Origin of the sequence: Kineothrix sp. IPX-CK, assembly GCF_039134705.1 — a bacterium.
In the GTDB taxonomy this organism is placed as follows: Bacteria; Bacillota; Clostridia; order Lachnospirales; family Lachnospiraceae; genus Kineothrix; species Kineothrix sedimenti.
The window spans coordinates 3,171,932-3,287,274 of the sequence record NZ_CP146256.1 but is presented as its reverse complement, the minus strand read 5'-3'; the positions used below and the strand labels follow the sequence as shown (position 1 = coordinate 3,287,274).

Sequence of the window (115,343 nt, the reverse complement as noted above, 5' to 3'; positions counted from 1 at the left end):
AATACTCATACGGTGCCCTCTCCCCTGGAAACGCTTGCGTACATGCTGACGGTTCCGGGAAAGCTGATCCTTCATTGCGGTGCCAGCCTGCTGAGAGTTCTGGCGGCAATTGGTATTTCTCTTATAATAGGAGTTCCGGCAGGCATGCTTCTGGGTGTAAACGAGACGTGCAAGAATCTGTTGTCTCCCTTTTTATATTTCATTTATCCTATGCCGAAGATTGCATTTCTCCCGATTTTTATGCTGCTGTTCGGCCTCGGGAATACCTCTAAGATAATCCTGATGATTTGGATCATCATATTTCAGATGATTTTATCGGTCAGGGACGGTGTGGAACAGATTTTACCGCTGCATTTTAAAGTGATGGACAGCTTTTGCGCCGCATCCGGACAAAGATACCGTTATTTGATTTTTCCGGCGATTCTTCCGCAGATTTTTTCGGGGCTGCGCATCAGTATCGGGATTACGCTGGCTTCCTTATTCTTTGCGGAAAATTATGCGGCCACATACGGTATCGGCTATTATATTTTAAGCGCATGGACGAAAATGAATTATGTGGAAATGTTCGGGGGAATTCTGGCAATCGGTCTATTAGGAATAATATTGTTCGATTTATTAGATTCATTAGAACGTTTCAGCGCGCCGTGGCTAAAGAGAAATGCCGCAGCGCGCTGAGAGAACTTTTATTATGGAAGAAAGGAAAAGTCGGTAAGCTCTTCATAGGTATAGCTTTTGCCGATTAATTCCTTATTCTTGGTCCATTCGATAATATGCTCGAATTGGTCCTCAGCAATGGCGCCCGCATAGGCGAAGGTTCCGTTCTGACTCGCGAGGTAGCCGCCGATCGCTTCCGGGAACTGGTACTGAGCGAGCAGATCGCTGTATTTAGAAGCATCGGTTTCGTTCATGTAATCGATGGCGGCATTGTAAGCGGAATAAAATGCTTTTACCGCTTCCGGTTTGTTTGTGATAGTATCTTCAGTAAACATAATGACACCGCCTTTTATGCCGGCTTCTTTCGAACTGCCGAGCAGATGAGCACCTTGCTCGACCAGCATTCCGGCCTGCGGCTCCGTGAAGACGACCCCGTCGATTTGATCCGACATCAAGGCCTCCGATCTTCCTGAGAAGGAAGGGATTTCTACGATTTCATATGAAAAGCCGTATTCGGCGGCAAACTCATCCATAATATATTCCAAAATAAAGTTAGGAACGAGAGAAACCTTCTTTCCGCTCAATTGTTCCATAGATGTAATTCCGGAATTGGGAGAAGAAAGTATTTTAAAATCTTCGCTGATATCCGAGGTGATTTTCATGGGAATGCCGTTATCAGCAAAAGCCGCGGCAGTCATAACATCACCGATGGCAGCATCCAGAGACATCGCTTGAACAGCGGCGTTTCGGTCGTTAGGGGAAGAAAAAGACTGCAAGGTCACTTGTAAACCGGCCTCGTCAAAAAAGCCTTTTTCCTGAGCCAGAATCAGAGGAATGGAAGATTCTGCAGGAAGGATGCCTACATTTAATTCTTCCGTTGCGGAAGCAGTGCTTTCTGACGTGTTTTCAGCAGTGTAAATGATTTTTTCATAATAAAATAAAATTCCTTTCTATCTTCTCGTTATTTTTTATCCCACAATTTCTTTAAATGCGGTCAGGTCCATAAAATATGGAACGACGGTACGATTTAAAAGAAGAGGATCTGTCTCTTGCATATTTGGTCCCTTGCTTGTAGTGAAAGCCAGGAGGAAGCCCTTTGACTTGAGAAGCGAAACGTTGCGGTCCTCGAATAAGCCGAAGGGATAGGCAAAGGTATCCTTTGCATCGACTATAGATTGTGCGTTACAGCGGTCCAGATCTTCGGAAAACTCCAAATCGTCAGCCTCTATCAGCTTACCGACTGCAACACTTGATCTTGTGTGGAAGGAGTCGGTATGATTGGCGTATTCGAAGACATCTGCCATCTCTTCCAGCTCATTTTGCGTCAGGCATACGGATTTCTCCGGCATAAATGTGGACTTTTCGCTGTTCAGCCAGCCGGAGACTACGAAGACAACCCCGTGAAATCCGTATCTTTTTAAGAGGGGGTAAGCGTAACGAGCGATAGACTGATAGCAGTCATCGAAGGTCAATAGTACGGACTTATCCGGTAACGTTGCTTTATCATAATAGTAATTTCTAACCTCTTCAAGCGTTAAGGTATGGTAGCCGTTTTCATGCAGGTATTCCATTTGCATAACGAAGTTTTCTAAAGTGATGAATAGCGGAGCGGGTAAATTGTCTTCATAATCCTGTCTTACTTCGATAGGGTGTTTCTGCTCGGGAGAGAACATAGTTCCCTCGCGGATTTCATGATATACAAGGGCTGTAAATGACATTGTGGTATACTCCAATCCGGTTTTGAATTTGCAGAAGTTAAAACCAATCATAAAGTATAGCACAGAGAAAAGCAAAATGATAGATTAAAATTCGCGGGTCAGGTGATTTTAAAATTGACAAACAAGAGGGAACGATTTATAATCTAGTTAGTCGCAACTAACTGAAAGCTTACTTAAACTATGCATAATGTAATGCGTTCTTAGAATACTTTGAAATAATAAATGATTCATAAATTTAACGAGGTGGATAATGGGAGAAAATGAAAAGAAAACGGACTATGGTAATTGGGTGCCGGATAAAATGATGCGGAAAATGTGGGGAGCAGCAGGTGTGATATTCCTGCTGTGGATCATAAATTGGATTTTTTTAAGAAGTACGATATTTGCTATAATTTTTGGCTTCTTTTTCCTGTTTATGCTGGCAGTGAGTATCTATATGCAGAGATGCAAAGCCATTTTTTCTTTTGAAAAAGGCGGGCTCATGGGAGAAATACACGAATATCTTGTAAATCGTCTTCCGTATAATGGGGATGGAACCCTTCTCGATATCGGATGCGGTGCAGGTGCATTAACGATACGCTGCGCAAAGCGTTTCCCCGAAGCCAGGCTGCAAGGAGTGGATTATTGGGGAAAAGAATGGAACTATGCGAAGGAGCAGTGTGAAAGTAATGCGGCAGCGGAAGGTGTTTCTGACAGAGTGCTTTTCGAGGAGGGGGATGCGGCAAATTTGAAGTATCCGTCGGAAAGCTTCGATGCGGCAGTCAGTAACTTCGTGTTCCACGAGGTAAAAACGCAGCCGGATAAACGACTTGTAGTCAAAGAGGCGCTGCGGGTCGTGAAAAAGGGCGGTGCCTTTGCATTTCAGGACCTTTTTGGTATGGAAGCTCTTTATGGGGACATGGAGGCGTTTGTAGAGGAGCTGAAGGCAGGAGGCATTCAGGAAATTCATTATATTGCCGATATTGAGAGGCTTGGTTTTGTACCTAAGTTCGTACAGGCGCCGTGGATGCTCAAGGGCATAGGAATCATATATGGAATCAAATAGGTTAAAACATCTGTGTTCATTTCCCGATTTCGTTCTCGTCCTTTGCCTCAAATACTAGATCAAAATAGATTTGCTGGTCACCGCCAATCATACCTTTACAGGAAGGGTATGGTTGGCGGTGATTTAATTGGTTAATTCCATATATCGATGCTCTTCTCATTTCCTGTTACCGGCATTGCCATGCCATTCCTAAAGGTTTAAGTATATATCAAAAAGTATAAAAAGATTGCTTTTTGATATTATTCGTGATAAATTATTAATAGACCGACCGTCGGTCTAAAGTGATATAAAGGGAGAGTCATACATGAGAACAGTAAAAGAACATAATGAAAGATTACATGAAATACTGGATACCGCACAAAAGCTTTTCGCGGAAAAAGGATATGGAAAATGTACTGTAAATGATATTTTAAATGAAATAGGCATAGCAAAGGGAACCTTTTATCATTATTTCAAGTCGAAAGAGGAGGTGCTGGATGCCATCATAAATCGTGCTGCAGGGCAGGTACTCGAGAGGGCGCAGGAGGTGGCAGCTAATACGGACTTTACTCCGGAGGAGAAGCTGTATCATATTTTTATGGCGATGCGGATGGAAGAGGAGACCGATACGATGCTGATCGAGGAGATGCATCGAATGGAAAATGCGCTGATGCACCAGAAATCTCTGACCACGGTAGTTACGCTGACGGTACCGGTTCTTGCAGCGGTAATAGAGGAGGGGAATAGAAGCGGAGTCTTTTGCTGTGATTATCCGGAAGAATATATGCAGATATTTATGGCGTCGGCGGTGACGCTTTTGGACGATGGTATTTTTGGTTTTTCACCGGAACAACAAAGGGGTATCTTCAAGGCGTTGATTTTTACACTCGGAAAAATGCTGGGGGTTGATGAGCAAGCGTTGTGGGAAAAGGCAGCAGGGCATTGGATGTAGCAATGTGTGCAGGCGTTCGGAAAGGAATGGTTAGCAAGATGAAAAAATTCAGCATCATATGGGCAGGAGAACTGATTTCCAATATTGGAAGCGGTATGACCGCCTTTGCTCTTTCTGTCTATGTATACCGGTTGACGGAAAGCGTGAGCTTTGTTTCCCTGGTGACTTTATTAGCATATCTGCCGACAATTTTGTTAAGCCCTGTCGGAGGCGTTCTGGCAGACCGTTATGACAGAAGACTTTTAATGATTTTGGGGGATTTGTGTTCGGGGCTCGGTTTGCTTTATATACTAATATCCATTCAGAGCGGGAGCCGGAGCATTGCGCCGATTTTAATAGGAGTGACTGTGAATGCGGTATTCGTCGCCCTCCTGGAGCCGTCCTATAAGGCTACGGTTACGGATCTGCTGACGGAGGAGGAATATGCTAAGGCCAGCGGCATGGTACAGATAGCAGGAAATGCCAGATATCTGATTTCGCCTGCCGTTGCGGGAATCCTTCTTGGGTTGGCCGATATCCGGCTGATTCTGCTGATCGATATCGGAACCTTTTTTCTGACGGTATCTACGGTGGCGGCGGTGAGAAAGACCTTAAGGAAGCCTTTAACCAGAGAGAAAACAAAAGGAATGATAAGGGAGCTAAAGGAAGGATTTCTGCTGATTGTCCGAGATGGCGGCATCATGGCACTTGTGGCGATTATGGCTCTTATTTGTTTCTTCGTGGGCTTCATACAAATATTGACTCCGCCCATGCTTCTTGCCATCAGCGATGCGAAGACGGTGGGAATTCTTGCGTCCGTCAGTGCGGTGGGACTGTTAATAAGCAGCGTCATCATCGGATTATTTGGCATTAAGAAAAGGCAGGCGGATGTATTGTTTCTGTCGGCGGCCGCAGGCGGCGCTTTTATGGCGCTTACCGGCGTAAGTATCAACCTGATTTTTGCGGGAACTGCGTTGTTTCTGTTCTTTTTTTCTATTCCTTTTATCAATACATGTGCGGATGTACTACTTCGGGTCAGCATACCGCATGAGCTCCAGGGAAGAGTATGGGGGATGGTAAGCTTGCTGACTCAGGCGGGAACAATCCTCGCCTATGCCATAAGCGGTGTACTTGCCGACCGGATGTTTGAGCCGCTCCTCGAGGAAGAGGGACTGCTATCGGACAGCGTGGGTAAAATCATCGGTACAGGGCAGGGCAGAGGTATTGGTTTCCTGCTCGTTCTGTCAGGGTTAGGTATGGTGTTAGCGGCTGTCACGGCGGGCAGGAGCAGAAAGCTTCGCACAATCAGAATCAGTGGAGGAAGTGCTTATGCATCTGAAAATATTAAAGAATGACTGGAAGAAAAATCCGGGAAGCAATCTGTCTATGCTATTCTTCATGGCGTTATCGGGTGCGGTAACGGCAGTGTCTGTTTTGATGCTGGTACAGCTTCTTTCGTCAATTTCTTCATTGTATGAAAAGGCGCAGCCGCCTCATTTTCTACAGCTTCATAAAGGAGAAATCGTGCAGAAGGAAATTGATGCCTTCAACGAAGACTATCCGGGTATTACATACTGGCAGACGGTTCCTATGATAAATATAGAGGGAACCGATATTTTTACGGAGGGAGAAAAGAACTTTACTTTGGAGGACTGCCGGTTGGATATCGGGTTTGTAAGGCAGAATGAGAGCCATGATCTGCTATTGGATGAGAATAGAAACAGAATACGGCTGACGGATGGCGAAATAGGCATCCCTGTCATTTTATTAGACCAGTATCCCATCCGGCTGGGAGATAAAATTACGGTCCGGTTCGGTGAGAAGGAGAAAGAATTCACGGCGGCAGAATTTGTCCGCGATGCACAGATGAACTCCACTATGTGTTCTTCGACCAGATTTCTCGTAAGTGACGGGGATTTCGAGGAATTCTTCAGAAATGCTCCGGAAAGGGAATATATCATAGAAGCATGGTTTGAGGATACTGCTGCCTCGACGGCCTATCAGACAGCCTACGAACAGGCGCTCCTGCCCCGGAACGGGCAGGCGGTAACCTATTCTATGATTTTTCTCCTGAGCGCTATCACGGATATTACGACGGCAATGGTATTTCTTCTGATTGGTATTCTTCTGATATTCATTGCTCTTTTATGTATGAAATATACGATGACGGCGGCATTTGAAGAAGAACTGACAGAAATAGGAACTATGAAGGCCATGGGAATCCCCTTCACCGCTATAAGAGGATTATATCTTGGGAAAATGCGGATTCTGATGGCGGCAGGCATTTTTATCGGATATGTAACAGCGGTTTCGGGAGCTGGATTTTTTACTTCGCATATGAGCAGGACGTTTGGAAATCAGCCGGTATCCGGCGGAGCACTCTTTTTCTCGGGAGCGGCCTGCGTATTGGTGTATTTTCTTTTTAAACAGTATTGTAAAAGGATCCTGAAGAAATTAAGAGCGGTAACGGTCCTGGATGCGCTGGTAACCCAGAAAGGCTTTAAAAAGGAAAGAAGAGTTCAGGATAAGCTGCACTGTGCGAAACGGCTGCCTGTTAATTTAAGCGTGGGGCTTCAGGCGCTGCGGCAAAATCTGCCGGAATATGCGGTGGTTTTTCTCATTATGAGCATAACTGTTTTTTTCGTCCTTTTACCTCAGAATCTGGTAAGTACCATGAGTGCGAAGGAGTTCGTCACTTATATGGGAAGCAGTGTACACGATGCCATGATAGAAGTAGAACAGGGCGAGGGCGTGAAGGAAAGATGGAATAGAATGACGGGGATATTACAGCGGGAAGAGGGTATTTCCTTCTGGAGTACCCGCAGAGTGAGAATAAAAGCTTTGGATAGTGAGGGGGGGATCTTGAATCTGCATGTGGATGCCGGTAATGGCAGCGGTGATGGTCTCGCTTATCTGGAGGGAGAAGTACCCAAAGAGCAGGACGAAATTGCTCTTTCCCTTCTCCTTTCAGAACAGCTCGGAGCAAAAAATGGGGATACGCTCGTGCTTTTAACAGAAAATGGAAGGGAGACGTTTGCGGTGTGCGGCGTCTATCAGGACGTGACCAGCGGAGGAATGACGGCAAAGGCTGCCTGTGATTTTGTGAAGGAGGAAACGGAGCAGTACACGATCTATATAGATATGGAGCAGGGAATCGATAAAGAGGCGCTGGTTTCCAAATGGAGGGAGCAGGCAGGCAGAGGATATTCCGTGGAATTTATGGAAACCTTCGTGGAGCAGACCCTTGGGGGTGTGACAAACCAGATAAGGAATGTCTCATTTATGGCTCTTAGCATTGGTATTCTGTTGATAATAGCAATTATTCTTCTGTTTATGAAGCTCCGCCTTGCGGGTGAAGCTTCTCAGATCGCGTACAAAAAGGCACTTGGAATACCGCTATGGGATGTGCGCCTGCAGGAGCTGTATCCAGTGTATTTTGCCGCCTTTGGAGGGACTGTTGTGGGGATGGCGGCTGCAAATACATTTGGAGATTCTTTGGCAGGCTTATTTCTGTCTTTTCTGGGTTTAGGGATAAAGAGCATTCATTTTACCTTGAATCCGCAGACAGCGTGGCTGATTACTCCGCTGCTTCTGTTTCTTACGTCTGCGGCGGCAGGAGGATTGGCGGCAGGAAGGATAAGCAAATTGGAAGCGGTAGAGTATATGAACGAGTGAGTGGAGAAGGAAGAGGATAAATCAAATGAAAATAATTGTAGAAGCAAAAAGTTTATCGAAAGAATTTCAAGGGACGACAGTACTGCGGAATATAAATCTGACCGTCGAAAAAGGAGAGTTCATTGCGGTGATGGGGCAGTCCGGCTGTGGAAAATCCACACTTCTTTATAACTTAAGCGGCATGGACCGCCCTACGTCGGGGAAAATTTTCTTTGACGGGCAGGAGCTTCAGGAACTGCCGGAGCCGCAAATGAGCAGCATACGATTGAAGAAAATGGGATTTGTCTTTCAAAAGGCCAATTTATTAAGGTCCTTATCGGTCAGGGATAATATAATATTTCCGGCATATCAGGCGGGGATATTCAAAAGAGAAGAAATCAATGAGAATGCGAGGAGATGGATGGAACAGACGGGAATTCTCTCCTCGGCGAAGCAGGATGTGAGGAAAATATCGGGAGGCCAGCAGCAGCGCGCTTCCATATGCAGGGCGCTGATGAACCGTCCGCAGATATTGTTTGCCGACGAGCCGACAGGTGCGCTGAATTCCTCAGCTACCGGGGAAATTATGGATATTTTCAACCGGATCAATGCGGAGGGAACGGCTATCCTGATGGTAACCCATGACGGAAAGGTGGCGGCAAGAGCCGACCGGATCATTTATCTGGAGGATGGGGCCATCGGAGAAGAACTGATCCTTGGGAAATTCAGCAAAGACAGACGGGAGGAAAGGGAAAAACGTGCGGCTGCCTTTATGAGGTAAAAAGATATATTGATATAGCCTTGTGAAACGATGGGACCCATCCGGTATACAAAGATTTGTTGACAAGTACAGTAACTGCGAATACACTTATTAGGTGAGAAATGTTTAAAGGAGCAATAATTAAGGAGCTTAAGAAAATCCGGTTTTTTATGTGAAGCGACGGAAGTTTAAATCAGGGGAGGAAGCGGGCTGTGAAATATTTCGGAGAAGGATTAAGTGAAAAGCATAAAGAACTTAGCAGGATTATCCGGAAGGAAGAAAAGGCTGAACGTTTCCGTTACCGATACGGGAAATGCCATGTCTGATGACGAGATTATGGAACTTAGCCGCAATATTAATGTTGATGAGTTCGCTACCGAAGAGAAGTTGCCAAGAGTACAAGGGAAGTCGTAATGAATTTGAAGGCTTCGGATATGAAAAGAGAAGTTTTGCCGGGCGCATTAGCAGACATTTCAGCAGTTGGCGGCGTGACCGGGCATCCGGATTCCATCTGGCTTTTGGACTATTGGGGAAAAAAAGATGTGGCCGGAATTCTTCTCATGCCTCCTACGCGTCATGTTATGCTTCATTTAAATGACTGCTGTAAATGGAAGGAGCATATCAGGAGTAAGAAGAAGCTTTTTGCCGGTTATCAATCAGAGGGATAAAACGGGAAAACATAAAATGAGTAATCAAAGGAGCGGTATGAGATGAGCAAATATAATTCTTTATGGGAATATGTACAGGAAAACGGCAGTGCGTCATTTAAACTTACTTTCGATGAGATTAAGGATATTGCGGGAATACCGCTAGACCACTCTTTTTTGAACTATAAAAAGGAATTGACGGAGTATGGGTATCAGGTCGGAAAGATATCCATGAAAGAGCAAACAGTTATTTTTAATAAAATGGATTAGGAGTAAACCGATATGGATGCAGTCAATAAAACCTTATATATTCCTTTGTTCGGAAAAGCGGCGGTAAGCCAAAAAGGTATTATAATCAAAGATCCCAAAGCCGAAGAAATATGGAAAAAGGAAGGCTTTACGCTGCGTGGGAAAGCGAAATCCAGATGGCTGACTTATTATATGGCTATGAGAGCGCGGGTATTTGATGAATGGACAAAGAAGCAGCTCCAGAGATATCCGGAAGCGATTGTTCTGCACATCGGATGTGGGATGGACAGCCGTGTCGAAAGGATCAATGCTCCCGAGAGGATTTGGTATGACATCGATTATCCGTCGGTGATACAGGAGAGAAAGCATTATTTCGAGGAATCCGGCAATTACCGGATGCTGAGTGCCGATGCTTCTGACATAAAGTGGATAAACGGATTGGAAAACGGTAAAGAAGCTATCGTGATCATGGAGGGCATAAGCATGTACCTTACCAACGGGGAGATCGGTTCCTTGTTTCTGGCACTTCAAAACCAATTCACCCGCGTACTTTTGCTTATGGATTGCTATACTGTTTTCGGAGCAAAAGCATCCAGGTTTAAAAATCCGGTAAATGATGTAGGTGCGAAAATCGTTTCGGGTATCGATCATCCGGAGGCTTTCGAGCAAAACGAGGGGATACATTTTACGAGAGAGCTCGACATGACTCCGTCCGAGCTGATCGATGAGTTGAGCACTTTCGAGCAGACATTTTTTAAGCTTATGTTCGCGGGTAAAACAGCGAAAAAAATCTACCGTTTATATGAATATAAGATCAATAAATAATAAAAATGGGAAGCAATTTGGTAAATAGTCAAGAAGTATTTTGATTTGTTTTTCGTACAGAAGGGTAACTTTAATAGACCTACGGCTTTCATAACAAAAACGTAGATTTAGAATGAGATATGAATTACCTACTCTTTTCCGGAGAGTAGAGTTGGCTCTTGTCCAGCAGACCATAGAGCAGACGTATAAATTTACGGGAAGTCAACGCGAGTGCACGTTTGTGCTGATGGTTTCTTGTTTCAGCATATTTCTTATGATAGAAGTGTTCATACTCAGGACAGTGTCTTATAACACTTCCAGTTGCTTCAATGATGTAATACCGAAGGTAACGGTTGCCAGCCTTACTCATATGTTTGTCTTCTGATTCAAAATCGCCTGAATCATTATCATTCCAAACGATACCGCAGTATTTTGCGAGTGAGTCAGCACTTTGAAAAACTTTAACAGAACCTATTTCAGCAAGAATTCCGGCAGAGTAAACCTTGCCAATTCCAGGGATGGAATTAAGCACTGTATATTCCTCGGGATTTAACCCTTGCACAGTTTGAAGGATTGCTTTATCAATTGCTTTTAATTCCTTCTCAAAAGAGCTGATGCAGTTAAATGAGGAGGCAATTGATATCGTAAGTGGCTCATATAGGCATTTATCAAGCCTGTATGAATTACGAGCTGCAGCCTGTATTATCTTAGCTGTTTCTTCCGGATCTGCGATGCGACCTTTACTTTTAGAGCTAATGAATACAACAAGGTCTTCAATAGAGGTATTTACTATGTCCTCATTTGTTGTGAACTCTGTAAGAATAGCCTCGGCTGTAGCACCATATTTATTTGAAAAAGGATGCTCTCCATTGCGTAATAAGGCATACTCACTGAACTTCAGAAAAATGTTATTTAACATATATGTTTTCTCTCTGGCAATACATTCAGTGATGTGCATACGATGTCTGGTAAGGCGTTGTAAGGCGAGATATTGGGAACCACGCCAAGGCTTGATGCTGATACGGCCAACACGGGCAAAATCAGCAATAACAAAGGAATCTATGCCATCATTTTTTCCAATGTCGTTGAAGGACTTTTTGTAATTCTTCACTTCCTTTGGATTGAGGCAATAAACACGGACGGAAAATGGAGCTAATAGATCGCTGGCTGAAAGGTAATTGGCCAGATGAACTCCATAAAATCCTGTTGATTCCATGCCGATTACAACGAATTTGAACTGATGATTTGCAGTAAGGACATCAACAATTAGACTTTCAAGAAGAGCTGCACCTTCTTGAGTATTTTCAATAGATTTCATTTTTATGAAGAACTCCTGATTAAAATCAAGTGCAGAAATAACATGAATACGGGATGCAATATCAATCCCAACAAAAAGCGTTGAGAGGTAATCGATTTTTTCTTTCACGGATAGTCACCACCTTTCATAGCAGAATAAAAAGAATGTAATCATGGCTTGTCCCAGATCACTACGCCACCCTAACCCTCGCGTTATTAGCATTCTCCGGTAAGAAATACCCTGCTGGTGGCTAGATACCAGGATGCAGCATTTGTGTAATAAGTCTTAGCGTAGCATTAGGGCTGCAAGCTTTCTTGGCAATAACAAAATGTTTTGCTGGAGAATTAAAGCAGTGACCACAGCTACAGTTCTTGTGAACTTAATTGTAACATCTGGGACCATGACTATAAAGCAACTTATTAACAATGTAGGTATAACAAGATGACCAACAATTCATCTAATACCTATATCATAAAAAATAAGTCTATAGCCTCTATGATTGAGGTCTATAAACTTATAATACGAGGAGAATTTTGTATGAAATATTATAGTAAATCATCGTGTGCAGCAGACCGGGAGGTTTGCGCAATAATCTAAAATACGAATCGCGTTGCGCTGACCTCCAGAGGATTTCATGCAAACTATTTGGAGGAGCAAATGAATCGTAAGAATAAAAAAATAACATATACGGACGGTTACTATAAAAACCATGCCTGTGACTGTACATTTACATGTAAAATGTGCGGACGGCTTGTTGTTCCGGGAGGAGCCGGGAGCAATCATAGAAACCATTGCCCTAATTGCCTTAACAGCCTGCATGTCGATGATGAACCGGGTGACCGGGCATCTGATTGCGGCGGCTTTATGGAGCCGATTGGAGTGTGGGTAAGGAAGAACGGTGAATGGGCTATCATTCATCGCTGTAAACAATGCGGAAAGCTCGTTTCAAATCGCATTGCTGCAGATGATAACCCTATGAAGCTTATGTCGATTGCCATGAAACCGCTGACTTTTCCACCCTTTCCATTAGAGAAGATTGAAGAATTAACGAATCTGATGGGTGGAGAAGGAAGGATAGAATAACTGTGCCATTAAGCGGGGAACCTGAATGAAAACGGGTTCCCTGCTTTTTAATTAGGAAACATATAATTATCAATTGCTGATTTTCACAAATTTATCATAGAATTTTTATAAAAAATTTTTACTCGATACTTGACACTGCTCACGGCACGCGTTATAGTACGAATAGAACAAGGCGTTTTAAGCCTATAGTGAAGGGCAAGGAGGAACAGGTTGAAAAAATCTTTTTCAACATCCTGATTTATACGTGTGCTAAAGCACACAGATAGGAGCTATTATGAATATTTCAAAATTTACACAAAAGTCTATGCAGGCAGTAGAACGCTGCGAGCGGCTGGCATATGAATACGGCAATCAGGAGATAGAACAGGAGCATTTGCTTTACAGCCTTCTGACGATAGAAGACAGCTTGATCCTTAAATTAATCGAGAAAATGGAAATCAATAAGGAGCATTTTCTGAACCGCGCCGAAACGGCACTTCAGAAGAGAGTGAAGGTCCAGGGCGGTCAGGTATATGTGGGCAAGGATTTGAATAAGGTGCTTATCAGCGCGGAGGATGAAGCGAAGCAGCTTGGAGATGAATATGTTTCCGTAGAGCATTTATTTCTTGCCATGATTAAGAATCCGAATAAGGAGATCAAAGAGCTTTTCAGGGAGTACGGAATTACGAGAGAACGTTTTTTGCAGGTGCTTTCTACCGTAAGGGGCAATCAGAGAGTTACCTCCGATAATCCCGAAGCTACTTATGATACTCTGGAGAAATATGGTCAGGATCTGGTGGAAAAGGCGAGGAATCAGAAGCTCGATCCCGTAATAGGAAGAGATAACGAGATCCGCAACATCATAAGGATACTTTCCAGAAAGACGAAGAATAATCCGGTGCTCATCGGCGAGCCCGGCGTGGGAAAGACTGCGGTGGTAGAGGGTCTTGCACAGCGTATAGTAAAGGGTGACGTGCCCCAGGGGCTGAAGGATAAGAAAATTTTTGCCCTGGACATGGGAGCCCTCGTCGCGGGAGCGAAATACAGAGGGGAATTCGAAGAGAGGCTGAAGGCAGTCCTTGAGGATGTGAAGAACAGCGACGGCCAGATCATACTGTTCATCGATGAGCTGCATACCATCGTAGGGGCAGGGAAGACGGACGGAGCGCTGGATGCCGGCAACATGCTAAAGCCGATGCTCGCCAGAGGAGAACTGCACTGTATCGGTGCCACCACCCTGGATGAATACAGACAGTATATCGAGAAGGATGCGGCGCTGGAGCGAAGGTTCCAGCCGGTTATGGTGGAGGAGCCTACGGTAGAGGATACAATTTCCATACTGCGTGGTCTGAAGGAAAGATATGAGGTGTTTCACGGCGTTAAAATAATGGATAATGCTCTCGTCAGCGCGGCTGTTTTGTCTCATCGCTATATTTCCGACCGTTTTCTTCCGGATAAGGCCATCGACCTTGTGGATGAGGCGTGTGCCTTGATTAAGACAGAGCTGGATTCCATGCCTGCGGAACTGGATGAGCTCCGCCGGAAGATCATGCAGATGGAAATCGAGGAGACAGCTCTGAAGAAGGAAGAGGACAGGTTGAGCAGGGAGCGGCTTGCAGCTCTGCAAAAGGAGCTTGCCGAGCTGAAGGAAGAATTCAATAACAGGAAGGCGCAGTGGGACAACGAAAAGGCTTCTGTAGATAAGCTGTCCAAACTCAGAGAGCAGATCGATGCCATCAACAATGAGATTCAGATAGCGCAAAGAGATATGGATCTGGAGAAAGCGGCAGAGCTAAGTTATGGAAAACTGCCGGCACTTAGACAACAGCTGGAAATCGAAGAGGAGAAAGTAAAGCGTGAGGATTTGTCTCTGGTGCATGAAAACGTCAGCGAGGAAGAAATCGCCAAGATTATTTCCAGATGGACCGGCATTCCGGTAGCGAAACTGACGGAAAGCGAGAGAAATAAGACGCTGCATCTGGACGAGGAGCTGCACAAGCGCGTTATCGGGCAGGAAGAAGGAGTTACCAAGGTAACGGACGCGATCATCCGCTCTAAAGCGGGAATCAAGGATCCGACGAAGCCTATCGGTTCCTTTCTGTTCCTGGGACCGACCGGAGTGGGTAAGACAGAGCTTGCCAAGGCTTTGGCAGCATCGCTTTTCGATGATGAGAATAATATGGTCCGCATCGATATGAGTGAGTATATGGAGAAATTCTCCGTATCCAGACTGATTGGAGCGCCTCCCGGCTATGTGGGTTATGAGGAAGGCGGACAATTGACGGAGGCGGTGAGGAGAAAGCCTTATTCCGTCGTGCTGTTCGATGAGATAGAAAAGGCGCATCCCGATGTATTCAACGTGCTGCTGCAGGTGCTGGATGACGGACGCGTTACGGATTCACAGGGACGCACGGTAGATTTTAAAAATACCATTCTCATTATGACTTCCAATATCGGCGCAGGATATTTGCTGGATGGTATCCGGGAAGACGGCACTATCGGCGAAGATGCGGAAAGCATGGTAATGGGAGAGCTCCGCGCTCATTTCCGGCCGGAGTTCCTGAACAGACTGGATGAAACGATCTTATTTAAGCCCCTGACGAAAGACAATATCAGCGGCATCATAGGACTGATCATGGATGATCTGAACGAACGGCTTGCTGATAGAAATCTTAAGGTGGAACTGGCGCCGGAGGCGGGACGTTACATCGTAGATAACGCCTATGATCCGATATACGGAGCGAGACCCTTAAAGCGTTATATTCAAAAGTATGTGGAAACGCTGGCGGCAAAGCTGATTCTGGCGGATGCGGTAGGAACGGACGACACGGTGGAGATCGTTCTGGAAGACGGGGAGCTAAAGGCGAGAAAGAAATAGCTGTGATACAATTAAGATGAGTCATTAAATAAAAAAGGATTGCTGTATGCGATATTTGATATCGGTCAGCAATCCTTTTTTCTGTATTTTTCTGTAATAGGATGATGTTGGGGTCAAATACCCCCCCTTTAGTACCTTGAAAATTACACACATTTATTTTTTGACGCTTTCTGTTATAATGAATATAGCAGAAAGGCGGTGTTTTAATGGCATTCCATACCAATAGTTCACAACAATACTCGTTAACAGATATCACAAATACATTAACAACTCGTGAGAAAAAAGCAATGGAAAACTCATGGGCTAAAATCTTTGCGGAAGAGATTTTTCCCTTTATAGATGAAGGACGTTTTCATGTGCTTTACTCAACCAGAACCCAATGTCGATCCAATACACCAGTGAATATCTGCGTAGGCGCACTTATTATTAAAGAACTGTTCCAAATTTCCGACGATGAAGTTGTAGAAAATCTAATGCTTGACCCAAGATATCAGTATGCATTGCATACCACCAGTTATGAAGAACAGCCTCTAAGTGATAAAACACTTTCTCGTTTTAGAAAACGCTGCTATGATTACGAGTCTGCTTATGGAACGAACTTAATGCATGAATGCGTAGCAGACTTAAGCAGTAAGATTGCTAAGATGATGAATATAAATCCCCGCATGAAGCGAATGGATTCTCTGATGATTGAAGCAAACATCAAAAACCTTAGCCGTGCAGAGCTACTTTATACCTGTGTAGCAAAACTTGTAGCATACATTCACAAGGAAAACAGAAATGATATACTGGAAGGTTTGGAGCATTACTATAATCCAAATGATTTCAACCAAACATTTTACTACAATGACAGCACTGGGACGGACGAGCGCATCCATTCTATTCTCTGTGATGCAGAAAAACTATTGGAGTTATGCAATTCTGACTATGATGAGATTACGGAGTATCAACTTTTAATAAGATGCCTTTCTGAACAAACAGTCGTTCAGAATTCAGTAAGAAAGCTTCGTAACAAAGAAGATGGTGGATTTTCTTCATCCATGCTTCAAAATCCAGCTGATCCAGATGCAACCTATCGTGAAAAAGCTGGTAAGAAACATCGGGGCTATGTGGCAAATTTCGAAGAATCAGTCGGTGAAAACGGTTCTGTAGTTACGGATTATCAATTCGAACCCAATACTTATAGTGACAGTCAGTTTCTCAAAGATCATTTACAACAAACAGAATCACAAAAGGAAACTACAATCCTTATTACAGATGGCGCGTATAGTGGAGCAGAGAACACAAGTCTGGCAGCCGCTAAAAATATCCGATTGGTTACCACTGATTTAACCGGAAAAGAGGTACCAGATATTTATGCTGATTTCGAAATGAATAAAGAAGGCACCCGAATCCTGAAATGTCCGGCTGGATATTCTCCGAAAAGCTGCTGCTGTTCTAGTAGCAATGGGCATGTGCATGCATCCTTTATAAAGGAACTCTGTCTAGGCTGTCCGCATAAGGATGAATGTAGAGTTAAAGTATATAAAAATGTCTGTTCAGTGGACCTATCTGCTACCGCACAATATCGTGCCAAAACACGACGTTACATGAAAACTGACGAATTCAAGGCATTCGCTCGACTACGCAACGGGGTTGAGACCATTCCTTCTATTTTGAGAAGTCAGTATCAGGTAGATCGTATGGCTGTCCGTGGAAAAATCCGGAGTGGATTTTTCTTTGGATGCAAAATTGCAGCATTGAATGTACGTAAGCTATTGACTTTCCGAAATGGCTTGGGACATTATGCGCAAAATCCATTGTTAGCCAGTTAATATATTGAAAAGCCAGGATTACTTAGTGATAATTAACGATTTACCCTTTTTGAATAATGTTTTTAAAAATATGTGTGAAATTTTCAAGGTGCTAAAGAATTGGGGGAATAAAAATCCTAAATTGACCCCAACATCATAGGATTAGGGTGTCAAAAGGTCCTTTTTGCGAACGTCTCTAGACAATATGCTCAAAACAAAAAGACTCCTGCGCTGAATTCCAATATATAAGAAGTTCTAATTCTCAGTCCATTCCCGCCAAACATAACAGAAAACAAAAAACTCGCTGCGCTCAAACAGTTTTGTTTTCTGTTATGGCACAAATATCCAGAGAAAGAACTTCTAAATATTTTCATAGGCGCAGTCGTTCTTTTTGTTTTGGTCATATTGACTCGAATATTTTTAAAAAGGACCTTTTGACACCCTAATCTTAAGATAAAATAAAGAGTATCTCAAAATGATGTTCTTTCCTTGAAAGGTGCTGTTTTATTCTTTAAACGACCTGATTCAAAGGAAAGCAGCACTTTTGAGATACATCTTTTATTTTCTATATCTTCTTTACAGGAATAGCCAGCTTCGCGCCCATTTCAGGGGATGCGCCAAAGTTGAATTTCGGTATAGTTTCCTCATCATAGGAATATCCGAATTCATTGGGATTATAGCTTTCGTACGCTTTAAATACGCAGCCGATAGCAGTTCCGAAATCCTTTTCATCCTCAAAAGGCTCCGACTTAAAATAAAGCATAATGCCGGAATCAATTTCGATGATTTCAAATCTTTCCGGGATAGCAGCATTATAGCTGAAAGGGACCTCAACACCGGCAGCAGTAGAGGCGGTGCCTTCCTTTACCAGGGAATCCGGCAGCTGTATAATAGCGGCGGCATCCATTTTCTCGGGAATGCTGTTCAGGATTCCTTCCCAATCGCAGCCGTTCTCCTCGCAGAAGGACCAATAATCATGAGCATTGGCAGAACGTAAAATAATTAACCTTCTTTTTGGTTTTTCAACCGGTGTGACTGTGCAAACCATAGTGTCCTTATCCATTTCCAATCTCTCCTTATGATTAAGATAGGTATGATATGCCCATACGGGATACTGGACGAACAAAGGGATAGCTCTCGGTGATTTCCGATACTCGGCGGGACCGATCTGAAAGCTTTTTTTGAAGGCTCTTGTGTAACCCTCATGTGTCTCGTAATTGCTATCCAGTGCGACGTCTATAATGTTTTTTTCTGTTTTCAGGAGTTTTTTCGTACTCGAAGTGAGCATTGTTCTTCGTACATATTCGTTCGGCGTCATATGCAGCAGCTCGCAAAAAAGCCGATTAGCGTGCCTTTGCGAATATCCAATGTGCTCATACATCGCTTCCAGACTAAAATTTGTCTCCGTGATATTTTTCTTTATATAGTCCTGCATAGCCTGAACTATTTCGACTTTATCGTCCTGATTCATATCCTTACCTTCATGAATATTCTATTAAAATTTCAGCTTGTTTTCTTGACTTAAAAGGACAAAAGCTCGCATGTACGAAAAGTATATCATTGTCTTATAGTCAAATCAATCATCTATATTATCTTATATTTTAGTCTTTGGAAAAATTATAATAATTCCTACCCGGTTAATAGGAGATTGACAAATGGGCCAATTTTTTTTATTATATAATTCATAAAACATATTATTATAGTATGAAATAAAAGATTAAGAAAAGGGGACTAGCATGAGAATATCATCTAAAGGCCGCTATGCATTGGCTGCTGTGACGAATATGGCGCAGCGCTATGACAGCGGAGAATATGCAACGGTAATTAACATTTCAAAGGAGCTCGGTATATCGAAGATATATCTGGAGCAGGTTTTCTCTCTTTTAAAACGGGGAGGAGTGGTTACATCGACGAAGGGGGCGCAGGGAGGCTATCTGCTTTCGCGCAAGCCGGGGCAGATAACGGTATACGAGGTGCTGACTTCGGTAGAGGATTCCTTATTTGAAAGAACGCAGGAGACTGTAGCAGAGACGGCTATGGATATTGAGAGCGCTCTTAGAATAAAGGTGTTCGATACACTGGATAGGACGATAAGCGGGACCTTGCATGGGATTACCCTTTTAGACCTTGTGAATGAAGCCGAAAGGCATAAAGGCGAACATGAAATTATGTTTTATATTTAAGGCATATGAGGTTGCTGTGAACGGAGTGAACAGTAACCATATTGCATAACTTAACCATATCCCCACAGATTTCTGGACTTTGGAAGGAGTATATTTATGAAAATGACAATTGATAAAGAAAGACTCGTTAAGGAATTTATCCGGCTGGTATCCATAGACAGTCCTTCCCTGTTGGAAAGGGAGATGGGCGATTATTTGAAAAATAAGCTGGAGGAGCTGGGTTTTGACGTGGCGGAGGACGACGCAGGCAATAAGCTGGGCGGAAACTGCGGCAATATATACGGTTTTTTGGAGGGCAGGGAAGAATTGGAGCCGCTTCTTTTCTGTGTCCATATGGATACGGTGGAGCCTTCCAGGGGAAAACAGGCAGTTTTAGGCGCTGACGGTGTAATCCGGAGTAAGGGAGACACTGTATTGGGGGCAGATGATTTTGCGGGAATTGCAGCGATTTTAGAAGCCTTGTACACGATAAAGGAAAAGCGGCTGGAGCATCGGCCCATCGAAGTGTTGTTTACGGTCGCAGAGGAAATTTACTGCAAGGGTGCCAAGGTGTTTGATTACAGTAAAATTAAATCCAAAGAAGCATATGTGCTCGACTTGACGGGAGCCGTGGGAGGGGCTGCTTATCAGGCACCTTCTATCCTTTCCCTGAATATAGAGGTTAACGGAAAAGCATCTCATGCGGGATTTGCACCCCATATGGGCATTCATGCAATACAGGCGGCAGCCGATGCCATAGCCAAGCTGAAGCTGGGACACATCGATGATATTACGACACTTAATATAGGAGTGATACAAGGCGGACTCGCCACCAATATTGTTCCGGCATTGTGTGTGGTCGGCGGAGAGATACGCAGCTATTCCCATAAGAAGGCAATGGAAGCGGCGCAGGAAGTAAAAAAGCGATTTGAAAAATCGGCGGAAGCTTTTAAAGCTACGGTAAAGTTCGAAGTGATTACCAATTGCCAAGCGTATGAAACGCCCAAGGAGCATTCCGTGGTCCGCAGGTTTGAAGAGGCATGCCGGACCTTACACATGCCGTCCTCTCTCCAGCAGACGTTCGGCGGCAGTGATAACAATGCGATGTCAGAGCATGGTATTACGGGAATCGTGCTTGCCTGCGCCATGAACCAGTGTCACTCCTGCGAGGAGTATACTACAGTGGAGGAGCTTGTAAAAATTGCGGAATTGACGAGAGTACTTATGACGAGCGAGGTGAATGCGGGATGAAGAATCCTTTGAACTACCAGATTACGGAATATGACTGCGGTCCGACTACTTTAATAAATGCGATGAGCTTTTTGTTCCGGCGTGAGCAGATTCCGCCCGATATTATCAAACATATCATGCTTTTTTGTCTGGATGCCTATAACGAAAAGGGAGAATTCGGGAAAAACGGAACCTCGCGCATGGCGATGATGTTCATATGCGATTGGCTTAACCAGTTTGGAAAGGTGAAAAAGGTTCCGGTGCAGAGCGAATATCTTACGGGGGAAGACGTCTCTGTCGGGGAAAACAGCAGGATTATATCGGCGTTGCAGCAGGGCGGCGCAGTAGTGGCCCGGGTTATGTACGGCTGCTGGCATTATGTGCTGCTGACGGGAATCGATGAAAAAAGAGTCTGCCTGTTCGATCCTTATTATAGGAAAAAGCCGTTTAAGCAAGAGGAAATTGAGTTGATTACGGATATGCCCTACAGTTTTAACCGCCGTGTACCCTATGGTATGATGAACGATGCGGGCAAGGGTCCCTATGCGCTTGGGCCGAAAGAAACCCGCGAGGCGGTCATTATTTTTAATAAAGATACGCAGAAAACGCCGGCGAGAACTATCGAATACTTCATATAGTAGTGTAACCTTACAGCAGAGTATGGGAGGTGGAAGGATGGTAAAGCGTGAAGAGGTTATTGCATTTTGCAGTAAATTAGAAGATGTATATGAGGACTATCCGTTTCACGATCCTAATTGGACGGTGATGCGGCATAAGAAAAATCAAAAGGTATTTGCCTGGATATATGAAAAGGATGGCCATATATGGGTTAATGTAAAATGTAATGAGGAATGGCGGGATTTCTGGCGGGATGCGTTTAATTCGGTGGTGCCGGGCTATCATTTAAACAAGAAGTATTGGAACTCCATTATTTTGGATGGAACGGTACCGGATAAAGACATAGAAAGAATGATTGAGGAAAGCTATGAACTTACAGATTTTCGGAACAAATAAATGTTACCATCGTTTGACAAGGTCTTACGCGCCCTGAACCATGAAATTTGCTTGATTTTCTGCGTTGTCCTCAATCGGCGTACGTCCAGTACGCCTCGATTGTCCGCCTTGAAAATCAGGCAAATTTCTATGTTCAGGGTCGAAGAGTCGGAAAGGGACAAATTTTCGTCCCTGCAAGGCACTTGACCGACGCGTACTGGGCGTACGCGGAGCGAAAGTAACGCAGCAGGAACAAAAATTTGCCCTTATCCGACCGTGTGTGACCTTGTCAAACGATGGTACGACACGAAGAAGGCACAAAGATATTTCAAGGAACGCGGTGTGAAGTTCCAGTTCATTGACTTGAAAGAAAAAGGTATGAGCAGAGGGGAATTCGTTAGTGTGAAGCAGGCGGTCGGCGGACTGGAAGCCATGCTGAACGAAAACTGCAAGGATAAGGATGTGCTCGCTCTGATAAAATATATTGCGGAAGAAGACAAAGAAGGAAAAGTGCTTGAAAATCAGCAGGTACTTTTAACGCCCATCGTAAGAAATGGCAAAATGGCCACAGTAGGATATAAGCCGGAGGTATGGAAGGGCTGGGAATAGATTGTAAGGAAGCCTTGTTAATCATGGATGAGAATTCATAGATTAACAAGGCTTCTTTTTATTCTAAAATCAGGGTGTCAAAAGTTCCTTTTTGCGAACTGTTTTGGGCATATTGCCTCGAATATTTTTAAAAAGGACCTTTTGACACCCTAATCATCCTAAAAAGAATCCATGTGAAAAGGGTAGGGAAATTGCTGGATAAAACATACTAAACATATATGAAATAATAAAATTGTATAAATATAAGTGTATTAATCAACTATAATTTAGATGAAATGACAAAATTGAGAAAAACAATATATCTTTTATTGACAAATAAAAATCAAAAACATATAATACCAATAAGTTTACTAGGAAATAGTTGGGATTCCGGAAGGGAGAAATAATTATGCAAAACAGAACAGTTGCAGTTAACAGAATCATACGTACCTCTATAGGAATGCAGTGTTGCTGTATTTCTTGTTGTGCTATGCAAAAATATAATTTCTCCGGGGGATAAAATGGTTATATCATCTTGCGAATGCTATTAAGGCAGTCAGGATTATATGATCCTGACTGCCTTTTTATATCATGTGAATACTTTGTTGCTTTAACGTGAGAAAACATTGTTTCCTATGATATAAAAAGCCCTTCAGGGCAACAATGCGCAGCTACGCGCGCGGAACAAAAGCTGTGCTGCCAAAGTATTTGGCCGCGAGATTGTGAGGAGCACATTTTTGTTCTGTAATAAAGAAAGGAGTGTACGACATGCTTGCCGTGTCAGAGGGCTAAGCGGTACAACAGACATAATATTATGGAGGACTATATCGAAATTAAGGATTTACATAAAACTTACCCGACACATGACGGACCGCTGGAGGTTTTGAGAGGAGTAGATCTTTCCATAAGGAAAGGAGAAATATTCGGGACCATAGGCTTCAGCGGAGCGGGGAAGTCCACACTGGCCCGGTGTATTAACAGGCTGGAGACGCCCGATAAGGGAGAGATTCTAATAGACGGTGTCGATATCCTAAAGCTGTCAAAACAGGAGCTGCTCAAAGAACGGCGGAAAATCGGAATGATCTTTCAAACCTTTAACCTGTTTGAGGCAAAGACGGTATATAGAAATATTTCATATCCATTGGAAATCAGCGGTGTTTCCAGGGAAGAGATCAAACGGCGCGTTTTAGATACGGCGGAACTCGTAGGGTTGTCGGATAAATTATCAGCCTATCCGGGGGGACTTTCAGGAGGACAAAAGCAAAGGGTAGGAATTGCCAGAGCTTTGGTAAACGATCCTCACCTGCTGCTGAGCGATGAAGCAACATCGGCCCTCGATCCGCAGACCACGCTTCAGATACTGGAACTGCTTAAGGAGATCAATAAAGCGACAGGAATTACGATTTTGATGATTACACATGAGCTGGATGCTATCAAATATACATGTGAGCGGATGGCCGTTCTTGAAGACGGACTTATTATAGAGTCGGGATCGGTAAATGAAATATTCCATAATCCCCACAGCCGTACCGGAGAGCTTTTTGCAAAGGTATTCCTCGAATTTCAGAAAGCGGATAGCCTTATGAACGGAGAGGGAATATAACAAGCCCGCAAAGAAAACAATCTTAAAAAAGAAAAGGAGTGGCAGCATGAGTTTATTGGATACGCCTCTTTGGGAGGTAATAAAAGGTTCGTTTGCGCCGGAGGTATGGGAACGGATCACACCATCCATTTTCGAAACACTTTACATGACGGTACTTTCTTCAGCTATCATGCTTGTCTTGGGATTGCTTCTGGGGATCATGCTGACAGTTACGAATCCCAACGGCTTAGTACCAATGACTAGTCTTTACACCGGTTCGGGCTGGCTGATCAATTGCCTTCGCTCTTTGCCGCAGATGATTATGATCATATTAATGATACCCGTTGCGCGCCTGTTTTTCGGCAAATCCTATGGAACTAATGCCTGTATTATAGCCATAGCGGCAAGCTGTATTCCCATGTATGCCCGCATCGTAGAAAGCAGCCTGCTGGAAATCTCCAAAGGCAAAGTAGAAGCAGCCAAATCCATCGGAAGCACGAATCTGCAGATTATCTTCCGGATACTCCTTCCCGAAACGGTTCCTTCCCTTATCCGGGGCTTTACGGTAGCAGTAATCGGAGTAATATCCATGACAGCTTTGGCCGGAATGTTCGGTGCAGGAGGAATAGGAGATATCGCTGTTCGCTTCGGTTATCAGCGCTTTCAGCACGATGTACTCTTTGCCGCGGTATACATATTGATCATTCTCGTCCAGCTCGTGCAGTTTCTGGGAGATTTTACTTCAAGAAGAATACTGAAAAAGAGGAATTTATTGTAACTTAACAATCAAACATATAAAAAGCAATTTGGTAAATAGTCAAGAAGTATTTTGATTTGTTTTTCGTACAGAAGGGTAACTTTAATAGACCTACGGCTTTCATAACAAAAACGTAGATTTAGAATGAGATATGAATTACCTACTCTTTTCCGGAGAGTAGAGTTGGCTCTTGTCCAGCAGACCATAGAGCAGACGTATAAATTTACGGGAAGTCAACGCGAGTGCACGTTTGTGCTGATGGTTTCTTGTTTCAGCATATTTCTTATGATAGAAGTGTTCATACTCAGGACAGTGTCTTATAACACTTCCAGTTGCTTCAATGATGTAATACCGAAGGTAACGGTTGCCAGCCTTACTCATATGTTTGTCTTCTGATTCAAAATCGCCTGAATCATTATCATTCCAAACGATACCGCAGTATTTTGCGAGTGAGTCAGCACTTTGAAAAACTTTAACAGAACCTATTTCAGCAAGAATTCCGGCAGAGTAAACCTTGCCAATTCCAGGGATGGAATTAAGCACTGTATATTCCTCGGGATTTAACCCTTGCACAGTTTGAAGGATTGCTTTATCAATTGCTTTTAATTCCTTCTCAAAAGAGCTGATGCAGTTAAATGAGGAGGCAATTGATATCGTAAGTGGCTCATATAGGCATTTATCAAGCCTGTATGAATTACGAGCTGCAGCCTGTATTATCTTAGCTGTTTCTTCCGGATCTGCGATGCGACCTTTACTTTTAGAGCTAATGAATACAACAAGGTCTTCAATAGAGGTATTTACTATGTCCTCATTTGTTGTGAACTCTGTAAGAATAGCCTCGGCTGTAGCACCATATTTATTTGAAAAAGGATGCTCTCCATTGCGTAATAAGGCATACTCACTGAACTTCAGAAAAATGTTATTTAACATATATGTTTTCTCTCTGGCAATACATTCAGTGATGTGCATACGATGTCTGGTAAGGCGTTGTAAGGCGAGATATTGGGAACCACGCCAAGGCTTGATGCTGATACGGCCAACACGGGCAAAATCAGCAATAACAAAGGAATCTATGCCATCATTTTTTCCAATGTCGTTGAAGGACTTTTTGTAATTCTTCACTTCCTTTGGATTGAGGCAATAAACACGGACGGAAAATGGAGCTAATAGATCGCTGGCTGAAAGGTAATTGGCCAGATGAACTCCATAAAATCCTGTTGATTCCATGCCGATTACAACGAATTTGAACTGATGATTTGCAGTAAGGACATCAACAATTAGACTTTCAAGAAGAGCTGCACCTTCTTGAGTATTTTCAATAGATTTCATTTTTATGAAGAACTCCTGATTAAAATCAAGTGCAGAAATAACATGAATACGGGATGCAATATCAATCCCAACAAAAAGCGTTGAGAGGTAATCGATTTTTTCTTTCACGGATAGTCACCACCTTTCATAGCAGAATAAAAAGAATGTAATCATGGCTTGTCCCAGATCACTACGCCACCCTAACCCTCGCGTTATTAGCATTCTCCGGTAAGAAATACCCTGCTGGTGGCTAGATACCAGGATGCAGCATTTGTGTAATAAGTCTTAGCGTAGCATTAGGGCTGCAAGCTTTCTTGGCAATAACAAAATGTTTTGCTGGAGAATTAAAGCAGTGACCACAGCTACAGTTCTTGTGAACTTAATTGTAACATCTGGGACCATGACTATAAAGCAACTTATTAACAATGTAGGTATAACAAGATGACCAACAATTCATCTAATACCTATATCATAAAAAATAAGTCTATAGCCTCTATGATTGAGGTCTATAAACTTATAATACGAGGAGAAAACAACATGAAAAAATCAACTCTATTACCCTTACTAACCACAGCAATTCTTTCGTTAGGAGTTCTTACGGGCTGCGGAGCGCAAGCAGATAAAACGGCACAGACAGAAGCTCCTGTCACAGAATCCACGGCTGCCGAAAGCACGGATCAGGCAGAATCCACCGAAGACACAGCCGCATCCGAAACCGCCGATGACGCTGCCGGGACAGATGAAACTGTAACGATTACAGGCATTGCAGATCTTGTACCTCATTCGGAGATTATCGAATATGTAACGCCTAAACTTGCGGAGCAAGGTATTATCGTTGAGCTCGTAGCTACATCAGCAGACGCTACAACTAATGAGAAAACGGCAAAGGGAGAAGTCGACTTTAACTACTTCCAGCACTATCCGTATTTGGAGGAGTGGAACACGACCAACGGTTTTGATTTAGTCAATGCGGGGGATATTCATGTGGAGCCCATCACGGCATATTCGGATAAGTATACGAGTACAGAAGAAATTCCCGATGATGCGGTCGTTGCAATTCCTAACGACGGAACTAATGAATACCGTGCCCTGCGTATTTTGGAGCAGAATGGTTTTATCAAGCTCGATGAGGAAACCGCTACTACATTAAGCGCCTCCCTGACTGATATCGAGGAATACATTCGCCCTCTGGAAATCGTCGAGCTGGATTCCGCTCAAATTATACCAACCAAAGCGGACTATGACTTTTTTATTACCAATACCAATAAAGCTTTAGAAGCAAAAATAACCTCCACGAAGCTGTTTTCTGAAGGCAGCGACAGCCCCTATGCAAATATTATCGCGGTAAGGGCGGAGGATAAGGATAACCCGGCGATTATTGCACTTGTAAAAGAACTTCAGTCGGAAGACACGAGAAAGTTCATAGAAGAAAAATATGAAGGAGCTGTAATACCTGCCACCCTTAAATAGGAAAATAAACAGATAAAAAAGGAGGCAAAATTTTGAAGAATTATGAATATATCGAATCCGCCCTGGTTCACGGCGGGATATATGGAGATGAGCGCACCGGCGCAGTAAACACTCCGGTATATCAGACATCCACCTATATGCAGGACGGATTGGGTAAAAACAGAGGATATGAATATTCCCGCACGGGCAATCCTACCAGAGAGGCGCTGGAATCTCTTATCGCTGAGCTGGAAGGCGGAAGAGCAGGCTTTGCTTTCGCCTCCGGCATGGCGGCTACCACCGCAGTGCTCAGTCTTTTTCAAAGCGGCGATAAGATAGTGATATCCAGCAATGTCTACGGGGGTACCTTCCGCGTACTCGATAAAATATTTCAACGGTTCGGCTTTCAGTATGCCATTGCGGACACCACCGATCTGGATGCGTTTGAGGAAGCGCTCACCCCTGAGGTAAAAGCTGTCTTAATCGAAAGCCCGGCCAATCCTCTTCTGACAGTAACGGATATTTCCGCCATAGCCAAAATAGCAAAAAGAAAAGGAGCGCTGCTCATCGTAGACAATACCTTTATGACGCCGTACCTTCAGCGCCCCTTAGAGCATGGAGCGGATATTGTCCTCCATTCGGCAACAAAGTATCTGGGAGGGCACAGCGATTTGATCGCAGGCCTGGCCGTAGTTAAGACAAAAGAGCTGGCTGAACGGCTCCACTTCGTACAAAACGCCACGGGCGGAGTGTTACAGCCCTTTGATTCCTTCCTGTTAATTCGAAGCATCAAGACTTTGAGCGTCCGAATGGACCGTCATGTGAGAAATGCCGTAGAACTGGCGAGGTTCTTAAGAGAGCATAAGGCGGTAAAGGCGGTATATTACCCGGGGCTTCCCGATGCACAGGGCTATGAGATCAACAAGAGGCAGGCCAAAAGCGGTGGAGCCATGATTTCCTTCGAGCTTCATGAGGACTATGATATCCGTAAATTTTTTGAAGAGCTGAAAATCATCGCACTGGCGGAAAGTCTGGGCGGTGTAGAGTCCCTTGTCTGCCATCCGGCAAGCATGACCCACGCTTCGATTCCAAAGGAAATCAGGGAAAAGGTTGGGATAACGGACGGCCTTATCCGGCTTTCCGTAGGCATTGAAAATGTCAAGGACTTAAGCCGGGATTTACAAGTCGCCATAGAGAGGGCAAAATTATGAGTTTATACCACTCCATGCAGGAATTGATCGGTCATACTCCGCTAGTCGGATTGAAGAATCTGGGATTTCCCGACGAGTTTCAGGTTTATGCGAAACTGGAGCTTTATAATCCCGCAGGAAGCGTTAAGGACAGAATCGGAAAATATATGATCGAGGACGCCAGAAAGCGGAATGTACTTAAGCCCGGCGATACAATTATCGAGGCTACTGCCGGAAATACCGGAATCGGCATCGCATTTGCAGCTCTCAATCAGGGCTACCGGCTGATTTTTACCGTTCCGGAAAAGTTTTCACAGGAAAAACAGACCTTGTTACGGGCGCTGGGAGCGGAGATTATAAATACGCCGTTGGATGATGGAATGGCAGGAGCCATTAAACGGGCGGATGAGCTTCGCGCAGAGATTCCGAATTCGGTAACCCTTGAGCAATTTAAGAACGCAAGCAATCCTCAGGCTCACTATGAAACTACCGGACCGGAGATTTATGCGGATTTGGACGGAGATATCGATTATGTCATTGCAGGTGCGGGAAGCGGAGGCACCTTTTCGGGAATCCTGAAATACCTAAAGGAACGCAACCCCGGAGTAAAAGGCGTACTGGCGGATCCTGAAGGGTCTACGATTGGAGGAGGCGAGCACGCGAATTATGAGATCGAGGGAATCGGCAATGATTTTATCGCCGATACGATGGATATGAGCCTTGTGGATAAAGTAATTAAAATAAACGACGCCGAGGCTTTTGCGGAGGTTAAGAATATAGCCAGATACGAAGGTATTTTTGCCGGCTCCTCATCAGGAGCGGCGCTGGCGGCGGCAAGAAAACTGGCGAAAGAAGTGCCCTCCGGAAAAATCGTTGTAATCTTTCCGGACAGAGGAGACCGTTATTTCGGCAAGCATATCTATGATTAGTATAAAGTTCGCAGGCTATGAGAAAGGAACGATTATTGTTATGAGGAACAGAGTAGTGTTTGGAATACTAACTATTGTAATAGGCCTTCTTATCGCATTGGGACCACAGACTATTTTTCCGGTTTGCGGAGTACATGAATATTCTGAAGAGACGATGAAATGCTTTTGGACCGCACGGGCTGAGCTCGGGGCAGGTATTTTGATTTCACTATCAGGCCTTTTTGCTGCTTTGACAGACAGTGTCCGGATACGGCTCGGCTTAACTGCTGCAGTTTTACTTAACGGGATTCTGGCGCTATTGTTACCTACGGTTCTAATAGGTGTATGCGGCAGCACCCGTATGACCTGCCGTGCGCTGTCGTTGCCTGCACTTTCCGTTTTGAGCGGGCTTCTCATAGCGATAGCCATAATCAATGGGGTTTACCTGAATCGTATGAATAAGAAAGGGACAAAAGATCATGAAAAGCAAACCGCTGACGACGATAAGGCTGTCCGTTCATAATCTGCAAAGAAATCCCTTTCGAACAGCCTGTCTCATTTTTATCGTAATGCTTCTTTCATTTACCACCTTCGGAGGCTCCCTGATGTCTCAGAGCCTAAGAAATGGGCTGGGAAGCTTAAAGGAGCGTCTGGGAGCTGATCTGGCAGTAGTTCCGCTGGATCATGAAGCGGATTATGAAGGAATCCTCTTGTCAGGAGAGCCGGAAAAATTTTATTTCGATCAATCGATAGAAGAGCAGATAGAAAAAGTTGAAGGAATCGATAAGGTTTCCTCACAATTTTTTATTTCGACCCTTGCGGCGGCATGCTGCTCCGTACCCGTTCAGGTGATAGGCTTCGATCCCGATACGGACTTTGTTATACAGCCGTGGATTGCCAAGGTATACCGGGAGCAAATAGGAGACGGACAGATCATTGCGGGCAGCGATATTGTTTTGAATGATACAGGAACCCTGCAGTTTTTTGACGACACCTATCAGGTCGTGGCTCAGCTTGAAAAGACCTCAACCGGTATGGATTATTCGGTATATGCCAATATGAATACCATAAAAATGCTGGTTGCAGGGGCAAGAGCCGCAGGTATGAATCTAAGTGTGGATGTTTATGGTACGGATGTGGACCGCTCGGTTTCTACCGTACTTGTAAAAATAAAAGAGGGTTACGACGCAGATGAAGTTACCACGAATATACGCCGGCAGATTTCGGGAATCAGCATAGTGAAATCGCAAAATGTATTTGCCTCCACTGCAAATAACATGGATGTTCTTCTAACCTTTATCCATGCGATTACCCTTCTGCTCTGGCTGTTAGCGGTATTTCTTCTGGCAGCGATGTTCCTGGCAATAACAAATGGAAGGAAAAAAGAGCTGGCTCTCTTACGGTCGGTGGGGGCGACGAGAGGAAAAATATGCGGGATTGTGCTTATGGAGGCTTTTACTATAAGCGTAATGGGAGGATTGCTTGGAACGGCAGCCGCCGTTCTCATCCTGTTTCCGTTCAGTACTTATACGAGAGAAAGGCTGGGGCTGCCATATTTGCTCCCGAATGCGGCCATAACGCTTCGCCTGTTAGGAATGAGCCTTCTTCTGTCCTTTGCTGCAGGACCGCTTGCGGCGGCATATGCGGCGGTAAAAGGAAGCCGGGCAGAGGTATACGCCTCTATCAGGGAGGGCGGGTAGCTGAAAAAGAAAGGAGGGACTGCTGGTATGGCATTAGAGGTAAAATCGCTTACAAAAGAGTATACGAGAGGCCGGAAAATATTCCGGGCGGTAAATCATGTAAGCTTTACCGTTTGTCGGGGAGATTTCGTCAATATTGTCGGCCGCTCCGGCAGCGGGAAAAGTACCCTGATCAACATGCTGGCCTGCCTGCTGACCCCTACCGAGGGAAGCATAGAGATAGATGGGTTGAATGTAGGGGATCTGCAAGACAAAGCGGCCAGTGCTTACCGGAATTCGAAAATAGGATACATATCTCAGGGACAGAGCACGCTGGCGAGCCTTAATGTGCTGGATAACGTAAGAGTACCCTTCTATTTGTCCAAAAGAGAGGGGAGCCCGGAAAAGGAAGCTCGTTTTCTGTTGGAACGGACGGGAATTTCTCATTTGGCGGATACCTATCCTAAGCATCTCTCAGGAGGAGAAGTAAAGCGAATTGCAATAGCAAGAGCGCTGATCAACCAGCCGGACTATGTGATCGCCGATGAACCGACCAGCGATCTGGATGTACGCACTGCTGCAGAAATCATGAAGCTGTTTAAAGAGATTGCGGAAACAGGAACGGCAGTTGTAATGGTAACTCATGATCTGGAGGCTTTAGAATATGGGAACCGCACCTTTGTCATGGAAGAGGGAAGGCTGACTGAGCGCACGATAGATGGCAGCTTAGTTGGATAAGAGGAGGAGAAGACATGAGTTTTGAATTCGATACATTGAAGGTTCAGGCGGGATATGAAGCATCACAGCATAACAATGCGGTATCCGTACCGATTTATCAGACTGCGGCTTTTACGCTTGGAGACAGTTACCGTGCCGACCGGTTATTTTCTTTTTCGGAGGAGGATCCTATCTACACGAGGCTTTCTAATCCGACGGTGGATGTCTTGGAGAAACGCATAGCGGCGCTGCATGGTGCGGCAGGGGCGATCGCACTCGCCTCCGGAATGGCCGCCGTCTCCTATACGCTTTTAAATGTGGCAGGAAAGGGAGGGCACATTTTAACAACAGCCCGACTTTACGGAGGAACCGTTGACAGCTTCGGACATCTGCTGCCGGATCTGGGAATACAAATCGACATTGTGGAAAACCCCGATGATACGGAGGAATTCCGCAAAAAGCTGACGCCGGATACGAAGGCGATTTTCATTGAAAGTCTGACCAATCCCTTTGCGACGATTCCAGATTTTGAAGTGATAGCGCAAATAGCTCATTCTCACAAAATTCCACTAATAGTAGATAATACCCTCGCAACGCCTTATTTGTTCAATCCTTTTACTTATGGAGCGGACATAGTAGTTTATTCAGCAACAAAAGCATTTTCCGGCCATGGAAATGTAATTGCCGGAGTTGTGGTAGAAAGCGGCAAATTCAATTATGATAACGGCAACTTTCCACATTTTGAGAAGCCTCTATGGTTTTTGCGGGATGGTCAGGGGAAGGAGAGGAGCATTCTTCAAGTCTTTCCCGATATTCCATTTACCGGAAGGCTGCGGGCGGTGCATCTGAATTATCTTGGTGCTGCACTTAGTCCTTTTGATGCCTATCTTGTCTTGCTGGGTCTGGAGACTATTTCGGAAAGAGTGGATAAACAGGTGTCAAATACCAGGGCCGTTTTACAATATCTGGAGAAAACGGAATATGTGAGCTGGGTCCGCTATCCTTATGCCGAAGGAAATCCATACAAAATACTGGCAGATCGTTATTTTCCCAAAGGTGCAGGCTCCGTTTTATCCTTTGGTTTCCGGGGAACAGATGAACAGAAAAGAAAATTTCTGGCATCTACCAAGATATTCGGATATCAGGCCAACATCGGCGATGCGCGTTCGCTCATTATCAATCCGGCGGAAACGACTCATGTGGAGCTGACGCAGGAGCAAAGGGAGCTTGTCGGACTAGGCTCCGAAACTATTCGCTTGTCTTTGGGACTTGAAAGTGCTGCGGATTTGATTGCGGACTTGGAACAGGCGTTTATAGTGGCGTTTGAACTGGGAACAGCAGTTGAGGATGAAGAAAATGAATGATTACAAAACCGGGTTTATGATTCGGGCCGGAGAAGAAAAGGATGCCGGATTGATTATGTCTATGATTCGCGAGCTGGCAGTTTTCGAGGGACTCGACCATGAAATTACTGCAACGGTCGAAGATATAAGAAAATCGCTATTTGAAAAAACACAGGCGGAAATAATCATCGGATGGCTGAAAGAGGAACCGGTCGCGTTTGCATTGTATTTCTATAATTATTCTACCTTTCTCGGGAAGGCGGGGGTGTATCTGGAAGACTTGTATGTCAGAGAGAAGTACAGAAAGCAAGGCTTCGGAAAAGAAATGCTCCGCTATCTGGCCCGAACGGCAGTAGAACGCCGGTGTGAAAGACTCGACTGGCTATGTTTGGATAAAAATGCCCCGGCTATTGAATTTTATAAAAACCTTGGAGCACATGTACTGGACGACAGGCGGGTATTTCGCATGAGCGGGGATAGGCTTTCGCGGTTTGCCGGAGTATAAAAAATCATTAAATTAGGAGGATGCTATGGGAAACATAGATTTACAGATACCGGAGGTATCGATCAGGGAAATACGCCTGGGTTCCATTACGGGCTTTCAGGGGGGCGCAGAGGAACTGGTAAAAAGCTCCCGGTGCGGACTAAGGGATAAAAGCAGATCTTTTTCCCAGTGTCTTGGATGCTCCACATCGCAGGCGGCATGTATGGTTATTTTAGTTCAGGATGCGGCTGTTATCAGCCATGGGCCGGTAGGCTGCTCATCCTGCTTTCATGAGTTCGCATTTACTTATAGGGTGAATTCTCCCCTTCGCGGTGTTGAGAATCCGACACAGCGCAAGGTTTTTTCCACCAATCTTCAGGAAACGGATACCGTTTACGGAGGGGGACAGAAATTAGCTGAAGGTATCCGGGAGGTTTATGAAAGAACGCACCCTAACGCTGTGTTCGTATTGACTACCTGCGCTGCCGGAATCATCGGCGATGACGTGGAAAGCGTGTGCAATGAGGCTGAGGAGGAGCTGGGTGTTCCTGTGGTAGCTATTTTCTGTGAAGGCTTCCGTTCCAAGGTATGGACTACCGGCTTTGACGCCAGCTATCACGGCATTGCGAGAAAGCTCATAAAACCTGCCAGAGAAAAGAGAGATGATATCGTGAACGTCATCAATTTCTGGGGTTCCGATATTTTTAAAGACTGGTTTGAAGCCTTCGGGGTAAAACCCCGGTATATCACTCCCTATTCCACTGTAGAGGACTTATCCAGAGCCTCCGAAGCTGCGGCAACCATTCAAATTTGTCCGACCTTGGGTTCCTATCTGGGAGCTGCTCTGGAGCAGGAATTCGGCGTCCCGGAGATTAAGACGGCTCCGCCTTACGGCATAGCCCAAACGGACCGCTGGTTCAGAGAACTTGGAAAAATCCTTCATAAAGAGGAAGAAGCGCAGCGGCTGATCGCTGACAAAAAAGAGGAATACCTTCCCAGAATAGAAGAACTGCGGCAGAAGCTGAAAGGAAAATCAGCTTATGTGACGGCTGGAGCAGCTCATGGCCATGCGCTTTTGTCCTTGCTGGGCGAGCTGGGAATGAAGGCAAAAGGAGCTGCTATCTTCCACCATGACCCTCTTTATGACAGCGGCAGCGAGGAAGGCGATTTGCTGGCGCAGCGGGTAAAAGATTATGGCGATGTTCCCAATTTCAACATATGTAATAAGCAGGAATTTGAACTGGTAAATATGCTGAACCGCTTACAGCCGGATGTCTTGCTGGCAAGGCACGGAGGTATGACACTTTGGGGAGCGAAGCTGGGAATTCCGTCACTGCTTGTCGGAGATGAACATTACAGCATGGGTTATGAAGGAATCGTGCGCTACGGAGAGCGCATCGTAGAAACATTAGAAAATAACGAGTTTGTTAAGAATCTTGAGAAGCATGCCATCAATCCCTATACGAAATGGTGGCTGCAGCAGGAACCGTATACTTTTTTAGAAGGAGGTAATGTGCAGTGAGCGGAATCATCGAACAGGAACGTTATACCTGCGCCATCGGCGCACTGCAAAGTGTGGTAGCTATTCCAAAGGCCGTGCCGATTCTTCATTCCGGTCCCGGCTGCGGCAATATGATACAGGGGTTTTTCGAGCGCTCCACGGGTTATGCGGGAGGAAATACTTCTCCGTGTACGAATTTCAGCGAGAAAGAGGTTGTATTCGGGGGGATGGAACGCTTAAGGGAAATCGTATCCAATACGTATAAGGTGCTGGATACCGACTTGCAGGTGATTCTGACAGGATGTACGGCCGGTATTGTAGGCGACGATGTGGAATCTCTGGCAGATGAATTCAGGGATTTGGGGAAGCCTATCGTATCCGTGGAAACGGCAGGATTCAAATGCAGTAATTTTGAATCACACAGCCTTGTAGTGAACGCGATCCTCGACCAGTATGTCAGTAAATTTGAGGATGAGAATCCGGCGCGCAGCGAGAAAAATACAGTAAATCTTTTTGCTTCCCTTCCCTACCAGGACCCTTTCTGGAAGGGGAATTTGAGAGAATATAAGAGGCTTTTGGAGGGAATCGGATTAAAGGTACATATTCTTTTCGGACCGCAGTCTGAGGGGGTGGAGGAATGGAAGAGGATTCCCAGAGCGAATTTCAACATTCTCGTGTCGCCCTGGTACGGACTTCCCATTGTAGAGCATTTGGAAGATATATATGAACAGCCCTTTACGCGCTTTCCAAACGTACCGATAGGGGCCAATGAAACGGAGCGTTTTCTGCGCCAGGTCATTGACTTCGCAAAGGGGCAGGGGAGCCAGATAGACGAGGAGACGGCGGAGGAATTCATAAAGAAGGAGAGAGAGGCCTATTATGAGGAAATTGATAATCTTGCTACTTTCCTGTTGGAATTCCGCTATGGACTTCCGAACCATGTACATATTCTGCACGATGCAGGATATGTGGTGGGACTTTCCAAATTCTTGCTCCATGAGGTCGGTATTGTTCCTAAGGAGCAGTTTATTACGGATAACACACCCGAAAAGTTCAAGGAACAGATAGTGACGGAGCTTAGAAGTACTTCGGAGAAACGTGAGATTCCGCTCACCTTCGAACCGGATGCAGGTAAGGTTCAGGATGCGATACGCGCCCTCAGCCATCAGGGAAGAGGCTTGATCATAGGAAGCGGATGGGATAAGGAGCTTGCGAAGGAAAAGGACTATGATTTTCTGTCTGCAGCAGTGCCTACGCCCTACCGGCTTGTGCTTACGACAAATTACGCAGGTTTCTCCGGCGGTCTCAGAGTCATTGAAGATATTTATGACAGGGTACTGTCAACGTATCGGTAAGGAGGAAGAAAGTTGAGAATTGCTTTTGCCAGTACTGACGGCACTTGGGTGGATCAGCATTTTGGAAGTGCCCGCTATTTTCAGATTTTTGACTTAAAGGAGGAAGCATGTGAATTCGTAGAAGCCCGCCGCACAGAAAGCTATTGCCGAGGCAACTGCGAGGGTGGTTTCGAACATTTGCTGAAGGCACTTAACGACTGCGATGCCATTTTCGTCGTGAAAATCGGTCAGGGGGCCGCTGCATTTATGATAAGCCATGGGAAACGGGTGTTTGAGGCATACGGTCCCGTGAAAGAAATTTCAGATAGGCTTTTAAAAGAAGGTTTGTTGGAAGAGAGGTGAGAATATGGCAAAGAGCTTCGAGGAATTAGCTGCAGCGCATCCCTGCTTTGCGGTGGGTGCAAAAGTAAATAAAGGCAGAGTACACCTTCCGGTTTCTCCGGGGTGTAACATTCTTTGCCGTTTCTGCGACAGGAAGATTAATGATGTGGATGTCCGTCCAGGAGTGGCAGCAACGATCATTACCCCCGAAGAAGCCGTAGAGGTGGTACGAAAGGCGGTAGAGCTATGTCCTGACATTACGGTGGCAGGAGTGGCAGGTCCCGGGGATACCCTGGCTACCCCATATGCACTGGAAACCTTCCGGTTGATTAAAAAGGAATTCCCCAACATTATCAAGTGTATGAGTACCAATGGGCTTCTCCTGCCGGAATATCAACAGGATATTATCGACGTAGGAATCGATTCCCTCACCGTTACGGTCAATGCGGTGGATCCGGCGATTCAGGCACAGATTTGCGAGGGAATCACATATAAAGGAAAAAGATATGAAGGATTGGAGGCGGCGGAAATATTGATCCGTAATCAGCTAAACGGTATTAAGGCCGTTTCGGATGCCGGAGTCACGGTGAAGGTGAATACGGTGCTGATACCGGAAATCAATGCGGACCACGTGGAAACGGTAGCTAAAACGGTTTCGGAAGCGGGTGCAAAAATCTACAATATCATTCCGCTCATTCCCCAGCACGAGTTGAATTGGTGTTCGGCTCCTGATTGCAGACTGCTTAGTGAGGTCAGAGGCAGGGCGGAACAATATATCAATGTATTCCGTCATTGCCAAAGATGCCGCGCCGATGCGGCGGGCATACCCGGCGGGGAAGATTTCTCCAAGCTGATTTATATAAGGCCCGTTGTGCAGGAAAACACATTTTCTCACGGTTGAGAAATGATCATAGGACGCATTTCAGGAAAGGGGGTGGTGGCATATGGAATGTGAGTGTAGTATCCCGGACTGTTGCAGCACTTTAAAAAGAAAAGGAGAAATGTTATGTCAGAGGAAACGAAAAAGGCCCCGTACCGGTTTGACACCCAGAAGGTCAGAGCGGGATATGAGCCAAAGGATCACAAATATGCGGTGTCGCCGCCTATTTACCAGACTGCGTCTTATGACTTTCGAGATGTGGAGAATGCGAAAAACTTATTCAGCTTTAAAGAACAGGGATTCCTATATACCCGTGTAGGAAATCCTACGGTAGCAGTGCTGGAGGAGAGGGTGCGGGTGCTGGAAGGAGCTGCTGCAGCCATCGGCGTGGCTTCGGGGATGGCGGCTATCAGTTACACGCTGCTTAACCTTGCCGAGGGGGGCGGAAGAATACTGACTTCTCCCTTCTTATATGGAGGCAGTGCCGACAGCTTTAAGAAAATTTACCCCAAATTTGGTATTCACTTCGATATCGCTAAGAATCTGGAGCATCCGGAGAAATTGGGAGAAGAAATAGGGCCCGATACAAAGGCTATCTATATCGAGAGCATCAGTAATCCGAATACGGTACTGCTTGACCTTGATGCCATATCCAAGGTGGCGCACGAACACGGTATTCCGGTAGTGGTGGATAATACGGTGGCGACTCCGTATCTGTATCATCCTTTTTCACATGGCGCAGATATTGTTGTATACTCCGCTACCAAGGGCCTTAGCGGACATGGAAATCTCATTGCAGGCCTTATTCTGGAAAGCGGGACATTCGATTATAAAACGGAAAAGTTTCCGCAATTTTCTGAAAAATATTATACCCTTAGAGATGAGAGCGGTACATACAGAAGCTTTCCGGAGGTATTTCCGGAAGCGCCCTTTACCTCCAGAATACGGTTTAATTACCTGAATTATTTCGGGGCGGCGCTTTCCCCCTTCGATGCGTATCTTTCCATCGTCGGCCTGGAAACGCTCTCGGAGCGCCTTTCCAAGCAGTCGGAGAACGCGCATAAGCTGGCATTATACTTGTCCTCCCACGAAGGAGTAGAGTGGGTAAGGTATCCCGCCCTGGAGGAAAGTCCTTATCATCAGCTTTATAAGCGGGACTTTGAAAAGGGCGCAGGAGGACTTTTCTCCTTTGGTTTCAAAGGAAATGAGAAGCAGAAGGAAGTCTTTTTGAATGCGATAGAGCTGTTTCATTACCATGTGAATATTGGCGATGCCAGATCGTTGATCGTTAATTCCCCGCAGACCACTCATGGGGAACTTGATGAGAAGGAGAAGGCGGCTGCCGACATACCGGAAAATCTGATCCGCATTTCAGCGGGATTAGAGGATTCTGACGATTTGATTGCTGATTTGGAGCAGGCGTTCCAAAAAGCATTTTCCATAAACTAGATTGGGAGGGAAAAGATATGACGATAGGAAAGAAAAGTAGTGTTGTTGCTTCCATTATTTTAGCCGGTGCGCTGGGACTTACCGCTTGCGGAGCAAAGGAGGCGGCGGTGGCGGAAACGTCCGCATCTGCCGAAACGGCAAAGACGGAATACAAATATGGGAAGATAGACATTCCCGGCAAGGATGGAGCACTTTGCGGTGCACCGATTTATATTGCCTATGAGAAAGGCTTTTTTGCGGAGGAGGGCTTCGATGTAAATCTGATTTCCGCCGATACCGAAACGCGGAAAATCGGGCTCAATAACGGAACGATTCCGATAGTAAACGGGGACTTCCAGTTCTTTCCCTCCATCGAGGAAGGGGTGAAGGTGAAGGTAGTCGACGGACTTCATTACGGATGTATTAAATTCGTGGTTCCTAATGACTCTCCCATACAGACTGTGGAGGACTTCGCCGGAAAGAAAATCGGCGTTGACGAAATCGGAGGAACTCCTCATCAGGTTGCCAGCGTATGGCTGGAAAAAGCAGGAATTTCTGCGGATCCGCAAGATGGTGATGTGACCTTTCTGCCATTCTCCGACGGTAATCTGGAGTTAGAAGCGGTAAAGACCGGAGAGATAGATGTAGCGGCTCTCTGGGATCCGCTGGGTTCTATTGCAGAGAAGAGCGGGGAATACCGGGTAGTGTTTGACCTTTCCACAGATCCTGTTTTTGCCGGAAAGTATTGCTGCTTCCTCTATGCATCTTCTAAGGTGCTCGAGGAAAAACCTGACGAAATCGCGGCATTGCTAAAAGCCTACAGGAAAGCGCAGGACTGGATCGCGAAGAATCCTAAGGAGGCGGTAGATATTATTTCAGATAAGAAGTATTCAGCTATTGATGATAAGGAACTGGCACAGGAGCTTATCGTAAGCTATACTTATCCCTCCACAGAGGACAGAGCAAATGGAACTGCCAAGATAGAAGAGGATGTGAAGTATTTTGTAACGGAACTTAAAAATATCGGATACTTAAAGACGGAAGATCCGGATGCATTTGCTGCGGAAATCTTCCAGAAGGTAGATGTGGATTAAGCATTTATAAGCTTATTTGGAGGAAAAAAGGTGAGCATATTAAAACAACGAGCGACGCGCCTTTCGAATAGCTCTTATATTCCGGACATAGCATCATATATCGGGTTGTCTGCTATTTCGCTTTTGGGATTTTTCATAGCGATACTTGTCAGTTTATTTTTTAAGCAGACTGCGGAAGCGCAGATCAGCACGTATCCGCTTGGTTCTTCTCTTTCCATTACAGCCGATGAGGCGTATCGTTTTGTTTTGGCAGCACTGATACTCATCTATGGAGCGGCGGCGGTTTATTCTTTTTGGGGGGAGGAGCGAAGGAAACAGTTCTTGAGCCGGGTGCCGTTCCGCTTTGTCATAGGCCTCGCGTTGGCATTATGGGATATCCTGGGAACGAAACTTTTGCTTTTGCCTCAGCCGTTCTTCCCCGGACCTTCGAGAATTATAGAATCCTTTCTGATGGAGGGAGACTATATTTTTCAGAATACGCTGTATTCTTTGCGGCTTTTTACCGTGGGCTTCACGCTGGGCGTGGCTTTTGGCGTAGGAACAGGGATTCTGATCGGCTGGTTTCCGAAAGTCTATTATTGGGTATACCCTGTCCTGAAAATTACCGGAGTCATTCCGGCGGTGGCATGGATGCCCTTTGCCTTGACGCTTCTTCCCACACCTTTCTGGGCGGCAACTTTTTTGATCGTTATATGCGCGTGGTTTCCGGTAGCGTTTTTGACAGCACAGGGTATTGCCAGCACACCTAAGATTAATTTTGAAGTAGCGCAGACCTTAGGTGCGAAGACGCCGTATCTTGTCCTCCATGTGGCAATACCTCATGCGATGCCTCAGATTTTTACCGGCATATCCTCAGCCAACGGCTTTGCGTTTACAACGCTCGTCATGTCCGAGATGCTGGGGCAGCCGGGAGGGCTGGGCTATTATATCAACGCCTCTAAGGTTTGGTCGGCATATTACAAGGTGTTTGCGGCAATTATCGTTATGGCAGTTTTGTTTTCCGCTATCATGAAGATGATCGGAGCAATACAGAGCCGCGTTTTGCGGTGGCAGAGGGGGCTGGTGAAATGAGCAGGGATATTCTTTTTGAAATTGAAGCGGTGGACCGTACCTATGTGGATGCCAATGACAACACGGTGGAAGCGCTTAAAAATATAAACCTTTCTATTAATAGGGGAGAATTTATATCCATCATCGGTCCCTCAGGCTGCGGCAAGACCACTCTTTTACGGCTTTTGGCGGGTCTGGATGTGCAGGAATCGGGGGAAATCAGGCTGAACGGAGAAGAAGTCGGGGGTCCCGATCCAACTAGAGGGTATGTGTTCCAGCAAAGCAGTCTGTTCCCGTGGCTGACGGTGGAAAAAAACATTGCCTCCGGCTTAAAGGCGAGAGGGGTGTATAAGCAGAGGAAGGATGAAATCGCGGAGTACATAAAACTGATCGGGCTTAACGGCTTTGAAAAGACCTATCCCCATCAAATTTCGGGAGGAATGGCACAGCGTGTGGCCATTGCCCGGGCGCTGATCAATCATCCGGTGGCACTTCTTTTGGATGAGCCGATGGGAGCTTTGGATGCTTTTACGAGGGCAGATTTACAAGATAAGCTTCTGGAGCTCTGGCGGGAGAACGATACCACGATGATTTTGGTAACACACGATGTGGATGAGGCGCTTTATCTGAGTGACAGAGTTGTTATCATGTCGCCCAGACCCGGCAGGATAAGCGAAGTTTTGAATATTTCGCTGTCAAGACCGAGGCAGCGGAGCGGCACGGATTTTACGGCTCTGAGAAACAGTATTCTTGAAAAGCTGCATCTGGTCAGTGAAATACAACAACCAGAATATACAATTTAAGGAGATTATGTCATGTCAGAAAAAAAACAACTAAGACAGATTGCCATTTACGGCAAGGGTGGCATCGGAAAATCAACCACCACACAGAATTTAACGGCAGGTCTTGCAGAAAGCGGGAAGAACGTTATGGTAGTAGGCTGCGATCCGAAAGCCGATTCTACCAGACTGCTTCTGGGCGGACTTGCGCAGAAGACGGTGCTTGATACCTTGCGCACGAGTGGGGATTCTACGGAGCTTTCCAATATCATGCGCATAGGATTCCATGGAACGAAATGCGTGGAATCCGGCGGGCCTGAACCCGGAGTCGGATGTGCCGGCCGAGGAATCATTACATCCATAGGTTTGCTGGAGAGGCTGGGCGCATATACGGACGATTTGGATTATGTTTTTTATGACGTTCTGGGAGATGTAGTGTGCGGCGGTTTCGCGATGCCGATCAGAGAGGGAAAGGCAAAGGAGATTTACATCGTGGCCAGCGGCGAAATGATGGCGCTCTATGCTGCCAACAATATTTCCAAGGGAATCGCAAAGTATGCGAGAACCGGCGGGGTGCGCATCGGCGGAATCATCTGCAACAGCCGTAACGTGGACAGAGAGCTGGAGTTGCTTAAGGCTTTTGCCGAGGAGCTCGGTACTCAGCTCATATATTTTGTCCCCCGCGACAATGTGGTGCAGCGTGCGGAGATTCACCGGAAGACAGTGATCGAATACAGTCCTGAGGTAAAGCAGGCGCAGGAGTATCGCGCTCTTGCGAAGGCGATCGATGAAAATACGATGTTCACGATTCCCAAACCGATGTCTCAGGAGCGTTTGGAGGAGATTCTTATGGAGCACGGGCTTATGGATGCCATTGAAGATTATCATATTTAAAGATTATCATATTTAATAGTGAGGTGACTGTTTGCAGGCGATTATATCGTTGTCTGCAAGCAGTCGTTTTTTGATTCGTAGGATGGAGGTGTCAAAAGTCACTTTGCGGGCTGCATCAGGCAATAGGCCCAAAACAGAAAGACTCCTGCGCCCAAACAGTTTTGTCTTCTGCTATGGCACAAATATACAGAGAAAGAACTTCTAAATATTTTCATAGGCGTAGTCGTTCTTTCTGTTTTGGTCCTATTGCCTAATAAAGTTGACAGAAAGGACTTTTGGCACTCTAATCTTCATAGAAAGTTACCTCCTGAGAGAGGGGAAATTGAATTGACAGTGGACAGGATTAGAATTACACTGGTATACATAAAACAGTAAATAATGGTGGTGTAAATAAAATGATACCGAACGATCCGGTAATGTTAGTCAGTTATGTGAATATGAAGCTGCGGGATTTTTATAGGGACCTGGACACGCTGTGTGAAGACCTCGATGTAGACAAGTGTGAGCTGGAAGAAAAATTGAAGTCCATAGAATATCATTATGATAAGGAGAGAAACCAATTTGTCTGAACAGATAACGATTACGGTTCAAACAAAAAAACCGGAGAAGGAAATGTACCTGCTTCATACGGTGGGGCGAACGGTGTTGGACACCTTGCGGGAGAGCGAAATCGAATTGCCGCCCCTTTGCAGTGGGATGGGAACCTGCGGCAGGTGTATGGTGCGGTTTATCGGCTATGCCCCGTTTCCTACCCAGACGGAAAGGGGCCGGATAGAGCCCGATAAGCTGCGGGAGGGGTATCGGCTCTCTTGTATGGCAAAGCCGGTGAAAGACTGTGTGATCCAGCCTTTTTTTAAGAGTGAGGAAAAAATCAAGGTGTTGACGGAAAGCACCGTGGGCAATATCGAAGTTGCGGGAAGAGAGGCTGCAGGAGAATATTACGAAGGTTTGGAGGCGGGCAGTACGGTCATCGCTGTGGATATAGGAACCACTACGATCGCCATGAGGCTGTTAGAGGCTGTTTCCGGGCGGGTATGCGATACTTATACATGCCTGAATCCCCAAAGAAGCTATGGTACCGATGTGGTGGAGCGTATCAGGGCCGGCAGCGGCGGGAAGGCACTGCGTCTTCAGGAGCTGGTGAGAGAAGCGATAAATAAGGGAATGGGTCAGTTTTTTCAAAGTGCCGGGGATGAAAAGTTATGTAAACCTGAATGGATGGTTATTGCCTGCAATACGACTATGGGGCATTTATTTATGGGATATTCGACGGATACCTTGGGTAGAAGTCCCTTTACGCCGGTGAGTATTGCCTTTACCCCCTTTGACTTCGAAGGAGTTCATGGAGCGCTTCTGCCGGGAATCTCTGCATTTGTGGGCGGAGACATCGTGGCGGGCATATATGCCTGCAATCTTCATAAGATGCAGGAAACATGGATATTCCTAGATTTGGGAACGAACGCAGAGATGGCGATTGGAAGCGGCGGCCGCATTTTGTGTACTGCAGCGGCAGCAGGGCCGGCATTTGAAGGAGAGGGCGAAGGGAATACGACGGGGCCGGAGAGGATCGGGGCGATTTCCCGCTTATTAAAGGAAGGACTCATCGATGAGACCGGGCTTCTTCAGGAGCCGTATTTCGAGTCCGGCATCGAGGTGAACGGCATTTTTGTGACACAGAAGGATATTCGCGATATACAAATGGCAAAGGCAGCGGTGCGGGCAGGAGTACATTTCCTGGAGGAAAGGTTTTCCGTTTCCATGCCGGACTACGGGCCGATAGAAAAGGTATACCTTGCGGGAGGTTTCGGCTTCTATCTGGATAAGGAGGCGGCAGTGCGTGTGGGCCTGATTCCTCCGGAACTTAAGGATAAAATAGAGGTGGCAGGGAACACTTCCCTCGCCGGAGCGGAGAAGGCGGCAAGAAAAATGGTAAGGGATATCAAAGAAGCGGCAGAGCTGGACGATATCGTAGAGAATTGCGAAGTATTTAATCTCGCGGCTCAGGAGAATTTTGATAAAATATATATAAAATATATGAATTTTGTTGATCTTTACAGGTAGAAGGATAATGTAATACGCAAGGTGAGACGGGACTAGCTAAAACTGCTGATATACAGTGGTTTTAGCTAGTCCTTTTCTATTTTAATGATAAAGTAGGCTCAAGCGTTAATGTCCGGGGAGATGGTTTCTGCTTCGCTTTCAAGCTTTTATCAATGATTTCGAGAGCTGCTGAGGCAATTTCTGCCAGAGGCATCGCTATGCTCGGAATTGGGACAGGTAAATATGGTGCCAGAATATTATCGCAGCCGATCAATTCTATGTCTTCCGGGATTTTTTTCCCGATGCTAAGCAAAGCATTCTCCGCGCCGGAAGCTAAAATATCATTCCATGCGACAATAGCCGTAATTCCGGGATCTTCCTGAAGGGCTTTCAAAACACCGGCAGAGCCTGAACGCGGCGATATCTCCCTTGTGGTAATGATCGTCTTGTGGATGCTCATCTTCTTATAAGTATCAATAGCACGGGAAAAACCGAACAGACGCTTCCTTTCTTCGTTTGCTTTCTTGCCATATGCAAGATATAACAAATGAGTATGTCCCTGTTCCAGTAAATATTTGGTCGCCTCATAAGTTCCAAGGGAATTATCGACAAAAATCCGGTGAAATCCCTGACAGTCTGCAGTCCGCTCGAGAAAAACGACCGGTACCGAGCTGTTATTTAGGATTTGGCGACACTTCTGATTAAGAGAATCTGAAAGATACCCCATAATAATCAAAGCAGAAACCTCCATCTTAAGAAGCTCCGTAGCATGAAATGCCAATGCGTCATCGTCTAGGCTTTCCGCGGTGACTTCTACACAATAATATCCATGCAAAATGGCTGCTTTCTGAATGTGATGATATAAAGTCGGAAAATATGGACTTAGGGAATTATAGTTGGAAATTACGCCAATGACATTCTGGGATGTCTTTTTTCGATTTTTGACGGGATGTATATATCCCAGCTCAGAGGCTACATTTTCGACGTGTGCTTTCACGCCGTCGGCTACATAGCCGCTGCTGTTCATGACACGGGAAACCGTTGCGAGTGAGACATTCGCTGCATTGGCTACGTCCGACAACCGGATATTTGGCATATATCTTACCTCCATGAGTGTAAGTTTTGAAAATATAAATGTATTTTAACACAATTCAATTGAAAATAACATATGAAAAATACATGAAAATATATTTTATATATGAAAAATTTCATAAATGTAATGCATAAGTTTATCGAATAAAATTAGGAAAAAACGCCAATTGAAAAAAATGTATATATGGAATATGATAAGCAAATGACATATTTTTAGAATGTGTTAAATATGAAAAATTTCATTAAATAAAGGAAGAAAAATGAATAAAGTAAAGGTTGGAGTAATTGGATGCGGTATGATCAGCAAAGTTTATATGACAAATATGACTTCTGTATTTTCCGATTATCTGGATGTAGTTGCCTGCGCAGATATAAAACTTGAAGCGGCAGAGGCGTTAGCGGATGCTTATGGAATACAGGCATTATCAATGGATGATGTTCTATTACACCCGGAGATCGAGCTGATTGTTAACCTTACGATTCCAAGCGCACATTATGAAGTGGCGAAAAAAGCATTGCTTGCGGGTAAACATGTATATACGGAAAAACCGCTTGCAACGGAAGTAAAACAGGGAAAAGAATTGATTGCACTTGCAAAAGAAAAAGCATTAGTGCTGGCTTGTGCACCGGATACTTATTTGGGGGCAGGCTTCCAGACTTGCAAGCGGTTGATAGATGAGGGGCAGATTGGGAAGCCGATTGCTGCTTACGGATTTATGCTTGGCAGAGGCCCGGAAAGCTTTCATCCGAATCTGGCGTTTTTTTATCAGGCCGGCGGCGGACCGCTCTATGATATGGGGCCATATTATTTTACAACGCTTGCAGCATTATTTGGCCCCGCTTTGGAAGTTTATGGAACCGGAAAAAGAATTAGTGAAACGCGTAAGGTAAAAAGTGAAGCCTCGCCTCTCTATAACACAGATTTTCCTTGTGATGTCAATACGTTTGAGAACATCATAGTCCATTATCCGAATCAGGTTATGGCAAATATTACTACAACCTGGGATGTCCCGTTTCCGTATTGGGAATCGAGATTGCCGCAGATGATCGTATATGGGGATAACGGGTATATAGTAATACCGGATCCAAATACTTATGGCGGAGTTGCATCCTCGCCGTTTACACCGGAGCCGGGAAAGGTGATTTATATAAAAAAAGGAACGGAGCCGGAAAAAGAAATTGCGGTGGATCCTGGATATTTGACGAATAGCCGCGGTATTGGCCCTGCATCTATTGCCAGAGCGATCCGCAAAGGGAAAAGACCGGATGTCAGCGGGGAATTGGCGCTGAATGTCCTTGAAACAATGCATGGCGTAGAAGAATCATCTAGAACGAAAAAGAGTTACGAAATGCAGACTTCATTTGAACCATTGGAGCCATTTTATTTATTTGAGAAAGAGTAAAGGAGGAGATTGCGATGAAGTTTCGCCGAGCAATGCTTATAGAACCATACAAGTTTGATATTTTTGAGGTGGATGAAGAACCGGGTCCGGGACAAGTCCTTCTGAAAATTACGGGATGCGGATTATGTAATTGGGAGGTTGGATTCTTCCGTGGAGAATTGAATTTCCAAGGGTATCCGCATAAGCTGGGACATGAATTTTCCGGAGAGGTGGTTGCCCTCGGTCCGGGATGTTCAAAGCTTAAGATCGGAGATAAGGTCAGTGCGTTGGACCGGGGCTTTGGCGGCTTTGCCGAATACAGAGTAACGAGCGAACTGGTATGTGAAAAGCTGGAGGATCATATCGATCCTCGGTATGCAATGGGAGAACCCCAGAAGTGCATTGTTACCGTTATACGTGCCACAAAACCGGAATTTGGTGATTATGGTGTCGTGCAAGGCTGCGGGCCGATGGGAATGTGGTGCATACAAGGGATGGCCGGTAATCTTCTGGCAGGCTTGATCGCTGTGGATATTGATGATGAGAAGCTTGCCATGGCTAAAAATTTTGGAGCGACCCATACGATTAACAGTAAGACAGAAAATGTTGTGGAAAAGATAAAAGAAATTACGAAGGGACATATGGCAGACTTTGTGATAGAAGGAACCGGAGTACCCGCTTTACTCAATTCGGCACAGGACATGTTAAAGGCAGGACGAGGAAGCAGGCTCGTGTTGATGAGCAGCCACCATGACGTATGTAAGGAATTTGATTTTCGTAAAGCGGTCGATCGGGGATTGCAGATTATCGCTGCTCATCCGCCGTTTTCGGAGAATGAAAAAGATGATTTTGAAAGAGCAGTCAATATGATCAACAAAGGTATTTTCAAGAATGAAGAAATCATTACACACGAATTTTCGTTGGATGAAATTCAAAAGGCATTTGAAACATTGAATCAAAAGCCGGCAGACTTTATGAAGGGGATCGTTTTGCCGCAGAAGAAATGAGGGTAAGATAAATGATAGATTTAAAATCAAACCCGTTTTATCTTGATGACGATGCGATTGTCTGGGTAGAGGATACTCTTTCACATATGACGACGGAGGAAAAGGCAGGACAACTATTTTGCGTATTGATAAAAAAAGGAAACCAAGAAACGGTAGATTATGTAAATAATATTTTGAAGCCGGGCGGTTTTATGTATCGTGTAATGCCGGTACATGATGCAATCTGGACAAGTGAGACTTTAAGGAAGGGGTGTAAAGTTCCGCCCCTGATCGCTGCAAATATTGAGAAAGGAGGGAATGGGATTGTAGAAGAAGGAACCTGCGTAGGAGCGCCTATGGAAATCGCGGCAACAGACGATGTGGAAATGGCATCGAAAATGGCCGAGGTATGCGGGAGAGAAGCGGCTGCGGTAGGTGCGAACTGGGCATTTGCCCCAATTGTAGATATCGATAATAATTTTCGAAATCCTATCACAAATACACGTACCTTCGGCTCCGACCCCGAACGGGTGAAGGCCATGGGAAACGCTTATATTCGTAAGATTCAGAAACTGGGGATGGCAGCGGCCGCAAAGCATTTTCCGGGAGACGGACAGGACGAAAGAGATCAGCATTTGGTTACTTCTATTAATGATTGCGATTGCGATACATGGATGCAGACCTATGGAAGTATTTATAAGTCTGCAATAGCTGAGGGTGTGAAATCGATTATGGTCGGACATATTATGCAGCCGGCCTGGACCCGCAGATTAAATCCTCACATCCGGGAAGAAGAAATAATGCCGGGAACTTTGAGTCCGGAGCTGTTGCAGGGACTGTTGAGGGATATACTGGGATTTAATGGTTTGATATGTACAGATGCCACGACAATGGCGGGTTACATGCTGGCCATGGGAAGACGAAGAGCTGTGCCGGAGAGTATTGCAAGAGGATGTGATATGTTTTTATTTGCAAGAAATCTAAAGGAAGATTACAGGTTCATGCTTGACGGTATAAAAAAAGGAATCATTACGTCAAAGCGTCTGGATGAAGCCGTGACTCGAATCCTTGCAATGAAAGCAAGTCTGGGACTTCATAAAAAAGCAGAAGAATTGGATGAAGAGAAGGCAAAGAAAATCATTGGATGTAATCTTCATCAGGAATGGGCAAAAGAATGTGCCGATCAGGCGATTACGCTTGTAAAAGAGGAAAACGGTGTATTACCGATCACACCGGAGAAATATCCGAGAATTTTACTCTATTCTGTTGAGCCATCCGGGGAGGGCACTTCGATTTATAAAGTGAATCCGGCAAGCAGGAGAATAAAAGAGATGTTGCTTTCGGAAGGATTCCTTGTGGATGATTTTGTTCCGCAGGAATACGGAGAGGGATTTACAACATGCTATGAAGAAGTCATTCAAAGTTATGATTTGATGCTTTATATTGCAAATCTTGCAACAAAAAGTAATCAGACGGTCGTCAGAATTGAGTGGAAGCAACCGATGGGAGCTGATTGCGGACTGTATCTTAATGATGTGCCTACGGTGTTTGTATCGCTGGAAAATCCGTATCATCTTTTGGATTTCCCAAGGGTGAAGACATATATTAATTGTTATTCTGGAAATGACCATGTCCTTAAAGCACTAATAGAAAAACTGGCAGGAAAAAGTGAATTTTGCGGAAAAAGCCCGATAGATCCTTTTTGCGGAAAATGGGATGCTAAACTGTGATACTTCCGGTACATATTAGTGGTTTTCAGGAAAGAAGGAGAAACATGGAGAATAAAGAAAAACAAGTTTTTTTTGAAACTCAAAAGTTATATAAAAAATTTGGAGAAGTAACCGCGGTTAATGAAGTGAGCATGTCACTTCATTTGGGGGAGATCCGCGGACTGATTGGAGAGAATGGATCAGGAAAATCTACGATTTCCTCCATCATTAGTGCAATCTGTCCGGTGACTTCCGGTGAAATGTATTTATTTGGAGAAGCTTATCGGCCAAAAGATCCGGGAGATGCCAGAAATCATGGAATTTCAATGATCGTACAGGAAACAGGGACGATAGATACGCTTTCGGTGGCTGAAAATATTTTTCTGGGAGATGAAAAAAGATTTTTGCATCGAGGCATTATTGACCGGAAAAGAATGATCGCAGAAGCGAAAAAAGCCATGGAAAACATAGGGGTTACGGATGTTGATGTAACACAAACCATAGTAAGGTACAGCTTTGAAACGAGAAAACTCGTCGAGGTTGCGAAAGCGCTATATTATGATCCTACGTTGTTTATTATTGACGAGACAACGACGGCGCTCTCTCAGAACGGCCGGGATATTATCTATAGGATCATGAAGGAACAAAAGGAGCAGGGGAAAACAGTTCTGTTTATCTCACATGATTTACAGGAATTGATGGATCATTGTGATGCGCTTACCGTATTACGTGACGGTATTATTGTTGATACGATTGAGAAGGCGGGATTCGATGAAAACCGTATCAAGCATTCTATGGTCGGCAGAGAGTTAAAAGGTGATTATTATCGCAGCGATTACGATCCCGCTCATGAAGCGCAGGTTATGCTGAAGGTTTCTCACGCAACCAATGAGGATATAAAAGATGTTTCTTTAAAACTGCATCGTGGAGAAATTGTCGGAATTGCCGGATTGTCGGGCTGTGGAATGCATCAGCTTGGAAGAGTGATTTTTGGACTGGACAGACTGACGGAAGGGCAAATTCAGGCCGTTAAGGAAGAGTCGGAAGAAATGATTCCTATACGCAGTGTGGCAGATGCGCTCAGGAATCGCATCGGTTATGTCTCAAAGGACCGTGATAAAGAAGCGCTGGTTCTTCCCGCATCCATTAAAGATAATCTTGTTTTACCTGCATTGTCCCAATGGGATAAGATCATAACGCCTCGATCGGAACGAAAGTATGCGCATCAGCAGATTGACAGTCTGGCAATCAAGTGCTCTTCCATGAACCAGAGTGTAGGGGAATTGTCAGGAGGTAATAAACAAAAGGTTTCTTTTGGAAAGTGGATTGGAAATAAATCGAAGATTATTGTGATGGATAGTCCGACGCGAGGTGTGGATATCGGCGTAAAAAATACAATGTATCAGTTGATTTATAAGATGAAAAAAGAGGGATATGCGATATTGATCATATCGGAAGAAATGCCGGAATTGATTGGAATGTGTGACTCCATTCTTGTGATGAAAGACGGAGAAGTAAAGAAGCGTTTTGACAGATCCAGGGAATTAAGCGAGTCCCAAATCATCGAGTATATGATTTGATTGAGAGTGTATTGTATAGGAGTAGTAAATATATGAAAAAAGAAAATAAATCTCCGGCTGTATTTATACGGGGTAACAGAAATGCCATTGTCTGTTATGGAAGCCTGATTCTGGTCATTGCCCTTTTTACAGTGCTGACAGAAGGAAAAATCCTATCTTTATATAATTTAAAGAGTCTGGTTGGACAGATGAGTACTTTAATGATCATATCGGTAGGGATGATCTTCATGTTCGGCCACGGAACGGTAGACATTACCTCCGGTGCAGTAGGAGGGTTATGTACTCTGGCGATTACAGTTGTACTTAATAAAACAGAATCCGTTCCCGCGGCTCTTATTGCTGCGATTATGATATCGGTTCTATTGTATTGGTTTTGCTGGTTCGTAACTGCTAAGTTCGGATTGATGAGTATCATTTCTTCATTGGCAGTCATGTTTATTGCCAGAGGACTTGTTACTTACCTGTTATCGTTAAATGACGGGCGGATCAATATTCAAAATTATAATCTGATAGCACCATTTAAAAGTAACTTTTTGATTCCATTAGGTACTATGATTCTCATAGCTATTCTCGGAATAATACTATTTAATTATACAAAGCTGGGAAAATATGTGAGAGCGATAGGAGACAATCCCCTGTGTGCAGAGCAGAGCGGAGCAAATGTAACAAGAATTAAATTCTGGTGCTATACGATTGCTGGATTCTGTGTAGGGACCGGGAGCATCTTTCTGCTGGCAAGGGCTGGAAATGTGAGCAAAAATATCGGTTCCGGATTAGAAATGGATGTAATGGTTGCGGTGATTCTGGGAGGGATGAATCTGAACGGAGGTGCCAAGAGCCGCATAAGTGCTGCTATTGCGGGAACAATTACGTATGCTTTGCTATCCAACGGTCTGACAATTGCCGGGGTTTCTCAAGTATATATTTCTCTTATAAAGAGCCTCATATTTATTTGCATTATCGGAATGACTCTGAGACAGAAAAAATCAATTGCGGAAATGCCGAGATAAAGGAAAAAGTTAAGATTTTATCAATATAAGCAAATCAATGAGGTGTGGATTTTAACGAACACCTATATAAACAAAATAATAAAGGAGAAAGTAAATTATGAAAAGGAAAGTATTAAACATTTTAATGTCGGCGGCTGTCATTGCTTCTATGCTTGCAGGATGCGGCGGAACTTCTGCATCTTCACCGGATAGCTCGTCTTCGTTTGACAGCGCATCTACATCCGACAGCGCAACAACGTCTGACAGTGAAGCCGAATCAGACACTGCAGAAACCGAAAACGGAGAAACCTATAAAATTGGTGTCATTATGTATCAGTGGACAGATGCGCAAGGTGCTAACATACAGAATTATTGCAACTATCTGCAAGAAAATATGAATGTGGAATTTCAGTTTGAGTCAACATTTTATGATGACGACGCGCAGGTCTCTTGTGTAGAGAATCTAATCAGCGCGGGCTGTGATGCAATCATTAGCGGATATGATACAAATATTATTGCGGCAATGAACACATGTGATACTGCAGGAGTATATTATGCAGTCGCTTTGGATCATATTACGGAAGATGATTTTGCGGGCAGTGCTCCCGGACAATATTTTCTGGGCGGAACAAAGCAGTTTGGCGGAAATCTTGGTGGCCTGGGTGAAAAATATGCGGAAGCAGTAATCGCTTCCGGAATTGATAATATTGGAGGAATTTCATTTCCTGCATGGGCATTTTCCGATGCGCCGGAAATTTATACGGGATTCCAGAATGCGTTGAAGACCGCTGGGTTAACAGTGCAGGATCTTTCATTTTCCTCCGGATTTACAGCAGAAGAGGTAAAGAGTGCAACACAGACATTAATTAATGAAAATTCAGATATACAGGCAATCTTTGGAATGAGCTCCGGTTTGGATTATGTATATCCGGCATTGCAGGATACCAATGTAAAGCTGATCTCTATGGGATATGATACCTCCGTGAAGAGCTTAATGGAAAATGGCAGCTTAATTGCGGCAGGCAACAATAATCATACTCAGGCAATTGCAAGCTGTGTTGCAAGGATAATCAACGCACTGGAAGGAAATAGCTATTCTGACGCAGAATCCGGTGCTTATAATGAAGGCAGTATCGTAAATGGCGTTGCAGGCTATCCTGTGATCGGCAATCTGGAAGCGTTAGAGGATTATGAGACTTATGTGGTGGCAGAAGATGGAAGTAAGGGAAGTGTGACAGTCGAAGAATTAAAGAACTGTATTATCTCTATCAATTCAGAAGCAACGCTTGCTGATTTGAATACGCTGACCAACCGTACGGTAGAAGAAGTAAAAGAGTTAAGATAATTATTACTTCAATTCTTGTGCTGTGGATTCCTCTGCAGCACAAGAAAAGTGAAAGGGCAAAAATTTATGAATATATCCAAAGAACGAGTAAAAAACCATTGTATGACCTTTCTTTTCCCTATAGGAATGTACGCCGTTTTTGCGTTGATCAGTCTTTTGGTCGGAAATCAGTTCTTTTTTACTTCGTATACATTAAATGGAATTTTTCAGGATAGTGTATTGACTACAGTAGTCGCATTGGCGATTGCTATTCCGCTTTCCGGCGGAAGATGGGATTTTGGTCCGGGTGCCATCGCACTATTGGGGGCGATTATTGGATGCAATATCGGGATGAGCCTCCATCTGAATGTTTTTGGAATTTTGTTGCTTTGTATTGTATCCTGTATGGTTCTGGCTTTTGTGGAAGGAGTACTATATGTAGTGCTTAAAGTTCCCAATATGATCATTTCTTTGGGAATTGTCATGTTGTATGAGTCTTTGAGCGGAATGCTCAATAATGGGCTGGGAGCAAATATTTTTGCAAATGATGCAGATTACACCACGCATATATTATCGGTTTCAAAAGCCCCATTGTGCTATATACTTCTGCTTCTGGTTATGATAATTGTACATTTTCTGCTTTATAAGACAAAGTTCGGATACGATACAAGAAGTCTTGGAGCCCATGCGAAACTGGCGGTAAATTCAGGTGTACACGAAAAGAAAAATATTCTTCTGACTTACCTGTTAGTTGGATTTTTGCTGGGAATTGCAGCAATGTTAAATGCTTGCGGAGGGAAAATCGAGCCTGCATCCAATTTAAGCTCTACAGCGCTGATGTTTTCTTCGATGGCGCCGGTCCTGATCGGTCTGTTTCTTGCAGAGTACAGTAACATGCCGTGGGGAATTTTTATGGGTGCGGTAGGTATGGAGGTATTCAGCTACGGTATGAATTCGTTTGGCGTGGACGGTTCGCTTCAGACGATAGTGACAGGTATCGTATTGGCATTTATTATGGCTTACATCAACGATAAAGATAAAGTAAAGAATTTTATTTTAAACTTATTTATGCGAAAGGAGCTGGGCAAGCATGAAATCTGAGGTATTTGCATTATTAGAGGGCTCTGATGCAACATTGACGACATATATTCTGGATAATGAGGAATACGGAAGGAAAGATACGGTCAAGCCTGCAATGCTCATAAGTCCGGGCGGCGGATACACAGAAGTTTCTCAAAACGAGGGTGAGCCGGTCGCTCTTGCCTTTGCGGCAGAAGGGTACCATGCCTTTGTATTGAAGTATTCCGTGAAAATAGAACATCCATTTCCGCAGGCCTTGATGGAGCTGGCGGCGGCAATGAAACTGATCCGGTCACATGCAAAAGAATGGCTCATTGATCCGGAACATATCTCTGTTGCAGGATTTTCTGCAGGCGGACATCTTGCGGCCAGTTTGGGAGAATGCTATTTTGAACCATTTTTGACAGAGGCATTAAGGTGCTCGGCGGAAGATATTAAACCGAACTCCTTAGTGTTAGGGTATCCGGCTTTTAGTCTGAATCCGGTGCGTGAGGGAGAGGAAATGCCGCAATATTTGATCGATCTCATTGAACAGGGGTTGATGATGGATTTTAGAGGTCCTAATATCCGCCAGATTTTGACGGGAAAGCTGGATTATACGGAAGCGGAATTGGAAAGGGTTAATTTATTAGAGCATGTCTCCTCCAAGATGCCGCCGCTTTTCATTTTCGGATGTTTTGCGGATATGGTGATTCCTGTCAATGATTGGCTGGCGATGGCAAACTTATGCAAAGAGAAAAATGTACCATGTGAGCTGCACATTTATGCAAATGGCTGTCATGGACAGGGATTATATAAAAAGCATTGTTCAGATGAGAATGCATGGGCAGGAAATCATATGGATAAATGGTTTGAAAATGCATTACTATGGCTGGAGGAAATTAAATGAATAAAAAAGCAGTGATTTTTGACTTGGATGGAGTGATCTGTTCCACGGACAAGTATCATTATATCGCATGGAAAGCTATGGCGGATTCAATACAGGTTTATTTTGACGAGAACATTAATCACAGACTTCGCGGAGTCTCAAGAATGGAAAGCCTGGAAATTATTTTAGAACGAGCAAAGAGGGAGTTTACGGAAGAAGAGAAAATACAGCTTACAGAAAAGAAAAATCAGATCTATCAGAAAATGTTAAATCAGATGTCAGAGTCAGATTTGTCCGGTGAGGTATGGAATACATTGAAGCGATTGAAGGAGAGTGGGATTTTGCTTGCAATCGGTTCCTCCAGTAAAAATACAAAATTAATTCTTGAACGTCTCGGCTTGAAAGATTTCTTTGATATAGTTATAGACGGTAACGATATTTCAAATTCAAAGCCTGATCCGGAAGTGTTTCTTAAGGCAGCAGACTCGTTAGGTGTGCCGGTGGAGGAATGTCTGGTGGTAGAAGATGCGAATGCCGGTATTCAGGCAGCGTATGCAGGGGGATTTCAGACGGTTGGCGTACAGGAAGCCGCCGGCAACGAACATACAACATTTCCGGTAAAACATTTTGATGAGATTATTAAGCTGATAGAAGCGTAGAGATGAATATTTGTGGTCCTGTCTGGAGTCTCGTCCCGGAACATATATGCGGCGCTTAGTACATATACATAAGAAGAAAACAATGATAAGAGGCAGGCATTTGCGCTTTAAAATTGGACTTCGGGAATGCGCAGCGCTGGGAATTCTGGCGGCGGCAGCGTTTCTGTTTTTATATGTCAGGGATTACGGAGAAGATAAAAAGGCGGCAGTCTTAACTATGTCCCGGAAGGAGATATTGAGATCGGCGCTGGATGAGAAAGAAGATAAGGGAAAGGTTGCGCTGACCTTTGACGACGGACCTCATCCGTATTATACGGAACAGATATTGGATGGGCTTAAGCAAAGAGGTATTAGGGCCACTTTTTTTGTGACTGGAATGAATGCGGAGAAATATCCTAAGATTATTCAGAGAATGTACGAGGAAGGGCATGTAATAGGAAATCATACGTTTTACCATACCCAGCTGACCAAACGAAACCGGAAGGAGTTTAAGGAGGAGCTGATACGTACCAACGAGGTCATCAGTAAGATTACACGAGAAGATGTGATTTATGTCCGCCCGCCCTACGGGAGCTGGGATAAGAATTTTGAAACAGAGCTTAATATGTTCCCGGTGCTTTGGACGGTAGACCCTCTTGACTGGTGTTCTACAAATGTGGCATGTATTACGGAGAATGTGGTGAAGAAGGTAGAGGAGAATGATATTATCCTGATGCACGACTATTATCCTTCTACCGTTACCGCGGCACTGAATATAGTAGATGAACTGACGGAGGAGGGTTATAGCTTTGTGACGGTGGAGGAGATCCTGTTTGATTAACAGAAGAGGAGGGAGCGTTTTTTAAAAAATCAAGAAATCAGCAGAAAAAGATATAAAGAGAGAGAGCGCATAGTAATGAAATCATGCGCTCTCTTTATTTATTTTATCCTATTATGCAGATAAGGCGTATCTTATTTCTCTTTTTCCGGAATATTGCCTTTGCCATAGTATGCCAGGAGGTAAAGATCCTCTAATTCAGATACAAGAGGAAGTCTGGGGTTAGCTGTTGTACATTGGTCACCGAAGGCCAGATCGGCAAGTCCAGAGAGCTTGTAGAGGAAGTCTTTTTCATCGATTCCGTATTCTTTTAAGTTATTAGGAATTTCCAAATGCTTATTGAGATCTTCCACTTCTTTTGCCAGCATTTCTACGGCTTCAGCGTTATTTTTCGGATTCCTTCCTAATTTTTTCATCAATTCAAAAATCTTATCACCTACGATATAACTTTCATATTTCGGGAAGGATGTAACCTTAGTGGGGCAATCAACACCATTGTATCGTATTACATGGGGCAATAAAATTGCATTTGCACAACCGTGAGGAATATGATACTCGCCGCCCAGTTTATGAGCCAGAGAATGGTTAATTCCAAGGAAGGCATTGGTAAATGCCATACCGGCAATAGTTGAAGCATTATGCATCTTCTCGCGTGCGATAGGACTCTGTGCCCCCTTGTCATAAGACTCTCTTAGATACTTGAATACTAAATCAATTGCATGAATTGCCAGTGCATCGGTATAATCGGATGCTATCACTGAGATATATGCCTCAATTGCATGGGTAAGTACATCCATACCGGTCCAGGCGGTTGATTTCTTGGGGACGGTCATAACAAAGTCAGGGTCTATAATTGCAATATCAGGTGTCAACTCATAATCTGCCAGAGGATATTTCTTATTTTCCTGTTTATCCGAAATAACAGCAAAGGAGGTGACCTCCGATCCTGTTCCGGAAGTAGTCGGAATTGCTACAAATTGTGCCTTCTTACCTAAGGCAGGGAATTTATAGGTACGTTTACGGATATCTAAAAACTTCAAGGACATATTCTTGAAATCTGCAGTCGGATCTTCATAGAATAACCACATGCCCTTAGCTGCATCAATAGCGGAACCGCCGCCCAGTGCAATAATTACGTCGGGCTTGAACTTATTCATTTCCTCTACGCCTTTTAAGATAGTATTAAGGCTCGGATCAGGCTCAACCTGGTCGAAAATCTCACTGTGTACATAATCGGGACGCTTTCTTAATTGATATAATACCTTGCTGACATAGCCCAATTGGGTCATAGACGGGTCAGTTACGATAAATGCCTTTGTTATGTCAGGCATTTTTGATAAATATGCGGTTGAACCGGACTCAAAATATATTTTACTGGGTACCTTAAACCATTGCATATTATTCCTCCTCTTTGCTACGCGTTTATAGTTTACCAGATCGACAGCGGATACGTTATGGGTAGTGGAGTTACCGCCGTAAGAGCCGCAGCCTAAGGTAAGAGAAGGCATATTTGTATTATATAGATCACCGATCGCACCATGTGTGGAAGGTGAATTTACGAGGATACGGCCGGTTCTCATTCGAGAAGAGAAGGTCTTAATGACATCATCATTATTGGAATGGATGACAGAGGAATGGCCCAGGCCGCCAAGTGCGATCATCTTCTCACAAAGCTGGAGACCCTTCTCCAGATTCTGAGCTTTAAGTACTGCGAGTACGGGGGAAAGCTTTTCTTTGGACAAAGGGTACTGCGGACCAACTCCGTCTAACTCCGTACATAAGATCTTGGCGTTTACAGGAATGCTGATTCCGGCCAGCGCTGCAATATCGAACGGTGATTTCCCAACAATGTCAGGATTAACGGCACCGGTTGCTTTATTGATTACCACGGGCTCCAGGAGCTTAATCTCTTCTTTGGTGGCGAAGTAGCAGCCATCCTTCTTCATCAGATCCACAACTTCATCATATACGGGAGCCTCGATAATTACCGCCTGTTCGGAAGCACAGATCATGCCGTGATCAAAGGATTTAGATAATATCAGATCATTTACGGCACGCTTTAAGTTGGCGGTTTTTTCAATAAAGCAGGGAACATTGCCAGGACCTACACCAAGGGCGGGCTTTCCGCAGGAATAAGCCTGCTTAACCATTCCGGATCCTCCGGTAGCCAGAATCATAGATATATCGGGATGATTCATTAGTTCTCTGGTAGCATCGATGGAAGGATATTCGATCCATTGTATACAGTTTTTGGGAGCACCGGCCTTGACAGCTGCCTCATATAAGGTTTTTGCGGCTTCCTTGGAGCATTGCTGGGAACTGGGGTGGAAACCAAAAATAATCGGGTTTCTGGTCTTTATACAAGTTAAGCATTTGAACATGGTAGTGGAGGTGGGGTTTGTAACAGGAGTAACACCGGCAACGATACCTACCGGCTCAGCCACGATCATGTAATCCTCTTCTTCATTATCTTCAATAATACCAACTGTTTTTTGATATTTGATAGAATGCCATACATATTCTGTTGCAAAAATATTTTTTGTAATCTTATCTTCGTAGATTCCTTTTCCGGTTTCTTCTATTGCCATTTTAGCAAGTACCTGTTGCTTTGCGAGTCCGGCAAGAGCCATCTCATGAACTATATTATCAACTGTCTCTTGATCCAGGGACAAGAAATCATTTAGTGCACCGATTGCGTTTTTCACTAATTGATCGACATGCTCCTTGGGGGTGGGTTGCTGTAATTTATTAGACATAGATATCCTCCTTTTTAATTGTTAAAAAATTAACAAAACGGTTATGTGATGAATATAACAGAAAAAAAGGTATTTGTAAATAGATTTGTTAAAAAAATAACAATTAAAAATCTATGAGTTTCCTTTTGTTTTATATAATAACTTTTCTGATATAAAAATATTTATATTAGATGTAAAAATAGTGGTACAAGAAGTTCACGGCAGAACATTTTGACGAGTTTCGTTGTTTAAGGTTGACAAATGAGTTTAACTGTGTTTCCTGGATATAGAACATAAAAAACACTTCTAAAGAATGGGCGTTCCTTTTCTTTAGAAGTGTTTTGCTTATGAATGTTAATGGACTTAATTCATGTATGAAATGGGAATGACCGAGTAAGAGATTGTTCCATATAAGCAGTCGGGGTCAGTCCATAATATCTCTTGAATACAGAAATGAAGTGCTTTGTACTGACAAATCCCACCTTTTCTGCAATGGAATATACCTTATCGCCGGGATTTTGCCGCATCATTTGTACAGCTTGTTCCATGCGTATTTTTAACAAATACTTAGAATAAGACTGTCCAAGGTTTTTATGAATCAAGTCACTTAGATAACAACTGTTCACACCGATTTCATCTGCAATGAGGGAAAGGCTCAGCGGTTCGTCATAATGTTTTAAGATATAATTTGTTGCAAGATTTACAATCTGGTTAGTTTCGGACAGCATTCTTCTGTTATTAGGAGAATTCAACCGGGATACGGTATGGCATAAAGCGTTGAAGATATCATCTTTTCGATATTCTGAATGCGGCATGAGCTGTTCTACATGCATTGTCAGTTCTTTATAAGCCCCATTGATATAATGAGCTTTGATATTAGAACGGCTGCATATATAGCGAATAAGATAAGAACCACTCCGCAGCATTGTAGAGAGTGTTATCGGCTTTTTAAACAAGTTGCAGAAGCTCTGTATACTGAAGTATAAATGCTCTGTGTCATTTTTAAGATAATCTTCATATATTTTTGAAGAAATCTGATTGAGCTGATTAATAAAGCCTTCTTCTTCCAAATAACTCTCATAAAAGATAGGATTGGAAAAATTCTTTAATGTAAGCGCCAGCGTGTCATAAGCACTCATCGCAGAGAGTGGGGCGTCCATAATATCCGAAAAGTATTTTCCGCACGCAATTGTAATTTTGGGAAGCTTGTTGGAAGCGAATTCGTCCTGTAAATCACAACAGATTTTTGTAATGCTCTCTTGTAATGCCGAAAGTGTATCTTCGCTAAAAAAAAGCAGAACGCAGGAGTGATTGTCATAGACGGATACAATATTATTTTCAATACAAAATGACTGACAGATTTTGTATAACTTCAGATGATGGGTGGTCAGATCATAATTGTTTTCGTGAAGAAGCATGAGGTTTAATTCATCAATTGTAAATAAGACAAGACAAGCATACTGCTTCATAAAATTAAGCGATCTGTCTTCTATTGCTTCATAAAGCGTATATACTTGATTGGTATTTCCTTCAATGATGCTCAAAAGAAACGCAGAAAAAACATCTAAAGATGTCATTTCTTTATCTTGTCCGGAGGATATCGGCATCAAGTTTTTCTGATTGCCGTCAAGGGATTCTTTGACATTCATCAATACGTCATAAAGGTTATCGTCATTAAGCGGCTTTAAAAGATATTCTGTTACCTGGTATTTAATGGCGGTACGCGCATATTCGAAATCATTATAGCCGGATATAATTACTATTTTTGTTTCAGGTGCGGTTTCATAGATAAATTTGCACAAGCTTAATCCGTCCATGGCCGGCATACGGATATCCGTGATGACCAAATCAAAGTGACGGTGTTTTAAAAGATCCATAGCTTCAATGCCGTCGCAGGCAATTCCTGTTATCTGATAAGAAGGACAGATGGCCGTTATATTGTTAGCAAGATAAGAACGCATCAATTGCTCATCATCTACAATCAGAATATTATACAAAGTCTTTTTCCTCCTTTCCGTCAAGCGGAATAGACACTGTAATAGTCGTTCCTTCTCCCAAAATTGAATTAAGGAAAATCTGAGAGGAAGTCCCAAACTTGATTTTCAGTCTTCTTTGGACATTTAATAGGCCGATACTGTTGTCGATGGTCTGATGATTGTCCCTCGCATCATTATCTGATGCAAAATTTTGCCGGAGTTCTTCTAATTTATCAGGAGCAATTCCCAATCCGTTGTCTGAAACAGTAATTAGAAGCATGTTGTTATTACGATATGCATGGATACGGATATGCATAGGGGTACGCGTTTCTTCACAGCTGTGTTTCACACAGTTTTCTACGAGAGGCTGTATGGTCAGAGCGGGAATTTGCGTTTGTAATAATTTTTTATCGATCTCGATGGAAAAAGACAATTTTTCTCCATAGCGAATTTGCTGAATCTGTAAATAAGCGCGTACAAGCTGCAGCTCTGTACTTAAAAAAATATCTTTATCGACATTCATAACACCTCGTAAAAAGAGCGATAGATTTTCAATGCTGTCAATTGCTTTCTCATATTCGTTGCATTTGATAAGAAGACTGATGGTATTTAACGTATTATGGATAAAATGCGGTTTAATCTGGTTACATAGTGCTTCATATTGGGAGGATTTATGGAGATACTGCATTTCGTATACCTGCGTTACGAGGGCGGTATTCCGGTTTATGACACTGTTAAGATTTTGAAGCATTCTGTTAAAGGATTTGGCGAGATATCCGATTTCGTCATCATTAATAAGGGGTACTTGAACAGATAAATCACCTGTTTGAACTACTTTCATGGTTTCAACAATAGAAAACAGAGGAGTAAAAAATTTCCGTAAAAAGATGAATAATCCGGCCAAAGCGGCGATCAAACAGAGGATAACCAGTAAAAAGGTAGTGGTAATACTTTTTAAGGTAGACAAAATGATATCCTGATAAGAATTCAAGGCGATAATCTTCATTCCCGCTTCATTCAGGCTGATTATATTCAATATATATCTGTTCCCGTCAGCTGCTTTTATAATATTTCCGGTAGCATTGGATTGTACAGCGAAAGGTATTAACTCTTGAGAATCCAGAGCAGGAAGTTTGTTCTTAGAGTAAACGATATGGTTGTCATTCGTTATAATGTATAGTGCACCTCTATGCTCGAACTCAACCTTTTCACAAAGCGATTTGATGACAGAATAGTCGGTGTCGACCTTTACGACTCCAAGGACCTGTTTATTGTCTTCTTTGCTTCGAATGCGGCGTGCAACAGATAATATGGAGGTTTCTTTATTACCAAATGCTTTTTCTGAGTGTATAGGGATATAGATAGGTGTTTTGGACTGTAATGCCTGCTTGTACCAGTCGGTATCCTGATAAACGTCATAGTCTTCCATTTCATAAGGAGTTCTCGTATAGGAATAAATTTCATTATCAGTAAGGATATAAACCCTCAGTATTTCATTTCTGGGCAATGTCATTACCGAGGAGAGAAAAGATTCTATTTTCCTTTTTTTATTTAGCCTTTCTTCCGTAGTAGAGGGAAGAGAAACAAGCTCTCCCATAATATCGTCATAATAATAAGGAGAGAGTGTAAGCCGGTAGAGTTCATCGATATAATTATTGATATTTGTTCCCAGCTGTTCAATGATCTGCTGTGTCTGGCTTGCGGTCTGCTCAATCATTTGCTCTGAATGCCATCTATAATTCACATAAGAAACGAGTGAGACCAGACCAATACTGAATAAGCATAAAAAAAGCATTAATTTAAATTGGAAGCTCAGTTTTCTTGCGGTATTAAGCAATTTCATAACACGCTCTCTTTCTTTTCTTTTTTTATTATAATATAAGAAAAAAGGTAATTCAATTGATTGGAAGGAATATCTAAAAAACTGGGTATCTCACCTAAAGATTGCGGTATTCCAAGGTAAGGTCTAAGATGCTATGCTTTATTTAACAGATAAAGCAAAGGAGGATATAGCATGAAAAAGCAAAAAGTATTAGCATTAACAATGGGAATTGTACTGGCATTCGGAAGTCTGAGCGGGTGCGGTTCGGTCAATTCTGTTCCGGCAACAGATCAGACAGACGGAAATCAGCAGGCCAATGAGCAGAACGTTGAAACAGAGGTGGGAAAAGAGGATTCTTCAGAAAAAGTAAAACTAACACTCTTCACAGGAAAAATTGAAACCATAGATGTGATGAATGAAATCATAGATGATTTCAATGCCTCACAGGATCGGATTGAAGTTACGCAGGAATATCAGAAGGATGCAAGCAATATCATTAAAATTAAATTTGCATCCGATGAAGTACCAGATATTATGACAACGTATGAACAGGGATTTGTAGATGAAGGAAAGTATCTGGATTTATCGGAGTATGATGAATTGTGGAGCAGACTTTCTCCATCGATTAAAGAAGCTTGTACGGACATCAAAACAGGAAATCAATATCGAATTTGCACGAATATGACAATGGCAGGATTTTTTTACAATAAAGAAATTTTTGATGAATTAGGACTGGAGATGCCGGATAACTGGGACGACTTTGAAGTCCTGTTAGAAACGATCAAAACAGAAAAACCTGATGTGACACCGTGGTTTATTTTTGGAAGCGAGGCATGGCATCTTGGACATTTGATCGAATTTATTCCCCACGGTTATTTGAAATCAACGCTTGGAACTGTGGAAGCCAAAAAAGCAATGCTGGATAATGACAAGGAAAAGCTTCGATTTGGGGAAGCAGACGGGCCTATGGCGGTATTTGGACAGAAGATGCTCGATTTGCAGAGCAAAGGGCTGGTCAATCAGGATGTGCTGACTGCGACAAGCGATAACTGTGTTCAAGACTTTGTGTCCGGCAAGGCAGCGATGCTAAGTAACGGAATGTGGGTTATTTCCAGTATATTGGAAGCGAATCCGCAAATGCAGGATAAGATCGGCTTTGCGCCGTATCCTGCCTATATGCCTGATTCCGAACCGGTAGTTTTAAGCGCGGAGGACTCCGGTTATTCTATCTCGGCAACAACCGAACATAAGGAAGAAGCGATTGAGTTCCTTAACTTTTTATTCCTTGCAGAAAATCAGCAGAAGTATAGTGAGGCAGCCAAAGCGCCGAGTGCTTTTACTGATGTGGATGCAAAATGGGCGCCGGATACGATTGTAGCGGAAGTAAACAGTGCATTGGAGGAAGCGGTTAATATTGGATTTACCAATGAAAAGCCGGCAGGATTTTCAGGAGATGATGCTGGAAGAATGGTACAGGAATTACTGGCGGGACAGTATACTGCCGAAGAATTTGCCAAAGCATACGAAAAAAGCTGGGACGATGGAATGGTAGTATCTGAATAAATAATAGAGGCAGAGCTGTGGCAGCGGCAATAAAGTGCGGATGCAGCAGCTCTGTTTTTAGAAAAACAGTAAATATGCTTAGTGGCAGCGCACGGTTAGGAGCAGTATGACAAAGAAAAAAATTGGATTACATACATTTATGGCATTTCCGGCCTTTTTTCTTTTTTCGGTATTTTTTCTTTATCCTCTCTGTAAAGGGATTGGAATGAGTCTGACGGATTGGGACGGAATAAGAACGGCGAAATTTATAGGGATTCAAAATTTTATCAGTTTTTTTTCTGATAAAAGGGCAATGACGGATATCAGGACAACAGTCTTGTTCGCGTTAGGCAGTGCCCCGTTACTGAATATCATAGGCCTTGGATATGCATTGCTTATGAATGGTAAATTCCGGGGTAAATCTATGGCGAGAATGTTTATTTATATGCCTGCGATCATCAGCCCGCTGATTATGGGATATATTTGGTATCTGCTATTACAGCCGGGCCGGGGCTTTGTTTACCATGCGTTAGATAAGATAGGAAAGGCGGAATTATTCGGTAATTGGCTGGGAAGTTATTGGACGGCAATGCTGGTTCTCATTTTGGTAAATGTCTGGCAATATGCGGGGATGACAATGGTTATTTATCTGGCGGGACTGCAAAGTATTCCGGCGGATTTGTATGAGTCGGCACAAATAGACGGGGCAACGGGGCAGCAAAGTTTCCGCTATATAACGCTGCCGCTTCTGGGACCATCTATTAGAATTAATGTTGTAACAAACATTATTGGCTCCCTTTCCGTATTTGATATTGTGATGTCCTTGACAGGAGGAGGACCCGGCTATAATACGGAGACTTTAAGCATATATATTATGCGCATGTGTTATGGAAGCAAAACAGGATACTCGACGGCAGTGGCGATTATCATGTTTTTCATTATTCTTGTACCGGTTGTGATTGCTCTGCGGCTAACAAAGGAAAAGAGCGAATAAGACTATAATTAAGTACGGATTTGAAGTTAGGAGGCAGTGTGAAAAAATTATATTTACTAATCAGATATCTATTAATTGCGTTTGTTTGCGGGGCATGCCTGACTCCGTTTCTGGTGTTGCTGATTCTATCCTTAAATACACCAAAGCGAAATTTTTACGAAGGAAATATGTTTATTCCGGATTTTTATTTTAAAAACTTTGTGGAGGGGTGGCATAAATCAAATATCGGACGGGCAATGATTAATTCAGGGATCATTACCATCGTATCCGTTGTTTTAATTGTGGCATTGGCTGCAATGGCAGGATATGCGATAGCGCGCTTCGGGAATAAAATAAATATGCTCATTTATAGTATCCTGCTGGGTTGTATGATGATTCCGGGCATTATTAATACAGTTCCTCTGTATACCTTAATGATAAAGATAAAAGCGGTAAATACGTTATGGGGAATGGCATGTGTTTGTGCTACGCTGGCCCTTCCGCAGGCAGTGTTTGTGTTTACGGGATTCGTCAGGTCGCTTCCTAAAGAAATAGAGGAAGCAGCAATCATTGACGGCTGTTCTTACACGAAAGTATTTTGGAGGATTATTTTTCCGCTTTTGAAGCCTTCTATTTCAGCGGTGGTTATACTAAATGGTTTCGGGATATGGAACAATTACTCACAGGCGGTGTTTTTCTTGCAGGACAGCAGCAAACATAATGTTCCGCAAGCATTATCGGTATATTTTCAGCAATTTGCAGGAGCGAAGTGGAACTTAATGGCAGCAACTGCTGTAATAGCAATTATACCTGTGGTTACCGCATTCCTGATTTTCCAGAAAAATTTAATGAAGGGGCTTACAGAAGGTGCGTTAAAAGGATAGATATAGAAGCTGCAGAGGCGGTAATTGATTGAAAGGAAAAAGACAGGAAAATGCAAATGTATGATATTTATCCGGTCAAAGCACAATATCTGACAGATGAGGAAGTGAACATAGCCATTGAAACTAAGAGTTTACAAGCTGAGGAAGTTACGCTGAAAGTTTTTCATTTGGAAGATTGTATTTTGACCCAAAAAGTTGTTTTGAATATTTCGGGACGGTCACATACAGCCTATGTCAAGATAGGAAGCTATCAGGAAAAAGTATCGGGGTTTGGCGTCCAGTTGTGGAAAAAAGAAAAATTATTGTGTTCCACCGCCTTTGATGTGGTAGCACATCCTTCCAAATCGCTGAGGTATGGTTTTTTAAGTGATTTTACGAAGGAGGATGGAAAATCAGAAGAGGATATATCTAATTTGAGAAAATTTCATATTAATATGGTACAGTTTTATGATTGGTCATATCGACATGACAATCTTGTTTCAGAAGAAGAAAACTATACGGATATGATGGGAAAGAAGATATCGATGGATACCGTAAAAGAAAAAATTGCGGCAGCGAAAAAATATGGCATGAAACCGATGGCTTATGGAGCAGTTTATGCGGCGTCCGGCGATTTTTATGAGAAGCATCCAGACTGGGCTTTTTATACGAGTGCAGGGGAAGTGTTCCGGTTTATTGATGTTTTTTATATTATGAATATTACGAAGAAATGTCCATGGCACAGGCATATTGTAAATGAATACCGTAAGGCGGTAGAAGAAGTCGGATTCTCAGGAATTCATATGGATACTTACGGGTTTCCGAAAACTGCATACTCCAGATATAATGGGACACAGGAATTGATATATTTGAAAAATGAATTTGCTTCTCTGATTAACTCTGCAAAAAAAAGTCTGAACGAAGTGGAAAAAGATAATTATCTGGTTTTTAATAATGTGGGAAATTGGCCGGTGGATACGGTTGCGAAAGCAGATTTACAGGCAATTTATGTCGAAGTATGGAGTCCTTATGAGAGATATTTTCATATCAAGCAGATTATAAGGGAAGCGCAGAAAGTAAATACCAAAGATCTGCCGGTTATTTTAGCAGCATATCTGGAACCTTTTCGTCTGGACAGTCAGGAAAGAGCAGGATTTGCGGCATATATACTGATGGCAGCTATTGTCTCAAACGGAGCGTATCATCTGCTCCTGGGAGAAGAAAACGCAGTCTTGACACAAGGCTATTATAGTGATTATTCTTATCTGACCGATGAGCAAAGCCATAAAATGCGCCATTATTATGATTTCATGATAAGATACATGGAGTTATTTTATGACAGGAGTTTAGAGGATGTTACGATGACTCACATAGGTTGGGATAATTATGAGTACCAGTGCGGATTTTCAAATTGGAGCAGTTATGCAGAGACGGATAAGATCTGGCTTACAGTTAGAGAGAACGCAAAATATAAGACAATCAGCCTGATAAATCTTTGCGGATGCAAGGAGGATTACTGGAATAAGGGAAAAGAAGAACCCGAACTGCAAAAGGAACTTTTGTTTACCGTACATGTAGATGGAGAGGTCAAAGGAATTTTTGCGGCCAGCCCAGACTGGGAGGATGCCTCTATGTACCCGGTTTCATACTGCTATAGAGAAACTGAAAAAGGAAGGTTTGTTGAATTTACGGTTGCCTCTCTTGCTGTTTGGGAGTTTGTTGTGATTCGTTTATAAAAACATCAGGTCTGAAGCTGTTCGGGGAACCAAATTATTGACCGGGAATGCGGGGCTGCGTATTGAGAGCAGCCCCGTATTCCCTGTTTATCCTTATAGGAAAGTACGTCCTATAAGATAAAAGCCCTTCGGGCAGGATGCGCAGCTTGGCGCGCGGAACAAAAGCTGTGCTTACGGAAGTTCTTGGTCGCGAGAGTGTGCGGAGCACACTTTTGTTCCAATATATTTGCTGTTCTGTTTAGAATTAGATATTGACTTATCAGATCGAAGCGATAGACAGCTCCAGACGGCGCTCGCCTGTCACCTTGGTGTTTCCGCTGGCGGTTACTCGGATGGTATTATAGTGTGCTGGATCGCCATAATCCTTTTCATATCCGTTATCATCATAATAATCGTAGGAAGCCGTATCTGTTACATAACCCAAAAGTTTCAGGGATATGCCGGATATTTCTGTAATATTCTCCCCTCCGTCTGACAAAGGGATAATACAATTAGGGCGCAGAAAGAAAACAACCGTATCCAAAGGAATTGTTACATAGTGGTCCCCGGCGGGTAATAGCTCGGTATCATAATCCTTCAGGCTTCTCATGCGTATCATGCGCATATTTTCAGGCAAATAAACGTAACGTCCGCTAACATTTTGTTCATATACAGGTGCTATCATCAACTCATCAGAAAGCATAAGCTGGTCTTCAATCTGTGCGGCACGTGAATCCTTCGGATAGACAAACCGCAGCGGTCTGAAGAGCATTTTGTTTTTTAAGGAAGCCTTTACATATTCGCTGTAAAGATACGGAAGCAGTCCGTAGCGAATCATTAAAAGATTGCGGAAGACATCTGATTTTTCAAATTGATATACTTCCTGTTCCCTTGTACCCAATGCGGAATGATTTCGCATAAGAGGAGTAAATATGCCGAGTGCAAGAAAGCGTAAAAGTAAATCTTCTGTAGTGTTTTCCCCAAAACCGCCCAAATCAGCGCCGGTATATAAAAATCCACACATATTCAAAGAGGGAAGCATCTTTAGATTCAAAAGAACATGTCCCCAGATGGACATATTATCACCCGTCCAGATGCCTCCGTAACGGTGCATCCCTACATAGGAGGAACGTGAAAAAATAAGGATACGTTTTTCGGGGAGTAATTCTTCAAAGGCTTCGGAAGCTGAGCGGGTCATATTGTATCCATACAAATTATGCACCTTATCGTGACGGAGTAATTTCCCGTCTGCATTATGATAAAAAGAACGATAATCTTCGTCTGCATTAGAAAGGCCTTCCATTTTGCCTTTCAGCTCGAAAAAATCATCTACCCCTAAATTTCGTCCGCAGTAATCGCCCAACTCTTTTAGCGTATTCGTAAGGCGTTCCGGGGTATAAAAAATAGCCGGTTCATTCATATCGTTCCAGAAACCATCAATGCCTTGCTTTAATAAGGTGTTATACTGCAGACCGAACCAGCGTCTTGCTGCAGGATTTAAAAAGTCGGGGAAACAGACGTGTCCGGGCCAAACGGCTGCCGTAAAATCAGTACCATCCTCTTTTTTGCAGAAATAGTTATTATGGACACCCTCTTCATATACGGAATATCCCTCTTCTATTTTGACTCCGGCGTCAATGATGGGAACCAAATGAATTTTTTCCCGCTTCATTTCTTCTACAAAGGAAGGAAAATCAGGAAAGCGGTTTTCGTTCACGGTAAAGTCCTTATAATTATCCATGTAATCGATGTCCATATATACGCTGTCGAGCGGCAAATGTTCTTCCCGGTGTCTGCGGACTACAGTGCGGATATCCTCCGCATTCTTATATCCCCAGCGGCTCTGGCCATAACCCAGGGCCCATTTAGGTGCGATATAGCTTTGGCCAATTAGTTGGCGGAACTGTGTAACGATATCATTAATATCGTCGGATTCAATAAGGTATATATCGAGATTATTGTCTTGGGGGGTAATAACTAACCGATTGGATGAAGTGTAACCGATATCAAAGGTAAGGCGTGCCGGATAGTCAAAAAAGACACCGAACAAATCTTTTTTTCCATCAATTATAAGAAAATTATGAACTCCATATAAGGAACGCTTGTTTTCTGCGTGATTACAGTCATCGGAGGCATAGCTTTCATAAATCCATCCTCTTTTATTGATTCCGCGAACGGCTTCACCGAGACCGTAAATCAGTGTATCCTCCTCCATCTTGTACAAAAAGGAACCAGTCTCTGGCGAGGTAAAATATGGCAGCGCATCCATGCTGGAGGGGATAGTGGCGATAACAGCATCTGTGGAAAGGGGATTTCCAAAAGTAAATTTACGAATCATAGGTAACTCCTTCTATAAATAGTATTTTTATGCTATTATAATACTACCTGTACAAAAAAAATAATAGTATTGCAACATGTTCTAACACAATACTGCTATCATCGTTTGGCAAGGTCATATACGACCTCGTCAAACGATGGTATGATTGGAGAATGATGGAAAAACGATATGACTTAAAAGAGAAAACGCTCCATGGAACACTGTCTATGCCTTTAGGATATTACCTCTGCCATGTCCCTCAAGATTTTACAGTTCTGCCGGTACATTGGCATGAAGAGATCGAGATAACCAGAATTCGGGAGGGGACAGTCACATATTATATTCAATCGGAGCAATATCTCCTTAACGAACAGGATTTTCTGGTATTGCTGCCATTTACCTTGCACGGTATAGAACAGAGGGAAGGGAAAACAATGTGCTCGGACAGCTTTGTATTTAACCTCAACATGCTTGGGGGAACCTATCCGGATTCCTGTGCAGTGACTTATTTTTATCCGCTGCTTGAAGAGCGGGGGAAAGTCCCTGTCATTGTCAGGAAAGAGGAGAGCAGATACGGAGAATTGAATAAGATTTTTGAACAGATACTGTTATGCTATACAAAAAAAGGCTTTGGATATGAACTTAGGTTAAAGGCATGCCTTTTCGAATTCATGGGAGAACTACTGACACCGGAAATGTTAAGCAAAGAGAAAAAACAGGATATACAGGTGTTAGAAAAGGTAAAGCAGGGAATTGGTTATATACAGGAAAATTACCGGGAAGCTATTTCCGTTAAAGAACTGGCAGAAGTCTGCCAATTCAGTGAATATCACTTTATGCGGTTGTTTCGTAAGTATACCAATATGACGTGTATTGATTATATCAATACATACCGATTGTCTTCTGCCCTGGAAGAATTGGAGAACACAGACCATTCCATAACTGAAATTGCTATAAGCAATGGATTTAATACGATTTCTTATTTTAACAGACTGTTTCGTCAGAAATATGGGATGACACCACGTGAATACCGTAATAATCTGAACTTAGAGCGAATTATTCCTGATTCCTAATATTGTTTAACATTTCTCCGGGAGTGATCCCATAATACTTTTTAAATACCTTATAAAAATGCCCTAGTTCTTTATATCCGGTCATCTCGGCGATTTCTTTGATTGCAACATCCGTAAGCAGAAGTTCTTTTGCCTTTTTCATTCTTAGCCCGGTAATATAGCCGGAGAATCCGGCTCCGGTTTCTGATTTCAATACTTTGCTCAAATATTCCTTACTGATATAAAAGTTTTCTGCGGTTTTTTCCAGGGATATATTTTCTGTATAGTTTGATTCTATGTATTTACATATTAGTTTTATATCGATTTTGTTCTTTTCTTTTTTGAGGTGTTCCATTTTCATAATAGCCTTGATAAACAGAGCTCTTATAGACTGTATCATTTCATGAAAAGAAAAATTGCTTGAAAAGACATAGGAACTTGCTTTTTCATCCATGATTTTATTGAATGAATATCCGCATTCCGAGATAAACTTTTGCAGCATGTTATGGAAGTCGAAATGTATATAGATAGCAATATTTTTTGATGGACTGTCTCCCTCTGACTGTATAACTAAAGCTTCCAGACTTTCCATTCTCTTCTGTAACAAATCTAAATTATTAGCTTTTAAGGATTCATAGATAGAGGTCCTTAAATCGGTGTAGTCCGTAAACCAGTTGACATGTAAAACTCCTTGCAGGCTTAAGTCTTTTGTACTATCGGAGCCTTGTTCCTGGCTTAATTCCTTGACGCAGCGTTCTAATTGGGCATTGAGCTCCTCTGGTTTAACTGGTTTTAATAAATAATCAGTCGCCTGTAATTGTACTGCATTTCTGACGAACTGGAAATCGTCATAACCGCTGACGAATATTACTTTAGCATGACAGTCTCTTTTACGTAATGTATCAACCAGGGTCAAGCCACTCATATTAGGCATTTTTACGTCAGATATAATAATATCCGGATTAAGGCTTACGACCAATTCCAGGCCATATTCACCATCGGAAGCCTCCGCAACGATTTCAATTCCCAACTCGTCCCATTTGCCGATATAACGAAGGACATCCCGGGTCCAACTCTCATCGTCGATTAATATTGTTGTGTATTTTCCGTTTCGCATAATTCTTTCTTCCCCAGCAGCTTTGTTTTTATTGTTATCGTAGTGCCCTCATTTTGATTACTTTGAATGCTCAAACCATATTCAGGACCGGACATGATGCGGATTCTTGAATGAACATTACTTAATCCGATATGAGAGGAAGAACTTAATGTTTCCTTATTGCTTGAAGCTAATGAAGAACGGATCGTATCGAGCTGTGCGGGATCCATACCGAGACCGTTATCGGAAACAGTAATAATTAAGCTGTCTGATGTGGTATCTTCATAAGCGTTAAGCTGTATTTTCCAATCCTCGTTTTTTTTATTAAGTCCATGCTCGAGACAATTTTCAACAAGCGGCTGCAGAATTAGTTTCGGTATATATGACTGCATTGCCCGTGGAGCGATTTCTGTTTCAAATTGAAGCCGATGGTCAAATCTGTTATTTTGTATTGAAATATAACTTTTTAAATAAGTAATTTCTTGTTCAAGCGTAACGGATTCCCGCTCGAAACTGATCGCATACCGCAGTATGTCACTTAATGCTGTTACAACAGAATATATATGCTCGCTCTTTCCTGACAGGGACATTCCTCCGATGACTTGCAATGTATTATATAAAAAATGCGGATTGATTTGTGCCTGCAAAGCTCTGAGCTGTGCGTTTCTTTTTTCTATTTCACGTTGGTATTCCCGAGTGACCAGTTCCTGATTACGGGTCATCATATTTTCAAAACTTTCCTGAAGCAAGCCGATTTCATCGTTTCGGTTTATCGGAACATCCGCAGCAAAATTATGAATATCTGTTGTCTGCATTTTTTTGCTCAATGTAATGATAGGCTTACTGATGATTTCGGAAAATAAGACGGATAATAATGACGCTGCGAGCAGAGAAAATATCATAATGATAAATGCGATTGTAACAGTATCTTTTAATTGATTCCTGATTAATTGATCAGGGACAATATAAAGCAGGTTCAATTTTCCCTTATTAATGGATTCGTAAAAATAAAAATGATTATTTTCAGCAAAAATACCGGAGGGCTCTTCTTTTATCCGCTGCATTATATCGATATAATTATTCTGAACTGGTACATTTTGATAATTACCGAGTTCTGCGAGAATCAAATCCTCATCATTGAAAAGAATGGCGCTTTCCCCTTCTTCGATATTTTTCTGTATAGTGTCTGCAAATGAGTGTTTATTCAAACGAATGACTAATACTGCTATTTTTTTACCTGTAGTGAATTCATTAATCTGATGCATTACAACGAAATCGGAACCGTCTCTTCTGACGACAATATTGGATTGTAAAGCAGTATCCCTTGAATTCCAGACCGTATCCATGTTATCCCATGTACCATTTTGAAAACTTTTTCGAGTTGCTATGTATCCGTCCCCGGTCAGATAATTATATATTTCAACGGAAAGTATATTGGCATCGGTATTCAGCGCATCTTCAAAATTATTTCGGATATCAGGCAGAATACTGTCAATTGAATTGTTGCCGATCACCCAGGAAATAAGACCTTGTTTGATTTTCTTGTTGATTTCAAAGGAATAGAACAAATCGGCATATCCGCCTAATTCCGTAGTTAGTTTATCATTCATCCAATTCATGCCCAGGATTCTTGTTTGTATTAATTGATTTTGCATATTCTTTTGAGATATATTTAAAGTAAAATAGGCCAGCAGTAAAATAGGAATCATTGATATTAATAGCATCGAGCCTAAGATTCTTTTTTGAATGGATATTTTCATCATAGTTGCCTTTTTCGAATTTGAGCTGTTGTCAGGAAGTACATAACTGTTATCTGTGTTTATATAGTGATTATTATATCCAAGCAAGTGAGAGATGTAAATAGATTTGCATTTTATGGCAGGGTTTGATGTTAAAATGCACAATATTAAAAATGTACAATAAGAGAGAACCGTTTATGACAATGAAATTTATCCAAATAAATAATATAATTGCATTGTAACTTAGGCAAAGTGTTTAAAGTGAGAAGTTATTTTAGAAGGAGGATTATTATAGTGAAAAAGAAATTAGTATCAATGATGTTGTTACTGGCCATGACGCTAACGGCATGTGGTAATGGCGGGGAAAATACTTCGGCTGGCAGTAAAGCAGGCGAGGCGGAAGAAACGGCCTCTGTAGAAGATGTTTCTTCAGAAACTGCTCCTGCTAAGGAGGTTGAGCTTAATATCATGATGAGCTTTCCTCAGTATATGGATCAATGGGAAGATTACTGCGACCAGTTTGAGGCGAAGATGCTGGCAGAAGAAAATGTCAAAGTTACTATAAATCTTGAAATGCCCAGCGCGGACCAATATGATAGTATTCTTCAGGCGAGATTGACCGGCGATGATACACCGGACTTATTTACAATTCAGGCCAATAATATTCAAACATACGCAAATGCAGGATATTTAACCGATTTGACGAATGAAGAGAGCATTGCAAAAGTATATGATAATGTAAAAGAGACCGTTACAGTCGATGGGAAAGTAATGGGAGTTCCGATCGAAAGTACGGCATGGAGTGTTTTGTATAATAAGCAGATGTTTGAAGATGCCGGAGTTACGCCGCCTGAAACGTTGGATGAGCTGAAAGCAGTCTGTGTGGCATTGCAGGAAAAAGGTTATACCCCCTTCCTGTTAGCATTTCAGGAGCAGTGGGTTCCTCAGCTCATGACAGCGGTAACACTGGGCGGGAAAACGACAGGGGAACTTCCGGATTGGCTGGAGCGTATGTACAAAGATGAAGCATCTTACGAGGAGGTCAGAGAAATCTTTGATGTTATCAATTTGATCATGGAAAATGGTACTAAGCGGGCGATGGAAGAAGGGGCGGAAGTCGGAGCTGCAGATTTTGCCAATGGAGCAGCAGCGATGTTCGTTCAGGGAACTTGGTCGGCCAATACGATAATGACAACGAATCCCGATATGCAGCTGGGGGTATTTGCATTACCTGTCAACAATAATCCGGAGTGTACCAGAATTAATCTCGCTACATCTACGGTATTAGGGGTATATGCCAACGGTCTTGAAAAAGAATTGGCCTTAAAGTTTGCAAATTATGTGTTAGACGATAACGATTCATCGGCATTGTTCCAGGCTTGTGGATTTAATCCGATATCTTCCATTCATGCATTTGAAACGGCATCATGGGTGCAGGATGCATATAAATATGTGGAAGAGGGACGTTCTTATCAGGATTTGGTGCTTCCGTCTTCGGTAACAGACGAGCAGGGAAGGCTGCTTCAGGAGTTGTATGTCGGAAGCGTAGACGTTGACGGAATTATAGAACGCCTTGACGGTGCATTCAAAGAAGCAAATGAACTTTCGAAATAAGAGTGTGTGATTTCTCAAGCGTGCGGAAACATCTCTGCACGCTTGAAATAACTTATTGGAAATACAGCACATAAAAAGAAGAGGTACTTTATATGCAAAGCAAAAGGAAACAAAATTTCAGCCTGATTATATTTGCGCTGCCGGCCTTGGCTGTATATGCGGTATTCAAGCTTTATCCGGCGGTTACCGGGATATTCTATTCAATGACAAATTGGAATGGGTTGAGTAAAGAATATGATTTTATTGGGTTGAAAAACTTTCGTGAGATGTTGTCGGATGATTATTTCTGGCAATCCGTGGTATTTACGATTAAATATGTAGTAGTATTGCTGGTTATTGCAAATGTTATGGCTTTGGTGCTGGCGGTTACTGTTGAGTCGGTCAAAAAGGGGAAGGGATTTTTCCGAACAATTTTCTGCCTTCCTAATATGATAAGCATGATCATAGGCGGATACATGTGGCGATTTATTTTTTATAAAGTACTTTACTATATGGCAGATAACTGGGGATGGAAATTCCTGGACCAGTCTTGGGTAGGAGATACCCGCTATGCGTTTTTATCAATTATCATCGTTGCTTCATGGGGATGTGTCGGTTACTTAATGATTATATATATGGCAGGATTGCAGGGCGTACCAACTCATTTATTGGAAGCGGCCGAATTGGACGGAGCAAATGGATGGGAGAAATTTTGGAATGTAACTTTTCCGCTAATACAACCGGCGTTGACAGTTTGTTTATTTTGGACGTTGAATTCATCCTTCCAGGTTTTTGACGTCATTTATTCGCTGACGGGCGGAGGCCCCGGAAGAGCGACACAATCAGTTGCAGTTAATATTTATGAAGAGGCCTTCAGAGGGAATATAAGATATGGATATGCAACGGCAAAGTCGACCGTCCTGTTTTTGATTATTCTGATCATTACTGCGATTCAGTTAAAGACCACACAGAGTAAGGAGGAAGAACTATGAGAGGGAGCAGAAAACACTATCAGATATTTATCACGTTATTGTTAATTATAATAGGGTTGTTCACAAGCTTCCCGCTGATATTGGCTTTCATTAATTCTTTTAAGTCAAATGGCGAGCTGCTCAGCAATGTGCTGTCGCTTCCGAGTAAATTATATTTTGATAACTATATAAGATCCCTGGAGAAGATGTCTTATTTCAGGAGTTTGGGAAATACGGTATTTCTCGCGGTCCTGGCCGTATTTTTTATGGCATTGTTTTCATCGCTTGCCGGCTGGAAAATGTGCCGTACAAAAACGCGCCTATCGAAATTTTTGTTTGCGATGTTTGTGTTTTCCATGCTGATTCCCTTTAGTTCCATTATGATTCCTTTGTACAAGGTAGTTTTAGCGCTGGGAATTAAGAATTCATTGGTCGGCCTGGCATTGATATATGCAGGCCTGGGTGAAAGTATGGCAATTTTCATTTATTACGGATTTGTAAAAGGAATTCCTATTGAAATGGAAGAAGCTGCGGCGATAGACGGATGTAATTCTTTACAGACTTTTTTTCTGGTCGTATTTCCGATGCTGAAGGCAACGACCGCCACTGTTTGTATTACCAATATGCTATGGGTATGGAATGATTTTCTTTTGCCTCTTATTATTATTTCCGATAATAAAAAGTACACGTTGCTGTTGTCTACCAATACTTTATTCGGGCAATACAGCAGTGACTGGACCGCTATTCTGAGTGCATTGATATTAGCAGCATTGCCGGCAATCCTTCTTTATGTAATTTTCCAGAAGAATATCATGAAAGGTATTGCAGACGGAGCAGTAAAGGGATAAGGGCTGCGAGGCTCGAGGCAGTTTGATAGAAGATGCAGATGAAAGGAGAAATAGAATGATAAATGGTTTTTTATATGCCAAAGGTAAAAAAATAAATAATGGGAATGGGGAAGAAATTCTCTTGAAAGGCTGGGGACTCGGTAATTGGATGCTGCAGGAAGGATATATGTGGAGCGTCGACAGTGAGCGCTTTGACAGACCGCGCCGTATAGAGCAGGTTGTGGAACAGTTGACGGGAAAAAAATATGCAGATGCTTTCTGGGTAAAGTTCCGGGAAAATTATATAACGAGATCAGATATTTTAAAAATGGCAGAGCTTGGATATAATTCTGTCCGCATACCGTTCATGTATCGGCTTTTTATGGAAGATGGTCCGGGAATCCGTTATAAAGAAGAAGGATTTCAGTTGCTGGATAATTGTCTTTCATGGTGCGAGGAGGCGGGAATTTATGCCTTTTTGGACTTGCATGGTGCTCCGGGAGGTCAGACCGGTGCCAATATTGATGATTGTATAGATAATGTCCCCCGCCTTTTTATTGATTCGGACAGTTGGGATAAGGCGATCGATTTATGGAAAACGCTGGCAGAACGATATAAAGACAGAGCGGTAGTAGGCGGATACGATTTACTGAATGAACCGATCGCGCCGCCAAACACAGGAAACGGTAATTTTGATTATTTATTTCCTCGATTGACATTATTTTATGAACATGCGATTGCTGAAATCCGTAAAATTGATCAAAAGCATATGTTCAGTATTGAAGGAGCTCATTGGGCGGCGGATTTAAGTATATTTACGAAAAAATTTGATGGAAATATGGTGTTGCATTTTCACCGGTATGCGGAAATTCCTGATATCAAATGCCTAAAAAAATATATTGATAAATCGAATGAATTGGATGTGGCGCTTTGGCTTGGCGAGTCCGGAGAAAATATAAATGAATGGTATGCCGCTATTTATCCGCTGGCAGAATCTGCCGGTATTGGATACAATCTTTGGCCGTGGAAAAAAATGAGTTGCTCGAATTCGCCATATTCTATTAACAGGCCAAAGGATTATCAAAAAGTATTAGACTATATTGGCGGGGGAGTACATCCCGGATTTGAAGCTGCCTGGAGAATTTTTGATGAATATCTGGAGAACTGCAAATTAGATAATTGTACAGAACATATAGAAGTGACCAATCATGTGCTGCGACATGCGCCCTTTAGCATGCGGGCCAGCGACTTTGACGAATATCCCGGAGGAGGAACATCCTTTAGCGGATGCTGCGGAGAAAATGCAGAAATCAGTTATAGAAGCGGCTGCGGAATGAAATTAGTGGAATTAGAAGCAGCGAAAGAGAAACGGTATGTATTCGATTGCCAGTGGGATCGCTACGGGGTAATCCTAAGTAAAAGTGAGTTTGTATGCTATACGGTTGAACCGGGGCGGAAAGTTCGTTTAAAGTTAAAATTTGCAAAAGGTTATTCCGGCGGAATACTTGGAGTTGGCAGAACAGATGATAGCAGCCTGAAAGAATTTGCGGTTGAGCAGGAGTGCGCAGAGATAGAAGCAACGTTATCCGATGGCTCCGGAGCTGTGAAGATCATGTCTTTGGAAGGTGAGGTTTGTCTTGAAAGATTGGAATTTAGTGTATGAACTTAATAGAGAGAATCGGGTGATCTGAAAAGTGGAGCTGAGTTTTTTGTGTAATAGGATTAGGGTGTCAAAAGTTCCTTTTGCGAACGTCTCAGGCCAATATGACCAAAACAAAAAGAACGACTGCGCCTATGAAAATATTTAGAAGTTCTTTCTCTGGTATGTTTGGTTCAAATGGACTGAGAATTAGAACTTCTTATATATTGGAATTCGACGCAGGAGTCTTTTTGTTTTGATCATATTGGCCCGAATATATTTAAAAAGGACCTTTTGACACCCTAATCATAGAAAAGCGCTCCAATTACATAAAAATGTATGTCTTATTTTTCGGATACCTTCTGCAGCATACGCCATAGCGTGGAACGGCTTATGCCCAGGCGGTTTGCGGCGGCTGTCTGGTGACCGTTTTCTTCTGCCATCACCCTTTGAACGATTTCCAAGTTGATTTCTTCCAACGTTTTTGTAAGATCAAACGGACATTCTCCCGTTACGGAAGGAAACTGTGGTTTTTCCTTCCGCAGTATTTCCGCAACGGTCACCGCTTTTATATAGGGAGTGGTCGTCACGGTTACAAGCTCGTTCAATATTCGTTTGAATTGGTTAAAATTATCCGGCCAATCGTAGTTTTGCAGTAATTCAAGTCCCTTGGCTTCCAGGCCGATAATTTCCTTGGCGAGCTGGATATTCAAGTTACTGATATACAGACTGACAAGATTAGGAATCTCGCCCAAACGATTCCTGAGAGGCGGTATGTGCATCGTCAGGCAGGAATAATGATTGATGAGATGACGGCACCGGGGAGTTATGTTGCCGTCATCTCCGTAGGAAAAAGTAAAAATCATTCGATTTCTTTTGTATAAATTCAAATCTCTTATGATAGAGAATAATTCATTGAACTGATCTTCGGACAGGATCTCCATAGAGCGAATGTAGATGGTAGTGTTAGTATCGCTCAGCGGAGAGTTGTTGTGCTCGGTAAGGAATGTCCATGCCTTAGTGTTGATCCGCGCGCAATCGATAATTGCCAGAGGATTATTCGAAAGCGGACTTTTGGCATATATGAGTCTGGCCATCTGGTCTTTGCCGGTTCCGCCCTCACCCAGAATCATAATGGGTTGTGAAGCGTTTGCATATTCGTCGATTGACATTTCCAGATTATGGGAGGAATGAGCAATACCATAAAAACTGTTAAAGAATTTATCAAATGCTTCATCCTTGTCAATATATCGTATACCGTTTTTGGTGAGGGCAAGAGGAACCTTTCGCGGATTGATATAATAAATATAATGATTCTTACCTCCCAGCTTTTTGCACAGGCCGCTTACGGCCAGGATTAAACCGTTATCCTCCTGATGATATTTTTTGACGGTATCAGTAATGAGCTCCGGAATCCTTTTCTTCATTTCTTCTATTACTATTTTACTGAAAGAATAATTTCTGGAAAAATAGATCATTTCTTTATTATCATCGAATACAAAAATGTAAGTTGGATTCTCTTCCAGAACTAACTTATAAAAATCTGTCCAAAGGGTATATTGTTTATAGTCGGATACGGTCTGGACCGCACGGTTAAAGGCATCCTGAATACTCTCGCTGCCGGATGTAATGAGAATCGAGGTCAAACCGTATCTATGAGAGAGGGAATTGGTGATCATATCGCAAAGTACCATTTGATAACCCTCCTGAGCCAGGCCGGATAAAACCTTTATTCCTTCCTGCTCGTTGTGGATAGTAAATATATCGATGTTATATTGGAGGAGACTGGAAATAAAAGTCGCTTCCTGTGTAATGGAAGGAAAGCCTACCAATGCATATTTGTTCGTATAATTCTCGGCAAGCTTGATCGCCCGGAGGATATCGTATACCGAAATGGTTACTTCGATAACGGGAAGGTCGGACTTTTGGCGTATGAGCTCCGCAGTACCTCCGCGGGAAATGATGACATCAAAATCTTCGTCGGCGTATTTCTGTGCCAGGGCAGAGCCCTCTTCCAAATCCCCGACAACTACCATGAGATCGATGTCACTTCTTTGAAGGGCAATTTGATTCATCAGAACCTGCATTCCTTCATAGGGGGCAATTCCCAATATTTTTGTCTTTGCATTCATAAAATTTCCCTTTCTAAAATGTTTCAATTTAAAATATATTTTACATCAAAAAATGAAATGTATCAATATAAAACGATAATGTTTCAAAATAAAACAAATAATAACAAAAAATATACCAAATAAGTATTGAAAAGAAATAGATAACTTGATAATATTAAACAAAACAAGGGAGTGTTTAAATGATAAAAAATAAAACGTTCCAAAATGAAACGAATTCTCGGAGGGGAATGATATGGTCAAGCTATTGCTTATCGCAGATGATTTTACGGGTGCGCTAGATACCGGAGTACAATTTGCAGGACAGGGGGCGCAGACAAAGATCGTTATAGGGAAAGAAGCCGAGTGCTTGCAGCTGGAACGAGAGGATGCGGATGTAATAGTTGTCGATGCGGAAACAAGGCACCTGCCGCACGACGAAGCCTACCGGATGGTCGTAAAACTGGCGGCCAAAGCATTGAAAGAAAAAGTACCCCATATTTTCAAAAAAACGGATTCCGCACTTCGCGGGAACATAGGCATGGAGCTGGCGGCCCTTCTTGAAGTCAGCGGAGAAAATTTCCTTCCTTTTATTCCGGCATTACCGGCAATGAACCGGGTTACACGAAAAGGGATACACTATATAGAAGGCGTACCGATTGCCGAAACGGTATTCGGAAAAGACCCCTTTGAACCGGTAACATCCTCCGATATAAAAGATCTATTCCGGGATACGAAGGTGAATGTTCAGGTAATTGAGAAAAAGATGGGATATGAGGCAGATTCCAAAGAGCCGACAATCGGTATTTTCGATGCGGAAACGGCAGAGGATATTGAACGCGTTGCAGGAGACCTGAAGTGTCTGGGAAAGTTAAGAATTATTGCGGGCTGTGCGGGAGTTGCTTCGGTACTGCCGGGGCTGCTGGATTTAACAACGGGGAAAAATGAAAAACTTCATGTAAAAAAGCCTCTCCTGGTAGTGTGCGGAAGCTTGAATCCCATATCGCAAAGACAGATTGAATATGGAGTCAAGTGCGGATTCCCCCGCTATATCATAGACAAGGCTCTGCAGACGGAGGATGGCTATTTCGATACGAAAGAGGGACAGAAATGGATCTCGTCCATAAAAAAGGAGCTTTGCAGATCCCCCTTAGTTATGATCGACACCGGAACTTCGAAGGACAAGCGTCTTGAGGATGAAAGTGTGAGAATAAAAATAGCGGATATATTCGGAATGGTAGTAAAAAAACTGGTAAACAGCGATGCGTGCAATACGGTTCTGGTTACGGGAGGAGATACCTTGTTCGGTTTGGTAGAACAGATGGGCTGTAAAGAAATAAATCTGGTCGGTGAAATAAGACCTGGTACGGTTTTATCTTCTATGAGAATGGAACAAAAGGATATCTGGGTGCTTTCAAAGTCGGGCGGTTTCGGCGATGAGAAATTGCTGGTGGAAGTGGCAGGAGAACTGATTTAGCATAAGGCGGTTGATAGGAGTGAAGAATATGTTGGAAGATTACAAGCTGAAAATGCCGGGAGCAGTGTTCGGCGGAGAACATGCTTTAGATAAAATAGTTGAATTAATAAAAAATAAATATAAAAAGCCGGCTGTATTTACGGATAAAGGGATTGAAGCTGCCGGTATACTGGAGGAGCCTCTCGGGCTGTTAAAAGAAAGCGGAGCTCAAATTCATTTGATAGATGAGATTCCGTCGGAACCGACTTATGAACAGGCACAGAAGACGATCGATTCTTTTAAGGAGAGCGGTTCGGATTTCATAATTGCGATTGGAGGAGGGAGCGTCATGGATATGGCGAAATTATCTTCCATTGCAGCTACGAACGATTATACGGTTAAGGATCTGCTGGAGAATCCTTCAATCGGAAGAAAGACGGTAAAGACTCTTATGATTCCCACAACAGCGGGAACGGGAGCAGAAGCTACTCCTAATGCGATTGTCGCGGTGCCGGAGAAGGAATTGAAGGTAGGGATCGTAAATGAAGAAATGGTACCTGATTATGTGATTTTGGACGGCCGCATGACGGCCGGATTGCCGAAGAAGATTGCGGCGGCTACAGGAATCGATGCACTTGCCCATGCAATTGAATGTTATACCTCCAATAAGGCCAATCCATTCAGTAATATGTTCGCAATGGAGGCACTCAGGCTCATTTTTGCCAATATTGAAAAGGCGTGTGAGGACAGAACCGCGCTGAAGGAAAAAAGCAGCATGCTTTTGGCGGCCTTTTATGGAGGAGTTGCTATTACCGCATCGGGAACCACGGCGGTACATGCTCTTTCCTATCCACTTGGCGGAAAATACCACATCCCCCATGGTGTTTCCAATGCGATGATGCTCCTGCCGGTCATGAAGTTCAATAAAGAAGCATGTATGAGCGAACTGGCACAAGTATACGATGCGGTAGAAGGAAAAGAGAAAAAAAACGATGAAGAAAAAGCGGACTGGGTCATAGGGCGGATGAGCGAAATAATAAAGCGGCTGGAGATACCGGATAGCCTGAAGGCTTATGGCATAGGACAGGAGGATCTGGAGGAGCTTACAAGGTCCGGCATGGAAGTGCAGCGCCTTCTGGTAAACAATAAGAAGATGGTGACCGCTCAGGATGCCAGGAATTTATATATGCAGATTATGTAAAGGAGTCGTGAAATGTCTGAATGGAAAAAATTGATAAAAGGAATCATTCCTCCGATTATCACACCGATGAACGAAGATGAAAGCGTGAATGAAACGGAGCTTCGCAATCAGGTGAAAAGGCTTTTAAAAGCCGGAGTACACGGAATATTTCCGTTAGGGACTAATGGAGAAGGGTATATTTTAAGCGAAAAGGAAAAAGAACTTATTTTAACGGTGGTTGTGGATGAAGTAAAGGGGCAGGTTCCCGTTTATGCGGGAACGGGATGCATCAGTACGAAGGAAACAATAAAGCTGTCACAAACAGCACAGGCCATCGGTGCGGATGTGCTCTCCGTTATAACCCCTTCCTTTGCACAAGCTTCTCAGGAAGAACTGGCGGAACATTATGAGGCAGTGGCCAAAGCGGTGAAATTACCCATCGTACTATACAATATCCCCGCGAGAACCGGCAATACCATTGCTCCGGCAACGGTGGAAAGGCTTTCGCATATAGATAACATTGCGGGAGCCAAAGACAGCAGCGGTAATTTCGATCATATGCTCCAGTATATCGAGCGTACGAAGGATGAGGATTTTGCGGTGCTTTCAGGAAATGATTCTTTGATTTTATGGAATCTGCTGGCAGGAGGAACCGGAGGAATCGCAGGTTGCGCCAATGTATTTCCTGAAAATATGGTAAAGGTATATGAGTGCTTTCTGGCGGGAGAACTTGAAAAGGCGAGAGAATATCAGGATAATATCCGTTCGTTCAGAAATTGTTTCCAATATGGCAATCCTAACACGATTGTTAAGATGGCTGTGGAAATGCTCGGATATCCCGTGGGAAAATGCAGAAAACCGTTCTGCCGCATATCGGAGGAAGGCGTACAGGCTGTCCGTAAAGTACTGGATGAAAACAAAACAAAGAATATCTGCTGAAGAGGGATGAGAGTATGAAACCTACGATTGGCATAACAATGGGAGATCCGGCGAGTATCGGACCTGAGATAACAGTAAAAGCATTAAGCAGGAAAGAACTATATGATAAATGCAGACCGCTTGTAATTGGAGACGCACGGATCATGGATATGGCGCTGCAGGAACTTGGCCGTAACGATATATCGGTTCACAAAGTAACAAGCCCGCATGAGGGTTTATACCGGCAGGGAGTTATCGATGTGCTGGATATGGGGCTGGTGGATGCGGACAAACTGGAGCTTAGCAAAGTATCTTCTATGGCGGGAACGGCAGCCTTCGGATATGTTAAAAAAGTGATTGAGCTGGCGATGAAAAAAGAGATAGATGCTACGGTCACCAATGCACTGAATAAAGAAGCGATAAATCTGGCAGGTTATCATTTTTCCGGACATACGGAGATTTATGCAGAGTATACCGGGACGAAAAAATACACGATGATGCTGGCTCATCATAATCTCAGGGTGGTACACGTGTCTACTCATGTGTCCCTCAGGGAGGCCTGTGACCGGGTGAAGAAGGAGCGCGTTCTGGAAGTTATCCGGATTGCAGATGAGGCATGCAGGAGCATGGGCATAGAAAAGCCGAGAATAGCAGTGGCAGGATTGAATCCACACTGCGGAGAAGGCGGCCTTTTTGGAAGAGAAGAGATAGAAGAAATTACGCCTGCCATTAGAGCGGCGGAGGCAGAAGGAATTCATGTACAAGGACCGGTTCCTCCGGATACGGTGTTCTCAAAAGCGAGAGGCGGCTGGTACGATATTGTAGTAGCCATGTACCACGATCAAGGGCATATCCCGTTAAAGATGGCAGGCTTTGTCTACAACAGCGAAGCACAGAAATGGGATGCGGTGGAAGGTGTGAACATTACCCTTGGACTTCCGATCATACGGACCTCCGTAGATCACGGTACTGCGTTCGATCAGGTCGGCAAAGGAAGCGCCAATGAACTAAGTCTTATAAATGCAATAGAGTATGCAATCGGTTTTGCATTAAATTCCAATATACAGAACCGAATGATATAAATTAAAAAAATGGAGGTAAAGTTATGAAAGGTATTAAAAAAGCTACAGCTGTATTGTTGGGAATAACAATGCTGGGCACAGTTCTAACAGGCTGCGGAAATTCGGCGGGTACAAGCCAGGATGCGGCACAGGAATCAACAGACAATACTGCACAAACGGATACAGAAAGTACAAGTGCAGAAGGAACAAAAACTTATACCATGTTTATGCGTTCTACTTATATCGATTGGATTAAAGAGCTTAAGTGGTATGCAGAGGCGGAAAAAAGAACCGGAGTAACCGTTGAGTATGTAGTAGGTCCCGAAGAATTCGATGATGTTTATGCGGAAGTGGATCAGAGATTGATCAGCAAGTCATTGCCCGATGCTACTATGTGTAAATTGGCACAGTCCAATGTATATGGCGCTCAGGGAGCATTTTTGGATATGGCTCCGCTGATTAAGGAGTATGCGCCTAATTTGCAGGCTTACCTGGATGCGAATCCGGATTATACCAATCTGATAACAAATGAAAACGGCAGCATTTACGGACTGCCGAAAGAAACTCCTGTTCTGGCGGATTTCCTTTTCGCAAGAGAGGATCATCTGACGAAAGCAGGTATTGATCCGGCAAGCATCGTAACGGTAGAAGATTTTACGGAAGCATTACGTACCTTAAAGGCTTACTATGGAAAAGACAACCAGAACTACTATCCGTTGTCAGGCCGCGATTCCTATGTGCGTTTTCAGGCGTGGTTCGGCTGTGAGAACAACATCTCTGCCGATGAATCCAACGGTATTTACCTGAATCATGCAAAAGATCAGGGATTCGATATTATGTCGGATGAAGCATATACCATGATTGAAACGATGAAGACATGGTATGATGAAGGACTGATCAATCCGGAATGGGTTGCCGGTGCATTCAGTGAAGGTGATTGGGAAGCAGCTATGATAAACGGAGATGCGTCGTTTGCTTTCGATTATTATACACGCCCCCAGTGGTTCCTCGATAACGGCGGACCGCAGGCTGACCCGGATTACTCTATCGTTGTTCTGGACTATCTGAAGGACAAAGACGGCAATACAATGAAAGTACAGACAGATCTTCCTTATAATGAAAAAATTGCAACATCGATCAATGCTAATGTGAGCGAAGAAACAGCTATTACTATCTTACAATTTATCGATTATTTCTACAGTGAAGAAGGACAGGTTTTAGCGAACTGGGGAATAGAGGGCGAAAGCTTTGAAACAGTAGACGGAAGTAATAAGTTTATCGTAGATTACTCTACAGAGGAAGCCACTCCCGAAGGAGAACCCAGATGGTCATTCTTAAGCGACCGGATGACTGTAGTGAAACCGATTGACAGCACAGCGTTCTATTCATGGAACGGTCCTATGGTAGTGGAAGCTGCAACACGTCTGTTTACGGATGACAATTTGCTTCCTGCATACAATATTATTTATACGGACGAGCAGACAGCAGAGCTGACCAATCTTGTATCATCGGTATATGATGCGGAAATCGCGGGTATCACGCAGTTTATTAATGGAACGAGGCCTTTGGAGCAATGGTCTGACTTCCAGCAGGAAATGAATGATTTGGGATTAACCAGAATAGAAGAGATTCAGTTAGAAGCATTCCGTAGCACATACGGAGAATAAAAGCATTACAAGCACGGGATATGCATGTAAAGTGCATATCCCGGCCTTAAAGGAGTAAGCCTGTGGAAACGAAAAGAAAAAATGTGGAGAGCCTTCCGGTGAGGTTCGTAAAAGATATTAAGAGAAATTATATACTTTATCTGTTGCTGCTGCCCGGTGTATTAAGCCTGATTCTGTTTAAGCTGGGTCCTGTGGGGGGCATGGTGATTGCGTTTCAGAATTTTAGCGCATTTCAGGGAATCCTGGGAAGCAAATGGGTAGGGTTAGAAAATTTTGTGCGGATTTTTCAGGATGCGTATATGCTGAAATTAATAAAAAATACGGTAATTCTTGCTGTGTTGTCCATCGTGGTGGTGTTTCCGATTCCCATTATCTTTTCGCTGTTCTTAAATGAAGTGAGAGTAAAATTTGTGAAGAATTCGGTGCAGTCCCTCAGTTTTCTTCCGTATTTTATTTCTTCGGCCGTTATGGTCAGTATCCTGTACACCTTGCTCTCGCCCTCGTATGGATTGGTAAATAGTATTATAAAAGCCTTTGGAGGAGACGCGGTTTATTTTATGTCGAAACCTGAATGGTTCAGACCGTTGTATATTTTTCTTCAAATATGGCAGACGTTCGGTTATTCGGCCGTTATCTATCTTGCGGCAATGACTTCGATCGATCCTGCACTTTATGAGGCAGCAGAAGCAGACGGCGCCAACCGCTGGCAGAAGATGTTTCATATTACCCTGCCGTCAATTTCTACCTCGATCATAACTATGCTGATTATCAGCATCGGTAATGTATTTACTGTTGATCTGGACCGGATTCTGCTTATGTACAATCAGAGCGTATATGAAACGGCGGATGTGATACAGACTTACGTATACAGGATAGCTTTCCAATCAACGGGATTTCCGGATTATAGTTATGGTACTGCGGTAAATCTCGTGAAATCGGTAATTGCCTTTGCACTGGTTATTATTGCGAACAAATTGGCAAAGAAATATTCCGAAACCAGGCTGTTCTAAGAAAGGATGTGGCATAAGTGCAAAGAATGAATAAGAATAAAAAGCAAATAAAATCCTTTGACATTGTAAATAATGCGGTATTGCTGTTTGTGGCGGCATTGTGTGTATATCCTTTTTTGTACATTTTCTTTGTGGCCTGCAGTGACGGTACTTTTTTGTCCAGAGGACAGGTTACCTTTCTGCCGAAAGGATTTAATCTGGAAGCTTTTAAATATATTTTTACGAATAAAAAATTAAATGTTTTCACAGGACTCAAGAATTCATTTATTTATACGTTTTTGGGGACACTTTGTTCCGTTGTCTTTACTTATTTTACTGCATATGCCCTCTCAAGACCGAGGGTGAAGGGCAGAAACTTTATTATGAGTTTATTTGTCATAACGTGGGTATTTGAGGCTGGTATCATACCTCAGTATATTATTTACAGCGGCCTGGGCTTTGTGGATAATCCGCTGGTCATGATCCTTCCCGGCGCTATCAATACTCAGTTCCTGATCATCTGCAAGACCTTTTTGGAGGGACTGCCGGGAGAGCTGGAAGAGGCGGCCTTTATGGATGGGGCTAATGATTTTAAGATATTGTCCCAGATATTTATTCCTCTGTCGAAGCCTATCGTGGCTACTATTGCGATGTTTTATGCTGTTTCTATATGGAACCAGTATTTGAATCCACAGATATATTTGAAATCGGAAAGCCTAAAGACGATTCAGCAGGTGCTTAAGCAAATCGTTATTACAGAAGGAACTGCCGGAACGACGTTTAGAAATACGGTGCAAAACGGTATAACCTTGAATCAGCAGAACTTGAAAGCTGCTGCGGTATTTGTAGCAATGGTACCGATTGTATGCGTGTATCCGTTTGTTCAGAAGTATTTTAAGAAGGGCATCCTGATAGGCGCAGTAAAGGGATGACAACTAGGTTAAAATGAAAGGCATGGTTATTAAAATGAGCAGAGAATATATAGAATTAAATGTATTAGAAGAAAATGGAGCTTTATATCATAATAATTTACTGGATACGGTGGAAGCATTGATTCCCAATCCCTATGCGAGCTGCCATGCGGCAGACCTTTTGGAGCTTGAGAACGGAGATATTCTCTGTTGCTGGTTTGCGGGGTCGGATGAAGGGAATGCGGATATCAGCATCGTATTATCAAGGCTAAAGAATGGGGAAAGCAAGTGGTCGGTGCCTGTGATGATATCGGACGATCCTAGCCGTTCGGAGCAGAATCCGTCATTATTTCTGACACCCGAAGGGGAGATATGGGTAATGTATACCGCTCAGGTATCGCGCACTGAGGATATGAGCCCTAATTTTAATTTACAGTATACGGCGGAGATTCGCTGTAAAAAATCCATGGATAACGGCTATACATGGGGACCGACAGAGACCATGTTTTCCAGAGAAGGCTCTTTTTGCAGGCAGAAGATCCAAATATTGTCCAATGGAAGATGGATATTCGGCAACTGGATATGCTTTTCGGATGAGACCCGTAACGGCAGCGATATTACGGTAGTACAAATATCCGATGACCGGGGAAAGAGCTGGAGAACGGTAGAAATACCGGACAGTGCAGGCCGGGTGCATGCGAATATTATAGAGAAGGAAGCCGGGCGGCTGGTAGCTATTTTCCGCAGCCGGTTTGCGGATAACATCTATATATCTACATCGGAGGACTATGGAGATAGCTGGACAATACCTGTACGTACAGAGCTTCCGAACAACAACTCAAGCATTTCCGCCATCAAGCTGGAGAGCGGAGCGATTGGCCTTGTATACAATCCGGTCAGGTATAATGATGAGATTGGCAAGACAGTATGGCCCTTTCAAAGGAGCCCGATCGCTCTTGCGATATCGGAGGACGGAGGAGTAACGTGGCCGTACCGCAGAACGATAGAGCCCGGAGAAGGCTTTACCGGCGCATGGAACGATATCAATAATCGTCGTTATGAATATCCGGTAATGATGCAGGGAAAAGACGGATTGATCCATGTGGCATATAGCTGGGGAACGAGAAGGTGCGTGAAATATGCGGCGGTAACCGAAGACTGGATACGGGGAAAAGAGATGTTGACCGGTGCAGAAGGTAATCCGGCATGGGTCTGCCAAAGATTTTAATTGTGATGTTGTGTCATAGCGGGAGGAAAAAAATGTGATTTTGGACAACAAGGTTATGTTAATAACATATGCGGACAGTCTTGGAAAAAACATAAAGGAACTGGAACAGGTCTTGGATACATGGTACAAAGATGCGATAGGCGGAGTTCATATTCTTCCCTTTTTTCCATCTTCGGCGGACAGGGGTTTTGCACCTATGCGTTATGACAAGGTTGACGAAGCGTTTGGAGATTTCGGTGACATTGCCAGGCTGGGAGAAAAGTATTATCTGATGTTCGATTTTATGGTAAATCATATTTCGAAAAGTTCCGAGTATTTTAAAGACTTCGAGGAAAAAAAAGAAGAATCTGAATATAAAGATTTTTTTATCAGGTATGATGAATTCTGGGAAAATGGAGAGCCCACGGAAGAACAGGTGGAGCTTATTTATAAGAGGAAGCCGAGAGCGCCGTATATCGATGTGTTTTTTGCGGATGGAACCACGGAAAAGGTCTGGTGTACCTTTTGCGAAGAACAGGTGGACTTGAACATTACGAAAGAAAAAACAAAGAACTTTATAAAGGATACTCTTGTTGATATGGCTGGTAAAGGTGCTGCTATGATTCGTCTGGATGCATTTGCCTATGCAGTCAAAAAAGCTGACACTAACTGCTTCTTTGTGGAACCGGATATATGGGAGCTGCTGCATGAAATAGAAGATGTTCTGAAGCCCTATAAGGTGGAGATACTTCCGGAAATCCACGAGCATTATAGTATTCAGATGAAGATTGCAGAACAGGGATTCTGGATTTATGATTTTGCGCTTCCCGTATTGGTGCTTCATGCATTATATAACGGCGAGGGCAGATATTTAAAAAAATGGCTGGAAATGAGCCCCAAAAAGCAATTTACAACATTGGATACCCATGATGGTATAGGAATCGTGGATGTAAAGGATCTGCTGCCGGATGAAGAAATTGCCAAAGTCAAGGAGCAGATGTTTTCTAAAGGTGCCAATGTGAAAAAGATATACAATACGGCAGCATATAATAATCTCGATATATACCAGGTAAACACGACTTATTATTCTGCTCTTGGTAATGACAAAGATGCTTACCTTCTGGCGAGGGCGATCCAGTTTTTTGCACCGGGCATTCCGCAGATATACTATGTGGGAATGCTGGCAGGAGAAAACGATATCGGGCTTATGGAAGAAACGAAAAACGGACGGGATATTAACAGGCATTACTATTCGGCAGATGAAATAAAAGAAGAAATGAAAAGGGATGTAGTCATAAAGCTGAGGGAATTAATGGAGCTTCGAAACAGACATCCGGCATTTGCCTTGGAAGCAGACTTGCAAATACATCTCCCGGAAACTCATAAGCTGGTTATCACAAGAACATTCGGAAATGAAAATATCTCCCTGCATGCGGATCTGGCATTACATTGCTTCTCCATTACGGAAGGCGGGAACGTAGTAGTTTATCCCGGAAAATAAAGAAACTGAGAACAAGCCGGCGGTCATCGGAAGATGATAGCCGGCTTGAGTAAAAGAGTCGATCATAAAATACAATGCGCCCGATATTCCCCCGGCGACATCCCCGCATATTTCCGAAATACCTTAGCAAAATAATTCCCATTTGAAAACCCGGTTCTCAGCGCAATATCATGAATCAAATCCTCTGTATCCAACAAATCATTCATAGCAGCCTGAATTCGCAGGTTCGTCAGATAGCGGACAGGAGGAATCCCTTGTTCCGTCTTAAAACTGCGCGTCAGATGCTCCTGGGAAATCCCCAGTCTCTTCGCCACCTCGTCCACGCCCTCCAGTGTATTGTATTCCTTTAACATAATTTGAAGAGCCAGATTCACCACGGAGTTTTGTACTCTGGCAGCAGAATGTTCTATTTCCCGCAGAAGACGGCATAAAAAGAGATATAAAAACTCCTGCCCCTCGTATTTTTCCAACCGGTCTCCGCATATCAGCTTATGGTGCAGCTTTAAGTATTGAGTGATCGGATGAGAGTTGGGGTCCAGAGAAAAGACGCAGCCACAGAGAGCGTCCAGCTTTTGGAAAAATGGAGCGGCAGTATTTCCATCGAAATGCAGATATAAAAACGTCCAAGGCTCCGCAGAGTCTTTATCCACATAATAGCGGGTCTTTTCCGGTATCTTCGTCAGAAATCCCACACCTTCGGAAACACAATATCTATCTCCGTTTTTTTCAAACCATCCTTTTCCCGATAACGTATATTGAAATAAATATCCACCGTATGTGTCCCTTTTTTCATTGGAGAAATCGTAGTTCTCGCGGAAACGGGATTCAATGCCGCCGTCCATAAGAATTAACGGCTGGTCTGCCATATCATCGGTATTCAGGAAACCAAAATGTCCAAAATTGTATTGCATCAAAAAAATACCTCTGCTTATCAAGAAACTATTCTTTTATAACCTATCACTTTCAACTATAATTGATTGGAAGAAGAAAAGCAATAAGAATGATAAAATCAAAAAAATACCTGATTTACTAAATGAGGGAATGTGAAAAATAAATTTTTCACGCGCAAGTTTGTGCTTGCGCCCAAATTCGCATGTATCGAAAACATGGAGGCTTAGTATGAATAAGAACAATTTTGCAGCACTTCCGCCGATGGGATGGAACAGTTACGATTATTATGATACAACGGTAAATGAAGAGCAGGTAAAGGCAAATGCCGACTATATGGCAGCACATATGAAAGAATATGGATGGGAATATATCGTAATCGATATTGAATGGTATTCCCATAAACCGGGCTCCATGAGAGACAGGTTTCAGTATATTCCGTTCGCCGCTCCCAAGATAGACGAGTATTCAAGATTGCAGCCTGACCCGGAGCGGTTCCCGTCCTCTGCAGGCGGCGCGGGCTTCAAGCCTCTGGCGGATTATATACATAGTCTGGGACTGAAATTCGGTATTCATATTATGCGAGGGATTCCCCGTACTGCGGCTCATGCCCACAGCAAGCTCCTCGGTACGGATCTGACGGCGGATATGGTTGCGGACCCGTCATCCATCTGCGGCTGGAATCCGGATATGTACGGAGTGCGCAATACAGAAGCTGGGCAGACCTATTACGATTCACTGCTGGAGCTTTATGCTTCATGGGGTGTGGATTTTATCAAATGTGACGATATATGTAACACCAACATGTATACGGCCAACCAGTATTCCGCACGCCATGAGATCGAGATGCTTTCAAAAGCGATAGAACGCTGCGGACATCAGGTCGTTTTGTCTTTATCTCCGGGCCCGGCACTGATCGATAAGGCATGGCACTATGAGAAGCATGCAAATATGTGGCGCATTACCGATGACTTCTGGGATAACTGGGATTTGCTTAAGGATATGTTCCACCGGTGTGAATTGTGGGAAAATCAGGTGTCCGGAGGATGTTATCCGGACTGCGATATGCTGCCTTTAGGCTGGCTGGGAAAAGGCTTCGGAGAGGAGCGCCGGACTAATTTTACCAAAGAAGAGCAGCGTACCATGATGACGCTCTGGTGCATCTTCGGTTCTCCGTTGATGCTCGGGGCGGAGATGACGAAAATGGACGACTGGACGCTTTCATTGCTCACGAACAAGGATGTTCTTTCCATGCTCACGCCGGATTGCCGTCCGCATCAGCTTGCACGTGATGAAATGAAAGCAGTATGGACCGCATATAATGCCCATACAAAGGAACGGTTTGCAGCACTGTTCAATCTGGCGGACGAAGAGATGGAAGTGTCCGTAGCTTTGAAAGACATTGATGAGACGTTTTCTGCGGATACTTCGCTGTTTGAGTTGTGGACACAGGTAAGAACTAAGAGCAGTAAAGGCAGGATTTCCTGCATTCTTCCGGCACATGGAAGCAGCGTGTATAGGCTGGAATAAGAGTTTCGCAATCGTCGATTATGATGTAAAATGTAAGGGTTTACAAAATTTCAACAGATAAAACGAGGAGGAGAATGAGATGAAACTGGGTAAAGTGTCCGTAAAGTGGCTGCTTTCCTTTTTAAAGAAGTACAGATGGCTCATGCTTTTGGGACTTGCGCTGACGACGGTGATTTCGGTTCTTGCAATTATCAATCCCTACATATCCGGCATGATCGTGGATGATGTCATTACGGGAGGAAATTATTCCCTGCTCCCGAAGCTGATACTGGTTCTGCTTGTGGTGACTGCCGTGCGGGGAGTCCTTCGGTATTTTTATCAGGTTATTTTCGAGACCTGCTCTCAGGGAGTTTTGTACGAGATGAGAGATAGGGTGTACCGCAAGCTGCTGCAGGAGGATTTTGCTTTTTACAATAAGAAGAGAACCGGGGATCTGATGTCAAGACAGACCGGTGATATGGATGCGATCAGGCATTTCCTTGCATATGTCATTTATGCGGTCTATGAAAATGTACTGCTGTTCGCTTTTGCGCTGGTCATGATTTTTACCGTAAATGTGAAGCTGGCCCTCTGTATGCTGGCAGTGTTGCCATTTACCGCGCTGACAACATACCTTCAGTCGAAGGAAGTCAGACCTGCTTTTCAGAGGAGCCGTAACTGTTTTTCCGCATTGAATTCCTTTGTGCAGGAAAATATCAGCGGTAACCGGGTAGTAAAAGCATTTGCAAAAGAAGATTATGAAATCGGAAAGTTTAACAGACAGAATGATGAATTCCGGGCAGCGCAGGTAAATGCTTCCAAAATCTGGATGGTTTATCTTCCTTTTTTTGAAATGCTGTCCAATGCGCTTACGATCATATTGATGCTGTATGGCGGTTACATGGTTATCAACGGCGAAATTACGCTTGGGAATATGGTAACGGTCAATGGCTATCTCTGGATGCTGACCGTACCGCTTCGTATGGCCGGATGGTGGGTCAATGATATTCAGAATTTCCGCACCTCTTTAGAAAAGATATACGGTACCTATGTGGAGGAACCGAGCGTGAAGACTCCGGAGAACGGTACTATCCGTAAGCATATGGAGGGGGCTGTGGAATTCAAACATGTTTCCTACAGCGCCGATGACGAGGATATTGTAAACGATGTGAGCTTCAAGGCGGAGCCGGGGCAGACTGTGGGTATTATCGGCCCTACCGGTGCGGGTAAATCCACGATTATGAATCTGTTGTGCAGGTTTTACGACACAACGGGAGGAGAAGTGCTGGTGGACGGCATCGACGTCCGTGAACTGAATCTTTATGACCTTCGCGACAATATCGGGATGGCGATGCAGGATGTGTTCCTGTTTTCAGATACGATTGAAGGAAATATCGCCTATGCCAAACCGGACTGTCCGTTTGAAGATGTGAAGAAAGCGGCAATCATGGTAGATGCCAATCACTTTATTCAGCATTTGCCGGAAGGTTATGACACGGTAGTTGGCGAGAGAGGAGTGGGACTTTCCGGCGGACAGAAGCAGAGAATCTCGTTGGCGAGGGCGCTGCTCAAGGATCCGTCCATACTGATTCTCGACGATACCACCTCTGCGGTGGATATGGAGACCGAAAGCTACATACAGGAACAGTTGAATTCCGGAAAAATCAAATGTACGATATTCATCATCGCCTACCGGATTTCTTCCATAAAAGATGCGGATTTGATTCTGGTCATGGATAATGGAAGGATTATAGAGCGGGGAACGCATGAACAGCTTTTGAAAAATCAGGGTTACTATGCGGAAACCTTCAAAAACCAGTACGGCGTATTCGAAACAGAAGAGGAGGTGGATGACGATGGCACGGAACAAATACGATGTGGATGAAGTGCTGGAGGACAGGTTTGATGTCAATCAGCTGAAGCGTCTGGCCGGATATATCCGCCCTTATAGAAAACAGATGGCAGCAGTTATCTTTATGATGCTGACATCCTCTGCGCTTGCCATGCTGGTTCCGCGGTTCCTGATGACGGTTATGGATGAATGTATTCCGCAGAAGGATATGAAGACCATAGGACTCTACAGTTTCTACACCTTTCTGATTGCGCTTTATGTGTCGGTCAGCCTTCGGTTTAAAATAAAGATTACCAACGAAATCGGACAGAATATCATTCACAAGCTGCGGTATGACATTTTTGCCCATTTGCAGGAGCTGCCGTTTTCTTATTATGATACGAGACCTCATGGAAAGATTCAGGTCCGTGTGGTCAACTATGTGAACAGCTTAAGCGACCTGCTTTCCAATGGTATTATCAATACGATCACGGATTTGTGCAATCTGGTGTTCATCCTGTTTTTCATGCTTTGGATCAACGTGCGGCTGACGCTTATTTGTCTGTGCGGACTTCCGGTCCTGGTTCTGGTGGTGGTGTTGATCAAGAAGAAGCAGAGGGTGGCCTGGCAGATTCAGAGCAACAAGCAGTCCAACCTAAATGCCTATCTGGCAGAGAGCATCAATGGAATCCGCGTGACCCAGTCTTTTACAAGAGAGAGCAGGAACACGGATATCTTTAATCAGCTAAGCAGAGGATATAGAGAGTCCTGGATGCGGGCGGTGAAGTTTAACTTCCTGATGGGCCCCAGTGTGGATATTATTTCCACGGTTACCGCTGCTTTTATCTATGTGCTTGGAATACAGTGGATGCTCGGAGGAGACGGCGGAATCACGGTGGGTGTGCTGGTTGCTTTTACCGCTTATATCAGCCGTTTCTGGAACCCTATCAATACGCTGGCGAATTTTTATAACTCGCTTCTGACGGCCATTTCTTATCTGGAGCGTATCTTTGAAACCATTGACGAAGAAGTACAGGTCAAGGATGCGGAGGGGGCGGTGGAAATGCCGCTCATCGAAGGGAAGATTCAGTTTAAGGATGTGGTGTTCGGGTATGAAGACGGACAGATCATACTGGATCATATTAACTTCACTGCAAGCCCTGGAGAGTCCTTCGCCATTGTAGGCCCGACAGGTGCGGGAAAGACGACCATTGTCAATCTGATCAGCCGTTTTTACAATGTGGGTTCCGGTGCGGTCTATATAGACGATGTGGATATTTCCAAGGTGACCATTCGCTCTTTGAGGTCTCAGATGGGGATCATGATGCAGGACAGCTTTATTTTCTCCGGCACTATTATGGACAATATCCGCTATGGCAATATGCAGGCTTCCGATGAAGACGTTATACGTGCAGCAAGAACCGTATGTGCCCACGATTTCATTATGAGGATGGACGGCGGTTACCAGACGCAGGTAAATGAAAGAGGAAGCAGGCTGTCTGCCGGACAGCGTCAGCTCATTTCCTTTGCCAGAGCGCTGTTAGCGGATCCGAAGATACTGATACTGGATGAAGCGACCTCCAGCATCGATACCGAGACGGAGATCGTACTGCAAAGAGGACTGAGGGAGCTTTTAAAGGGCAGGACTTCATTCATTATTGCCCACAGGCTTTCTACGATTCAGAATGCGGACTGCATCATGTACGTGGATCAGGGCAAGATATTGGAACGGGGAACTCACGAGGAACTTCTGGAGCTGAAAGGAGAATACAGCAATTTATACTTATCTCAGTTCGAGTTTTTGAAAAAATAATATTCATTATAATTATTTAGGAGCTGCTTCTTGCAGCTCCTATTTTGAAAATCGGAAAAGGTCGTATTATGTACTTTTTTCGTTTTTTCCAAAATAAGCCGTATTCTATTGTGTTGTCTCCGGGAAATATGGTAAGATTGAACAATAAAAAAGGATGCAGAAGGTTATGGATATATTCGAATATATGAGAAATACAAATATGGAAAAGGAATCGCCGCTTGCGGCGAGGCTGAGACCGAGGACTTTAGAGGAAGTAGTGGGACAGCAGCATATCATCGGTAAGGACAAGCTGCTTTACCGCGCGATCAAGGCGGATAAGCTCAGCTCCATTATTTTTTATGGCCCTCCGGGAACGGGAAAGACTACGCTTGCAAAGGTGATGGCAAATACGACCAGTGCAGAATTCACCCAGATCAATGCGACAATTGCCGGCAAGAAGGATATGGAGGCGGTAATAGAGAAAGCGAAGGATACCCAGGGAATGTATGGAAAGAGAACGATACTTTTCATAGACGAGATACATAGGTTCAATAAGGGGCAACAGGATTATCTTCTTCCGTTCGTAGAGGACGGCACTATTATTCTCATCGGAGCGACCACCGAGAATCCGTATTTCGAAGTAAACAGCGCATTGATTTCCAGGTCCATCATATTCGAGCTAAAGCCTTTGGAACGGGAAGCCGTGCAGACGCTCATTAAACGGGCAGTTTATGATACCGACAGAGGAATGGGGGCTTACGGTGCTATCATCGATGAGAATGCAGCAGAGTTTCTTGCGGAGCTTTCGGGAGGCGATGCCAGACATGCGCTTAACGCGGTAGAGTTGGGGGTTATGACCACACAGCGCGGTGAGGACGGTAAGATTCATCTGACCATGGAGGTAGTACAGGAATGTATACAAAAGCGGGTGGTCCGGTATGACAAGACCGGCGATAACCATTACGATACGATTTCAGCATTTATTAAGAGCATGAGAGGCTCCGACCCGGATGCGGCGGTTTATTATCTTGCCCGCATGCTCTATGCGGGTGAAAGCGTGACCTTTATCGCGAGGAGGATCTTGATCTGTGCCTCGGAGGATGTGGGAAATGCAGATCCGAATGCGCTTCAGGTGGCGGTCAGCGCGTCGCTCGCAGTAGAAAGAGTGGGAATGCCGGAAGCTCAGATCATACTGTCGCAGGCAGTATCTTATGTGGCCAGCGCACCGAAAAGCAACGCAGCGGTAAATGCGGTTTTCGCCGCACTGCAGGTAGTGGAGGAAACCGGAAATCTGCCGATACCTCCCCATTTGCAAGATGCACATTATAAAGGTGCCGCCAAATTGGGACACGGAACCGGCTATAAATATGCCCATGATTATCCGAATCATTATGTCAGGCAGCAGTATTTGCCATATGAGCTTAACGGGAAGGAATTCTATAAGCCCTCCGGCAATGGGTATGAGTTAAAAATAAAAGAGCATATGGCTAAAATAAAAAAAGAGGCTGAATAAATGAATCGGAAAAAGAATACTGCAAAAAGACTTTGGCTTACGATAAGTATAGTAATAATCTGTATAGCTGCATTAGCCGGCGGGGGATTTGCCGCTTACTCCTTTAACGAAAGGCAGAAGGAAGTGGAGGAAGCCGCGCTTATAGTGATAGAGAAGGCGGAAGAAGAAAAGGCGAAGGAGGCGGCGGAAAAGGAAGAGCAGGAAAAGGAGCAGACGGGCAGCATTTTTGAATCTGTCATAGAAGCCGGACGTAACGTGTTCAATTCCATTAGAAAAAAGCCGTCCTCCGTAGAGCTTGAGGAAGGGGAAACAGAGGCGTTTTTGGAGGTGGAATCCTGTCTGATAGATAGTAGAACGAGCAAGGTCTCTCTTAAGACTTCTTCGGATGCCATTCCGGTCAGTGACGACAAGTATTATTACCTGTTTGCAATACGTTCTTATGAAGACACCGTAGCGGAGGACAGCACTCCTATCATGAAGGAATATAAGAATACAGAGGTGGAATTCCGGTTTCCCAGACATTTTACAGGAACGGAAAGCGGAGTGTTCCGCAAATTTGTGATTGCCGTATTGAAGGACGGAAAATATGTTGCTGTAAGTCATCCCCAATATATTACTAATCCGGAAGCGGTAGCAAAATATAAATCCAACGGAGAAAAGCCTTCTTCCAAAAAGGGGCTTCTAATCGATCCAAACAAGCTTACCACCTCAGAGCTGGACGATCTTGGGGTGAAGCATGCGGCGTATAATATTCCTGTTTCCAGAATATTGGGAGAATCGACCAATAGTATATATCCCACTATTTCTTATTCCTATAACGGGAAAAACTACGCTTTTAACGGGCAGGTTATATCGGAATATGATTTGGTATTCAGCACGCTGACTAATAAAGGAATTGAGATAAGCGCAATTATATTAAACGACGTGTCTTCCGCTTATCCCCAGATGATTCATCCTCTTTCCCGTTCCGGGATAGGAAGCGCGCCTTATTATGCATTCAACGGGGCGGATGAAAGCGGTGCGGAGTATTTGGCGGCAGTGGGAGCATTTCTTTCGGAGCGTTACTCGGGAAGCGCTAACGGGCGCGGATTGGTGGCCAACTGGATCATAGGGAATGAGATCAATGCAAGAAAAGAATGGAACTATATGGAGTACGTAGGACTTCAGGATTATGTGAAGGAATATGTCAAGGCTTACCGCGTATTTTACAACGCGATAAAAAGCATTAATGCTGCGTGTAATATTTACATATCCCTGGATCAGCAGTGGGACAGAAATATAAGCGGCAATACGAATTATGATACAAGAGATGTTCTGGATGAATTCAACAGGCAGATAAAGAAAGAGGGGAATATAGACTGGGGGCTTGCCATACATCCCTACAATGTGCCCCTAACCTCTGTGAAGATATGGTCAGCCTCCAAGTATGTCAACGATTCGCCTGACACCTCCATGGTGACGATGGCAAATATCGGCGTGGTAACCGGTTATATGCAGCAGGAGGAATTTCTTACGAAGGATGGGGAGGTGCGGTCCGTCGTATTGAGCGAATTGGGATATACTTCTCTGCGGGGGGAGGAACTGCAGGCGGCGGCCATCGTATATGCCTATAAGACTGCGGAAGCAAACCCGTATATCGATTCCATCCTTTTTTCCAGACAGACGGACGCGCTGGAGGAGATGGTCCAGGGACTTTCTCTTGGCTTGAACAATGCCGACGGCACACATAAATATGCCTATAATGTTTTCAAATACATGGACACCGAAAATGCGGATACTTATACGGATTTCGCAAAAAGCATCATCGGCATTTCCCAGTGGCCAACGTCTCAAGAGCCATAAAGAAAAACGCGGCTAAAATAGCTGCTGAATGAGATACTGATAGATTTGTTGATTTTTCCGCTGCCAGTTGTCACAGATAGCTGCAGCGGATTCTTCTGTAGGAACAGATAAAGTTATGTCAACCAACTTTACTTTTTTCTCCTTCGCTACCAAATGCGCATCATAGTCTCCCGTAGTGGATTTGTAATAATCTGCGAGAATGGATACCTCGTTTCGCAGCTCCATTTCATTATCCTTGAAAAAGGTATTGATCTCTTTTTTTATCGTATCGCTAATGCGGTTTTCGAAAAAAGAAAGCGTATTTAATCCCTCCGCCGTAATCAGCAAATGAGTCCTGTTCCGTATGGACTGGGCGGAAATGAGCCCCGCCTCGGTCAGCTCTGAAATTGCCTGCTGCAGGGTGAGAAAATTCGTGTATTCCTTTTCCAGAATAAAATCCCCCACCTGTGCGCTGGTCAGAGGAAAATTCACCCGGTCAAGCATATAAAGTATAATTAGTTTATAAAGTGTCAGAGGTTCCTGAGGCATAAGAAATACCTCCTTTCCAATATTTTCCCTGATAAGAGTTCTGAAGCTTCATCCGATGATGAAGCGCATTCAGAACCTTTTTCTTTTCAGCGCTCCATAAAGGAGCGAGGAGCAGATCCTTCGGCCCGTCGCCGGTTACTCTGTGTACGACGATGTTCGGGGAAAGGTGATCCAAACAGTTGATAAGTATATGAAGATATTCTTCCATAGTCAGGGCGGAAAAAGTACCCTTTTCGTAATCCTCTGCCAAATCGGTTCCCCGCAGCACGTGAAGAAGCTGAAGCTTTATTCCGAAGACCGGAATGCGGCCCAGATATTCAACAGTTTCGAGCATCATAGATTCACTTTCTCCGGGAAGGCCTAAGATGACGTGGACGATAACCGGAATGTGAAGGGAATCCAATTCATAAATGGCTCGGGAAAAGCACTCCAGAGCATAGCCCCGCCTGATATAGAGGGCAGTCTGTTCATGGATGGTCTGAAGTCCCAGCTCTATCCATATGAATTTGCGGGGATAGGCGGCTTTCAGTCTGCCAAACAGCGCAAGAACCTCCTTCGGAAGACAATCAGGGCGTGTGGCGATGGAGATTCCGGCAACTTTAGAATCGGCCAACGCCTGTCCGAAGATTTGTTCCAGCTGTGAGACGGGGGCATAGGTACCGGTATAGGACTGGAAATATGCGATATACGGTTCGTCCGTCTCTATGGAGGAAAAGGGAACGGCAAAGTCGCCGCTTCCCCCTTCGCTGCAAAAGATGCAGCCTCTGGCATCCAGTGTACCGTCTCTGTTAGGGCAGGTAAATCCTGCATCGATGGCGATTTTATTCAATTTATGGCCAAGAGTATTCTTAAAATAAGCGTCCAGAGAATAATAACGTTTGCCGTGCCATATTTCAGGAATGTCATTCTTAAGGAATACCGGCTCTTTTTTGTTATACATAGAATTACCCGTTCCGCGCTTCCCTGCCGTTCAGCGGACGATGTGAGATTTTACAGCGTTGGCAACGACCTCGGCTACTTTGGGATTGAAGGCCTCCGGCATGATGTTGTCTTCGCCAAGTTCGCTTTCCGGAACGAGACCGGCAATTGCACTTGCCGCCGCAAGCTTCATTTCTTCCGTGATCTGTGTGGCACGGCCTTCTAAGGCTCCCTTGAAGATGCCCGGAAAGGCCACCACGTTGTTCACCTGATTAGGAAAATCGCTGCGTCCCGTACCAACAACTCTTGCACCTGCTTCTTTTGCCAGATCGGGCATGATTTCCGGGACAGGATTTGCCATGGCGAAAAGAATGGAATCCTTGTTCATGGAGGAAACCATTTCTTTGGTCACTATTCCGGGAGCGGATACGCCTACAAAAATATCTGCGCCCTTCATGGCATCGGAGAGAGAGCCGGTTTCGTTATTGGGATTAGTTACTTCTGTCATTTTCTGCTGCATCCAGTTGAGGCCTTCTGTTCTGACAGAGATAATGCCCACCTTATCGCACATGATGACATTGGAGAATCCATAGGTAAGCAGCAGCTTCGTGATGGCTACGCCTGCACTGCCCGCACCGTTTACGACGACCTTGCAGTCCTCCTTCTTCTTTCCTGTTACCTTCAGAGCGTTGATGATGCCTGCAAGAACGACGATTGCCGTACCGTGCTGGTCGTCATGAAATACGGGGATGTCCAGTATTTCTTTTAGACGCTCTTCGATTTCAAAGCAGCGGGGAGCACTGATATCTTCCAGATTGATTCCGCCGAAGCCGGGAGCGAGATAAGTAACAGTCCTTATGATTTCTTCCGTATCCTGTGTGTCGAGACAAATGGGAACGGCATTCACACCGCCGAATTCTTTGAAAAGAACTGCCTTTCCTTCCATAACCGGCATGGCGGCATAGGGACCGATATTACCAAGGCCCAGCACAGCGCTTCCATCGGATACTACGGCAACCGTATTAGCTTTCATCGTATAAGTATAGGCGGCCTCTTTGTCCTGTGCGATTACCTTGCACGGTTCGGCAACCCCGGGAGTATAGGCGAGAGAAAGGTCCTCGCGGGATTTGACGGGAGACTTGGAAACCGTCTCTAGTTTTCCGTTCCATTGTTTATGAAGCTCTAATGCCTTTTCGTTCGTAGTCATGAATTATCCTCGCTTTGATATTAATGTAGTTTTTATTTGAGTTAAGACGCAGCACATACATACGCGCCACATACTGAAGTAATCATATAATATTTGCCGCGAGTCTGCAAGGCGGGGAAATGAAAAAAAGACTTTCTATTTTACAGAAGCTGTTGTATAATGTTAAAAATAGATGGCATTTGTAAGCAATTCGGTTAACATATCAGCTTTAATCCCCCAAGATAAAAGACAAACAAAAAGCATAAAAAGAATATGTAAAGAGAATAACCGGCTTTTTGCCGATAAATTGGCATATAATTGTAGTTTAAGGAACAATACGGAGGAGTATATGAGAGAGAAGTATGAATCGTTGGCATTGGCAGATCTGAAAGAAATTGCCAAAGCCAGGAAGATTAAGGGAGTTTCTGCGATGAAAAAAGCAGAAATAGTGGAAGCAATGCTTATGGAGGATGAAAAAGAAAAAAATGCGGCTGGGGTTTCGGCGGAAAAGTCCGTAACTGCGCCGAAAAGAGTCGTTATGAATAGGCAGCAAGAAAACAGGCAGACAGAAGGCAGACAAGCAGAAGAGCCTGAGAACAGGTCTGCGGAGAACAGGCAGGCGGCAGGCACAAGACCGGTGGAAAACAGGCTATCGCCTGATAATAGAATGTCTGAGAACAGAGCAGCAGACAGCAGACAGACAGGAGAGGCCAGGACGGCGGCCGACAATAGGCAGGGAGTAACCGGAAGAGGGGATGACGAGAAATATCCCTCCGATTTGGACAGCGGTATCATTGCTCATGGAATTTTGGAAGTTATGCCGGATGGCTACGGATTTATTCGCTGTGAGAATTATCTGCCGGGGGAAAACGACGTTTATGTTGCTCCCAGCCAGATCAGACGCTTTAATTTAAAGACCGGAGATATTCTGGAGGGCAATACGAGAATCAAGACGCAGAGCGAGAAGTTCAGCGCATTATTATATGTAAAAAGTGTCAACGGATATTCTCCCGATGTGGCGGCGCGCAGATGTAACTTTGAAGATATGACGCCGATTTTTCCCGATGAGAGGATGCCTTTGGAGACGCAGGGGGCGTCTGTGGCAATGCGTATCATGGATTTGATGAGTCCGGTGGGTAAAGGGCAGAGAGGTATGATCGTATCCCCTCCGAAGGCGGGAAAGACGACCTTATTAAAAGAGGTTGCCAAATCTGTGAAAAGGAATTCTCCGGATGTGCATCTGATCATCCTTCTTATCGACGAACGTCCGGAAGAAGTGACAGATATAAAGGAAGCGATTGAAGGACCCAATGTAGAAGTTATCTATTCCACCTTCGACGAATTGCCGGATCACCATAAAAGAGTTTCGGAAATGGTAATCGAGCGCGCGAAGCGCCTGGTAGAGCATAAAAAGGACGTTATGATACTGCTCGACAGTATTACCCGTCTGACAAGAGCATATAACCTCACCGTTCCGCCCAGCGGAAGAACGTTGTCCGGCGGTCTCGATCCGGCAGCCTTACATATGCCGAAGCGCTTTTTCGGTGCGGCGAGAAATATGAGGGGCGGCGGCAGTCTGACCATTCTTGCGACGGCCCTGGTGGAAACCGGAAGCAAAATGGATGATGTTGTATACGAGGAATTCAAAGGCACCGGCAATATGGAGATGGTGCTTGACCGCAAGCTGTCGGAGAGAAGAGTATTTCCGGCTATCGACATTCCGAAATCGGGAACCCGTAGAGAAGATTTGCTTTTGTCTTCGGAAGAACAGGAAGCAATCAACATTATGCGTAAGGCTCTTAACAGCCTGAAGCCCGAGGAAGCTGTAGATAAGATTTTGGATATGTTTGCGAAGACGAGAAATAATGCTGAGTTCGTTCAGATGGTAAAAAAAATAAAGTTTTTCTAATTAAATGAATGTTTTCAGGAAAAATACTTGCAACAGCAGATAAGCTGTGATACAATGATAAAGCTGTTTGGGTAAGACCCCAGCAAACGCTGAAAAAGCGAGTGGATGAGAACGAAGCGACTTTATTATAGAGAGGTGAAAGAGATGAAAGAAGGAATACATCCTAATTACTATCAGGCGACTGTAACTTGCAACTGCGGAAATACGTTTGTAACCGGTTCAACGAAATCTGAGATTCACGTTGAAGTTTGCTCTAAATGTCATTCATTCTATACCGGCCAGCAGAAATCTGCAAGAGCTGATGGACGTATTGATAAGTTCAACAGAAAATACGGTGTTGAGAGTAAATAAGTTATCCGTAAATAGCTATGCACTGAAAAAGGTTGAGGTATCAATATCTCAACCTTATTTAAATACTTTAGTATGAAGCGATGTGAACAAAGTATTTTATTGTATGCGTGAGGTAAAACCATATGAAAAAAAGTAAATGTGCTCAATATTCCGGTGTCGGCGGGCAGGCGGTACTGGAAGGCGTTATGATGAAGAATAAAGAACAGTATGCGGTCGCCGTACGCAAGCCGGACGGTGAGATCGATGTGGAAGTGGATGTTTATCAGGGAGTGCTTCACGGAAGCAAGTTAAAAGAGATTCCGTTTATCCGCGGTATTTTCAATTTTCTTGATTCCATGGTACTGGGAATGAAGACTCTGAATCATTCCGTAACATTTTACGAGGACGAGGGTGCCAAGGAAACGGCGACGGATAGAGTCTTCCATAAGGTGTTCAAGGACAAAGCGGAAGGCATTATGCTGGGGATGGTTACTCTGTTATCCATCGTGCTTGCGGTGGCCATTTTTATGGTATTGCCCTATTATATTGCTTCCTTGTTTGAAGAATATATAAGAAACACTTCGGTTATGGCAATTATCGAAGGCCTTGTGCGTATTCTTATATTTGTAGGATATATCGTGGCGATTACCATGATGAAGGATATCAAGAGGCTGTACCAATATCATGGTGCAGAGCACAAATGTATAAACTGCATCGAAAAAGGGCGTCCGCTGACGGTCCATAACGCAATGCGAAGTTCCAGACTTCACAAAAGATGCGGTACCAGCTTTATGTTCTTCGTTATTTTCGTGAGCATTATCGTATTCTTTTTTATCAGGGCGGAAAGCCCCTTGCTGCGTGTTGCGCTCCGTATTTTACTGATTCCTGTTATTGCAGGTATTTCCTATGAGCTTATCCGTCTTGCGGGAAGAAGCGATAACATCCTGGTGAAGATACTTTCTGCACCGGGCATGTGGCTGCAGCGCCTTACCACAAAAGAACCGGACGAATCCATGATAGAGGTTGCTATTGCGTCGGTGGAAGCAATTTTCGACTGGAAGGCGTATTTAAAGGATACCTTTGGATATGAAGTGGATGATTCGTGGCTGGATGACGGTCAGGAAAAAGACGACGATTCTGAAAGTCCCGATGTGAACGGTCAGGAAGCATATTGATGAGCATGCGCTTTATAGATAAGAGATAAGGTGGATTGTAAAGCGATGAAATATAAAGAATTATATGATTTCGGAGCCTTGGCACTTATGGAAGCGGGAATTGCCGAGGCTTCTTTGGATGCCAGGCTTTTGCTTGAATTTGTCTGCCATACGAATAGAAATGATTTGTTGGTACATGGGGATAAAGAGGTACTTAAGAAAGAACAGGATATTTATGTAAACTATATTGAGCGCCGAAAGGCACATGAACCGTTGCAGCACATTACAGGGGAGCAGGAATTTATGGGACTTGTCTTTGAGGTGAGCGGGAATGTCCTCGTTCCCAGGCAGGATACGGAGGTACTGGTCGAGGAAACGATGCGTTACCTTCATGACGGTATGAGCATATTAGATATGTGCACCGGTTCCGGCTGTATTCTTTTAAGTCTTTTGAAATATTCCAACGGATGTAAGGGAGTAGGTGCGGATATTTCGCAGGAAGCGGTTGCGGTAGCGAAGAGAAATGCACAGAATCTGCAGATATCTGAGGTGAGTTTCGTGGAAAGCGATTTGTTTGAAAGCGTGGAAGGCAGGTACGATATTATCGTATCCAATCCCCCGTATATTTCCACCGGGGAAATTTCAGGTCTGATGGAGGAAGTTAAGGCCCATGAACCGCTTTTGGCCTTGGACGGCGGTGAAGACGGTCTCTTCTTTTATAGAAAAATAATTGAAAAGGCGCCGGAGCATCTAAACGGCGGCGGTTATCTCTTTTTTGAGATCGGGTATGATCAGGCGGAAGCGGTAACGGATGAAATGAAGAAAGCGGGCTATAAGGAGATTTCGATAGTAAAGGATTATGCCGGCCTGGATAGGATCGTGTATGGATACATGAGCTGAAAGCGATAGAAAATTGTAAAGTGCCCGCGAAAGCGGTAGAAAGGTGTAAAAATGTTTGACAGGTTAGAAGATTTACTCATTCGGTTTGAAGAAATAATGGGAGAACTGGGCGAGCCGACCGTAACGAATAATCAGGAACGTTTTCGTGCGCTTATGAAAGAGCAGAGCGATTTAACACCCTTGGTGGAGGCATATAGAGAGTATAAGAAGTCCAAGCAGGATATCGATGACAGCTTGACGATGCTGGAGGAGGAATCCGACGAAGACATGCGTGAAATGTTAAAAGAGGAGCTGAATGCTTCAAAGAAACGCGTGGAGGAGCTGGAAGAAAAGCTGAAGATTCTTCTTCTGCCCAAGGACCCTAACGATGATAAGAACGTTATCGTGGAAATAAGAGCGGGAGCCGGCGGAGACGAAGCGGCCCTGTTTGCTGCGCAGATGTACCGTTTATATGTTCATTATGCGGAAAGTCAGCGCTGGAAAGTAGAAACGATGAACGTGGATGAAATAGGAATCGGCGGTATGAAGGAAGTGAACTTCATGATTACCGGAAACGGCGCTTATTCCAAGCTGAAATACGAAAGCGGTGTACACCGTGTACAGCGCGTTCCCGAGACGGAATCAGGCGGACGTATTCATACTTCTACGATAACGGTGGCAGTAATGCCTGAGGTAGAGGAGGTGGATGTGGTAATCGAAGATAAGGATATCCGTATCGATGTTATGCGTGCCTCAGGAAACGGAGGACAGTGCGTCAACACTACGGACTCTGCCGTTCGTTTGACCCATTATCCTACTGGAATCGTCGTATACAGCCAGACGGAGAAGTCGCAGCTTCAGAACAAGGCGAAGGCTTTCGCTTTGCTGCGAGCAAAATTATATGATATCGAGCAGCAGAAGCAGCATGATGCGGAGGCCGAGCTCAGAAGAAGCCAGATCGGTACCGGAGACCGTTCGGAGAAAATCAGGACCTATAACTTCCCGCAGGGAAGGGTAACGGATCACAGGATTAAGCTGACTCTGTATAAGATCGACGATATTATGAATGGAGATATCGACGAGTTGCTGGATAGTTTAATTGCGGCGGATCAGGCGGCGAAGTTGGCGAAGATGAATGGGAATCAGATATAATTTTGTGAAAAACAGACAAGAAAATAATTAAAGTATTGGATATTTTTGCAGGTTGACATTTGCTCAAAAAAAGTTATACTAAAGATAGTGAAGCGTTTCACTAAAAGCATAAGAAAGTAACAATGTTTACTTTCTTTTGTTTTTACATTTCGGTTAAACGTTTCACAAAAGTATTAGAAGGTACCAGTGTGAAAAATTTATTTTTCACAGCAAAATTCATTTTGCATGCAAATTTTGTGCTTAAGATGTGCAGGCACATCCGCTCAAATTCGCAGACATCGAAAATATGGAGGATTAGTATGAAAAAAGCATTAGCAGCAGCACTTGTTTCCACAATGATATTGGGGCTGACAGCCTGTGGCAGTACACAAGAGGCAGCAAAGGAAGAAACTGCCGGACAGAACCCAGTAAGCACCGGGCAAGAAGAATCACCCGAAGGTGGGGAAGAGGTAACGATTACGTATTGCAATTTCAATGCTTCCGGTGGAAATGAGGAAACATTGAACAAGATGTATGAAAAATTCCACGAGGAATACCCTGACATTACTGTAAACATTGAGACGGTCGCATATAGTGATTATTTTACGGCTATGCAGACAAGGGTGGCCGGCGGAACGGCACCGGATTGCTACGAACTGAATATTGAGAATTTCGCATCTTATGCGGCCAAAGGAGTGCTGGCAGATATCTCCGGAGCGGAAACTTCGAATTTCAATGAGACCGCATTGAGTGCATTTAATGTAGACGGTAAGCAATATGGCCTTCCGGGAAATTTTTCAAACGTGGTATTGATTTATAACAAAGACCTGTTTGACAAGGCTGGTGCAGAATATCCGACAGACGACTGGACATGGGAAGATGCACAGGTAGCTGCGGAGAAGATCCGGGCGCTTTCCGATGATACATATGGTATCTATGCACCGCTTACTTACAATGAATTCTATAAAGTTGCTTCTCAGTACGGAGGCGGTCTGTTAAACGATGATAAGACGGAATTTACTATTAATTCTCCGGAAAATATCGAGGCTGCGCAAATGATGATCGACCGTGTCCTCGTATCCAATGTAGCGCCTACAGAGGAGCAGATGGGCGGAATGGGAGATTGGGATTTATTCGAAAGCGGACGTCTTGGGATGATCCCGACCGGAATATGGGCATTCAATACCTTTAAAGATGCCTGTGATTTCAACTGGGATATTTGTGTGGAACCTGGCGGAACAGAGAAAGCGACTCATTTCTTTAGTAACGCTTTAGTTGTAAATGCAGATAGTGAGCAGGCGGCGGCAGCTACCACATGGATTACATGGCTTGCATCCAGTGATGAAGCGGCACAGATAAGAATCGATGCAGGCTGGGACCTTCCGGCAATCAAAAATGAGACGGTACTAAATTCTTATCTTGAAGTAACTCCTCCTGATAACAAGCAGGCAGTATTTACTTCACTGGATTATCTGGTAGTACCTCCAATTATTGAGGATTATAGTTTGATGTCCGATATTATTACGGAGGAGCTTTCGAAGGCAGCCAGTGGGAAAACCACGGTTGAGGATGCATTGAATCAAGCACAGGAAGAATGTGAGACTTTAATTACACTGAACTAATGTAGGAATGGGACGATAAGCATGTCAAAGCAGAAAAGGAAAATAGAAAAAGAGAAAATAGTGCAGGCGCTGCCATTTATGCTTCCAAGCTTTGCAGGAATGTTGATATTCAGCCTTTTTCCGGTACTGATAGCTATATTCTTAAGCTTTACGGACTGGAATGGTCTGGAGCAGCTTACACTGAAGACAATTACAGAACATTTTGTAGGGATACAAAACTATAAGGTAATATTAGGCGGTAAGGAGTTCTGGACAGTCCTTGGACATACGCTTTACTACATTGTCTTGTATATTCCGCTTGTATTCGTAGCTTCCCTTGGAGTCGCAGTATTACTGAACAAAAAGAGGAAGGGAACTATGGTATTCCGTGTACTTTATTATATTCCGGTACTGACTTCGTGGGTGGCGGCAAGTCTTATATGGAAATGGGTATTAAGTCCGAGGTATGGGGTACTCAATCAGCTTTTGGCGCTGATAGGGATCAGTGGGCCGGGATGGCTGACCAGTGAAGTGTGGGCAATGCCCGGTATTGTGCTGGCATCTGTCTGGAAGGATATGGGGTTTTTTGGATTGTTTCTTTTATCCGGCCTACAGGCAATTGATCCGACATATTATGAAGCAGCAAAGGTCGATGGCGCAGGCAGAGGAGTATCTTTTTTCAAAATAACGCTGCCTTTATTGACTCCATCCATCTTTTTTTGCCTGATCATGTCGCTGATCAATGCATTCCAGATGTTTCCTCAGGTTCAGATCATGACGGAAGGCGGGCCGAGTGGTGCGACGGAAGTTATGGTGGAGCGGATTTACACCTATGGATTTAGCTATTTTAAAATGGGCTATGCGTCGGCATATTCATGGTTATTGTTTGTGATTATTTTCGTGTTGACAATGATACAGATGAAATTACAGAATGGATGGGTGCATTATGAATCATAAGGCAAAAGAAATATTGGGCAGTGCGGGATATTATTTCATATCAATTGCAATTTCCCTGATCGTGATGCTTCCGTTTTTCTGGATGCTTTCAACCTCGTTAAAAAGCAAGGGAGCGTTGATGGCGCTCCCTGTACAGTGGATTCCGCAGGAGCCGACGCTGGATGCGTATAGCCAGGTGTTCCAGCGCTTTCCTTTTCTTAAGGCTGTGGGAAACAGTATGCTTATCACAGTATGCTATACGGTGATTACGATTCTTTCGTCATCTATGGCAGCATTTGCATTTACGAAGATCCGCTTTCCGCTGGCAGATGGAATTTTCAAAGTATATCTTGCTTCTATGATGATTCCGACACAAGTCACATTGATACCCTTGTTTATCATTATGAATCATATGGGATTGATCAATTCTTATGGGAGCGTGATTTTTCCATCCCTTTTTAAGGCATTTGGTATATTTCTTCTAGTGCAGAATATGCGCTCCGTGCCGAACGATTACATTGAAGCCGCGCAGATTGATGGGGCGAGCATGTGGTACATTTATTGGAAGATAATGCTTCCGTTGTCGCTTCCGGCAATTGCAACATTGGCGATTACAACGTTCATGGATAGTTGGAACGATTATCTATGGCCTTTGGTAATGTTGTCGGACCGCAATAAAATGACCATAACATTGGCACTCAATAATTTAAACGGGCAGTATGCTACGGAGTATAACGTATTAATGGCAGGCAGCCTGATTTCAATGATACCAATTATCATTGTATATATCGGTGCTAATTCAAAAATGAAATCCGGCATAATGGTCGGTGGAATAAAGGGGTAAGGAGACGAAAATGATGGAAAATAAAATCATTGGACTCGATCAGGAAGTAATAAAGAACTTTCGAGTGAATAGAAAAGGCAGTAAAGTTATCATGGAATATGACTGTAATGCCGGAGCGGTGTATGGATTAGGTGAGCGTTACTGCAGCGTAAACCATATTGGAAAGAAATTAAAGAGTCTTGTTATTGAGAAATTTTGTGAACAGGGAGAATACGCATATCTGCCGATACCTTTTTATCATACAAGCGAGGGGCACGGGGTATTTGTGGATACCGCATATGAGGTGGATTTTGACTTTACGGAAGGATGCTTTCGTATAGAACTTGCGTCAGATGCAGAGTGGACGCTATACTTTTTCTATGGGACGCCCAAGGAGATTATTTCCCAGTTCGTAGAAAAGACAGGAGAGATTGTGCTTCCACCCAAATGGGCATTCGGTGTATGGGCGTCGGCTAACCGCTGGAAATGCCAGAAGGATATTGAAGAGCAGTTAGAGTATGCCCGCAAGTATGATTATCCGATCAGCGTAATTGTGATTGAAGCATGGAGTGACGAGGCAACTTTTTACTTATGGAATGGGTCAAAATACAAACCGGTGGACGGGGCAGAGTATCTTACACAGGAGGATATTAGGTTTACCGAGCCTTGGCCGTCGCCGGACCAAATGATTCGGGCAATTCACGAAAAAGGGATGAAATTGGTTCTCTGGCAGATACCGGCGCTCAAAGAACTCGATCCCGGACAGGAAAGTGAGCAGCATGATAATGACTGTACCTATGCGGTGGAGGAGAAGCTGGTTGGTACTAATCCGGATGGCAGTCCGTATAAGATTCCGAAACAGTGGTTTATTGGTTCGATGCTTCCTGATTTTTCCAACCCAGAGACAAGAAAGTGGTGGTTTTCCAAGAGAAAATATTTGCTGGATATGGGAGTGGATGGATTCAAAACGGATGGCGGAGAATTTATTCATGATGTGGAAACAAACTTTTATCAGAATGTCAGCGG

98 protein-coding genes (2 of these 98 running past the window's edge) are annotated in these 115,343 nt (G+C 43.8%); 81 read left to right on the top strand and 17 right to left on the bottom strand.

The window, feature by feature from the left end; all coding sequences use genetic code 11:
- Window positions 1–675, top strand: partial view of an ABC transporter permease gene (locus V6984_RS15725; protein WP_342756556.1) — the 3' portion only. Its footprint begins 108 nt before the window's first position; 675 of the gene's 783 nt are visible here — the last part of the coding sequence; its start codon lies off the left edge, out of view; the stop codon is at window positions 673–675.
- A gap of 11 nt (window positions 676–686) precedes the next feature.
- Here the strand turns inward: V6984_RS15725 and V6984_RS15720 are convergent, their stop codons facing one another.
- Window positions 687–1,478: an ABC transporter substrate-binding protein gene (locus tag V6984_RS15720; protein ID WP_342760026.1), complete on the bottom strand. Its 792-nt coding sequence runs from the start codon at window positions 1,476–1,478 to the stop codon at window positions 687–689.
- A gap of 144 nt (window positions 1,479–1,622) precedes the next feature.
- Complete coding sequence (locus V6984_RS15715) at window positions 1,623–2,372, bottom strand: polysaccharide deacetylase family protein (RefSeq protein ID WP_342756555.1); 750 nt, start codon at window positions 2,370–2,372, stop codon at window positions 1,623–1,625.
- 250 nt (window positions 2,373–2,622) lie between these two features.
- On the opposite strand from V6984_RS15715, the gene V6984_RS15710 reads away from it, so the two are divergent.
- The 9 genes from V6984_RS15710 (at window position 2,623) to V6984_RS15670 (ending at window position 10,462) form a co-directional block, all read left to right on the top strand.
- A complete protein-coding gene (locus V6984_RS15710; protein WP_342756554.1) occupies window positions 2,623–3,417 on the top strand; it encodes a class I SAM-dependent methyltransferase in 795 nt (264 codons plus the stop codon).
- 304 nt (window positions 3,418–3,721) lie between these two features.
- On the top strand, window positions 3,722–4,348 hold the full coding sequence (locus tag V6984_RS15705) for a TetR/AcrR family transcriptional regulator (protein WP_342756553.1): 627 nt from the start codon (window positions 3,722–3,724) through the stop codon (window positions 4,346–4,348).
- Entirely contained in the window at window positions 4,318–5,682 is a 1,365-nt protein-coding gene (locus V6984_RS15700) for an MFS transporter (protein WP_342756552.1), read from the top strand. The genes V6984_RS15705 and V6984_RS15700 overlap by 31 nt, the downstream gene beginning before the upstream one ends.
- The gene (locus tag V6984_RS15695; RefSeq protein WP_342756551.1) at window positions 5,657–8,002 is read left to right on the top strand and encodes an FtsX-like permease family protein; all 2,346 of its coding nucleotides are present in this window, start codon (window positions 5,657–5,659) and stop codon (window positions 8,000–8,002) included. The genes V6984_RS15700 and V6984_RS15695 overlap by 26 nt, the downstream gene beginning before the upstream one ends.
- Window positions 8,003–8,027: 25 nt before the next feature.
- On the top strand, window positions 8,028–8,762 hold the full coding sequence (locus V6984_RS15690; protein ID WP_342756550.1) for an ABC transporter ATP-binding protein: 735 nt from the start codon (window positions 8,028–8,030) through the stop codon (window positions 8,760–8,762).
- Between the two features lie 216 nt (window positions 8,763–8,978).
- Complete coding sequence (locus V6984_RS15685) at window positions 8,979–9,155, top strand: hypothetical protein (protein WP_342756549.1); 177 nt, start codon at window positions 8,979–8,981, stop codon at window positions 9,153–9,155.
- Between the two features lie 20 nt (window positions 9,156–9,175).
- Window positions 9,176–9,409: a hypothetical protein gene (locus V6984_RS15680; RefSeq protein WP_342756548.1), complete on the top strand. Its 234-nt coding sequence runs from the start codon at window positions 9,176–9,178 to the stop codon at window positions 9,407–9,409.
- A gap of 42 nt (window positions 9,410–9,451) precedes the next feature.
- Window positions 9,452–9,658: a hypothetical protein gene (locus V6984_RS15675; RefSeq protein WP_342756547.1), complete on the top strand. Its 207-nt coding sequence runs from the start codon at window positions 9,452–9,454 to the stop codon at window positions 9,656–9,658.
- 12 nt (window positions 9,659–9,670) lie between these two features.
- The gene (locus tag V6984_RS15670; protein ID WP_342756546.1) at window positions 9,671–10,462 is read left to right on the top strand and encodes a class I SAM-dependent methyltransferase; all 792 of its coding nucleotides are present in this window, start codon (window positions 9,671–9,673) and stop codon (window positions 10,460–10,462) included.
- Between the two features lie 124 nt (window positions 10,463–10,586).
- On the opposite strand, the gene V6984_RS15665 is transcribed toward V6984_RS15670, so the two are convergent.
- Window positions 10,587–11,867, bottom strand: a complete 1,281-nt coding sequence (locus V6984_RS15665; protein ID WP_342756534.1) for an IS110 family transposase — start codon at window positions 11,865–11,867, stop codon at window positions 10,587–10,589.
- A 528-nt stretch (window positions 11,868–12,395) separates the two neighbouring features.
- On the opposite strand from V6984_RS15665, the gene V6984_RS15660 reads away from it, so the two are divergent.
- The 3 genes from V6984_RS15660 (at window position 12,396) to V6984_RS15650 (ending at window position 17,492) form a co-directional block, all read left to right on the top strand.
- Window positions 12,396–12,821, top strand: coding sequence for an RNHCP domain-containing protein (locus V6984_RS15660; protein ID WP_342756545.1), 426 nt, complete (start codon window positions 12,396–12,398; stop codon window positions 12,819–12,821).
- A gap of 274 nt (window positions 12,822–13,095) precedes the next feature.
- Window positions 13,096–15,678, top strand: a complete 2,583-nt coding sequence (gene clpB / locus V6984_RS15655) for an ATP-dependent chaperone ClpB (RefSeq protein ID WP_342756544.1) — start codon at window positions 13,096–13,098, stop codon at window positions 15,676–15,678.
- Between the two features lie 206 nt (window positions 15,679–15,884).
- On the top strand, window positions 15,885–17,492 hold the full coding sequence (locus tag V6984_RS15650; protein ID WP_342756543.1) for a transposase: 1,608 nt from the start codon (window positions 15,885–15,887) through the stop codon (window positions 17,490–17,492).
- Window positions 17,493–18,036: 544 nt separating this feature from the next.
- Here the strand turns inward: V6984_RS15650 and V6984_RS15645 are convergent.
- A complete protein-coding gene (locus V6984_RS15645; RefSeq protein ID WP_342756542.1) occupies window positions 18,037–18,942 on the bottom strand; it encodes an AraC family transcriptional regulator in 906 nt (301 codons plus the stop codon).
- A 265-nt stretch (window positions 18,943–19,207) separates the two neighbouring features.
- Between V6984_RS15645 and V6984_RS15640 the strand changes: the two genes are divergently transcribed.
- From V6984_RS15640 to V6984_RS15610, 7 genes are all read left to right on the top strand, one after another.
- Window positions 19,208–19,654, top strand: coding sequence for an Rrf2 family transcriptional regulator (locus tag V6984_RS15640; protein ID WP_342756541.1), 447 nt, complete (start codon window positions 19,208–19,210; stop codon window positions 19,652–19,654).
- Between the two features lie 96 nt (window positions 19,655–19,750).
- Window positions 19,751–20,884, top strand: coding sequence for a M20/M25/M40 family metallo-hydrolase (locus V6984_RS15635; protein WP_342756540.1), 1,134 nt, complete (start codon window positions 19,751–19,753; stop codon window positions 20,882–20,884).
- Complete coding sequence (locus tag V6984_RS15630; RefSeq protein WP_342756539.1) at window positions 20,881–21,501, top strand: peptidase C39; 621 nt, start codon at window positions 20,881–20,883, stop codon at window positions 21,499–21,501. Before V6984_RS15635 ends, V6984_RS15630 begins: the two co-directional genes overlap by 4 nt.
- Before the next feature lie 37 nt (window positions 21,502–21,538).
- Window positions 21,539–21,877, top strand: a complete 339-nt coding sequence (locus tag V6984_RS15625; RefSeq protein ID WP_342756538.1) for an MmcQ/YjbR family DNA-binding protein — start codon at window positions 21,539–21,541, stop codon at window positions 21,875–21,877.
- Window positions 21,878–22,132: 255 nt separating this feature from the next.
- Window positions 22,133–22,465 (top strand): ArsC family transcriptional regulator, encoded by a 333-nt coding sequence (locus V6984_RS15620; protein WP_342756537.1) that lies wholly within the window; start codon window positions 22,133–22,135, stop codon window positions 22,463–22,465.
- 793 nt (window positions 22,466–23,258) lie between these two features.
- On the top strand, window positions 23,259–24,047 hold the full coding sequence (locus V6984_RS15615) for a methionine ABC transporter ATP-binding protein (RefSeq protein WP_342756536.1): 789 nt from the start codon (window positions 23,259–23,261) through the stop codon (window positions 24,045–24,047).
- A 46-nt stretch (window positions 24,048–24,093) separates the two neighbouring features.
- Window positions 24,094–24,804, top strand: a complete 711-nt coding sequence (locus tag V6984_RS15610) for a methionine ABC transporter permease (RefSeq protein ID WP_342756535.1) — start codon at window positions 24,094–24,096, stop codon at window positions 24,802–24,804.
- A gap of 135 nt (window positions 24,805–24,939) precedes the next feature.
- Here the strand turns inward: V6984_RS15610 and V6984_RS15605 are convergent, their stop codons facing one another.
- A complete protein-coding gene (locus tag V6984_RS15605) occupies window positions 24,940–26,220 on the bottom strand; it encodes an IS110 family transposase (RefSeq protein ID WP_342756534.1) in 1,281 nt (426 codons plus the stop codon).
- Between the two features lie 408 nt (window positions 26,221–26,628).
- Here V6984_RS15605 and V6984_RS15600 point away from each other — a divergent pair, with 408 nt between their 5' ends.
- The 19 genes from V6984_RS15600 (at window position 26,629) to V6984_RS15510 (ending at window position 45,224) form a co-directional block, all read left to right on the top strand.
- Window positions 26,629–27,561 (top strand): MetQ/NlpA family ABC transporter substrate-binding protein, encoded by a 933-nt coding sequence (locus V6984_RS15600; RefSeq protein WP_342756533.1) that lies wholly within the window; start codon window positions 26,629–26,631, stop codon window positions 27,559–27,561.
- 32 nt (window positions 27,562–27,593) lie between these two features.
- Window positions 27,594–28,751, top strand: a complete 1,158-nt coding sequence (locus V6984_RS15595) for a PLP-dependent aspartate aminotransferase family protein (protein ID WP_342756532.1) — start codon at window positions 27,594–27,596, stop codon at window positions 28,749–28,751.
- Window positions 28,748–29,659: a cysteine synthase family protein gene (locus tag V6984_RS15590; RefSeq protein WP_342756531.1), complete on the top strand. Its 912-nt coding sequence runs from the start codon at window positions 28,748–28,750 to the stop codon at window positions 29,657–29,659. Before V6984_RS15595 ends, V6984_RS15590 begins: the two co-directional genes overlap by 4 nt.
- Window positions 29,652–30,161, top strand: a complete 510-nt coding sequence (locus V6984_RS15585; RefSeq protein ID WP_342756530.1) for a DUF4418 family protein — start codon at window positions 29,652–29,654, stop codon at window positions 30,159–30,161. Before V6984_RS15590 ends, V6984_RS15585 begins: the two co-directional genes overlap by 8 nt.
- Window positions 30,118–31,338, top strand: coding sequence for an ABC transporter permease (locus tag V6984_RS15580; RefSeq protein ID WP_342756529.1), 1,221 nt, complete (start codon window positions 30,118–30,120; stop codon window positions 31,336–31,338). The genes V6984_RS15585 and V6984_RS15580 overlap by 44 nt, the downstream gene beginning before the upstream one ends.
- Before the next feature lie 27 nt (window positions 31,339–31,365).
- Window positions 31,366–32,055 (top strand): ABC transporter ATP-binding protein, encoded by a 690-nt coding sequence (locus V6984_RS15575; protein WP_342756528.1) that lies wholly within the window; start codon window positions 31,366–31,368, stop codon window positions 32,053–32,055.
- Window positions 32,056–32,069: 14 nt separating this feature from the next.
- On the top strand, window positions 32,070–33,398 hold the full coding sequence (locus V6984_RS15570; protein ID WP_342756527.1) for an O-acetylhomoserine aminocarboxypropyltransferase/cysteine synthase family protein: 1,329 nt from the start codon (window positions 32,070–32,072) through the stop codon (window positions 33,396–33,398).
- A complete protein-coding gene (locus V6984_RS15565; RefSeq protein ID WP_342756526.1) occupies window positions 33,391–33,882 on the top strand; it encodes a GNAT family N-acetyltransferase in 492 nt (163 codons plus the stop codon). Before V6984_RS15570 ends, V6984_RS15565 begins: the two co-directional genes overlap by 8 nt.
- 25 nt (window positions 33,883–33,907) lie before the next feature.
- Complete coding sequence (locus V6984_RS15560) at window positions 33,908–35,383, top strand: nitrogenase component 1 (protein WP_342756525.1); 1,476 nt, start codon at window positions 33,908–33,910, stop codon at window positions 35,381–35,383.
- Window positions 35,380–36,717, top strand: coding sequence for a nitrogenase component 1 (locus tag V6984_RS15555; RefSeq protein WP_342756524.1), 1,338 nt, complete (start codon window positions 35,380–35,382; stop codon window positions 36,715–36,717). Before V6984_RS15560 ends, V6984_RS15555 begins: the two co-directional genes overlap by 4 nt.
- Window positions 36,718–36,729: 12 nt before the next feature.
- Window positions 36,730–37,059, top strand: coding sequence for a NifB/NifX family molybdenum-iron cluster-binding protein (locus tag V6984_RS15550; protein WP_342756523.1), 330 nt, complete (start codon window positions 36,730–36,732; stop codon window positions 37,057–37,059).
- 4 nt (window positions 37,060–37,063) lie between these two features.
- Window positions 37,064–37,939, top strand: coding sequence for a radical SAM protein (locus V6984_RS15545; protein WP_342756522.1), 876 nt, complete (start codon window positions 37,064–37,066; stop codon window positions 37,937–37,939).
- Window positions 37,940–38,044: 105 nt separating this feature from the next.
- On the top strand, window positions 38,045–39,367 hold the full coding sequence (locus V6984_RS15540) for an O-acetylhomoserine aminocarboxypropyltransferase/cysteine synthase family protein (RefSeq protein ID WP_342756521.1): 1,323 nt from the start codon (window positions 38,045–38,047) through the stop codon (window positions 39,365–39,367).
- Window positions 39,368–39,384: 17 nt separating this feature from the next.
- Entirely contained in the window at window positions 39,385–40,440 is a 1,056-nt protein-coding gene (locus V6984_RS15535) for an ABC transporter substrate-binding protein (protein WP_342756520.1), read from the top strand.
- A gap of 30 nt (window positions 40,441–40,470) precedes the next feature.
- Complete coding sequence (locus V6984_RS15530) at window positions 40,471–41,511, top strand: ABC transporter permease (protein ID WP_342756519.1); 1,041 nt, start codon at window positions 40,471–40,473, stop codon at window positions 41,509–41,511.
- Window positions 41,508–42,293, top strand: coding sequence for an ABC transporter ATP-binding protein (locus V6984_RS15525; protein WP_342756518.1), 786 nt, complete (start codon window positions 41,508–41,510; stop codon window positions 42,291–42,293). The genes V6984_RS15530 and V6984_RS15525 overlap by 4 nt, the downstream gene beginning before the upstream one ends.
- Before the next feature lie 12 nt (window positions 42,294–42,305).
- Window positions 42,306–43,163 carry a nitrogenase iron protein gene (gene nifH / locus V6984_RS15520; protein WP_342756517.1) on the top strand — a complete coding sequence of 286 codons (858 nt, stop codon included), beginning with the start codon at window positions 42,306–42,308 and terminating at the stop codon, window positions 43,161–43,163.
- 395 nt (window positions 43,164–43,558) lie between these two features.
- Complete coding sequence (locus V6984_RS15515) at window positions 43,559–43,732, top strand: DUF4250 domain-containing protein (RefSeq protein ID WP_342756516.1); 174 nt, start codon at window positions 43,559–43,561, stop codon at window positions 43,730–43,732.
- On the top strand, window positions 43,704–45,224 hold the full coding sequence (locus V6984_RS15510; RefSeq protein WP_342756515.1) for an ASKHA domain-containing protein: 1,521 nt from the start codon (window positions 43,704–43,706) through the stop codon (window positions 45,222–45,224). The genes V6984_RS15515 and V6984_RS15510 overlap by 29 nt, the downstream gene beginning before the upstream one ends.
- A 76-nt stretch (window positions 45,225–45,300) precedes the next feature.
- On the opposite strand, the gene V6984_RS15505 is transcribed toward V6984_RS15510, so the two are convergent.
- Window positions 45,301–46,299, bottom strand: coding sequence for a LacI family DNA-binding transcriptional regulator (locus V6984_RS15505; RefSeq protein WP_342756514.1), 999 nt, complete (start codon window positions 46,297–46,299; stop codon window positions 45,301–45,303).
- Between the two features lie 256 nt (window positions 46,300–46,555).
- Between V6984_RS15505 and V6984_RS15500 the strand changes: the two genes are divergently transcribed.
- The 10 genes from V6984_RS15500 to V6984_RS15455 all read left to right on the top strand — a co-directional run bounded on the left by V6984_RS15500 (window position 46,556) and on the right by V6984_RS15455 (window position 57,692).
- Window positions 46,556–47,698 (top strand): Gfo/Idh/MocA family oxidoreductase, encoded by a 1,143-nt coding sequence (locus V6984_RS15500; protein WP_342756513.1) that lies wholly within the window; start codon window positions 46,556–46,558, stop codon window positions 47,696–47,698.
- 14 nt (window positions 47,699–47,712) lie between these two features.
- Window positions 47,713–48,684 (top strand): zinc-dependent alcohol dehydrogenase, encoded by a 972-nt coding sequence (locus V6984_RS15495; RefSeq protein ID WP_342756512.1) that lies wholly within the window; start codon window positions 47,713–47,715, stop codon window positions 48,682–48,684.
- Between the two features lie 11 nt (window positions 48,685–48,695).
- Entirely contained in the window at window positions 48,696–50,393 is a 1,698-nt protein-coding gene (locus V6984_RS15490; protein ID WP_342756511.1) for a glycoside hydrolase family 3 protein, read from the top strand.
- 44 nt (window positions 50,394–50,437) lie between these two features.
- Complete coding sequence (locus tag V6984_RS15485; protein WP_342756510.1) at window positions 50,438–51,952, top strand: sugar ABC transporter ATP-binding protein; 1,515 nt, start codon at window positions 50,438–50,440, stop codon at window positions 51,950–51,952.
- A gap of 32 nt (window positions 51,953–51,984) precedes the next feature.
- The gene (locus tag V6984_RS15480; RefSeq protein WP_342756509.1) at window positions 51,985–52,962 is read left to right on the top strand and encodes an ABC transporter permease; all 978 of its coding nucleotides are present in this window, start codon (window positions 51,985–51,987) and stop codon (window positions 52,960–52,962) included.
- Between the two features lie 97 nt (window positions 52,963–53,059).
- Entirely contained in the window at window positions 53,060–54,286 is a 1,227-nt protein-coding gene (locus V6984_RS15475; protein ID WP_342756508.1) for a sugar ABC transporter substrate-binding protein, read from the top strand.
- A 66-nt stretch (window positions 54,287–54,352) separates the two neighbouring features.
- Window positions 54,353–55,366: an ABC transporter permease gene (locus V6984_RS15470; protein ID WP_342756507.1), complete on the top strand. Its 1,014-nt coding sequence runs from the start codon at window positions 54,353–54,355 to the stop codon at window positions 55,364–55,366.
- Window positions 55,356–56,234, top strand: a complete 879-nt coding sequence (locus tag V6984_RS15465) for an alpha/beta hydrolase (RefSeq protein WP_342756506.1) — start codon at window positions 55,356–55,358, stop codon at window positions 56,232–56,234. The genes V6984_RS15470 and V6984_RS15465 overlap by 11 nt, the downstream gene beginning before the upstream one ends.
- Window positions 56,231–56,872, top strand: a complete 642-nt coding sequence (pgmB, locus tag V6984_RS15460) for a beta-phosphoglucomutase (protein WP_342756505.1) — start codon at window positions 56,231–56,233, stop codon at window positions 56,870–56,872. Before V6984_RS15465 ends, pgmB begins: the two co-directional genes overlap by 4 nt.
- Before the next feature lie 100 nt (window positions 56,873–56,972).
- The gene (locus tag V6984_RS15455) at window positions 56,973–57,692 is read left to right on the top strand and encodes a polysaccharide deacetylase family protein (RefSeq protein WP_342756504.1); all 720 of its coding nucleotides are present in this window, start codon (window positions 56,973–56,975) and stop codon (window positions 57,690–57,692) included.
- 131 nt (window positions 57,693–57,823) lie between these two features.
- Here V6984_RS15455 and adhE read toward each other — a convergent pair whose 3' ends face one another.
- The 3 genes from adhE to V6984_RS15440 form a co-directional block, all read right to left on the bottom strand.
- Window positions 57,824–60,445, bottom strand: a complete 2,622-nt coding sequence (adhE, locus tag V6984_RS15450; RefSeq protein ID WP_342756503.1) for a bifunctional acetaldehyde-CoA/alcohol dehydrogenase — start codon at window positions 60,443–60,445, stop codon at window positions 57,824–57,826.
- A 347-nt stretch (window positions 60,446–60,792) separates the two neighbouring features.
- A complete protein-coding gene (locus V6984_RS15445; RefSeq protein ID WP_342756502.1) occupies window positions 60,793–62,421 on the bottom strand; it encodes a response regulator transcription factor in 1,629 nt (542 codons plus the stop codon).
- Entirely contained in the window at window positions 62,414–64,243 is a 1,830-nt protein-coding gene (locus V6984_RS15440) for a cache domain-containing sensor histidine kinase (RefSeq protein WP_342756501.1), read from the bottom strand. The genes V6984_RS15445 and V6984_RS15440 overlap by 8 nt, the downstream gene beginning before the upstream one ends.
- Window positions 64,244–64,414: 171 nt before the next feature.
- Between V6984_RS15440 and V6984_RS15435 the strand changes: the two genes are divergently transcribed.
- From V6984_RS15435 to V6984_RS15420, 4 genes are all read left to right on the top strand, one after another.
- A complete protein-coding gene (locus V6984_RS15435; protein ID WP_342756500.1) occupies window positions 64,415–65,785 on the top strand; it encodes an ABC transporter substrate-binding protein in 1,371 nt (456 codons plus the stop codon).
- Window positions 65,786–65,891: 106 nt separating this feature from the next.
- Window positions 65,892–66,758 (top strand): sugar ABC transporter permease, encoded by an 867-nt coding sequence (locus tag V6984_RS15430; RefSeq protein WP_342756499.1) that lies wholly within the window; start codon window positions 65,892–65,894, stop codon window positions 66,756–66,758.
- Between the two features lie 38 nt (window positions 66,759–66,796).
- Window positions 66,797–67,621, top strand: coding sequence for a carbohydrate ABC transporter permease (locus tag V6984_RS15425; RefSeq protein WP_342756498.1), 825 nt, complete (start codon window positions 66,797–66,799; stop codon window positions 67,619–67,621).
- A gap of 56 nt (window positions 67,622–67,677) precedes the next feature.
- Window positions 67,678–69,336: a glycoside hydrolase family 66 protein gene (locus V6984_RS15420; protein ID WP_342756497.1), complete on the top strand. Its 1,659-nt coding sequence runs from the start codon at window positions 67,678–67,680 to the stop codon at window positions 69,334–69,336.
- A gap of 259 nt (window positions 69,337–69,595) precedes the next feature.
- On the opposite strand, the gene V6984_RS15415 is transcribed toward V6984_RS15420, so the two are convergent.
- On the bottom strand, window positions 69,596–71,653 hold the full coding sequence (locus V6984_RS15415; RefSeq protein WP_342756496.1) for a glycoside hydrolase family 31 protein: 2,058 nt from the start codon (window positions 71,651–71,653) through the stop codon (window positions 69,596–69,598).
- Window positions 71,654–71,805: 152 nt separating this feature from the next.
- Here V6984_RS15415 and V6984_RS15410 point away from each other — a divergent pair, with 152 nt between their 5' ends.
- A complete protein-coding gene (locus V6984_RS15410; protein WP_342756495.1) occupies window positions 71,806–72,705 on the top strand; it encodes an AraC family transcriptional regulator in 900 nt (299 codons plus the stop codon).
- On the opposite strand, the gene V6984_RS15405 is transcribed toward V6984_RS15410, so the two are convergent.
- Window positions 72,689–73,801 carry a response regulator transcription factor gene (locus V6984_RS15405; RefSeq protein ID WP_342756494.1) on the bottom strand — a complete coding sequence of 371 codons (1,113 nt, stop codon included), beginning with the start codon at window positions 73,799–73,801 and terminating at the stop codon, window positions 72,689–72,691. The genes V6984_RS15410 and V6984_RS15405 overlap by 17 nt on opposite strands.
- A complete protein-coding gene (locus tag V6984_RS15400; protein WP_342756493.1) occupies window positions 73,771–75,399 on the bottom strand; it encodes a sensor histidine kinase in 1,629 nt (542 codons plus the stop codon). Before V6984_RS15400 ends, V6984_RS15405 begins: the two co-directional genes overlap by 31 nt.
- Before the next feature lie 414 nt (window positions 75,400–75,813).
- On the opposite strand from V6984_RS15400, the gene V6984_RS15395 reads away from it, so the two are divergent.
- The 4 genes from V6984_RS15395 to V6984_RS15380 all read left to right on the top strand — a co-directional run bounded on the left by V6984_RS15395 (window position 75,814) and on the right by V6984_RS15380 (window position 80,573).
- The gene (locus V6984_RS15395) at window positions 75,814–77,133 is read left to right on the top strand and encodes an ABC transporter substrate-binding protein (RefSeq protein ID WP_342756492.1); all 1,320 of its coding nucleotides are present in this window, start codon (window positions 75,814–75,816) and stop codon (window positions 77,131–77,133) included.
- A gap of 92 nt (window positions 77,134–77,225) precedes the next feature.
- Window positions 77,226–78,104 carry a sugar ABC transporter permease gene (locus V6984_RS15390; protein WP_342756491.1) on the top strand — a complete coding sequence of 293 codons (879 nt, stop codon included), beginning with the start codon at window positions 77,226–77,228 and terminating at the stop codon, window positions 78,102–78,104.
- The gene (locus V6984_RS15385; RefSeq protein WP_342756490.1) at window positions 78,101–78,931 is read left to right on the top strand and encodes a carbohydrate ABC transporter permease; all 831 of its coding nucleotides are present in this window, start codon (window positions 78,101–78,103) and stop codon (window positions 78,929–78,931) included. The genes V6984_RS15390 and V6984_RS15385 overlap by 4 nt, the downstream gene beginning before the upstream one ends.
- Before the next feature lie 55 nt (window positions 78,932–78,986).
- Window positions 78,987–80,573 carry a glycoside hydrolase family 5 protein gene (locus V6984_RS15380; RefSeq protein ID WP_342756489.1) on the top strand — a complete coding sequence of 529 codons (1,587 nt, stop codon included), beginning with the start codon at window positions 78,987–78,989 and terminating at the stop codon, window positions 80,571–80,573.
- 320 nt (window positions 80,574–80,893) lie between these two features.
- Here the strand turns inward: V6984_RS15380 and V6984_RS15375 are convergent, their stop codons facing one another.
- Window positions 80,894–82,681, bottom strand: coding sequence for a PrpR N-terminal domain-containing protein (locus V6984_RS15375; RefSeq protein WP_342756488.1), 1,788 nt, complete (start codon window positions 82,679–82,681; stop codon window positions 80,894–80,896).
- A 232-nt stretch (window positions 82,682–82,913) separates the two neighbouring features.
- On the opposite strand from V6984_RS15375, the gene V6984_RS15370 reads away from it, so the two are divergent.
- From V6984_RS15370 to gtfA, 9 genes are all read left to right on the top strand, one after another.
- Window positions 82,914–84,134: a four-carbon acid sugar kinase family protein gene (locus V6984_RS15370; protein ID WP_342756487.1), complete on the top strand. Its 1,221-nt coding sequence runs from the start codon at window positions 82,914–82,916 to the stop codon at window positions 84,132–84,134.
- Between the two features lie 28 nt (window positions 84,135–84,162).
- Window positions 84,163–85,314 (top strand): iron-containing alcohol dehydrogenase, encoded by a 1,152-nt coding sequence (locus V6984_RS15365; protein WP_342756486.1) that lies wholly within the window; start codon window positions 84,163–84,165, stop codon window positions 85,312–85,314.
- 12 nt (window positions 85,315–85,326) lie between these two features.
- A complete protein-coding gene (dapA, locus tag V6984_RS15360) occupies window positions 85,327–86,232 on the top strand; it encodes a 4-hydroxy-tetrahydrodipicolinate synthase (RefSeq protein WP_342756485.1) in 906 nt (301 codons plus the stop codon).
- A gap of 38 nt (window positions 86,233–86,270) precedes the next feature.
- The gene (pdxA, locus tag V6984_RS15355) at window positions 86,271–87,293 is read left to right on the top strand and encodes a 4-hydroxythreonine-4-phosphate dehydrogenase PdxA (RefSeq protein WP_342760025.1); all 1,023 of its coding nucleotides are present in this window, start codon (window positions 86,271–86,273) and stop codon (window positions 87,291–87,293) included.
- A gap of 23 nt (window positions 87,294–87,316) precedes the next feature.
- The gene (locus V6984_RS15350; protein ID WP_342756484.1) at window positions 87,317–88,939 is read left to right on the top strand and encodes a hypothetical protein; all 1,623 of its coding nucleotides are present in this window, start codon (window positions 87,317–87,319) and stop codon (window positions 88,937–88,939) included.
- A gap of 62 nt (window positions 88,940–89,001) precedes the next feature.
- The gene (locus V6984_RS15345) at window positions 89,002–89,949 is read left to right on the top strand and encodes an ABC transporter permease (protein ID WP_342756483.1); all 948 of its coding nucleotides are present in this window, start codon (window positions 89,002–89,004) and stop codon (window positions 89,947–89,949) included.
- A gap of 26 nt (window positions 89,950–89,975) precedes the next feature.
- Entirely contained in the window at window positions 89,976–90,860 is an 885-nt protein-coding gene (locus V6984_RS15340) for a carbohydrate ABC transporter permease (protein WP_342756482.1), read from the top strand.
- Between the two features lie 34 nt (window positions 90,861–90,894).
- Window positions 90,895–92,067: a sialidase family protein gene (locus tag V6984_RS15335; RefSeq protein WP_342756481.1), complete on the top strand. Its 1,173-nt coding sequence runs from the start codon at window positions 90,895–90,897 to the stop codon at window positions 92,065–92,067.
- A gap of 34 nt (window positions 92,068–92,101) precedes the next feature.
- The gene (gtfA, locus tag V6984_RS15330) at window positions 92,102–93,547 is read left to right on the top strand and encodes a sucrose phosphorylase (RefSeq protein WP_342756480.1); all 1,446 of its coding nucleotides are present in this window, start codon (window positions 92,102–92,104) and stop codon (window positions 93,545–93,547) included.
- 62 nt (window positions 93,548–93,609) lie between these two features.
- Here the strand turns inward: gtfA and V6984_RS15325 are convergent, their stop codons facing one another.
- Window positions 93,610–94,458 carry an AraC family transcriptional regulator gene (locus tag V6984_RS15325; RefSeq protein ID WP_342760024.1) on the bottom strand — a complete coding sequence of 283 codons (849 nt, stop codon included), beginning with the start codon at window positions 94,456–94,458 and terminating at the stop codon, window positions 93,610–93,612.
- Between the two features lie 208 nt (window positions 94,459–94,666).
- Here V6984_RS15325 and V6984_RS15320 point away from each other — a divergent pair, with 208 nt between their 5' ends.
- From V6984_RS15320 to V6984_RS15300, 5 genes are all read left to right on the top strand, one after another.
- Window positions 94,667–95,965 carry a glycoside hydrolase family 27 protein gene (locus tag V6984_RS15320; RefSeq protein ID WP_342756479.1) on the top strand — a complete coding sequence of 433 codons (1,299 nt, stop codon included), beginning with the start codon at window positions 94,667–94,669 and terminating at the stop codon, window positions 95,963–95,965.
- Window positions 95,966–96,044: 79 nt separating this feature from the next.
- Window positions 96,045–97,829, top strand: a complete 1,785-nt coding sequence (locus V6984_RS15315) for an ABC transporter ATP-binding protein (protein ID WP_342756478.1) — start codon at window positions 96,045–96,047, stop codon at window positions 97,827–97,829.
- The gene (locus tag V6984_RS15310) at window positions 97,801–99,588 is read left to right on the top strand and encodes an ABC transporter ATP-binding protein (protein WP_342756477.1); all 1,788 of its coding nucleotides are present in this window, start codon (window positions 97,801–97,803) and stop codon (window positions 99,586–99,588) included. The genes V6984_RS15315 and V6984_RS15310 overlap by 29 nt, the downstream gene beginning before the upstream one ends.
- 166 nt (window positions 99,589–99,754) lie before the next feature.
- Window positions 99,755–101,080: a replication-associated recombination protein A gene (locus V6984_RS15305; protein ID WP_342756476.1), complete on the top strand. Its 1,326-nt coding sequence runs from the start codon at window positions 99,755–99,757 to the stop codon at window positions 101,078–101,080.
- A complete protein-coding gene (locus V6984_RS15300) occupies window positions 101,081–102,922 on the top strand; it encodes a DUF5722 domain-containing protein (protein WP_342756475.1) in 1,842 nt (613 codons plus the stop codon).
- Window positions 102,923–102,934: 12 nt separating this feature from the next.
- Here V6984_RS15300 and V6984_RS15295 read toward each other — a convergent pair whose 3' ends face one another.
- Genes V6984_RS15295 through V6984_RS15285 form a run of 3 tightly spaced genes read right to left on the bottom strand, consistent with a single transcriptional unit; the run spans window position 102,935 to window position 105,575 of the window.
- Window positions 102,935–103,450, bottom strand: a complete 516-nt coding sequence (locus V6984_RS15295) for a DUF4364 family protein (protein WP_342756474.1) — start codon at window positions 103,448–103,450, stop codon at window positions 102,935–102,937.
- A complete protein-coding gene (locus V6984_RS15290; RefSeq protein WP_342756473.1) occupies window positions 103,422–104,390 on the bottom strand; it encodes a TIGR01212 family radical SAM protein in 969 nt (322 codons plus the stop codon). Before V6984_RS15290 ends, V6984_RS15295 begins: the two co-directional genes overlap by 29 nt.
- A 30-nt stretch (window positions 104,391–104,420) precedes the next feature.
- Window positions 104,421–105,575, bottom strand: coding sequence for an NADP-dependent malic enzyme (locus tag V6984_RS15285; protein WP_342756472.1), 1,155 nt, complete (start codon window positions 105,573–105,575; stop codon window positions 104,421–104,423).
- 328 nt (window positions 105,576–105,903) lie between these two features.
- On the opposite strand from V6984_RS15285, the gene rho reads away from it, so the two are divergent.
- The 9 genes from rho to V6984_RS15240 all read left to right on the top strand — a co-directional run.
- A complete protein-coding gene (gene rho / locus V6984_RS15280; protein WP_342756471.1) occupies window positions 105,904–107,463 on the top strand; it encodes a transcription termination factor Rho in 1,560 nt (519 codons plus the stop codon).
- A 144-nt stretch (window positions 107,464–107,607) separates the two neighbouring features.
- A complete protein-coding gene (rpmE, locus tag V6984_RS15275) occupies window positions 107,608–107,814 on the top strand; it encodes a 50S ribosomal protein L31 (RefSeq protein ID WP_081905853.1) in 207 nt (68 codons plus the stop codon).
- A 122-nt stretch (window positions 107,815–107,936) separates the two neighbouring features.
- The gene (locus tag V6984_RS15270) at window positions 107,937–108,968 is read left to right on the top strand and encodes a DUF1385 domain-containing protein (protein ID WP_342756470.1); all 1,032 of its coding nucleotides are present in this window, start codon (window positions 107,937–107,939) and stop codon (window positions 108,966–108,968) included.
- 45 nt (window positions 108,969–109,013) lie between these two features.
- On the top strand, window positions 109,014–109,847 hold the full coding sequence (prmC, locus tag V6984_RS15265) for a peptide chain release factor N(5)-glutamine methyltransferase (RefSeq protein WP_342756469.1): 834 nt from the start codon (window positions 109,014–109,016) through the stop codon (window positions 109,845–109,847).
- Window positions 109,848–109,898: 51 nt separating this feature from the next.
- On the top strand, window positions 109,899–110,978 hold the full coding sequence (gene prfA / locus V6984_RS15260; RefSeq protein WP_342756468.1) for a peptide chain release factor 1: 1,080 nt from the start codon (window positions 109,899–109,901) through the stop codon (window positions 110,976–110,978).
- A gap of 299 nt (window positions 110,979–111,277) precedes the next feature.
- Entirely contained in the window at window positions 111,278–112,579 is a 1,302-nt protein-coding gene (locus tag V6984_RS15255; protein ID WP_342756467.1) for a sugar ABC transporter substrate-binding protein, read from the top strand.
- A gap of 21 nt (window positions 112,580–112,600) precedes the next feature.
- A complete protein-coding gene (locus tag V6984_RS15250) occupies window positions 112,601–113,515 on the top strand; it encodes a sugar ABC transporter permease (protein ID WP_342756466.1) in 915 nt (304 codons plus the stop codon).
- The gene (locus V6984_RS15245) at window positions 113,505–114,338 is read left to right on the top strand and encodes a carbohydrate ABC transporter permease (RefSeq protein WP_342756465.1); all 834 of its coding nucleotides are present in this window, start codon (window positions 113,505–113,507) and stop codon (window positions 114,336–114,338) included. The genes V6984_RS15250 and V6984_RS15245 overlap by 11 nt, the downstream gene beginning before the upstream one ends.
- Before the next feature lie 10 nt (window positions 114,339–114,348).
- Window positions 114,349–115,343, top strand: the 5' portion of a protein-coding gene (locus tag V6984_RS15240) for a TIM-barrel domain-containing protein (protein ID WP_342756464.1). 877 nt of this gene lie beyond the right edge of the window; 995 of the gene's 1,872 nt are visible here — the first part of the coding sequence; the start codon lies at window positions 114,349–114,351; the stop codon falls past the right edge of the window.

Bases quoted from the DNA above. Each gene is read 5' to 3' on its own strand.
- V6984_RS15715 (WP_342756555.1), bottom strand. From the start codon at position 2,372: ATGTCATTTACAGCCCTTGTATATCATGAAATCCGCGAGGGAACTATG.
- V6984_RS15710 (WP_342756554.1), top strand. From the start codon at position 2,623: ATGGGAGAAAATGAAAAGAAAACGGACTATGGTAATTGGGTGCCGGAT.
- V6984_RS15705 (WP_342756553.1), top strand. From the start codon at position 3,722: ATGAGAACAGTAAAAGAACATAATGAAAGATTACATGAAATACTGGAT.
- V6984_RS15695 (WP_342756551.1), top strand. From the start codon at position 5,657: ATGCATCTGAAAATATTAAAGAATGACTGGAAGAAAAATCCGGGAAGC.
- V6984_RS15690 (WP_342756550.1), top strand. From the start codon at position 8,028: ATGAAAATAATTGTAGAAGCAAAAAGTTTATCGAAAGAATTTCAAGGG.
- V6984_RS15680 (WP_342756548.1), top strand. From the start codon at position 9,176: ATGAAAAGAGAAGTTTTGCCGGGCGCATTAGCAGACATTTCAGCAGTT.
- V6984_RS15675 (WP_342756547.1), top strand. From the start codon at position 9,452: ATGAGCAAATATAATTCTTTATGGGAATATGTACAGGAAAACGGCAGT.
- V6984_RS15670 (WP_342756546.1), top strand. From the start codon at position 9,671: ATGGATGCAGTCAATAAAACCTTATATATTCCTTTGTTCGGAAAAGCG.
- V6984_RS15660 (WP_342756545.1), top strand. From the start codon at position 12,396: ATGAATCGTAAGAATAAAAAAATAACATATACGGACGGTTACTATAAA.
- clpB (WP_342756544.1), top strand. From the start codon at position 13,096: ATGAATATTTCAAAATTTACACAAAAGTCTATGCAGGCAGTAGAACGC.
- V6984_RS15650 (WP_342756543.1), top strand. From the start codon at position 15,885: ATGGCATTCCATACCAATAGTTCACAACAATACTCGTTAACAGATATC.
- V6984_RS15645 (WP_342756542.1), bottom strand. From the start codon at position 18,942: ATGAATCAGGACGATAAAGTCGAAATAGTTCAGGCTATGCAGGACTAT.
- V6984_RS15640 (WP_342756541.1), top strand. From the start codon at position 19,208: ATGAGAATATCATCTAAAGGCCGCTATGCATTGGCTGCTGTGACGAAT.
- V6984_RS15635 (WP_342756540.1), top strand. From the start codon at position 19,751: ATGAAAATGACAATTGATAAAGAAAGACTCGTTAAGGAATTTATCCGG.
- V6984_RS15630 (WP_342756539.1), top strand. From the start codon at position 20,881: ATGAAGAATCCTTTGAACTACCAGATTACGGAATATGACTGCGGTCCG.
- V6984_RS15625 (WP_342756538.1), top strand. From the start codon at position 21,539: ATGGTAAAGCGTGAAGAGGTTATTGCATTTTGCAGTAAATTAGAAGAT.
- V6984_RS15615 (WP_342756536.1), top strand. From the start codon at position 23,259: ATGGAGGACTATATCGAAATTAAGGATTTACATAAAACTTACCCGACA.
- V6984_RS15610 (WP_342756535.1), top strand. From the start codon at position 24,094: ATGAGTTTATTGGATACGCCTCTTTGGGAGGTAATAAAAGGTTCGTTT.
- V6984_RS15600 (WP_342756533.1), top strand. From the start codon at position 26,629: ATGAAAAAATCAACTCTATTACCCTTACTAACCACAGCAATTCTTTCG.
- V6984_RS15590 (WP_342756531.1), top strand. From the start codon at position 28,748: ATGAGTTTATACCACTCCATGCAGGAATTGATCGGTCATACTCCGCTA.
- V6984_RS15585 (WP_342756530.1), top strand. From the start codon at position 29,652: ATGATTAGTATAAAGTTCGCAGGCTATGAGAAAGGAACGATTATTGTT.
- V6984_RS15580 (WP_342756529.1), top strand. From the start codon at position 30,118: ATGAAAAGCAAACCGCTGACGACGATAAGGCTGTCCGTTCATAATCTG.
- V6984_RS15575 (WP_342756528.1), top strand. From the start codon at position 31,366: ATGGCATTAGAGGTAAAATCGCTTACAAAAGAGTATACGAGAGGCCGG.
- V6984_RS15570 (WP_342756527.1), top strand. From the start codon at position 32,070: ATGAGTTTTGAATTCGATACATTGAAGGTTCAGGCGGGATATGAAGCA.
- V6984_RS15565 (WP_342756526.1), top strand. From the start codon at position 33,391: ATGAATGATTACAAAACCGGGTTTATGATTCGGGCCGGAGAAGAAAAG.
- V6984_RS15560 (WP_342756525.1), top strand. From the start codon at position 33,908: ATGGGAAACATAGATTTACAGATACCGGAGGTATCGATCAGGGAAATA.
- V6984_RS15545 (WP_342756522.1), top strand. From the start codon at position 37,064: ATGGCAAAGAGCTTCGAGGAATTAGCTGCAGCGCATCCCTGCTTTGCG.
- V6984_RS15540 (WP_342756521.1), top strand. From the start codon at position 38,045: ATGTCAGAGGAAACGAAAAAGGCCCCGTACCGGTTTGACACCCAGAAG.
- V6984_RS15535 (WP_342756520.1), top strand. From the start codon at position 39,385: ATGACGATAGGAAAGAAAAGTAGTGTTGTTGCTTCCATTATTTTAGCC.
- V6984_RS15525 (WP_342756518.1), top strand. From the start codon at position 41,508: ATGAGCAGGGATATTCTTTTTGAAATTGAAGCGGTGGACCGTACCTAT.
- nifH (WP_342756517.1), top strand. From the start codon at position 42,306: ATGTCAGAAAAAAAACAACTAAGACAGATTGCCATTTACGGCAAGGGT.
- V6984_RS15515 (WP_342756516.1), top strand. From the start codon at position 43,559: ATGATACCGAACGATCCGGTAATGTTAGTCAGTTATGTGAATATGAAG.
- V6984_RS15510 (WP_342756515.1), top strand. From the start codon at position 43,704: ATGATAAGGAGAGAAACCAATTTGTCTGAACAGATAACGATTACGGTT.
- V6984_RS15505 (WP_342756514.1), bottom strand. From the start codon at position 46,299: ATGCCAAATATCCGGTTGTCGGACGTAGCCAATGCAGCGAATGTCTCA.
- V6984_RS15500 (WP_342756513.1), top strand. From the start codon at position 46,556: ATGAATAAAGTAAAGGTTGGAGTAATTGGATGCGGTATGATCAGCAAA.
- V6984_RS15495 (WP_342756512.1), top strand. From the start codon at position 47,713: ATGAAGTTTCGCCGAGCAATGCTTATAGAACCATACAAGTTTGATATT.
- V6984_RS15490 (WP_342756511.1), top strand. From the start codon at position 48,696: ATGATAGATTTAAAATCAAACCCGTTTTATCTTGATGACGATGCGATT.
- V6984_RS15485 (WP_342756510.1), top strand. From the start codon at position 50,438: ATGGAGAATAAAGAAAAACAAGTTTTTTTTGAAACTCAAAAGTTATAT.
- V6984_RS15480 (WP_342756509.1), top strand. From the start codon at position 51,985: ATGAAAAAAGAAAATAAATCTCCGGCTGTATTTATACGGGGTAACAGA.
- V6984_RS15475 (WP_342756508.1), top strand. From the start codon at position 53,060: ATGAAAAGGAAAGTATTAAACATTTTAATGTCGGCGGCTGTCATTGCT.
- V6984_RS15470 (WP_342756507.1), top strand. From the start codon at position 54,353: ATGAATATATCCAAAGAACGAGTAAAAAACCATTGTATGACCTTTCTT.
- V6984_RS15465 (WP_342756506.1), top strand. From the start codon at position 55,356: ATGAAATCTGAGGTATTTGCATTATTAGAGGGCTCTGATGCAACATTG.
- pgmB (WP_342756505.1), top strand. From the start codon at position 56,231: ATGAATAAAAAAGCAGTGATTTTTGACTTGGATGGAGTGATCTGTTCC.
- adhE (WP_342756503.1), bottom strand. From the start codon at position 60,445: ATGTCTAATAAATTACAGCAACCCACCCCCAAGGAGCATGTCGATCAA.
- V6984_RS15440 (WP_342756501.1), bottom strand. From the start codon at position 64,243: ATGAAATTGCTTAATACCGCAAGAAAACTGAGCTTCCAATTTAAATTA.
- V6984_RS15435 (WP_342756500.1), top strand. From the start codon at position 64,415: ATGAAAAAGCAAAAAGTATTAGCATTAACAATGGGAATTGTACTGGCA.
- V6984_RS15430 (WP_342756499.1), top strand. From the start codon at position 65,892: ATGACAAAGAAAAAAATTGGATTACATACATTTATGGCATTTCCGGCC.
- V6984_RS15420 (WP_342756497.1), top strand. From the start codon at position 67,678: ATGTATGATATTTATCCGGTCAAAGCACAATATCTGACAGATGAGGAA.
- V6984_RS15415 (WP_342756496.1), bottom strand. From the start codon at position 71,653: ATGATTCGTAAATTTACTTTTGGAAATCCCCTTTCCACAGATGCTGTT.
- V6984_RS15410 (WP_342756495.1), top strand. From the start codon at position 71,806: ATGATGGAAAAACGATATGACTTAAAAGAGAAAACGCTCCATGGAACA.
- V6984_RS15405 (WP_342756494.1), bottom strand. From the start codon at position 73,801: ATGCGAAACGGAAAATACACAACAATATTAATCGACGATGAGAGTTGG.
- V6984_RS15400 (WP_342756493.1), bottom strand. From the start codon at position 75,399: ATGAATTGGATGAATGATAAACTAACTACGGAATTAGGCGGATATGCC.
- V6984_RS15390 (WP_342756491.1), top strand. From the start codon at position 77,226: ATGCAAAGCAAAAGGAAACAAAATTTCAGCCTGATTATATTTGCGCTG.
- V6984_RS15385 (WP_342756490.1), top strand. From the start codon at position 78,101: ATGAGAGGGAGCAGAAAACACTATCAGATATTTATCACGTTATTGTTA.
- V6984_RS15380 (WP_342756489.1), top strand. From the start codon at position 78,987: ATGATAAATGGTTTTTTATATGCCAAAGGTAAAAAAATAAATAATGGG.
- V6984_RS15375 (WP_342756488.1), bottom strand. From the start codon at position 82,681: ATGAATGCAAAGACAAAAATATTGGGAATTGCCCCCTATGAAGGAATG.
- V6984_RS15370 (WP_342756487.1), top strand. From the start codon at position 82,914: ATGGTCAAGCTATTGCTTATCGCAGATGATTTTACGGGTGCGCTAGAT.
- V6984_RS15365 (WP_342756486.1), top strand. From the start codon at position 84,163: ATGTTGGAAGATTACAAGCTGAAAATGCCGGGAGCAGTGTTCGGCGGA.
- dapA (WP_342756485.1), top strand. From the start codon at position 85,327: ATGTCTGAATGGAAAAAATTGATAAAAGGAATCATTCCTCCGATTATC.
- pdxA (WP_342760025.1), top strand. From the start codon at position 86,271: ATGGGAGATCCGGCGAGTATCGGACCTGAGATAACAGTAAAAGCATTA.
- V6984_RS15350 (WP_342756484.1), top strand. From the start codon at position 87,317: ATGAAAGGTATTAAAAAAGCTACAGCTGTATTGTTGGGAATAACAATG.
- V6984_RS15340 (WP_342756482.1), top strand. From the start codon at position 89,976: ATGAATAAGAATAAAAAGCAAATAAAATCCTTTGACATTGTAAATAAT.
- V6984_RS15335 (WP_342756481.1), top strand. From the start codon at position 90,895: ATGAGCAGAGAATATATAGAATTAAATGTATTAGAAGAAAATGGAGCT.
- V6984_RS15325 (WP_342760024.1), bottom strand. From the start codon at position 94,458: ATGCAATACAATTTTGGACATTTTGGTTTCCTGAATACCGATGATATG.
- V6984_RS15320 (WP_342756479.1), top strand. From the start codon at position 94,667: ATGAATAAGAACAATTTTGCAGCACTTCCGCCGATGGGATGGAACAGT.
- V6984_RS15315 (WP_342756478.1), top strand. From the start codon at position 96,045: ATGAAACTGGGTAAAGTGTCCGTAAAGTGGCTGCTTTCCTTTTTAAAG.
- V6984_RS15310 (WP_342756477.1), top strand. From the start codon at position 97,801: ATGGCACGGAACAAATACGATGTGGATGAAGTGCTGGAGGACAGGTTT.
- V6984_RS15305 (WP_342756476.1), top strand. From the start codon at position 99,755: ATGGATATATTCGAATATATGAGAAATACAAATATGGAAAAGGAATCG.
- V6984_RS15300 (WP_342756475.1), top strand. From the start codon at position 101,081: ATGAATCGGAAAAAGAATACTGCAAAAAGACTTTGGCTTACGATAAGT.
- V6984_RS15295 (WP_342756474.1), bottom strand. From the start codon at position 103,450: ATGCCTCAGGAACCTCTGACACTTTATAAACTAATTATACTTTATATG.
- V6984_RS15290 (WP_342756473.1), bottom strand. From the start codon at position 104,390: ATGTATAACAAAAAAGAGCCGGTATTCCTTAAGAATGACATTCCTGAA.
- V6984_RS15285 (WP_342756472.1), bottom strand. From the start codon at position 105,575: ATGACTACGAACGAAAAGGCATTAGAGCTTCATAAACAATGGAACGGA.
- rho (WP_342756471.1), top strand. From the start codon at position 105,904: ATGAGAGAGAAGTATGAATCGTTGGCATTGGCAGATCTGAAAGAAATT.
- rpmE (WP_081905853.1), top strand. From the start codon at position 107,608: ATGAAAGAAGGAATACATCCTAATTACTATCAGGCGACTGTAACTTGC.
- V6984_RS15270 (WP_342756470.1), top strand. From the start codon at position 107,937: ATGAAAAAAAGTAAATGTGCTCAATATTCCGGTGTCGGCGGGCAGGCG.
- prmC (WP_342756469.1), top strand. From the start codon at position 109,014: ATGAAATATAAAGAATTATATGATTTCGGAGCCTTGGCACTTATGGAA.
- prfA (WP_342756468.1), top strand. From the start codon at position 109,899: ATGTTTGACAGGTTAGAAGATTTACTCATTCGGTTTGAAGAAATAATG.
- V6984_RS15255 (WP_342756467.1), top strand. From the start codon at position 111,278: ATGAAAAAAGCATTAGCAGCAGCACTTGTTTCCACAATGATATTGGGG.
- V6984_RS15250 (WP_342756466.1), top strand. From the start codon at position 112,601: ATGTCAAAGCAGAAAAGGAAAATAGAAAAAGAGAAAATAGTGCAGGCG.
- V6984_RS15245 (WP_342756465.1), top strand. From the start codon at position 113,505: ATGAATCATAAGGCAAAAGAAATATTGGGCAGTGCGGGATATTATTTC.